This is a genomic window from Dongia sp. (assembly GCF_041905885.1).
Classification (GTDB): domain Bacteria; phylum Pseudomonadota; class Alphaproteobacteria; order Dongiales; family Dongiaceae; genus Dongia.
Window position 1 is genome coordinate 109,097 of record NZ_JAYRKD010000004.1, and the last position, 111,701, is coordinate 220,797.

A 111,701-nucleotide genomic window follows, 5' to 3' on the forward strand; every position below is an offset into this window, starting at 1 on the left:
GGCGACGCATTTGCCGTCCCGGACCGCCGCCATCGATGCGCCATTGCCGAGATGCGCGATGATCAGGCGCTTCGGAACGTCGCTGCCGAGCCGGTGCAGGATCGCCTCATAGGAGAGACCATGGAATCCATAGCGCCGGATTCCCTTCTCCCAATAGCGCTCGGGCAGCGCGAAGCGCGCGGCGGTCTCCGGCATGCTGGCGTGGAAGGCGGTGTCGAAACAGGCGATCTGCGGCACGTCTGGCAGCGCCGCAGCGACCGCCTCGATCGCCGCCACATTGTGCGGTTGGTGCAGCGGCGCCAGCGGAATGAGATCGCGCAAATGCCCGATCGTGGCCGCATCGATCCTGACCGGTGCGGTGAAGCGCGTGCCGCCATGCACCACCCGATGCCCGACGGCGGCGACCTCCAGCCGGTCGATCAGCAGCGCCACCGCATCGCGGTGGTTCTCGAGCTTGAGGTTGGCGGTCGGCCAATCGACGCCGCTGAGTTTCGCGACACCTTGCCCGATGCCGGAAAGCTGCCCGCGCAGTGCGCAGGAGAGAGCGTCGAGCCTGAACGTCGCAAACTTCAGGCTGGAGGAGCCGGCATTGATGGTCAGGAGGTGCATACGCGCAGAATAGTCAGCAGGCGCCACGCCGGATAGAACCAATACGCGCGGCGGAACGGGGCCAGCGCTATAGAGTAGCTGGTCCCTTGGGACAGTCGCTGTCCCCGAGAGCTTCGTCGATGCTGATCTCACTCTTAGCGTAGCGCATCAGTCGCTCCCGACGTTCGAGATAGCTCGGCATTTCGCGGTATTCCTTGCATGACTTAGGGCCGCCATGCGGGTTAATTTTCTCTTCTTCAATTGCAGGCGGGCCTTTGAGCTGGTCGAGCCGTCCTTCGGCGCGCGCTTGCAGTAGTGCAGTAGCGAAGCCTTCCGCCGTTTTGAAAATGTGTGCCTGGAACCTCTCTCTGGCGGCATTCGAGTAGGAGCAAGCGTTGATCTTTGCCATGACGAGCTGGCGGAACACTCTACCGGCTTCGGCGTCGCCACAAACATCAAAATCGAAGAAGCTCATGTCGTAGGCGATCTCGGCGCCGACCGGTTCGTCGGGAACCTCCTGTGCGCGCGCGGCGATGGGTAACAAGAGCGCGAGCGCAAATGCTAAGCTAGCGCAGCTGCTCCTTGACCGCTTCCGCCAGCCGCATAATGCCGGGCTCGATGCGTTCGGTCGGGATCGAGGAGACGCCGAGGCGGCAGAAGTTCCGCGGCCCCGGCTGGTTGAGGAAATGCACTGCACCGGATTCAATCACCACCCCCTTGGCCAAGGCGGCCTTCTCGACCGCACTCATGTCGATCTGGGCCGGGCCGCTGATCCAGAGCGCGGTCCCGCCGGCCGTGAGGTTCACCGAGAATTCCGGCAAATGTTTGACCATCGCCGTCACCGCGGCGGCGAGGCGCTCGCGGTAGACGTTGCACAGGCGCCGCAGCAGCGCATCGTGATGCCCGTCGGCGAGGAAGAGCGCGATGGTGCGCTGGTTGTTGGTGGCGGGATGCCGGATCATCAGCCGGCGCAAGGCGCGCGCCTCGGCGATCAGCTCCTTCGGGCCCACCATGTAGCCGAGGCGAAGTCCGGGGGCGAGAGTCTTGGAGAGCGAGGAGATGAAGACCACGCGGCCGCTGCGGTCCATCGACTTCAAGGCGGGTTGGGGACTGCCCTGGTGCGAGAGCTCGCTTTCGTAATCGTCCTCGATCATCACGAAGTCGTCGGCCTGCGCGCGCTCGAGCAAGGTGTGGCGGCGCTCCAGCGACATCGTGACCGTGGTCGGGAACTGGTGGCTCGGCGTCACGTAGACATAGTCGCATTCGGCGAGTTCGGGACCGGGGATCAGGCCCTGCTCATCGACCTGCAGCGGGAGGCGCTTGCCGGCGAACAGGCCGGCGATGTTGCGCGCGTCGGTGTAGCCCGGGTCCTCGATGCCGAAGGTGGTCTTCTGATCGAACAGCAGGCTGGCCAGGAGATAGAGCGCGTGCTGCGCGCCGACCGTGACCAGGATCTCGTCCGGCGCCACGCGCACGCCGCGGCGCGGCAGCAGTCTCGTGCGGATCTGCTCGATGAGCAGCGGGTCATCGTCGGTGAAGCGGTCCTTGGACCAGTCCTTGACCGCGTTGACGGAGAGCGCCTGCCGCGAGCATTCGCGCCAGGCGGCCAAGGGGAACAGGCTCTGGTCGACCTGGCCATAGATGAAGGGATAGGGGTAGTCCTGCCAGTCGGCGGGCTTCACGATGTTCCGCTGCGCGGCCGGCCGCGACTTGAAGCGCGCGGCCCAGTCCGGCGCCTGGTCCGGCGCAGGCTCGTAGCGCTTGGTTTCCGCCGCCGCACCGCCACGCTCCTGTCCCGGGGCGCGGCCGGTCAGGATCTCCGGATTGACGAAGAAGCCCGAGCGCTCGCGGGCGATCAGGAAGCCTTCCTCGACCAGGTCCTGGTAAGCGAGGACGACGGTATTTCTTGCCACCTTCAGCGATTGGGCCAGGGAGCGGCAGGAGGGCAGGGGTGCGCCGGGCAGGATCTGGCCGTCGAGGATGGCCGAGACCAGCATGCGGCGCAGCTGGGCCTGCAAGGTGACCGACTTGTCAGGCTCCAGGCGGAACAGGAAGGCGCGGCTGGCGTGGACCAATGAATACCCCTCGCTGGCCCCATCAATAAAACTTAAGGACCCGTCCGATTGCTGCCCGGATATATAGCAGTTTCGTGAAACTGCGGTGAAGCTCGTTGCAAGTCCCCCCAGACCGGTTATGCTGGTCTGCAACAAAAAGAGTTCGGGAGTGCCAGCGCTGGGAACCTGCCCGCCATCCTTCACAGGATGGGCGGCCGAATGTTCATAACAGCCCGGTTACACCCAGACCGTCAAAAGCAGCCGCTCGGGAAAAATGCGGCTGACTGACGCCGAGAAACCTCAGGAGGGTGACGTATGACCAAGCTTACTCCAGATCAAAAGACGACGCGGGATACGCTGCTCGCGGCGCGCGCCTTCAACCGGCGAACCATGCTGAAGACCTCGGTCCTGGCGGGCGCCGCGGCCGTTTCGGCGCCGTGGATCGTCAAGGACGCCTTCTCGTCCTCGGGCGAGCTCAATCTGCTGATGTGGTCGGATGAATATCCGGATCCGGTCATTCCCGATTTCGAGAAGAAAACCGGCATCAAGGTCAACCAGACCCCGTTCTCGCAGAACGAAGAGCAGATCAACAAGCTGCAGGCGACCGGCGGCGAAGGTTTCGACATCGTCTCGCCGACCGCCAACCGGGCGCCGCAGTACAAGGAGCTCCAGGTGCTGGCGCCGTTCGACACCAACAAGCTGACCCAGCTCGACAAGCTGCTGCCGTCGATGCTCGGCCAGGCCAAGAGCCTCTGGACCTGGGATGACGGCCTCTACTACCTGCCGCATTGCTGGGGCTCGGAAGCGCTCTCGTTCCGCACCGACCTCTACAAGGGCGACCTCGCGAAGCTCAGCTACGGCTCGCTCTGGCAGGATGACGTGAAGGGCCACACCCAGGGCCGCGGCCATTCCTTCCTGCTCGGCATCGGCCTGTGGATGGACCACAGCGGCCAGATGCCGTCCAACCGCATGCTCGACGGCTACAAGGACGAAGCCTCGTTCAAGAAGCTCTGGGACCCGATCCTGAAGTTCGCGATCGAGCACAAGTCCTGGGTGAAGCAGTTCTGGGATTCGGCCGACAACACCAAGTCCGGCCTGATGGAGAACGACGTCTGGCTCGGCCAGACCTGGGATGGCCCGCCGCTGACCTTGAAGAAGGAAGGCAAGCCGGTCAGCTACCAGGCTCCGGTCGAAGGCGCCATCGTCTGGCTCGACGGTGCTTCGCTGACCAAGGCGGCGAAGAACCTCGATCAGGTCTACGAGTTCCTGAACTACCTGCAGACGCCGGAAGTCTCCGCCAAGATCTCGGACGGGTCCAACTACAACCCGGTCGTGATCGGTGCCGACGCGCTGACCTCGGAAGCCTTCAAGAAGAACTTCCAGGAAGCCTATCCTGGCGATGCGCTGAAGAACGTCTGGCCCTGGCCGGCCGAGCCCGGCTGGTACGCGGAAATCCGCAGCCAGTACGTCGAGCAGTTCACGGCGGCCTGAACCGTTTCGCTCTGAGAAACATCAGCCCCGGCCTTGCGCCGGGGCTGATTCTTTTTTGGACCTTGATCGGGCACCCCCGTGACAGGTCCAGTGACTGGCCCCTGCGATCACCCTTGATCTGCCGGGACCTTACGTGGAAACTCGGTTCAAACCTTAAGAAACGGCAGGACGGGGCTTTGGCAGAGAGCAGGCAGATGAGTGCCGGCGTCGAACTCGATCACGTGACGGTCCGCTTCGGCGACTTCACCGCGGTCAAGGACGCGACACTCGACATCAAGGGCGGCGAGTTCTTTTCCTTCCTGGGGCCCTCGGGCTGCGGCAAGACCACGATCTTGCGCGCCATTTCCGGCTTCCTCGAGCCGAGCGAAGGCAAGATCCGGATCGGCGGCCAGGACATGTCCGGCTTCGGGCCGAACCAGCGGCCGACCGCCCTCATCTTCCAGAACCTGGCGCTGTTCCCGCTGATGTCGGTGGCGGAGAACATCACCTACGGCCTGCGCGTGCGCGGCGTCTCCAAGGCCGAGCGCCGCAAGAAGGCGGACGAGCTGCTGCAGCTGATCGCCTTGCCGGGCCAGGGCGACAAGCTGGTCAGCGAGCTCTCCGGCGGCCAGAAGCAGCGCGTGGCGATCGCCCGCGCGCTCTGCGTCCAGCCCAAGGTGCTGCTGCTCGACGAGCCGCTCTCGGCGCTCGACCTGAAGCTGCGCCAGCACATGCGCGCCGAGCTGCGGTCGATCCAGCAGCTGGTCGGCATCACCTTCATCTACATCACCCACGACCAGGGCGAAGCGCTGACCATGTCGGACCGCATCGCGGTCATGAGCGACGGCGTGATCCAGCAGATCGCCGACGGCCGTGCGGTCTACGACGAGCCCTCGACCGCCTTCGTCGCCTCCTTCGTCGGCGAGAACAACGCCTTTGCCGGCAGTGTCGCCAAGGCCGACGCATCCTTCGCGGTGGTCGAGACGCCGTTCGGGCAATTGCGCGGCCGCAACCCGAAGGGCCTGAAGGCCGGCGATCGCGCGATCCTGTTCGTGCGCCCGGAATCGGCCAGCCTGGTCACCGGCGGCGCCGACACCACCTTGTCCTCGAAGGTCAAGAACGTCGCCTTCGAAGGCAACATGACCCATGTCTTCCTCGAAGGCGCGGGCAAGAAGGACATCACCGTGACCGTTGGCCGGCAGAACGGCCTGGCGATCCCGGAGCAGGGCGCCGCCGCCGCGGTCTCCTACGATCCCAGCCTCGGCCTGGTCCTGCCCGACGGGAAGCTCGCGCGTGAGTAGCCGCGCCTTCGTCTTCATCGTCCCGATCGTCGTCATCGCCGTCTTCTGGCTGATGGCGCGCTGGGAATCGCGGGTTCACAAGGACGCCTCGCGCAAGGGCTATTTCGAGCGCAACGGCAAGACGCTGGGCATCGCCTTCATCCTGCTGGTCGCCTTCTGGATGCTGTTCCTGGTGGTCCTGCCCTACCTCTACATGGTGGTGGAGAGCTTCCACCCGCGGCTGCCGCCGACCGAGCGCGGCGGTCCCAACGACGTGCTGACCTTGGCGCAGTACGAAAGCTTCATCGTGCTGCCGACCGGCGGCACCAACTGGACCCACATCAATGCCTTCATCTTCTCGATCATCGCCTCGATGGCGGTGACGGCATTGAACTTCGCGATCTGCTATCCGCTCGCCTATTACATGGCGCAGGCCGGGACCCCGCAGAAGGTGCGGCTGATCCTCCTGGGCCTGATCGTGCCTTATTGGGTGAACGAGATCCTGCGCGCCTTCTCGCTGCGCCTGCTGCTGGCGTCCAAGGGCCTGATCAACAACATCCTGGTCGGCATCGGCATCCTCGACACGCCGATCGATTTCCTCGGCAACAATGTCGGTCTCTATGTCGGCCTTTCCTACGCCTACCTGCTGGTGATGATCTTTCCGCTCTACAACGCGATCGAGAGCCTGGACAAGAACCAGATCGAGGCGGCCCGCGATCTCGGCGCTCCCTGGTGGCGGATCCACAAGGACATCGTGATTCCCTATGCCAAGCCCGGCATCGCGTCGGGCTGCACCATGGTCTTCATGTTCTCGGCGGGCGCGCTGGCAGCGCCGCTCTTCCTCGGCGGCCCGCGCACGCTCTGGTTCACCTCGGTGATCTACAATTTCTTCTTCCAGGCCTTCAACTGGGCGCGCGGCTCGGCTTATGCCTTCATCCTGCTGTTCGCCTGTATCGCGCTGGTCATGCTGATGCTCCGGCTCTTCAAGGTCTCGCTCGGGGAGACCATAAAATGAAGTCGAAGCACATCATGAAGGCGATGCTGGGATTCTACATCCTGCTGTTCTTCGCCTATCTGTTCGGGCCGATCATCGTGATGTCGATCACCGCCTTCAACACGCCGGCCTATCCGCAGGCCTATCCGTTCGAGAGCTTCACCACCGACTGGTTCGTGAAGCTCTGGAACGACCGGGCGATGATGGACGGCCTCACCAACTCGATCATCATCGGCATCGCCGTGGTGGCGATCTCGGTGCCGGTCGGCCTCGCCGCCGCGATCATCATGAGCCAGATCTATTACCGCGCCCGCAGCCTCTATTACCTGGTGACGATCTCGCCGCTCTTGACCCCCGGGGTCATCATCGGCATCTCGACCGTGATCTTCTGGAAGGACGTGCTGGGCTTGACCGAAGTCACCAAGGCCGTCTTCTACAAGGGCATGGTGCTGGCGACGCTCGGCCAGGCCAGCTTCATCTCGGCCTATGTGCTGCTGATCTTCATGGCGCGGCTGACCCGCTTCGACCGCGCCCAGGAAGAGGCGGCGCTCGACCTCGGCGCCACCCATCCGCAGGTCTTCTGGCACATCCTGATCCCGTTCCTGAAGCCCGCGATCGTCTCCGCTGTGGTGATCGCCTTTCTCTCCTCCTTCGAGAACTACAACACCACCACCTTCGCGATCCTCGCCGACCGCACCCTGGTGACGGTGCTGGCCGGCCAGGTGCGCCAGGGCACCACGCCGGCCTTGTCGGCGCTGGCGGTGGTCATCATCGGCATCTCGCTGATCGGCGCGATCTCCTACGAGTTGCTGAAGCGCCGCGAGCAGGCCCGCGCCGAAGCCGCCCAGCTCAAGGCCAAGCTGGCCGAGCAGGCGGAAGAATCCGGCGACGCACCGGGACTGGCGCCGCAGTCGGCTTGACGATTTCGCATCGAGGTCGTGCAGGCGTCGCGCGCCGGTGTGAATCCGGGACTGGCCCCTGGAAATCGACTCGGCTGACCCCTGCCAGCCGGCGCCTGCATTCCTTAAACTCCTGGAATACCGTGTGATTTCGCGTCCCTCGACTCCGGGTCCTGGGCTAGATTGATCCGGACAGGGGCCGCCGAAACCAGCATGAATCTGCTTCCACCATGACCACGCGCCGCATCGTCACCGAGTTGCACCAGGCACCGGCGCAGGTTCCGGGCGAGCCCGTCATCGACACCTCGCCGCAGACCGGCGACAGCGTGAAGACCACCACCTGCTACATGTGCGCCTGCCGCTGCGGCATCAAAGTGCATATGAAGGATGGCCGCGTCCGCTACATCGAGGGCAACCGCGACCATCCGGTGAACAAGGGCGTGCTCTGCGCCAAGGGCAGCGCCGGCATCATGACCCAGTATTCGCCGGCGCGGCTGCAGAAGCCGCTGATGCGCGTCGGCGAGCGCGGCAAGGGCGAGTTCCGCGAGATCGAATGGGAAGAGGCGCTCCGCACCGCCACGATGTGGCTCAGCGAGGTCCGCGCCACCGATCCCCGCAAGCTCGCCTTCTTCACCGGCCGCGACCAGAGCCAGGCGCTGACCGGCTGGTGGGCGGCGCAGTTCGGGACACCCAATTACGCGGCGCATGGCGGCTTCTGCTCGGTCAACATGGCGGCGGCCGGGCTCTACACCATCGGCGGCTCGTTCTGGGAGTTCGGCGAGCCCGATTGGGCGCGCACACGCTACCTGATGATGTTCGGCGTCGCCGAGGACCACGACAGCAATCCGATCAAGCTGGGCTTGGGCCAGCTCAAAGGCCGGCCCGCCGACAACCGCGCAAAATTCGTCTCGATCAACCCGGTCCGCACCGGCTATTCCGCCATCGCCGATGAATGGATCGGCTTGCGGCCCGGCACCGACGGCCTCTTCGTGCTGTCGCTGATCCACGAGTTGCTGAAGGCCGACAAGATCGATCTCGATTTCCTGGTGCGCTACACCAACGCACCCTGGCTGGTCATCGACGCGCCGGGCACAGCAGACAATGGCCTGTTCGCCCGCGACGAAGCCGGCGAACCCTTGTGCTTCGGCACCATCCGCAATGCCTGCGTCTCGGCGCTGAAGCCCGACGTGGCGCCGCAGCTGATCGGCGAAGTCACCTTGCCCGACGGCCGCAAGGCGCGCAGCGTGTTCGAGCTGATGGTCAAGCGCTACCTCGATCCCAAGTATGCGCCCGAAGCCGTGGCACCCGAGATCGGCATCGAAGCCGAGACCATCAAGCGCATCGCCGCCGAGCTGGCCCATGCCGCCTTCGAGCAGACCATCGAGATCATGGCCGACTGGACCGACTGGGCCGGCCGGAAGCACGATCGCTTCATCGGCCGTCCGGTCTCGATGCACGCGATGCGCGGCATCTCGGCCCATTCCAACGGCTTCGACACCTGCCGCGCGATCCACGTCCTGCAGATGCTGCTGGGCTCGATCGATTGCCCGGGCGGCTTCCGCTACAAGCCGCCCTTCCCGCGCCTCATTCCGATGCCGCAGCTCCCGACCGATGCGACCGGCCCGCTGCAGCCCCTGAAAGGCCCGCCGCTCGGCTTCCCCTTGGGACCCGAACACCTGCTGGTCGATGACGCCGGCAAGCCGAAGCGGATCGACAAGGCCTTCTCCTGGGATGCGCCGCTCTCGGCCCATGGTCTGATGCATATGGTGATCCACAACGCCTGGGCGCAGGATCCCTATCCGATCGACACGCTGTTCATGTACATGGCGAACATGGCCTGGAACTCGACGATGAACACGTCGGGCACCATGCAGAAGCTCGCCGACAAGGACCCCGCGACCGGCGAATACAAGATCCCGCACATCATCTACGCCGATGCCTATTACTCGGAGATGGTGGCCTATGCGGACCTGATCTTCCCGGACACCACTTATCTGGAGCGCTGGGACTGCATCTCGCTGCTGGATCGCCCGATCTGCGATGCCGATGGTGCCGCCGACGCGATCCGCCAGCCGGTGATCCAACCCGACCGCGACGTGCGCGCCTTCCAGGACGTGCTGCTCGATCTCGGTGCGCGCCTCGGCCTGACCGCGCTCTGCAAGGAAGACGGCACGCCGAAATTCCCCGGCGGCCTCAAGGACTACCTGGTCAACCACCAGCGCCGGCCGGGCGTCGGGATGCTCGCGGGCTTTCGCGGCAACGGTGACCAGTCCGGCAAGGGCGATCCCAACCCCGATCAGCTCCAACGCTATATCGAGAACGGCTGCCATTGGCGCACCGAGATCCCGGACAACGCCAAGTTCTTCCGCCATGCCAATGCCGACTATTTCGACTGGGCGATCGCGCTCGGCCTCAAGGATCTCCGCGACCAGATCGTGCTGCAGATCTATTCCGAGCCGCTGCAGAAGTTCCGCCTGGCCGGCGAAGGCTTCGGCGCGAAGCCGGCGCCGGAAGCCGTGCGCGGGCGGTTGAAGGAGCGCTTCGACCCGCTGCCGGACTGGCACCCGCCCTTCGGCGAGGAGGTCGACCAGACGCAATACCCGATCCACGCCATCACCCAGCGGCCGATGCACATGTATCACTCCTGGGGCTCGCAGAATGCCTGGCTCCGCCAGATCCAATCGCGCAACGCGCTGTTCATCAATCGCGAAACGGGCGCGAGACTCGGCTTGAGCGACGGCGACTGGGTCTGGATCGAATCCCCGCACGGCCGGGTGAAGGCGCCGGTGCAGCTGATGGAAGGCGTCAACAAGGACACGGTCTGGACCTGGAACGCGATCGGCAAGCGCAAGGGCGCCTGGAATCTCGCCGACGATGCGCCGGAGTCGAAACAGGGCTTCCTGCTCAACCACGTGATCTCCGAGCTGCTGCCGCCGCGCGAGGACGGCTATCGCTACGCCAATGCCGATCCGGTGACGGGGCAGGCGGCCTGGTATGACCTTCGTGTGCGCCTGGTGAAATGCGCGGCGGAGGAATGCGGCGAGACCGCGCCGAGCTTCCCGGCGCTGAAGCCGCCGCTGAAGCGGCCGCTCGACCTCCTGCAATATGGCCGCAAGTTCCGCCGCGATCGAAGACGCTCATGACCTCGCTTCCTGCCACATCGCAAAAGAAGCTCGGCCTGGTCATCGACCTCGATGTCTGCGTCGGCTGCCATGCCTGCGCCGTCAACTGCAAGGAATGGAACAGCGGCGGCCATGCCGCACCGCTCTCCGATTTCGACGCCTATGGCGCCAAGCCGGACGGCGTCTGGTTCAACCGCATCCACACCTTCGAGGCGGGCGAGGGCAGTGCCGGCCGCACCGTGCATTTCCCCAAATCCTGCATGCATTGCGAGACGCCGGCCTGCGTCACCGTCTGCCCGACCGGCGCCTCGTTCAAGCGCGCCGCGGACGGCATCGTGCTGGTCGATGAAGACAAGTGCATCGGCTGCAAGCTCTGCTCCTGGGCCTGCCCCTATGGCGCGCGGGAATTCGACCAGGCCGAAGGCGTGATGAAGAAATGCACGCTCTGCATCGACCGCATCTACAACGAGACCCTGGACGAGCGCGACCGCGTCCCGGCCTGCGTCGCCTCCTGCCCGGTGGGCGCGCGGCATTTCGGCGATCTCGGGGACGAAGAGTCGCCGGTCTCCCAGCTGGTGGCGGAGCGCGGCGGCTACGGGCTGATGCCGGAGCTCGGCTACGCGCCGGTCAACCAATACCTGCCGCCGCGCCCCTCCCAGGCCCGCGCCGGCTGCACCGGCGCCAAGGCGCTGCCGGACGAAGATGCCGCGCCGGCCGGAGGATTCCTGCGCTGGGTCGACCGGCTGCTGTCGCGCTAGACTGATCCAGCATGCATCCAGCCTATTCCGTCATCTTCTTCACCAGCGCGTCCGGCGCCGGCTATGCGCTGCTGGCCTTGCTCGGCCTCGCCGGCGCGCTCGGCATCCTGCCGGCCGACCCGGTGCTGGGCGTGGTCGGCTTCGGCCTCGGCTTCGGGATGACCGCCGCCGGTCTTATCTCCTCGACCTTCCATCTCGGCCATCCCGAGCGCGCCTGGCGCGCCTTCAGCCAATGGCGCAGCTCCTGGCTCTCGCGCGAGGGCGTGCTGGCCGTCGCCACCTTCGTGCCGAGCGGATTGCTGGCAATCCTCTGGGTGTTCTTCGGCGAGGCGCCGCTCTGGCTCTCACTCCTCACCCTCGTCCTCGCGCTCGCGACCGTCTCGGCGACGGCGATGATCTACGCGAGCCTCAAGCCGGTGCAGCGCTGGGCCAATGGCTATGTGCTGCCGAACTACCTGCTGCTGGGCTTCGCCAGCGGCGCGCTCTGGCTGGCGCTGATCGCCGTGCTCCTCTACCCGGCCTTCTACGCCACGATCATGCTCGACTGGGCGGCGATCATCGGGCTCGCCCTCGCTGCGCTGGGCAAGGCCGCCTACTGGCGCTTCATCGACCGCAGCCGCAGCGTCGCGACGCCGGAAAGCGCTACCGGCCTCGGCGGCATCGGCAAGGTGCGGATGTTCGCCGCACCCCACACGGAAGAGAATTATCTCCTGAAGGAGATGGGCTACAAGGTCGCGCGCAAGCATGCGCTGAAACTGCGGCTGATCGCGCTCGGCCTCGGCTTCACCGCGCCGGCGCTGCTGGTGTTTCTCGCGACCTTCGTCACCGGCTGGCCGGCGGTGTTCCTGCTGGCGCTGGCTACCATCGGCAACGCGGTCGGCACCCTGACCGAGCGCTGGCTGTTCTTCGCCGAGGCGCGGCACACGGTGACGCTCTACTACGGATCAGAAACCGCGTAGCGGCAGGTCGGCGGCGCGCTGCAACCAATTCTCGGCACCATAGGACGCCGCGCCGTCGATCACATGCAAGGTATAGGCATGGCGCGAGCGGTCGCTACGGTTGGGCCCGCTCCAATGCGGCAGCAAGCCATGCAGCACCACCAGCGAGCCCTTCTTGGCATTGAGCGCGACCTTCGGCCCGGTCGGGTAGGGCGAAGCATCCAGCACCTCGGTCACCAGGCTGCCGTTCTTGCGCAGGAAGCGGCTCCGCAACGGGCCCTTGTGTCCGCCGCGGATCGCCATCATGCCGCCGTTGTCGACATTGGCGTCTTCCAGCGCGAACCAGAAGCCGATCACGCTCAGCGGCGCGGTCGTGAGGAAGGTGGAATCCTGGTGCCAGCTGACCTCGCCGCCGATCCGCGGCTGCTTGAAGATGAACATCGACTGCAGCAGCAGCGGGTCGCGAAACAGCCCCTTGGCCAGTGCCGAAAGATGCGGATGCCGTGAGAAGGCGCTGAACACCGGATCGAGGTCATGCATGGCATGGCCGATCTTGTTGATCGAGAGCGCCTTCGGCTGCTTGAGCCTGCCCGCCGCGTCGAAGGCCTCTTCCTCGAAGAAGAAGCGGATCTTGTCGCCGGATTCCTGGAAATAGGCATCGCGGGCGTGGCTCGCGGATGTCGTCGAGAAGACCGTCGCATGGGCTTCGGCGTCGAAATCCTCGACCAGTTGTTTCGCGCGCGCCTGCAGATCGTCGCAGAGCGCCGGCGGCATGAAGTCCTCGACCAGCAGATAGCCATCCTCGGCGAAGGCCTGCGCCATCGCCGGTGTCAGGCCGGCATCGCTGCGCTGGAAGCGCCGGGGCTCCTCGGGAAGGATCGCGTTCATAATTCGCAGGCAACCCCATGTTTCAGGGCGCCGAGGCCGAGATGGCCGGCGATGGTCTGGCCCATATCGGCGAAGCTGCCGCGGATGCCGACCGAATGCGGCTTCAGCCCGGGGCCGAAGAAGATCACCGGCACATGCTCGCGCGTATGGTCGGTGCCCTTGAAGGTCGGGTCGCAGCCATGGTCGGCGGTGATCAGCACCAGGTCGCCGGGCCGCAGCTCGGCCTCCAGCTCGGGCAGGCGCCGGTCGAACTCCTCCAGCGCCGCGGCATAGCCTTCGACATTGCGGCGATGGCCGTGCAGGGTGTCGAAATCGACGAAGTTCGCGAAGATGATCGAGCGATCGCCCGCTTCCTGCATCGCCTCCAGCGTGCGGTCGAACAGGCCCATATTGTTCTCGGCCTTCAAGGCCTTCGGGACGCTGCGCCCGGCGAAGATGTCGGAAATCTTGCCGATACCGATCACGTTGCCGCCGCTCTCGATCGTACGGTCGAGCAAAGTCTCCTCCGGCGGCGGCGTGGTGAGGTCGCGGCGGTGTGACGTGCGCTGGAAGCCGCCCGGCTTCTCGCCGATGAAGGGCCGTGCGATGACCCGGGCGATCTGCAGCGGCTCGGTGAGGCGCTTGGCGATGGCGCAGATTTCGTAGAGCCGCTCCAGCCCGAAATGCGTCTCATGCGCCGCGATCTGGAACACCGAATCCGCCGAGGTGTAGCAGATCGGCTTGCCGGTGCGGATATGCGCCTCGCCCAGCCGATCGATGATCTCGGTGCCCGAGGCATGGCAATCGCCGAGGATGCCGGGAAGCTTTGCCTCGGCGATGAAGCGGTCAAGGAAATCGCGCGGAAAGCAGGGCGTCTTCTCCTCGAAATAGCCCCAGTCGAAGGCGACCGGACAACCGGCCATCTCCCAATGCCCACTCGGCGTGTCCTTGCCGCGCGAGACCTCGCGTGCGGCGCCATAGATGCCGGTGATCGCGTCGGTCGCGATGCCGGGCAGCACGCGGCCATGCACCAGATGCGCGGCGAGCCCGAGCCCCAATCGCGCCAGGTTCGGCACCTGCAGCGGCTTGCCCTGGCCGGCCCGGCGCTCGGCGATATGGCCAAGCGTATCGGCGCCTTCGTCACCGAAACGCACCGCATCCGGCGTGGCGCCCAGGCCGAAGGAATCCATCACGAGAATGATCGCGCGCTTGCTCATGAGGTCGAGTTTAGAGGGTTCAGCGCAAGGTTTCCACGACCACCGGCCCTGCTTCCGCCGGGCCGGCGCCGAGGGTAAAGGCCGCGCGCAGCTCCGCCATGGCGGCATCCGCGGCGCCGTCGCTGGCGGCATGTACCAAGGCCAGCGGCCGGTCCGGCCCCACGGCTTCGCCGATCCCCAGCACTGCGGAAAAGCCGACGCGGTGATCGATCTTGTCCTCGGCCCGGCGCCGCCCGCCGCCCAGCGAGACGACCGCGACGCCGATGGCGCGGGCGTCGATCTTGGCGATCGTGCCGCTGCCGGTCGCGAAACAGGGTTTCACGACGGGTGCGGCTTTGAGATAGGTGGCGGGGTGATCCATCAGGTCGCGCGGGCCGCCGAGTGCGGCCACCATGCGGGCGAAGATCTCCGCCGGCTCGCCGTTGCCGAGCGCCTTCTCGGCTTTGGCGCGGCCCGCCTCGGCCGTGACCGAGAGTCCGGCGAGCGCCAGCAGCTCGCCGGCCAGCGCGATGGTCGCCGCATGCAGGCGCGGCTCGCGCGACTTGCCGGTGAGGTAGTCGATCGATTCCACGACCTCGAGCGCGTTGCCGACATTGCGGCCGAGCGCCTGGTTCATGTCGGTGATGAGCGCCGACGTCTTCAGCCCGGCGCCGTTGGCGACATCGACGATGCTGCGGGCGAGCGCGCGCGAATCCTCCAGCTTGGCCATGAAGGCGCCGCTGCCGGTCTTCACGTCCATGACCAGCGCATCCAATCCGGCGGCGAGCTTCTTCGACAGGATCGAGGCGGTGATCAGGCCGATCGACTCCACCGTCGCGGTCACGTCGCGGATCGCATAGAGCCGGCGATCGGCGGGCGCGAGATCGTCGGTCTGGCCGATCACCGCGCAGCCGACGTCCTTCACCACCTTGCGGAAGGTCGCGAGATCGGGCTGGCTCCGGTAGCCCGGAATGGAATCAAGCTTGTCGAGGGTACCGCCGGTATGGCCGAGGCCGCGCCCGGAGATCATCGGGTTGAAGCCGCCGCAGGCCGCGAGGATCGGGGCCAGCATCAGCGAGATCTTGTCGCCGATCCCGCCGGTCGAATGCTTGTCGATCACCGGGCCGGGCAGATCGAGCCCCTTCCAGTCCAGCACGGTGCCGGAATTGCGCATCGCCACGGTGAGCGCGACCCGCTCCGGCATTTCCAGGCCGCGAAAGAACACCGCCATGGCAAAAGCCGCAACCTGGCCTTCGGAGACGCTGCCCTTCGTCAGCCCGTCGATCATGAACCCGATCTCGGCCTCGCTGAGCGTGCCGCCGTCGCGCTTCTTGCGGATGATTTCCTGGGGGAGCATGGATTAGACCTAGAGGCTTCGGCGGTGGAGGTCAATCATGGCCCACGACCTGGTGATCGGTGGAAGCGGCATGTTGTCGGGGCTGGTGGAGGCGCTGGCCCGGGACGGTCGCCAGGTCACCGTGGTCGCACGTGGCCAGGAGCGGCTGCAGCGGCTGGCGGCGCGCCACCCCAATATTCATCCGCTGGTGCTCGATTACTATGACGACGCCGTCTTTGCGGCAGGTTTGGCGGCGGCGGCCGAGCAGCGCGGGCCGTTCAACCGCTGCATCTCCTGGATGCACGACGACAGCAAGGAACGCGCCGTTCGCATTGCACGCCAGGCGCGCGACGTCTATTGCGAGGTGCTGGGCAGCGCTTCAGCCGACCCCGCGAAGCCGGAGCGGCTGGCGGAATGGCAGGCGCTGATTGCACCGGCGAAGCTCCGCCTCGCCGTGCTCGGCTTCATGATCGAGGATGGGCTTTCGCGCTGGCTGACTGATGCGGAGATCAGCGCTGGTGTCGGGCGCGCGCTTGTGAGCGAAGATGCGGTGACAATCGTAGGAACCGTGACGCCCTGGTCGGCCCGCCCCTAGCCGGCGTGTTCCGCTATATACGCCTGCAGCAGGTCGAACAGCTTGTCGGCGGCGGCGCGCGCCTGGACCATGGTGTGCTCGTGGCTCAGCTTCTCGCTGCTCAAGCCCGCACCCATGTTGGTGATGATCGAGAAGCCGGCGACCTTGAGGCCGCAATAGCGGGCCAGGATCACGTCCGGCACGGTCGACATGCCGGCGATGTCGGCGCCGAGCACCTTGGCGGCGCGCACTTCGGCCGGGGTTTCGAATTGCGGGCCGCTGAACCAGCAATAAACGCCTTGCTTCAAATCGAGGCCGATGCGGCGCGCGACCGCGGCGAACTCGGTCCGCATCGCCGGGTCATAGGCATCGACCATGTCGATGAAGCGCTTGCTGCCGGTTTCGTTGAACAGCGGCGATACCTGGGTCAGGCTGATATGGTCGGTGATCATCGCGACCGAGCCGGCGGGAATATCCGCATTGAGGCTGCCGCCGGCATTGGTGACGATGACCGAGTGGCAGCCCAAGGCCGCGAGGGTCTCGATCGGCGCCTTCATGGCGGAAGGGTTGCCGTGCTCGTAGTAATGCGCCCGGCCCTGCAGGCAGGCGACCGGCGTCGCGCCGATCCAGCCGAGGATCAGGCGTCCCGCATGTCCCACCACGCCGCTGCGCGGAAAGCCCGGCAGGTCGGAATAGGAGACCACCATCGAGCGGTCGATCATCTCGGCGAACGGGCCGACGCCGGAGCCGAGGATGAGTCCGATCTTGGCGCGAAAGCCGCGCGCCTGTTTCGGAATGCCTGCGAGGAGCTGTTCGATCATCGCGCTGTTCTGGACCGGGCACGCTTCGGGTTCAAGCCCGCTTTCTTGGCCTTGAGGTTCCGCTTGCCGAAGCTTGCCGGGAGCAGCTCGGCGATGGTGAAGGTGGTCTTCAGCCCCTCGGGGCCGCAGATATGAACCGGCGTCTCCGGATCGGCAAACTCGGCGATCCGCTGGCGGCAGCCGCCGCAGGGGGTCACCAGCTTCGGGCCGCCGGCGACCACGGCGATGGCGCGGATCTTCCGGGCGCCGCCCAGCACCATGGCGGAGATCGCCGAGGTTTCGGCGCAGACGCCGTTGGGGTAGGCGGCGTTCTCGACATTGCCGCCGGAATAGATCTTGCCGTCATCGGCCAGGATCGCGGCGCCGACCTGGAATTTGGAATAGGGCGCATAGGCGCGGCCATGGGCGTGCTTCGCCGCGGTGAGGAGTTTCTTCTCCAATCAACGCTCCTTGACGTAGGGCCGGCCGATCGCCTTGGGCGGGATCGCCTTGCCGATGAAGCCGGCCAGCAGGATCACCGTCAGCGCATAGGGCAATGCCTGGATCAACTGCACCGGAAGCTCGGTGTTCCCGTAGATCTTCACCCCCTGCAGCAGCGGCGCGCCCGCATCGAGGAAGCCGAACAGCAGACAGGCGTAGAGGGCCGGGAGCGGCTTCCATTTGCCGAAGATCATCGCGGCCAGCGCGATATAGCCGCGGCCCGCGGTCATCTCGCGCTGGAAGAAGGCGTTCTGCGAGATCGCGAGATAGGCGCCGGCGAAGCCGCAGAGGATGCCGCCGAGCAGCACGGCGCGGTAGCGCAGGAAATCCACCGAGATGCCGGCGGTGTCGACCACGGCCGGATTCTCGCCGACCGCGCGCAGTCTCAAGCCGAACCGGCTGCGGTAGAGCAGCCAGGCGACCGCGGGCACCATCAGGAAGGCGATATAGGTGAGGATGCTCTGGCCGCTGATCACCTTCACGTAGAGCGTGCCCAGCAGCGGCATATGCGCGATGTTGTCGGTGCCGGGGAAGGTCAGCGGCATGAAGCGCTGCGCGGCATCGAGTTGGGGCGTTTCGCCGCCGCGCTGGAACCAGGCATTGCCGAGCACCACGGTCAGGCCCGCCGCGATGATGTTGAGCGCGACGCCGGAGACCACCTGGTCGCCGCGATGGGTGATGCAGGCAAAGCCGTGCAGCAGCGACATCAGCGCCCCGACCACGACCGCCGCGGCGAGCCCGTCCCAGGCCGAGCCGGTCAGCGCCGCGACCACGGCGGCGGCGAAGGCGGCGGCCAGCATCTTGCCCTCGAGGCCGATGTCGATCACGCCGGAGCGCTCGGAGATCAGGCCCGCCATGGCGCAGAAGATCAGCGGGGTCGAGACCCGGATGGTGGCGCCGAGGAGATAGGTGACGGTGGTGAACCACTCCATCCGTTAGGCCTCCCCCGGCTTCCGCTTCGACTTTTTCGGGCCGCGCTTCTTCTTCGGCGCGGGGTCGGTGCCCGCCGGCTCGGCAACCGCCGGTGCGGCGGCTTCCCCGGCGGACGCGGCATCCGCCGGCGCACGCTCGGACCGCTGCAGCCAGGGCAACTTGTCGGGCGCTTTCGCCGGCCCGGTATCCGGTCCCATGGTGACGATCTCGGCCTCGACGACTTCCAGCGGCTCCGCAGCCGGAGCGGGAGTCGAAACCGGTGCCGGTGCTGGTGCCGGCTGCGGCTTCGGAAGCGCCGCCGGCACTTCCGGCGCGGGCAAGGCAGCCTTGGTCACGGTCTCCTGCGCCAGGACCACCGGCGCATCCGGGGCCGCTGCCGGCGAGACCGGTGCCACCACGGGCGTCGGTCTCGACTGGCGTCGCGATTGATAGAGCCGCCAGGCCCGCTCCAGCAGCGGCCGGTTCACATAGGCGAGCGCGCCGGAGAACAGGATCACCAGACCCTGCATCACCACGATCATGTCGCGGGTGATGGTCGGGATTTCGAAGGCGACTTCGGAGCCGCCCTGGAACAAAGCGCCGAACAGCAGGCTCGCCAGGATGATGCCGACCGGATGGTTGCGGCCCATCAGCGCGACCGCGATGCCGGTGAAGCCGGCGCCGGCGACGAAGTCGAGCACCAGCTGGCGGTGGTTGCCGAGGATCTCGTTGAAGCCGACGCAACCGGCCAGCGCGCCGGAGATCAGCATCGCCTCGATGGTGACGCGGTTCGGGCTGATGCCGGCATATTGCGCGGCCTTGGGCGAGAGACCCGCGGTCCGGAGCTCGTAGCCGCCGCGGCTGCGCCAGAGATAGACCCAGACCAGGCCGCAGCAGATCAGGGCCCAGAGGAAGGCGAGGTTGAGCGGCGTGGTCGGCATCTCGATGCCGATCCGCCCGATGAGCTCATGCACATAGGGCACGCCGGCGCTGGCGTCGAAGTCGCGGCTCACCACTTCCATGCTGCCGGGGATCCGGAACACGTTCACCAGCAGATAGACCATCAAGGCCGCGGCCAGGAAGTTGAACATGATGGTGGTGATGACGATGTGGCTGCCGCGCTTGGCCTGAAGATAGGCGGGCACGAAGGCCCAGCCGGCGCCGAACAAGGCCGAGGCGGCGATGCCGAGCGCGATCATCGGCCACATGGTGAGCGAATGGTCGAAGGCCAGGGCGACCAGCCCGGCGCCGAGCCCGCCGATATAGGCCTGGCCCTCGCCGCCGATGTTGAACAGGCCGGCGTGGAAGGCGATGGCAACGGCGAGGCCGGTGAAGATGAAGTTGGTGGCGTAATAGAGCGTGTAGCCGATGCCGTAGAGATCGCCGAACGCGCCGACGCCCATGGCACGGATCGCGGCGAACGGGTTGGCGCCGATCGCCAGCACGATCAGCCCGGAGACGATCAGCGCCAGCAGCAGGTTGATGACCGGCAGGCCGAACAGATCGAGCCAGCGCGGCATGGGCGCCGGGGCACCCTGAGGGGTTGCGCTCATTTCCGCGGCCTGATCTTCATGCCGGGCGGCAGGTTTCCGCGTCCCGTCATCTCGGGCGGCAGCAGCGGCGGCAGCCCGGGCGCCGGCGCCGCCGGCGCATCGCCATGCGCATTCGCCATCCAGAGGCCGAGCTGGCGTTCGTCGGTGCGGTCGCCGATGGTCTCGCCGACGATCTTGCCCTGGAACATGACGATGATGCGGTCGGCCAGCGCCAGGATCTCGTCCAGCTCCACCGAGACCAGCAGCACGGCGGTGCCTTCGTCGCGCATGGCGATGATCTGCCGGTGGATGAACTCGATCGCGCCGATATCGACGCCGCGGGTCGGCTGCCCGACCAGCAGCACCTTCGGCATCCGCGCCATCTCGCGCGCCAGGATCAGCTTCTGCTGGTTGCCGCCGGAGAATTTCGACGAGCCGAGCTCGGGTTCCGGCGGCCGCACGTCGAATGCTTCCATCATCTTGCCGCAGTCGCGCGCCGCGGCCTTGGTGTTGATGATCGGCCCGAAGCCGTAGGCGCGGTCGCGCTGATAGCCGAGAATCGCGGATTCCCAGGCCGGGAAGCCGGTGACGAGGCCGAGGCGTTGCCGGTCCTCCGGCACATGCGCCACGCCCAGGCGGCGCATCTGCTTGGGCGAGCAGGGCCGGTCCGCGGTCACGTCGCGGCCGAGCACGTGCATGACGCCGCCGGTCGGCCGACGGATGCCGGAGAGGACTTCCAGGAGCTCGCTCTGCCCGTTGCCGGAGACGCCGGCGACGCCGAGGATCTCGCCGGCGCGGATCGAGAAGCTCACGTCGTCGAGCCGCTTCACGCCGAACTCGTCGGTGAGGCTGAGGTGATCGACGCCGAGCACCACCTCGCCGGGCTTGGCGCCGCCGCGGTCCGGCGCGATCCGCACCTTGCGGCCGACCATCAGCACCGCGAGCTCCTCGCGATCGGTCTCGGCGGTCTTGCGCTCGGCGACCACCTGGCCGTGGCGCATCACCGTCACGTTGTCGGTGATCGCCATGATCTCGCGCAGCTTGTGGGTGATCAGGATGACGGTGACGCCGCGCTCCTTCAGGGCTTTCAGGATCTCGAACAGCTGGTCGGTTTCCTGCGGCGTCAGCACGCCGGTCGGTTCGTCCAGGATCAGGATCTCGCACTGCCGGTAGAGGGCCTTGAGGATCTCGACCCGCTGCTGCTCGCCGACCGGGAGATCGCCGACCACCGCATCGGGATCGACCGAGAGGCCGAAATCGCGCTTCAGGCGCTCGATCTCGGCGCGGGCCTTGCGGATGCTGCCCTGGATCAGCATGCCGCTCTCGGCGCCGAGCATCACGTTCTCGATCACGGTGAAGGGATCGACCAGCATGAAATGCTGGTGCACCATGCCGATGCCGGCGGCGATCGCGTCCTTGGAGCTCCGGATCCGCGCCGGCTTGCCGTTGATCTGGATGGCGCCGCGATCGGCCTCGTAGAAGCCGTAGAGGATGCTCATCAGGGTCGACTTGCCGGCGCCGTTCTCGCCGACGATGCCGTGGATCGTGCCCTTGGCGATCTTGAGCGATACGTCGCGGTTGGCATGGACAGCGCCGAAGCGCTTGTCGATGCCGATAAGCTCGACCGCAGGAATCGACGACGCCGGCGCGGGTTCGCGGCCGGCGGCTTCGGGAGAGGCTGAGGTTGCTGTCGCGGTCACGAAGGGGTTCTGAAATGGATCACGGCCCGGAAGGTCATTCCGGGCCGTGAAGCTTTCTCCGCTTACGAGGCCGGGCAGGCGTTGTCGGCCACGTAGTCGTGGACCTTGATCTTGCCCGAGATGATGTCCGCCTTGGCCGCTTCGACCTTGGCCTTCATCTCTTCGGTCACCAGCGGCTTGTTGTTGTCGTCGAGCGCCCAGTTGACGCCCTCTTCCTTCAGGCCGAGCTCGGTGACGCCGCCCTTCCAGCCCACCACCGCGCCGTGCACGGCGACATCCACCCGCTTCATCATCGAGGTCAGCATGGTGCCGGGGTGCAGGTGGTTCTGGTTGGAATCGACGCCGATCGCCAGCTTGCCGCTGTCCTTGGCGGCCTGGTAAACGCCGAGGCTGGTGGCGCCGGCCGCGGCGAACACCACGTCGGCGCCCTGGTCGAACTGCGACTTCGCGAGCTCGCCGCCCTTGGTCGGGTCGTTCCAGGCCGCGCCGGTGGTGCCGGTCATGTTCTGGAACACGGTGGCGTCCTTGTTCTGGTACTTCACGCCCTGCTCGTAGCCGCATTCGAAGCGCCGGATCAGCGGGATGTCCATGCCGCCGACGAAGCCGACCTTGCCGGTCTTCGAGGCCATCGCCGCGGCGATGCCGACCAGGAACGAGCCTTCATGCTCCTTGAACACGATCGATTCCACGTTCGGCAGATCGACCACGGAATCGATGATGACGAAATGCGTCTTGGGGAATTCCTTGGCAACCTTCTCGAGCGCCGTCCCTTGCGCGAAGCCGACGGTCACGATCGGGTCGTTGCCCTTCTGGGCGAAACGGCGGATCGCCTGCTCGCGCTGCGCATCGGTCTGCACTTCGAACTCGGCGTAGCCCTTGCCGCTTTCCTTCTTGAACTGCTCCATGCCGACGTAGGCCAATTCGTTGAAGCCCTTGTCGAACTTGCCGCCGGAATCATAGACCACCGCCGGATCGGCGAGGGCGATACCGGTGGAAAGCGCGAGAACGACCGCCGCACCGGCAGCGCGTGTCATGAACGTCATGGTGGAGCCTCCTTGTTGGCCGGCGCGTTCACGGGTTGGTGGCGCGCCGACTCGTTTCGTTGGCCAAATCTGGCCAGAACCGCGCGCCCGAATCAATCACGTTTTGATTTATTTCAAGCCTTTGGGAGCGATTCCGAGCCTAGCCCTTGCCGTTCCCGCTGAGGTCTTCCCGCCCGCCGTGGTTGTCGAGATAGTTAATCAGGGCGGCGACCACCCGGCGGTCGAAACCCTTGCCGACGCCCTTCATCAGCGCCTCGATCGCCTGGTCGATCGATAATGCCTGGCGGAAGGCGCGGTCGCTGATCATGCCGATGAAGGCGTTGGCCACGGCGATCACCCGGGCGGTGATGACGATCTCGTCGCCTTTCAGCGGCGGATTGCCGGTGCCGTCGAAGTTCGCCTGGGCCTGCTGCAAGGTCTCCACCACCGGTCCGTCGAACTCGATGCCCTTGATCAGCTCGGCGCTGGTCATAATGCTGTTGCGGATCATGCCGCGCTCTTCGTCGGTCAATCCCTCGGTCTTGGCCAGCACCGATTCCGGAATCAGGATCTTGCCGAGGTTCAGGAGGTTGCCGGCGATCTCCGCGGTCTCGATCTCGACGTCGGAGAGGTTCATCTCCTTGGCGACCGCGCGGGCGACCTGGGCCACGCGGGCCGAGTGCTGGGCGGCGAAGGGATCGCGCTGGTCGACCACGTTGACCAGCGTCTTCACCAGCTGGTTGAGGTTGCGGGCGCGGCGCTCGCGCTCGGTGACGAAATCGGTGATGTCGTCCTCGACGGCAAGCACGCCGGCCATGCCGCCGGCGGTGGCCTTGATCGGAATATGCTCGGACTGGATCATCTTCTGCTTGCCGCCGATCTCGACCACGCCGTATTCGGTGACGGTGCGGTTCTCCTCCATCGCCTGGTGGTTCAGCCGCAGGATCCGCTTGGCGGCCGCCGGGCCGAGCACGTTGGCGATCGGCTTGCCGATCATCTCGGTCGCGGAAATCCCCGCATCCTTGGCGGCCTGGCGGTTGGCGAAGCGGTACTGATCGTCCTTGTCGAGAATGAAGATGCTGGTGGGCTGGCTGTCGGTCACCAGCTGGATGAGGTTGCGCTGCTCCTCGAAGCGCCGTGCCATCTGGTTGAACTGATAGGCGGCCTGCGAGGCGCGGCGCGACGATCCGTAATACCAGACCGCGGCGATGATCACGGCGATCAGGCCGACGGTGAGGAACAGCACCGCCGTCAGGGTCTTGAAGCGCGCTTCCGCGGCGCCCAGGGCTTCGTCGTAAGCCACGGTGTAGACCAGGACCCAGGGCACTGCCGACAATGCGCGCGAGGTCACCAGCACCGGCTCGCCCCTGTAGTTGGTCTTGTCGGTGGCGAAGCTGCCGGGATTCTGCGCGCCGAAGACCACGTCGCGATCGGTCGCGTCGATGCCGAAGGGCGAGGTCAGCGGCTGCAACGGATGCTGCGGATCGGCGACCGGGGATAGATAGATGAGCTTGTTGTCCTTCACCCGCACCAGCACCGAGCGGCCGCTCTGCGTGGTCTCGCCGGGCTGGGCGAGGCGCCCGTAGAGCTCCTGGGCGACCTGCTTCACGCCGACCACCCGGCCGACTTCGGCGCTGCCGGCGCCTTGGGACTGGGCCAGGATCGGCACCACGAAGCGCAGCGAGGGCACGTTCTTGTCATTGAGGTAGAGGTCGCTGACCGCCTTCTGCCCCGGCGCAACGCCCAAGGCGAAGCTCCTGAGATCGGCCTCGAAGGCGGGCGCGTTCGGCGAGGCCGCGAGCACGGTGCCCTTGGCGTCGACGATCAGGATGCCGCCCAGCGCCGGCTGCGTCTCGTTGACGTCGACATTGGTCGCGGTGTTCACCGTGAAGCCGGCGCGATCGGCGGTGACGGTGATGATGTTCCGCAGATACTCCTTCAGCCCCTCGATCTGGTCCTGCTGGGTCGGATCGGCCGAGAGCTCGGCGATCTGTTGCAGATAGACCTGCACCGCCTGGTTGCCGGCAATGCCCTGCAGGTCGGAGAACTGCTCGTCGAACCAGCGGTTGATGTCGGCCGCACGGCTGTCGGCGACGATCCCCATCCGGGTCTGCCATTCGGTCTTGGCCTGGTCGCGCTCGCTGTCCACGAACATCCTGACCAGAAACAGGCCGATGATGGCAATCAGGACCAGGATCGCGAACGGGAACCAGATCCGCCAGTCGATCCGCGGCTTCGCGGATTCTTCGACGATCGTGAACCGGGGCTCCGGCGCAGGCGTGGTGTCGGTGGGCAAGGCCCTCTCCCTTGGTGATTGGCGCGGTTCGATAGCGTGGCGGGGCGCGTTGCTCGGGATGGCCGAACCCCCGCCCCCGCAGCGGCCCGGTTAACCATGGCTGACAGCGGCCGGAACCCTAGCACAAAGTACGGCCCGCCAAAAGCGAGGCCCAAGGTCCAATCGGCCAACCCCAAGCCCCAACCCCCAACCCCCAACCCCCAACCCCAAGCTAGGGTCGAGGCCGCTCACACTTTTGTCTGCGCTAGGTCCTCGACGGCGGCGGGCCGCTGCGCTTAACATTCTTCCGGATTGAGGGCCGGTCCCAACAAGGAAGCCAGGGCGACGGCGGCCGTATGCATAGAGGAAGCGATCATCATGTCCGGCCCGACCGGAAGCTGTCGAGGGAGTCGGCCACGGCGGCTGACCGGCCTGCTGCTTGGCGCGCTGGCGCTGCTGCTGGCCGTGCCTGCCGAGGCACGCACCTATCCCAACATCTTCGGCTCCAAGGAGGTCGCGTCGAAGAACTGGACGGTGAAGACCAGCGCCATCGCCAACTGGGTGGCGATGCTGCAGCGCTGGTCCAACGGCGCTCCCTGCCAGAGTCCGACCTGCAGCTCCAAGGGTTGGGAGGCGCTGGTCGCCAAGGTGAAGGCGGCGGGCGATCCGATGGCGCAGATCAGGACCGCCAACAGCCTGATGAACGGCCCGGCGCAGCACCCCTACATCGAGGACATCAACAACTGGGGCAAGACCGAGTATTGGGCGACCGCCTTCCAGTTCCTGAAGAAGAGCGGCGACTGCGAGGATTTCTCGATCGCCAAATACATGCTGCTGAAGGCGGCCGGCATGCCGGTCGACGACATGCGCAATGTCGCGGTCCGGATCCGCAGCCTGGGCGGCATCGGCCACGCGGTGCTGGTGGTCTATCGGGGCGACTAGGCGCTGGTGCTGGACAACCGGGTGGCGCCGGTGATGGACGAGAAGCTGGTCAGGAAGGAGTTCCAGCCGGCGCCCTCGGTCAACGAGAATTCCTGGTGGGTGCATTTGCCCGGAAAGTGAGTTGCTGAATGCTGGCCCACCGCTTCCTTGCCTTCACCCTGGCCGCCGCGCTGCTCGTCTTCGGCGGCGTCGCCGAGGCCAAGACCTATCCGCCGCTGTTCGGCGCCAAGGAGATCGGCTCCAACAACTGGAACTTCAAGAAGGGCGTGGTCCCCGACTGGCGCGCGATGCTCGGCCGCTGGAAGAACGGTGCGCCCTGCGAGACCAATATCTGCACCTCCAAGAGCTGGGCCTCGCTGGTCGCCGAGGTGAAGGGCGCCGGCGACGCGAAGGCACAGGTCGACAAGGCCAATGCGCTGATGAACTTGAAGCCCTACATCGAGGACCAGCCGAACTGGGGCAAGTCCGAGTTCTGGGCGACCAGCTACGAGTTCCTGAGGAAGAGCGGCGACTGCGAGGATTACACGATCACCAAATACATGCTGCTCAAGGAAGCCGGCATTCCGGTCGAGAACATGCGGATCTTCTCGGTCCGCATCCGCAGCCTCGGCGGCATCGGCCATGCGATCCTGGTGGTCTATATTGGCAACAAGGCCTGGGTGCTCGACAACCGCACCAGGTCCGTTCTCGACGCCAGCCTGGTCAAGCTCGAGTTCCAGCCGGTGATGTCGCTGAACGAGAACCAGTGGTGGTACCACCTGCCGTCGAAGTGACGTCGCTCTCGTGGTCGCGTTCCAGACCCATACGTCTCACGCAGCTTCAAGTCCCTCACCCCAACCCTCTCCCTACGGGCGAGGGAGTGCAGCGGAGCATTCGCTCGCAGCGAACTAGAACGACTTATGCAGCAGCGTCCCCTCGCCCGTAGGGAGAGGGACAGGGTGAGGGCCTCGCCGCGGCATAAGGCCCTTCAAGAAGATGTCACGCCTTCGGCGCGTACTTCGCCAGAATCCGCTGCAAGGTCCGGCGGTGCATCCTGAGGCGCCGCGCGGTTTCCGAGACGTTGCGGTCGCATTGCTCATAGACCCGCTGGATATGCTCCCAGCGGACCCGGTCGGCGGTCATCGGCTGTTCCGGCGGCGGCGGCAGCGCGTCCTTGCGGTCGAGCAAAGCGGCTTCGACCTGGTCGGCGTCGGCGGGCTTGGGCAGGTAGTCGATGGCGCCGGCCTTGATGGCGACCACGGCGGTCGCGATGTTACCGTAGCCGGTCAGCATGACGATGCGGCAATCCTCGCGCGCGCGCCGGATCTGCGGCACCACGTCGAGTCCGCTGCCGTCGGTCAGCCTGAGATCGACCACCGCATAGCGCGGCGGCTCGGCCCGCGCAGCGGCGATCGCCGCCTCGCAGCTCTCGGCCTGGGTCACCTTGAAGCCCCGCTTCTCCATCGCTTGCGCCAGGCGCTGGCGATAGGGCGCGTCGTCATCGACGATCAGCAGCGTCTTCTCTCCTGCGTTGACGCCCCCAACATTCGCGCCGGTGTCAGTCATGTTCGGATGCTCCTTCGAATGCGCTGCGGGGCCAGGTCGCGATCACCTCGGCGCCGCCATAGGAATTGTTGTCGAAACTCACCGCGCCGCCGGACCGCTCGATCAATTGCTGGGCGATGAAGATGCCGAGCCCCATATGGTCGCCCTTCCGCTCCGCCGTCTTCTTCAAGTCGGTGCCGGAGGAGAGATAGGGATCGCCGAGCCGGTCCAGCAGCTCCTTGGGAAAGCCCTTGCCGTCGTCGCTGATGGTAATGCTGATCTCGGCCGCGTTCCAGGTGATCGCGACCTTGACCTCTTCGCGCGCGAACTCGATCGCGTTCTGCAGCAGGTTGCCGAGGCCGTGGATCAGCTCCGGCCGGCGCGGCAGCATCGGCGTCACCGGATCGGCGGGATCGGCCTGCTCCTCGATCCGGAGCGCCACTTCCGGGCGGCGATGGCCCTCCGCCGCAAGCTCGATCAGCAGCGGCGCCGGCATGGCGTTGAAATGATCCGGCTGCTCCTCCGGCCGTCGCGACAGCTCGGCTAGGATCTCGCGGCAGCGGGCGCTCTGGCTCACCAGCAGGTCGATGTCGGCGCGAATCGGATCGTCCGCCTCAATCTCGCGCTGCAACTCGCGCGAGACCAGCGAGATGGTGCCCAAGGGGCTGCCCAGCTCGTGCGCGGCGGCGGCGGCCAGCGCGCCCAACGAGGAGAGACTCTGCTCGCGGTCGAGCGCCGCCTGGGCGGCCGACAGCGCATCGGAAAGCCGCCGCGTCTCCTGCGCCACGCGATAGACATAGGAGGTGATGAAGATGACTGCGAGGCCGAGCGAGATGGTGAAGCCCCAGATGAAGTTGGGCGCCAGCTCGTAGCCGCCGTCGCCCCAGGGCAGCGGCAGGTGGCGGACAGCCAGCAGGTTGATGCAGGTGATGGCGAGCGCCGCGAGGCCGAGCGTGCTGCGATAGCTCAAGGTGGTGGCCGAGACCGTGACCGGCGCCAGGATCAGGATGGCGAAGGGGTTGTTCAAACCCCCGGTCAGGAACAGCAGCACCGAGAGCTGGACCATGTCGAAGGCGAAATAGAGCGCCGATTCGCGGTCGGTCAGGCGATGCGAGGCGCTGCGCCGGATCTGCGCGCCGACGGTGACCGCGGCCAGTGCCGCGACCGTCGCCAGCGACCAGAGCAATGGCAGCGGATAGCCCATGCCGAAATGCACGAACAGCAGGGTCGAAAGCTGCCCGGCGACGGCGATCCAGCGGATGAAGACGATGGTGCGAAGGCGGATCCGGCCGCGCTGCTTCGGCAGCCGTTTCGGCCGCACCGTGTTCCGTTCAGGGCTAAGCGCGGCATCCATGGGCTCGAATAGAGCCCCTGGACCCCGGTTTTGCAAGCCTTCGGCCGATCGGCTAATAGAGTGTGGCAAGGTGGTACATTGGTTGAACATCCCAGTCATCCTTCACAGGATATCCCGCCCGAATCGGCCTCCGCTCTGATCTCGGTCAAAGATCTCGCCAAGCATTTCCGCGAAGTTGCGGCCGTCGACGGCATCGACTTCGAGGTTCGGCCGGGCGAAACCGTCGCCCTGCTGGGCGGCAACGGCGCCGGCAAGACCACCACGATCTCGATGCTGCTGGGCCTGCTGAAGCCGACGCGGGGAGTGATCCAGCTGTTCGGCCTCGATCTCGCGCGGCACCGCCACCGGGTGCTGGGGCGGATGAACTTCTCCTCGCCCTACGTCGACCTGCCGCATCGCCTCACGCTCCGGCAGAACCTGATGGTCTTCGCCAAGCTCTACGGCCTCAAGGATGCGCGGGGGCGGATCGCGGAATTGGCCCAGGCGCTGGAGCTCGAAGCCTTGCTCGACCGCCGCGTCGGCTCGCTCTCGGCCGGGCAGAAGACCCGCGGCGCGCTGGCCAAGGCGCTGATCAACCGGCCCGAGTTGCTGCTGCTCGACGAACCGACCGCCTCGCTCGATCCCGACACCGCCGATTGGGTGCGGCATTATCTGGAGCGCTATCAGCAGGAGACGCGCTGCGCGATTCTCCTGGCCTCGCACAACATGGGCGAGGTCGAGCGCCTCGCCAACCGGGTACTGATGCTCCGCCAGGGCAAGATCGTCGATTCCGGATCGCCGGACGACCTGCTGTTCCGCTACAGCCGGCAGAATCTCGAGGAGGTGTTCCTCGACATCGCCCGCGACCGCCGTGCCGCCGGCGAGGTCGCGCCCAATGGCGCGGATCGGGGCGGATCCAATCGGGCCGAGGAGCGCGCGTGATGCATTTCTCCATCGGCCGGGTCGGGGCGATGTGCCTGCGGCATTTCTATGTGCTGAGGAGCTCCTGGCCGCGGCTCCTGGAGATGGCCTATTGGCCGACCATGCAGATGGTGATCTGGGGCTTCATCTCGACCTTTCTTTATCAGAACAGCTCGTGGGTGGCCGGGGCCTTCGGCGTGCTGCTGGCGGCGGCGATGCTGTGGGACGTGCTGTTCCGCGGACAGCTCGGCTTCTCGCTCTCCTTCCTCGAGGAGATGTGGTCCAGGAATCTCGCCAACCTCTATTGCAGTCCGTTGACGCCGAGCGAGCATGTGGCGTCGCTGTTCGTCATGGCGCTGATCCGCTGCGTGATCGGCGTCGTGCCGGCGATGCTGTTGGCGATCCCGTTCTACCACTATTCGATCTTCGGTCTCGGCCTGCCGCTCGCCGCATTCTTCTTCTGCCTGATGCTGATGGGTTGCAGCCTCGGCCTGCTGGTGACGGCGATGATCCTGCGCTTCGGCGTCGCCGCCGAGAATCTCGCCTGGTTCGTGGTCTTCCTGATCGCGCCGGTCTCCTGCGTCTATTACCCGGTCTCGGTGCTGCCCGGCTGGCTGCAGACGGTGGCGCATGCCTTGCCTTCCTCCTACGTCTTCGAGGGCATGCGGGCGCAGATGTTCGAGCAGGTCTTTCGTTGGGACCTGTTCGGCGCCGCGCTGGGGCTCGACCTGCTCTATCTGCTGATCGGCTACGGCATCTACCTCTGGAGCTTCTCCCGCGCCCGCGCGCTCGGCCTGCTGCTGCAGGTCGGGGAATAAATTGCACCGTCATCCGCGTCCCCGGACTTGATCCGGGGATCGACCCGCGGATCTGGTGCACGCTGTTCGCCCCACAAAGGCTCGTCATGCCAAGGCTTGGCCTTGGCATCCACGAGTTTCGATGAGCCAGTGTGGTGCAGCGGTGACAAACTCGTGGATCCCAAGCCCAAGGCTTGGGATGACGACCGAGTGAGTGGCTGAGAATGGAGTACCGGCGTTCCGAGCTTTGATGTTCGGCAATCGCTCCAAGAGCAGCATGGTGTTTGCGCTCCCCGTCATCTCAGGTCGAACTTAGTCGGACAGCAGCGGGTCAAGCCCGGGGCATGACGCTTTACTTTGCGGGCAGCGTCACCACCGCCGTGGTGCCTTCGCCCGGCCTGCTTTCCAGATGCAGGGTGCCGCCGTGCAACTCCACCAGTTTTCGACTGAGCGGCAGGCCGAGGCCGGTGCCGCTGCTGGCGCGGTCGAGATTGCCGTCGGCCTGCACGAAGGGCTCGAACACCCGCTCGATGTCCTCGGGCGAGATGCCGACGCCGGTATCCTTGACCGCGATGACCCGCGCGCCGGTGGGATCGGTATGGGTCGAGACCTCGACGCGCCCGCCATGCGGCGTGAACTTCACCGCGTTGGAGATCAGGTTCAGCATCACCTGGCGGAGCTTCCGCTCGTCGCCGTGCAGGACGACCGCGGGATCGATCGGCGCGGCGGTGAGCGCGACGTCCTTGGTCTGGCTCTGGCCGCGGGCGATCCGGATCGCCGAGGCGATCATCGGTTCCAGCGAGAAATCCGCCGCGTCCAGCGTGACCGCGCCGGTCTCCAGCTTCGAGAAGTCGAGGATGTCGTTGATGATCTGTAACAGATGCCGGCCGCTGGAGCCGATATCGCCGAGATACTCGCCGAGCTTCTCTGCCGGCTCGCTGCGCGTCACCTGCATCAGCAGGAGATCGGAGAAGCCGATGATCGCGTTCAACGGCGTACGCAATTCATGACTCATGGTCGCGAGGAAGCGCGAGCGCGCCGCGGCGGCCGCCTCCGCCGCATTGCGGGCAGTGTCGAGCTCGACCAGCCGGCGCTGCGCCTGGTGCACGGTCAGCTCCAGCAGTTGCGCCATGGCGCCGAAGCCGGCGAAGCGGCCTTCCTCGGCGATGAGAAACCCGGATTGGATCGCACCCGGGTATTCGCGGGCGATCAGCTGCTTGATCTGGTCCAGCGGCACGGCGCGATCGACCAGCAGCGGCCTTCGGTTTGCGAGCGGCCAGACCGGGCGGCGGTTGTAGACGTCGTACCAGAGCGGCTGGGCGAAGGCGGAGAGGATGCGGTCGCGCTCCAGCGCGCCCAGGACCGCACCGTCGTCATCGACCACCGCGACGATCGAGGTCAGCGGCGAGCGTTTGAGAATCGCCAGCACCTCGCCACCGGTCGCCTCCGGGCCGACGGTCGGGCCGGGCTCGACCAGATCGCCCGCGCACATGACGAAGGCCGAGCGCACCGGCCCGAACTCCGGCCGCGCGATCTCCACCGGCGGCAGGCCGTCCGGCAGGTCGAAGCTCGAATCGAGCAGGGTGAGCACTGAGTCATCCATTCCGCCAGTGAAGCAGAAGATCGATGACAGTGGCGTGAAACTTCACGCTAAATAATTGATTTAAAAAGGAATTTATTGATGATGGCAGCGCAGAATTGCGCCGGCAGGCGCCTATTTAGCGCGGCCTCGCTTAAGAAGCGGTAAAGCTCAGCCGAGGTCGGCGAAGGCGGCGGGATAGGTGGCTTTTCCGCGCGGCGCCGCGGTGTCGTTCAAGCTGAGCCCGGCGAAATAGGGGCCGGCCCAGGCGACCTCGATGCCATCGGCCAGCATCGTGTCGAAGCCGAAGCGGCCGTAAAAGTTCTGGTCGCCCAGCACCAGGACCAGACCCACGCCGGCAGCTTCAGCCTGGCTCAGCCCGGCCTCGGTAAGCGCACTGCCGATGCCCTGGCCTTGCCGATGCGGCAGCACGGAGATCGGCGCCAGGCCCCAGATGGAATAGCCGGGATCGGGATCGAGCGCGATCGGCACGAAGGCGACCTGGCCGATGATCGCGCCGTTCTCCTCGGCGACCAGCGACAAGGCGAGATCGCCGTCGGCGCGCAGCCGCTGCACCAGGTCCGCTTCCACCGCCTCGGGAAAGGCGGCGCGCAGCAGTGCATCGATGCCGGCGGCGTCGTCGATGGTTTGCTCGGGTCGGATCGTGAAGCTCATGGCGTTGCTCAAGGTACCACGTGCGTGTATTTCAGATGCGGAGATCATGAGAATGCCAGACGCCGCCCACGGACAGAACTCGGAATTTGTGCTTCGACCTGCCTTCATCGGCTGGGCGACCATTCTGGGTCAGATTCCCTATCATCTCGTCTTTGCCCTGCTCGCCCTCAACATGGGTCCATTCGTCGGTGCGGCGATGAGCGAACCACCGGATCGCACCATTCCCTATGCCTACTTCGTGGTGCCACCGGCGATCGTGATTGCTGTATCGCCGGTCCTGCTGTTTCGCGCCAAACGCCGACGATATCGAGAGAGGGAGTATCGTTTCTTTCGCGATCGCTTGCTGCTCAGCAATGGCTATACGTTCGACTATCGGAACGTCAAAAAGGTTGTCCTCACGCGCGGGCTTCTCGGCCGGCTCAGCGGGCTCGGGACCTTGCGCCTGGTGGCAGACATCGAGGGCTTCGACCCGTTGTCCGCCCACAACCTCGGCGTCGTCACGAAGAACGGCATCGTTCTGAAGGACATTCCGGATCCCGATCAAGCACTGGCACGGATCCAGGATTTGCTCGATGCCCAAAGACGCTGAGCCACCCCAGCCCTGGTTCCTCTATTTGATCGAATGCGCCGACGGCGCGCTCTATACCGGGATCGCGCTCGATCCCACCGCGCGTTACGAACGGCACCGGGCGGGCAAGGGGGCGAAATACACCCGGGCCAATCCCCCGGTGCGCCTGATCGGCGTGATGGCCTATCCGGACCGCAGCACCGCCACCCGCGCCGAGCTCGCCTTCAAGAAACTGACGGCGGTGGAGAAGCGGGCGCGGCTCTGGGCGTTTGACGAATTCGGCGGCTGACTGGCCTTTCTTCTGCATACTCCCGAATTCAGGCAAAACAACGCCACGCCAGACAAACCGAGCCAACTCTGCTATAGTCGCCGCGCTGTTTGACATCGTGAGTGATCCATTGAAAGCCGCGCAGGGCCGCGCGCCGCCGAACCATGCGCGGTGAACCTTTACAGGGCCTTTACCGGGACAGGATGGCCTTGGTGGGCACACGATGGCGTTTTGCCTGCGGGCTCAAGCGCTTGGCCCGGCTTTTCACCCGCAATATCGACCTCGCCGTAAAGGTATCGCCCTTGGCACGCGATGCAGTCCCCTCCCCCGAATCGGGGGAGGGCCCGCGGACGAATGTCCGCCTTCGCGGACGGTGTGGGGTACGAGACACCGGCGCCGCGTTACAGCGAGATCCCGTTCTCCTTGGCGACTTCGTCATAGATCGAGCAGGCCTTGTCGTAGTCGCCCTTGCCCAAGGCTTCGCCGCCTTGGTTCACCTTCTCGTTGGCGGCGACGATCTTCTGCGAGTCTTCGGCGGTCTTGGCCTCGCCGGCCTTCTGGCCGAGCGCGGTCGCGACCTTGGTCATCTTGTCGACCGCCTGGGCCTGGTCGCAGCCGGCGAAAGCCGGCGCGGAAAGAGCCGCGAGGACAACGAAACCGGCGGCGAAACGGGTGATCATCGATATCTCCTTGGGTTCTTCCGAAGCGTGATGCCTCGGCCGACCTTCGTCGTATCGAACTCAAGCCCGGTTCAGGATTCTATCTTGCCGGAGAGTGATCGGCGCCACTTCTCTTCGACCTTGCGGCCGGCCATGACCTTCTCCGCGCCGGCGATGCGGGCGAAGCGGTGCAGGCCTTGGCGCAGGGCATCGGCATCGACCGGCTTCGTGATGTCGAGGCCGGTCACCAGCCATTTGCCGTTCTCGCGCTTGCCGTCGATCAGGCCGACCACGTCGTCCTTCCAGAGGATCGGCAGCGCGAAATAGAAGCGGCGCTGCCGCACCGGCGTATAGGCCTCGAACTTGTAGGTGAAGCCGTAGAGCTGGGTGAAGCGGTCGCGGTTGAAGAGGAGATTGTCGAGCGGCGCGATCAACCGCACGCGGTCATCCGCCTGCTTCGCCGACGAAGCCCAAGCCGCATGATCCTTGGCCAGGGTGAACCAGGTTTCCTCGCCGTCGTCCGTCTTCACCGTGATCGGCTCGAGCAGGCCTTCCTTGGCATAGTGGTCGACCAGCTTGCGGCTCTCCGGCAGGCCGGGGCCGCGCCAGTTGCCGAAGTGATGGTTGACCCGCTGCGCGAGCTGGTTGCGGCTGGCGATCTTCAGCACGCCCAGGGCCGATTCCACCATGAAACGGTCGTGGTCGGATTTCTTGAAGCGCGGATGCTTCAGAAGCTCCGGCGCCACATGCTCGGTCACGTCGAACTGGCGGTGGAAGTTCTTCGTGCGGCCGCTGACCTGGACCTTGCCTTCGTAGAACAGATGCTCCAGCGCCTTGGTGGTCGCCTTCACCGTGTTGAAGCCGCCGACGATGCGCTCGGCCTCGAGCTCGCCGGGGCTGACCGGGCCGCCGGCCAAGATCTGCTTCACCAGCTTGCGCTTGATCGGTTTCAGCTCCTCGAAATGCATCGAGCCTTCCACCGCCTTGTGGAAGTCCTGCAGGAATTGCGGCAGCCAGTCGCGCCTTGTGGCGAAGATCGGGTAATGCGTCTCCAGCATCCGCCGCTCGCCATAGACCATCTTGTAGAAGTCGGCGACCGGCGCATCGCTGCGCGCGGCCCAGACGATCTCGTGGTTGCGCAGGCCAGTGCGGATGATGGAATCGATCTGGATCATGCCGAGATCGACCGCGCGGTCCATCGACTCCGCCGCGCGCCAGAAGGGACCGCGCAAGCCCAGCCGGTCCGCGAGAAAGGCGCGGACTTCAGCCGGGGATTTCGGCGCGGTCTTCTGCACGGGCGTCAGCTCTTATCGCTGACGCCGGCTTCGGCGAAGCTCGCCATGCCGCTGTGGCAGGCGGCGGCGGCGCGGAACAGCGGGATCGCCAAAGCGGCGCCCGAGGCTTCGCCGAGCCGCATGCCGAAATCGAGCAGGGGCACCCGGTTGATCGCGGAGAGCAGCCGGCGATGACCGGGCTCAGCCGAGCAATGCGCCACCCAGCAATGGTCGATCGCATGGGGATCGATGCGGTAGAGGATCGAGGCGGCGACCGTGGTCGCAAAACCGTCGAGCAGCACCGGCACCTTGGCCATGCGCGCCGCGATCACCGCACCGGTGATCGCCGCCAGCTCCTGGCCGCCCAGGCATTGCAGCACCTTCAAGGGATCGCCGAGTTGATCGCGGTGCTGCTTCAGGCCGAGATCGATCACCTCGGCCTTGCGGGCGAGCTGCGCGCCATGGACGCCGGTGCCGGGCCCAGCCCAGGACGCGCCGTTGCCGCCGAACAAGGCGGCCGCCATCGCCGCGGCGCTGGTGGTGTTGGCGATGCCCATTTCGCCCAGTGCCAGCAAGTCGATGCCGGGCTCGACACAGGTCATGCCATAGGCCATGGCGCGGGCGCATTCCGCATCGGTCATGGCCGGCGCCTTGGTGAAATCGGCGGTCGGCTGGTCGAGTGCCATCTCGTAGACGCGCAGATCCGCATCGGCGTTCTTGCAGAGCTGATTGACCGCGGCCCCGCCGCTGGTGAAGTTCAGCACCATCTGCTTGGTGACTTCCGCCGGGAAGGCGGAGACACCGAGCGCCGCGACGCCGTGATTGCCGGCGAAGACGGCGACGCGCGGATGCTCGACCGTCGGCGGCGTCTTGCCCTGCCAGGTCGCCATCCACTGGGTCATTTCCTCGAGCCGCGCCAGGGCGCCGGCGGGCTTGGTCAGCACCGCCTCGCGCGCCGCGGTCGCCTTCGCCGCCTCGAGATCGGGGCCGGGAAAGTCGGCGACGATGCGGCGCATGTCGGCGAGATCGTTGGTAGGACGTTTTTCGGCAGCGGAAGCGGGCATCTGGAATGGGTCTTTCTGGACGATTGGAGGTCGGCATTCGGCTTTTCCGGCGCGACCGCCTGTCCTATAAACGGGTTATCAGTTCGGGTGAAGCGCCACCAGGAAAAGGCCGTTGGATCGTCGCGGATGAGCACCAGCACGGAAGGGAAGTCTCCCGCGCGGCGCGGCATCGGCCTGGCTCGATTCATCACGTCATGGTGGTGGGACCTCTTCCTGGCTTTGTCATTCTTTACCCGTCTCCCGGTCGGATTCATGGCGCCGAAGACGCCGGAACCAGTTCCCGGCACTGAACCGGCCACGCCGCAGGCCCGGCTCGGGCAAGCGTCACGCGCCTTCCCGCTGGCCGGGCTGGTGGTCGGCCTGGCCGGCGGACTGGCCTATTGGATCGCGGTCAAGCTCGGCTTGTCCGGCCTGCTGGCGGCATTCCTTGCCGTGGCCGCGACCGCCGCCCTGACCGGCGCCCTGCATGAGGACGGCTGGGCCGACTTCGCCGACGGGCTCGGCTGCCGCGGCGACCGGATCCGCAAGCTCAGCGCCATGAAGGACAGCCATATCGGCAGTTTCGGCGTGCTGGCCCTGATCTTCGCGACCGGCGTGAAGACCGTCGCCCTGGCGCAGCTCTATACGCCGGACCGGGTGGTGACCGCGCTGGTCGCGGCGCATGTGCTGTCCCGCGCGGTGCTGCCGCTCGCCATGCGCTCGCTGCCGCTGGCGACGGCGCAAGGCCTCGCCGTGATGGCGGGGCGGCCCTCGGCGCAAGGCGTCTACGTTTCGCTCGGCCTCGGCCTGGTGATCACCTTCTTCGCCGTCTATCTCCCGGCGGCGATCGTGGCGCTGGTCGTCGCCATCGTCGCCGCCGCCCTGGTCGGCGCGATCGCGAAGCGGCAGTTCGGCGGCTATACCGGCGACGTCCTCGGCGCGATCGAGCAGGTCGCGGAGGTCGCCGTGCTGATCAACCTGGTCTCGCTGCTGACATGACCCGGACCGTCACGCGCTGGTGGTGGGTGCGGCATGCACCGGTGAAAGAAGCGGGCGGCCGGGTCACCGGCCAGCTCGACCTCGAAGCCGATTGCAGCGACCACGAACTGATCGCCCGGGTCGCGGTCCGCCTGCCGCAACACCCGGTCTGGATGTCGAGCCAGCTCCGCCGTGCGCGGCAGACCATTGATGTGCTGCACAAGGCTTGCGGCATCACGGGCGCGGGCGTCGAAGTGGAGCGCGACGTCGCCGAGCAGGATTTCGGCGACTGGCAGGGCCAGACCTATGCCGAGCTCGAGGCGAGCGACGCCGACCGCTACAAGAAATTCTGGATCGCGCCCGGCACCACCCGTCCACCGGGCGGCGAAAGCTTCGCCGACGTGATGATGCGGGTTGCAAGGGCCGTGGAGCGCCGCTCCGCCGCGCATCCCGATGCCGACGTCGTGGTGGTCGGCCATGGCGGCTCGATCCGCGCCGCGGTGGCGCAGGCGCTCGGCCTCGGCCCGGCGCGGGCTTTGGCGCTGCAGGTCGATCCCTTGTCGCTGACCCGGCTCGACCGCATCGCCGATGCGAGCGGCGTGGTCTGGAGCGTGGGCTGCGTCAACGCCTGAACGGCCTCAGGGTGCCGCAGCCGAAGCGCAATCGGCGCCGACCGGTTCTTCCTGCGCCCCCGCGTCGCTCAGCATCGGGATCGGCGCGGGCAGGTCAAAGTACCAATCCCAGATCACCGCGGAGTGACCGGCGTCGCTGACCAGGGCGGTCCGCCCGGTCTCATCCCAGCGCGCGGCGATCAGCTGGTTGGAGAATGCGGCGGGGTCGTTGCTGACCGGCGCGCAGAAGGCGACGGCGGCCTTGGGCTTCAGGTCGGCCGGCGCTGCCGGCCATTCCCGGGGCCAAGGCACCTGCCGTTCGGGTGGATCCTCGGTCGCGCCGAGCATCAGCTTCACCGCCTTCGGCTGCCAGGTCTGAGGCGCGGCGATCTTGTATTGCAACAGGCGGTCGCAGACCTTGCGGAACTGCGGGTCGGTGGCGTCGCGGTTGCGCTGCCAGCCGCCGGTGAAGACGCGCCCCTCCATCGCGCAGGGCCAGGCATTCGCGCTGAAGCGCTGATAGCGCGCGCCGTCCCAGACCTCGATGATGGTGCTGCCGACATTCGCGGCGGCGGCAAGGCCGGAATGCGGCGTGGCAACCGTGTTCAGATCGGCGGCGGCTTCGCTGCGGAGACTCTCCGCCGCGTCGCGGTCGAGCCGGCTATAGGCGACGCCGCGCCCGGCCGGATCCTGATCGGTCGGGCCGATGCGGGTGATGATCTGGCCGTCATCGTAGAGAACGAAGCGCAAGCCGTTCGGCAATGGACCCTGCGGCAGGCTGAGGCGCGCGGTTTCGAACAAGGCGATGAGCGCGCGCGGCGCCGTGTCTTCGGCGGAGGCGGGACCGCGCGCAATGAGCAGAGCCGTCGCCAGCCCCAATGCGGTGAAAGTCCGATGGAGCCGCGTCATCGGCTGGCGCGCATGGGAGAGCTAACCTTCGATCACCGTCAGCTGCCGCTGCAGCACGTCGCAGATCTGTTTGAGGTCGCGGCTGGATTTGATCTGGCGGTTGCGGGACAGGAGCACGTAGTTGGGCTCCTTGTCGCCGCGCAGCAGGACCTTGGTCACGCTGAAGATCGCCTGTTCCTGGCTGCGCTTGAAGACCGAGAAGATCGCCATGTTGGAGCGGTGGTCGATGGCGTAGTCCCGCCAGACGCCGCGGGCGACTTGCCGGCTGTAGACGCCGAGCAGATGGTTCAGGTCCTCGCGGTCGAAAAAGACCCTGCGGCCGTCTCGCCGGTATTCGGACAGAAGAAGGAGCTGCGCCAATCAGCCTCCCCGCCAGCGCGAGCGAATCGCCGTGCCACGCATGATGACCGAATCATTGCCGCATTCGCGCCCGGTCGTAAAGAGTCTCGCGCCGAAAATCCGGCGCGACAGTCGCGCCATCACGGCTGATAGACGTAGACCGTGGTTTCGGAGGTGTGCTCGGCGTCGGGCTGGTCGTAGCAGGCGACATTGCCCCGCACCTTGTAGCAGGTGCCTTCGTAGGGCCGGTGCAGGCGCGCCTGTTCGGCGGCGATTTCCGCATCGGAGAGGCAATATCTGCCGTCCTTGGTGTAGCGCAGGACCGAGCAATCGTCGCCGGTGATGGCCGAAACCAGGTGGTCGGAGACGGTCTTGCCGGAGGCGTTCAGCGATACCCCCTCGACCGTGGCGGCGATTCCGGCGGCCGGCAGCACGCCGATGGTCTCGCAGCCGGCCAGGGCGAAGCCGCCGGCGAGGAGCAGGGCGAGGGCGAACAGGCGTCGAAACGGGGTGCGGGCACGCATCTCCGGGCATCCTTCCAATGGGTCGGAGAGGTTAAAGCAAGTTCCGTTCCAATCCGCCGCCGGGGCGCGGCCCGGCCACCGGATCGGCCCGCAAGGGCTTGTTTGCACTCCCATGACCAAGTCGCTATGTTACCGCCGATTTCGGCCGACCCCCCTCCTGATTCAGGGCGATTCCGGTCCCGGCCGCTGCGCCCGAGGGAGTTTAAGTGGCTGATATCTTTCAGGAAGTTGACGAGGACCTGAGGCGGGATAAAGCCCTCGCTTTCTGGAAGAAGTACCAGAATCACCTGATCGGATTTGCCATCATCGCGGTCGCGGCGGCCGCGGGCTTCGAGGGCTGGAAATACTGGAAGCAGCAGCGCATCGAGGCCAATGGCGCCGCCTATCTCCAGGCGCTCCAGACCCTGGAGAAAGATCCCAAGGCAGGCCTTGCCGAGTTCGAGACCCTGGCCAAGGACGGCGGCGGGTTTGCCGTCCTGGCGCGGTTCCAGTCGGCCAGCCAGACCCTCAAGGACGGCGACAAGGCCAAGGCGGCGGAGCAGTTCACCGCGATCGCCAAGGACGGCTCGGTCGACAAGGCGCTCAAAGATCTCGCGGCCGTTCTCGGCGGCCTCGCCTGGCTCGATGCCGGCAAGCCCGAGGACGCGGCGAAGCTGGTCGAAGGACTGACCGGCGATAACGAGCCTTACCGCTTCTCCGCACTCGAGGTGCAGGCCCAGGCGGCGCTGACCGGCGGCGACAAGGCGAAAGCCAAGACCATTTATGAGCAACTGAAGCAGCTGGGCGCGCTGCCGAATGCGCCGCAAGGCGTAGCGGCGCGGGCCGAAATCATGCTCGAGCGGCTCAAGGATTGACGATTGTGACCTTCCGCCGTTCCCCTGCGAAGCAATGCGGCGCAGCCCTGGCGGCGGGTCTTCTGGCATTTCTATTGGCGGCTTGCGAGCCCACCAAGATTCCGCTGCCCGGCGAGCGCGTGTCGGTGCTGCAGCTCAACAAGGAGCTGAACAGCGACCCCAGCCTGACCGACACGCCGGTCCGCCTGCCGCGGCCCTATGAGAACCAGGACTGGCCGCAGTCCGGGGGCAACCAGGCCCATGCGATGTACCACCTGTCGGCCGGCACCGGCGCCTTCAAGCAGCTCTGGAGCGCCAATATCGGCAGCTCGGCCGACAGCGCCAACCGCCTGCTGGCCGAGCCCGTGATCACCGACGGCAAGGTCTTCACCTTGGATTCCGAGAGCCTGGTCCGCGTCTTCGACGCCGCGACCGGCAAGCTGGTCTGGGAAAACGACCTCACCCCGGAGAACGACGACGACGACCTGTTCGGCGGCGGCATCGCGGTCTACGAGGGCAAGGTCTTCGTCACCACGCCCTTCGCCAAATTGATCGCGCTCGACGAGAAGGACGGCAAGAAGGTCTGGGAAGTGGACGCGCCCTCGCCGATGCGCGCCCCGCCCGCCGCCAGCGACGGCCGCATCTTCACCGTCACCATCGACAACCAGCTGGTCGTCTATGCCAGCGACGACGGCCGCCGGCTCTGGTCGAACACCGGCGTCGAGGAGGCTGCGGGCTTCCTCGGCGGTGCGACCCCCGCCGTGCTCGGCGACGTCGTGGTCGCGGCCTATACCTCGGGCGATCTGCTGGCCTTCGACGTGGTCACCGGGCGATCGCTGTGGAGCGACAACCTCGCCGGACGCACCGGCGGCAACGCGGTCGCGGCACTGACCGACATCCGCGGCCGGCCGGTGATCGACCGCGACCGGGTGATCGCGATCGGCAACGGCGGCGTCATGGCGGCGATCGATCTCCGCCGCGGCGGCCGGATCTGGGACAACAGCCTCGGCGGCACGCAGATGCCCTGGGTGGCCGGTGACTTCCTCTACGTCATCACCAGCTCCAGCGAAGTCGTCTGCCTGACCCGCGAGGACGGCCGCATCAAGTGGGTGCAGGCCCTGCCGCCGTTCGAGGACATGGAAGACAAGGAAGACCCGATCTACTGGTCGGGTCCGGTTCTGGTCGAGGACCGGCTGCTGGTCACGGGCTCGAACGGCGTCGCGCTCGCCTTCTCGCCCTATACCGGCAAGCTCCTGGGCAAGCAGACTCTGCCGGACCGGTCGCATCTGCCGCCGGTCGTTGCCAACAAGACCGTCTATATGCTTTCCGACGACGCCGATCTGATCGCCCTGCGATGAGACGGCATGACTCATTCAACCGGCGGAGCATCTTGCGCCGCCGGTGTTTTCAACGCGCGACCGAGATACGCTAGAGCCAGAGACACGTCAGAGAATGCCGAAACGTACCGACATCCAATCGATCCTCATCATCGGCGCCGGCCCGATCGTCATCGGCCAGGCCTGCGAGTTCGACTATTCCGGCGCCCAGGCCTGCAAGGCGCTGAAGCAGGAGGGCTACCGGGTGATCCTGGTGAACTCCAACCCCGCGACGATCATGACCGATCCCAACCTCGCGGACGCGACCTATATCGAGCCGATCACGCCCGATGTGGTGGCGCGGATCCTGGAGAAGGAGCGGCCGGACGCGGTGCTGCCGACCATGGGCGGCCAGACCGCCCTCAACACCGCGATGGCGCTCTATAAGTCCGGCAAGCTGAAGGAGCTCGGCATCGAGTTGATCGGCGCCAATGCCCGCGCCATCGACATGGCCGAAGACCGCCAGCTGTTCCGCGACGCCATGGACCGGATCGGCCTCGAAAGCGCCAAGGGCGCGCTGGTCAACTCGCTCGACGAGGCGCTGAAGACGCTGGACATGGTCGGCCTGCCCGCGATCATCCGCCCGAGCTTCACGCTCGGCGGCACCGGCGGCGGCATCGCCACCACGCGCGAGGAGTTCGTCAAGATCGTCAGCGGCGGCCTGCAGGCTTCTCCGGTGGGCGAGGTGCTGGTCGAGGAATCGATCCTCGGCTGGAAGGAGTTCGAGATGGAGGTGGTCCGCGACAAGGCGGACAACTGCATCATCATCTGCTCGATCGAGAACGTCGATCCAATGGGTGTCCACACCGGCGATTCCATAACGGTCGCGCCGGCGCTCACCTTGACCGACAAGGAATACCAGCTGATGCGCAACGCCTCGATCGCGGTGCTGCGCGAGATCGGGGTCGATACCGGCGGCTCGAACGTGCAGTTCGCGGTCAATCCAGACAATGGCCGCCTGATCGTGATCGAGATGAATCCGCGCGTCTCACGTTCGTCCGCGCTGGCCTCGAAGGCGACAGGTTTTCCGATCGCCAAGGTCGCGGCCAAGCTGGCGGTCGGCTACACGCTGGACGAGCTGCTCAACGACATCACCAAGGTGACGCCGGCTTCCTTCGAGCCGACCATCGATTACGTGGTCACCAAGATGCCGCGGTTCACCTTCGAGAAATTCCCCGGCGCCGAGCCGCTGCTCTCGACCTCGATGAAATCGGTGGGCGAGGCGATGGCGATCGGCCGCTCGTTCCAGGAATCGGTGCAGAAAGCCTTGCGCTCGATGGAGACGGGCTTGACCGGCTTCAACGAAGTGGCGTTGGAGAAGGACGACAAGGCCTCGATCCTGGCTCAGCTCGGGAAGGCGACGCCGGACCGTCTGCTGGTGATCGCCGAGGCGCTGCGCCGCGGGCTCACCGTCGAGGAGATCTTCGAAGCCTCCAAGTTCGATCCCTGGTTCATCCGGCAGATCGAAGCGATCGTCGAGACCGAGAAGCTCATCAAGGCGCAAGGCCTGCCGAAGACCCACGAGGCACTGCTGCGGCTGAAGCGCAAGGGCTTCTCCGATGCGCGGCTGGCCGAGCTTGCCGGCACCACGGCGGACGCGGTGCAGAAGCTGCGGCACGACTTGAAGGTGCGCCCGGTCTACAAGCGGATCGACACCTGCGCCGCCGAGTTCGCCTCGGCAACCCCCTATATGTATTCGTGCTACGAGGGCGAGAATGTCGAGACGCCCGAGGACGAGGCGGAGCCCAGCGACCGGCGCAAGGTGATCATCCTCGGCGGCGGCCCGAACCGGATCGGCCAGGGCATCGAGTTCGACTATTGCTGCGTCCATGCCGCCTATGCCCTCAAGGACGCCGGCATCGAGACCATCATGGTCAACTGCAACCCGGAGACGGTGTCGACGGATTACGACACTTCGGATCGCCTCTACTTCGAGCCGCTGACCGCCGAGGACGTGATCGAGCTGGCGCGGGTCGAGCAGCGCAAGGGCACGCTCCTGGGGTGCATCGTGCAGTTCGGCGGGCAGACGCCGCTGAAGCTCGCGGCCGCATTGGAGAAGGCGAAGATTCCGATCCTCGGCACCTCGCCGGACGCGATCGACCTTGCCGAGGACCGCGAGCGCTTCCAGAAGCTGCTGCATGACTTGAAGCTGCGCCAGCCCAAGAACGGCATCGCGCGTTCCGGCGAAGAAGCCGAGCGCATCGCCGCCGAGGTCGGCTATCCGGTGGTGATCCGCCCGTCCTATGTGCTGGGCGGCCGCGCCATGGAGATCGTGCACGAGCCGGACCAGCTGCGGCGCTACATCCGCCGCGCGGTGCAGGTCTCCGGCGACAACCCGGTGCTGATCGACTCCTATCTCGAGGATGCGATCGAAGTTGATGTCGATGCGCTCTGCGATGGCAAGGACGTCTTCGTCGCCGGCATCATGGAGCATATCGAAGAGGCCGGCATCCATTCGGGCGACAGCGCCTGCGCGCTGCCGCCCCACACGCTCAGCCTTGCGGTGATCGCCGAGCTCCGGCGCCAGGCGGTGGCGCTGGCCCTGGGCCTGAATGTCGTCGGCTTGATGAACATCCAGTTCGCGATCAAGGGCGACGACATCTACGTCCTCGAAGTCAATCCGCGCGCCAGCCGCACGGTTCCCTTCGTCGCGAAGGCGACGGGCCTGGCGATCGCCAAGATTGCCGCGCGCGTCATGGCCGGCGAGGCTTTGGGCGACTTCCAGCTCGACGCCAGCAAGCGGCACCATTTTGCGGTCAAGGAAGCCGTCTTCCCCTTCGCCCGCTTCCCCGGCGTGGACATCATCCTCGGGCCGGAGATGAAATCGACCGGCGAAGTCATGGGGCTCGATTCCAGCTTCGCCCGCGCCTTCCTCAAAGCCCAGCTCGGCGCCGGGCAACGCCTGCCGCGTACCGGCACGGTGTTCATTTCACTCAAGGAGAAGGACAAGCCTGGCATGGTGCCGGCAGCGCGGAAGCTGCTGGAGCTCGGGCTCGACATCGTGGCGACACCCGGCACGGCTTCGTATCTGCGCAATCAGGGCCTGGACGTGCGGGCGATCAACAAGGTTCATCAGGGCAGCCCGCATATCGTCGAGGCGATGCAGCGCGGCGAGATCAAGCTCATGTTCAACACGGTCGCCGGCCAGAAGGCGATCGCCGACAGCTTCAGCCTGCGTCAGGCGGCGTTGATGGGACAGATCCCTTACTACACCACCATGGCCGGTGCCTTGGCGGCGGTCGAAGCGGTGGGGGCGCTTGCCAGCGGCGATCTCGACGTGGCGCCGCTGCAATCCTACTTCAATGTCGAAGCGCCGACCCTCCGCACGGTCTGACGGAAGAAAACGCTCAGTTCTTCAGAGACTTAGCCTGGTTCTTTTCGGCCGAGCGGAGGCACTGCCCGGCTCCGATTAAGCCGCGTTGGGCTTGAAGTCGCCTGCCTCCAATCGTACCTTTACCGCTCGACCGCCAGATAATCTGGGCCTGTCGGGTGCTGGTTGCTTGGCTAACCCATTGATCGGGAAGCCGGGATCGCCTCGCCCGAGGGGTCGTTTTTGCGTTTCGGAACTCGAAGACATGAACAAGATCCCGATGACCGCCGACGGCTACGGCCGCCTGGAAGAAGAGTTGAAGCAGCTGAAGACGATCGAGCGTCCCGCCATCATCCGGGCGATCGCGGAAGCGCGCGAGCACGGCGATCTCTCTGAAAACGCCGAGTATCACGCCGCGCGCGAGCGCCAGAGCTTCATCGAAGGCCGCGTGCTCGAGCTCGAGGACAAGATCAGCAGGGCCGAGGTGATCGACGTTTCCAAGCTGTCCGGCAAGGTGATCAAGTTCGGCGCCACCGTCACCCTCATCGACGAGGACACCGACGAGAAGAGCGCCTACCAGATCGTCGGCGAAGACGAGGCCGACATCAAGTCGAAGCGCCTCGCCATCACCGCGCCCCTGGCGCGCGCCCTGGTCGGAAAGAAGGTCGGCGATTCCGTCGAGGTAACCACCCCCGGCGGCTCCAAGTCCTACGAGGTCGCCAAGGTCCAGTTCAAATAGGGACCGCAATGCCGGACATCCTCGGGACAGTCCGGCGCGCGCTGTTCACCTGCCTGTTTCTGTCGGGATCGCTGCTTGCCTGCGGCTTCGCGCAGGCTGAAGACAGCTATGTTCTGGCGCTCTCCTGGCAACCCGGCTTTTGCGCGGCGCGTCCTGAGGCGGCCGAGTGCAACCCCGCCCCCAAGGACCAGCCGCGCCTCACGCTGCATGGGCTCTGGCCGCAATGGGACGTGAACGGCGACGGCAAGCGCGACGACGACGACGATTTCTGCGTCCTCGGCGATTTCAACCGCAAGGTCATCATGGGGCTGGACGCCGGGAACTGGCTTGAGCTTCCACCGGTCGTGCTCTCAGGCGCGGGCAGCAAGGATCTCGAACGGGCGATGCCGGGCAGCAGGGACGGTCTCGACCGGCATGAATGGTGGAAGCACGGCAGCTGCACCGGCCTCAAGCCGGAGGACTATTTCGGAAACGCCATCGCTCTGCTGCGCGCGGTGGAGCAGGGCAGCCTGGCCCGACTGCTGATCGATAGCGCCGGCGGCGCGATCGAGCGTAAGCAGCTGCTGGATGCCTTCGAAGCCGATTTCGGCCGCGGCAGCGCCCGCGCCCTGATGCTCGATTGCCGGAAGGAAGACGGCGTCACGGCGCTCCAGGAGATCCGGATCCGCCTGAAGCGCAGCCGCATCGCCCAGGCGCTGACCCCAAAGAGCCTCGCCATACCGGCCAAACCCGCCCGCGGCGACTGCGCCGCCGATGTCTTCGTGCCGGCCTGGCCGGGTTGATTCTGCGCCCTTTTCCGGGGCGCGATCGCTACGCGATGATCGATATTAACTCGCTGATTTTAGCCAAATAATCGATTTCACACCGAACGGTGTGACTGATCGCACAAGCCTGCCCATGGGGTCGAACGGCTTTCGCGGATGGCGGCACTACCCGTCACCAACATCAACCGAAACTCAACCGACCCCCAAGGAGGTCTTCTAGATCATGGCGCTCGTTACCAACCAGCCCACCACGACCATGCCGCTCGACCCGACCCAGTTCGATCCGTCGATCATGATTCAGCAGTACTACACGACCTATTACGGGTCGAATGCCAGCGAGACCGTGAACGGCGACTGGCAGCACAACACGATGTACCTCTACGGCGGCAACGACACCGCCACCGGCGGCGGCGGCAATGACGTGCTCGACGGCGGCACCGGCAACGACAACCTCTCGGGCGACGCCGGCAACGACAAGCTGCTGGGCGGCGACGGCAATGACATCCTGAGCGGCGGCGCCAACAACGATTATCTCGACGGCGGCATCGGCAACGACACGATGAACGGCGGCGACAACGACGACATGTTCATCCATGGCGCCGGCGCCGACAAGATGGACGGCGGCAACGGCATCGACACCGTGGACTATTCCGCCGCCGATACCGGCGTGTTCGTGAACATGAAGGGCAATGTCTACGGCGGCGCGGCAGCGGGCGACAGCATCTCCAACATGGAGAACGTGATCGGCACCAAGTTCGGCGACTATATCGAAGGCACCTCCGCCAACAACAAGATCATCGGCGGCGAAGGCAACGACAGCCTCTACGGCAACGGCGGCCTGGACTTCCTCGATGGCGGCGACGGCAACGACTACATCTACGCCTCGGGCAACACCGGCGGCTCCACGATCCTCGGCGGCAAGGGCGACGACACGCTGCTGGGCAGCCAGGGCGCCGATAAGATCGACGGCGGCGAAGGCAACGACTTCATCAACGCCGGGACCGGTTCGGACACGCTGACCGGCGGTGCGGGCGAGGACCACTATGTCTGGATGGTCGATGCGCCGCTGCACGGCAACGACGTGATCACTGACTTCGATCCGCTGGCCGACTCGCTGGAATTCTACGATCCGTACGGCGGCAGCAAGGTGGACCTGTTCGTCGGCAGCAGCGCCGATGGCGACGTCCTGTTCAGCTGGAAGGGCGGCACCGTGGAGCTCGACGGCGTGCAGAACCAGGGCTGGACCAATGTCCAGGACCTGCAGAATGCCGGCATCGACGTGAGCTGGAGCCAGATCGTCTAAGTCATCACCGCACACCAGCCTGCAGGAAACCCCGGCCGAGCGATCGGCTGGGGTTTTCGACTCTTTGTCTTGGTGATGGCCGTCACCGGGCCTCGGTGACCGTCATCACCAACCGCCGGAAGGTCTCGGGCGACCCATTGTCAAGCGCGACATGACGCGCATCTAGGAGACCCGGATGTCGATCCTCACCCCGATCCAGCTCGAGAGCAAAATGCTGAGCTTCGCCGATATCTTCACCGATGGCTGCGACGTGAAGTTTGTTCAGGGAGCGAGCTGCAACGTCCGCGCCGCTCTGCCGGACGGCAGCCTGGTCGATCTCACGGACACCTATCGCGGCCGGCTGCAGCCGAGCGATTTCCACTTCGAATACGGCAAGGACGACTGCCCGGAAGCCGCCCACAAGTTCTGCGCCCCGGCGCCGGTCTGGGCCTGAGATTCCTGGGCCTGAGTTTCGCAGTCACCCTGCTTGGCCTTTTCCTCCCCAACTGACCTCCCCCGCCAACGGGGGAGGTTTTTTCTTGGTTCAATTGAACCCGGCCGCCTCGCGCGCGACGGCGTTCGGCTCCTCGGCGTCGATCGGCACGCCGGGCAGCAGTTTGGAGGTGCGGATCGCCAGCGCCGATTTGACATGGCTGACATTGGGCGCCGGCGTCAGGTGCGTGGTCAGGAATTTCTGATAGGCGTCCCAGTCGTGGGCGACGATCTTCAAGAGGAAGTCGGTCTCGCCGGCCAGCATGTGGCATTCCCGGACCATGGGCCACCCGCCGACCAGAGCCTCGAAGGCCTTAAGGTCGGTCTCGGCCTGGCTGTTCAGACCGACATGGGCGAAGACCGTCACGCCGAAGCCCAGCGCCTCGGCATTGACTTCGGCATGGTAACCTTTCAGGTAACCGCCTTCTTCCAGCGCCCGCACCCTTCTCAGGCAGGGCGGCGCCGAGATCCCGGCCCGCGCCGCGAGATCCACATTGGTCATCCGACCATTCGCCTGCAGGTCGGCGAGGATGCGGAGATCGATCTTGTCCAGTTTGGCCCGGCGCATGAAATCTTCCACCAGCGAAGCGTGAATTTGGGAAATTATATTACGAGAAATTTCCTTTCGCAAATGATGTGAGCCGCGTCTCTATCGGCTTTCGGGGAAGCCAAGTAAGATAGGATTTCGTCGATTTTCCCGCTGTCACCGGTTGCTCAGGAAGGGCGACGGGCTTTCGCCATGATCAGTTCCGCCGCCACCACGACCCTGCCTTCGCTCGAAGAGCTGCGTGCCGCGTTTGCCCGGGAGCGGGAGGCGCGGCTCGAGGCCGAGCGGCTGCTGGCCCAGAGCGAGGAGGCGTTCAGCCTGGCCAAGATCGAGCGCGAGGAGCTCTCAAGGGGCAAGCACGACCTCTTGCGCAACATGGGCCACGAGCTGCGCACGCCCCTGAATGCGATCATCGGTTTCTCCTCGCTGCTGCTGTCGCGGTTGAACGGCCGCCTGGCGCCGGAGGATTTCGACTATCTCCAGATCACCCACGACAACGCCAACGACCTGATGCACATCGTCAATCAGGCCTTGGAGATGACACGGCTGCAGTCCGGCTCCTACATCATCGAGAAGGACAATGTGCAGCTGGAGCCGATCATCGAATCCTGCCTCGCCATGCGCCAGCAGCAGTTCGCCGATGCCGAGATCGTGCCGATCGTCGAGATCGCCCCCGACCTGCCGGATGTCGTCGCCGACCGCGCCGCCTTGGCGAAGTGCCTGCTGGCCATCATCGACAACGCGATCAAGTTCTCCGACGGCGCGCCGCAGATCCTGGTCTCGGCCGACCGGGTCGACCAGGAAGTGGTGATCATGGTCGCCGACCGCGGCATCGGCATTCCCGAACCGGACATCGACCGCGTGACCGAGCCCTTCTTCCAGGTCGATAACACGCTCAGCAAGGACAAGAGCGGCGCGGGCTTGGGCCTCGCCATCACCCGCTCGCTGCTGGAGCGCCAGGACGCGCGGCTCAAGATCATGAGCCATCTCGGCCACGGCACCACGGTGCATATCCGGCTGAAGCGGGCTTAGCTCGTAAGCCTTAGATCAGGCAGGAATTTCGCGGGATTTCGTCGCTTTTCGGGAAGTGTGACGGGCTTGCCTTGAGTAAGCTCCGCCGGACACTTATCTTAACGCAACGGGATTCGGCCCCGACTCGCGAAGGCTCCAGACATGGCGGAAATCAGGACTAAGGCGCTCATCATCGGCTCTGGCCCGGCGGGCTATACCGCGGCCATCTACACCGCGCGCGCCAACCTGAAACCGGTCCTGGTCCAGGGCATCCAGCCGGGTGGCCAGATGACCATCACCACCGACGTGGAAAACTACCCGGGCTTCGCCGACGTGATCCAGGGCCCCTGGCTCATGGAGCAGATGCAGAAGCAGGCCGAGCATGTCGGCACCCAGCTCAAGTTCGACACCATTACCGAGGTCGATCTCTCGCGCCGGCCGTTCCGGGCGGTCGGCGATTCCGGCGACATCTATTACGGCGACACGCTGATCATCGCGACCGGCGCCCAGGCCAAATGGCTGGGGATTCCGTCGGAGCAGAAGTTCCGCGGCTTCGGCGTCAGCGCCTGCGCCACCTGCGACGGCTTCTTCTTCCGCGAGAAGGAAGTCGTCATCGTCGGCGGCGGCAACACCGCGGTGGAAGAGGCGATCTATCTCACCAACCACGCGACCAAGGTGACGCTGGTGCATCGCCGCGACCATCTGCGCGCCGAGAAGATCATGCAGGAGCGCCTGTTCCGTAACCCGAAGATCAAGGTGGTTTGGGATTCGACGGTCGAGGAAGTACTGGGCAGCGGCGAGCCCGCGGGTGTCACGGCTGTGCGCATCAAGAACGTGAAGACCGGCGCCAGCACCGATATTCCGGCCGACGGCCTCTTCGTGGCGATCGGCCACACGCCTTCGACCGAGCTCTTCAAGGGGAAGCTTCCGCTCGACGCGGAGGGCTATCTGCTGACCAAGCCGGACAGCACCGCGACCGAGATTCCCGGTGTCTTCGCCGCCGGCGACGTGAAGGACAAGGTGTTCCGCCAAGCCGTGACTGCCGCCGGCATGGGTTGCATGGCCGCTCTGGAAGCTGAGCGCTTCCTGGCCGCGCATGAGCACGAGGAAGCACGCGCGGCCGAATAGCAGCGAAGGCCACAGCCGTGCGCTTCGCCGCGATTTTACGGGGGTCAGTCCATGATGGACTGGGACAAGCTCAGGATCTTTCACGCCGTCGCTGAAGCCGGCAGTTTCACCCATGCGGGTGAGACGCTGAACCTCTCGCAATCCGCGGTCTCGCGCCAGATTTCCTCCCTCGAAGAAAGCCTCAACGTCGCGCTGTTCCATCGTCATGCCCGCGGCCTGATCCTGACCGAGCAGGGCGAGCTGCTCTATCGCACGGCGCACGAGGTCTTCTCCAAGCTGGCCATGGCCGAGGCGCAGCTCGGCGAGTCCAAGGACCGGCCGAAGGGCCAGCTCAAGGTGACGGCGACCCAGGCCTTCGGCTCGGCCTGGCTGACGCCGGGGCTGGTGGAGTTCGTCGAGCTCTACCCCGACGTCGAGGTGGATCTGCTGCTCGAGGATCGCGAGCTCGATCTCTCGATGCGCGAGGCGGATGTTGCGATCCGCATGCAGCCGCCGCGGCAACCTGAATTGATCCAGCGGCACCTGCTGACCATGCACACCTACGTATATGCATCGCCAGGTTATCTTAAGCGGCATGGCATTCCCAAGACACCGGAGGATCTCGACGGCCATCGCATCATCGTCTTCGGCGAGGATCAGCGCCCGCCGGTGCCGGAGATCGACTGGCTGATGCGCTCCGGCGTGCGCAAGGATCGCCCGCGCCGTCCGGTGTTGAAGGTGAACTCGGTCTATGCGATCCGCCGCGCGGTGCAGAGCGGCATGGGTCTCGCCAGCCTGCCGGAGTTCATGGCGACGGATTCGCAGAACCTGGTCCGCGTCCTGCCCGAGCTGCAGGGCCCGCGCATTGATGCCTATTTCGTCTATCCGGAAGAGCTCCGGAACTCGAAACGCATCCAGGTCTTCCGCGATTTCCTGCTGCGCAAGGTCGCCGAAGGCAAGATGCAGGGCTGATCTCCGGGCCGATGGGACCCGGCGATTTGCCTTCGCATCTGCGAAAGTTTTGGGCGGATTTTTGCTGCACTGCCGTCGAATCCGGCAGCGATTCCAGCGCTCTACCCGAGTGATATTATCGAGTTTCGCATTTTTCGCGTCTGGAACGATGTGAAAATCACCTGCTAAAACATTGAGGCAGAATGATGAAATAGGCATGCGGAACTTGCATGGGCCCTTTGTGTTTTTGACTCTGGTTAGCTTGGCAGAAACACCTATGTTTACGCGTGTGGATTGGAGCACAGTGTTGTTGCGGCAACGCAACAGTTTCGATCCCCGGTTCTGACGAAGATTGCACCCCCGAACAAAGGGCTGGAGCACCGGAAGAAGCGGACCGCGAGTTTCGAGACGAACGGCCGGAATTAGGTTGGAAGTCTCAAATCGGATCTGGGCGCAAGGCCCAGATGGGGTCTTCGGATCCTACGTCTCCCAGACGTAAAGCCTCCCTGTTTAACTTGCCGGGCCCTCGGGCCCGGCATTTTTCTTTTTAGCGTTGTAAATGTGCAACAGATCGCCCCGGCCTCGGCCTTTGGGCGGATGCCGCACTGCGCCAGTGGATTGGTCGGGAAGCCCGGCGAAACGCCGGCCAAGCCTCAGCGGTAGAGCCGGTCGCCGAGATCCTGCATGCCGCTGTAGAGCGACGCGACGAACTCGCCATAGCCGTTGAAGAGCTGGGTCGGCACGGTGCCGTTCTGGCCCAGCACCCGCTCGTCGGCCTGGCTCCAGCGCGGATGGGCGACCTCGGGGTTCACATTGGCCCAGAAGCCGTATTCGCTGGATTGCAACTGCTCCCAGTAGCTCAAGGGCTGCTGGTCGGTGAAGGTGATCTTCACGATGCCCTTGGCCGACTTGAAGCCGTATTTCCACGGTGTCGCCAGGCGGAGCGGCGCGCCGTTCTGCTTCGGCGCCGGCTTGCCGTACATGCCGGTCACCATGAAGGCGAGGTCGTTGGTCGCCTCGGCGATGGTCAGGCCCTCGATATAGGGCCAGGGCGACCAGGGCTGGCCGCTGATGCCGGGCGCCACGTCGGGATTGTTGAAGCTCTCGAAGCGCAGGTATTTCGCACTCGACAGCGGCGCCGCGAGATCGACCAGACGCTTCAGCGGAAAGCCGCTCCAGGGTACCGCCATCGACCAGGCCTCGACGCAGCGGTGGCGATAGAGCCGCTCTTCCAGCGGCATCTGTTTCAGGAGCGCGTCGATGTCGAGGGTCTGCGGCTTCTCCACCATGCCGTCGATAGTGACGGTCCAGGGCCGGATCGGCAGCGCCTGCGCCAGATCCGCCACGTCTTTCGACGTGTCGAACTCATAGTAGTTGTTGTAATGGGTCGACAGCCCTTCGGAAGTCACCTCCCGGTCGAGCTTGTAGGTCTCGTTGCGCTTCACCGGATACAGGCCGGCGGAAGGGTCGGCGGTGTCGTCGGCGTGGGCGCTGGAAAGGGCCAAAGGCGAGGCCACGGCAATGCCGGCCGCGGCCAGAAAATGGCGCCGGCGCAGGTAAACGCCTTCCGGCGTCGCAGCACTTTCCGGCAGTTCCCAGCCGCGTTTGATCTTGATGAACATGAGGCGCGCTCCTGAAGGATTCCAGGATAGTACGCCGGAAAGCGGGAATTGGTTACTCCCGACCGGTCACGTGCCGGTGACCGGTCGGGTATCGACTGGGGTTAGGCTAGCAAGGCCCGCAGCATCCAGGCGTTCTTTTCATGGACCTGCATGCGCTGGGTCAGCAGGTCGGCGGTCGGTTCGTCGGAGGCCTTCTCGGCCGCCGGGAAGACCCTGCGCGCGGTGCGGGCAACCGCTTCCTGGCCTTCGACCAGCTGGCGGATCATCTCTTCTGCCTTAGGCTGGCCGGCCGCCTCTTTGATCGAGGACAGTTTGGCGTAAGCGGAATAGCTGCCCGGGGCCGGATGGCCCAAAGCGCGGATCCGCTCGGCGATCAGGTCGACCGCGAGGGCCAGCTCGGTGTACTGCGTCTCGAACATCAGATGCAGCGTGTTGAACATCGGCCCTTCCACGTTCCAGTGGAAGTTATGGGTCTTCAGATAGAGCGTGTAGGTGTCGGCCAGCAGGTGGCTCAGACCCTCGGCGATGGCCTTGCGGTCCTTCGGCTTGATGCCGATGTCGATCGACATGGAATCCCTCGTCTGGTGTTCTGGGGGCGTGATTTACAAGGCTAATGTGGCAATTTCCCCCGGATCCTCAAGGGAAAGGACGCCGCAGGACAATGGAATCTTTCGGTCAGGGCGATCGACGCGGTCGATTGACGGCTAGATCTCCCGCACCATCAGGTTGTCCTCGAACGGGAAGCTGGTCAGCAATTCGCAGCCGGTTTCCGTGACCAGCACCTGCTGCTCCAGCTTCACGCCCTCGTCGCCGCCGACCTCGCCCATGTAGCTCTCGACGCAGAGCGTCATACCGGGCTCGATCAGGCCGTCAAAGCCGCCGCTTTCCAGGTCCTCGAGATAGACGACCTGCGGGTATTCGTCGGCGAGACCCACGCCGTGATAGACCACGCAATAGCGGTTCTCGAGGCAGCTCGCCGGCAGCTGGAAGGAACGCTCGACCAGCTCCTTCGAGGTGAGGCCCGGCTTCAACACGTCGATGTTGAAATGGATCTGCTCCCAGGCGAGCCGGTAGAGCTCGCGCTGCTTCGGCGTCGGCTTGCCGGGGCCGCAGAAATAGGTGCGGGAGAGATCGGCGCAATAGCCGTAGGGACCGATCAGGTCGGTGTCGAAGCTGACCAGCTCGCCGGGCCGGATGATGCGGTCGCTGGATTCCGCGAACCAGGGATTGGTGCGGCCGCCCGAGGCCAGGAGGCGGGTCTCGATCCACTCGCCGCCCATCGCGATGTTGGTCTCGTGCAGCTTGGCCCAGAGCTGGTTCTCCGTGATGCCGGGCTCGAGCGCGTCACGCATTCTCGCCATGCCGGTCTCGCAGACCGCAATCGACACGCCCATCAGCGCGATCTCGTCCGCCGACTTGATCCGCCGCGCGAATTCCATCACACCTTCGCCCTCATGCGCGTCGATGCCGAGCTTCTGCAGCGCGCGGGCGCCGGCGAGATCGCAATGATCGAGGGCGAGGCGTTTGTTGCCGCCGCCATGCGCCTGCACCAGATCGGCGATCTCCGCCGCCCATTGCCCCGCGCGCTTCTCGACCAGCGGCCCGGCGGCGTAGAAGTACCAAGCCTTGGCGCCGCGGATCTCTGCAATGGTCTCGAGACCTTCGCTAAGGTGGGCGCAGCCATGGAACTCGAACAGCACCACCGGCCCTTCGGTCGGCACGAAGGCGTAGCGCCCCGCATTGTGCAGGGTCCAGACAGCCATATTCCGGCTGCCGGTCGCGTAGCGGATGTTGATCGGGTCGAACAGCACGATACCGGCGAAATCGTTCTTCTTGAGCTCGGCGCGCACTCGATCGAGCCGGTATTTGCGCAGCCGCCGCATATCGACCTGTCCCTCGGTGTCGATCAGCGCTGTCGGCGGCGTACGCTTGGCGCGGGCGAAGGGATAGGGGTTCGCGGGCTTATACGGACGCGATGAATCAGGCGACATGCAGCTCTCCCCGGCAAGGCGATCAGCTTGCCATGCGGTGGAGCGGTGTCCAGGGCGGAAATATCATAGGCGAGCTGCGGACTATAGCTCCGCAGTCATGCCAAGGCTTGGCCTTGGCATCCACGAGTTGCTTTGTTGCGGGCAAACTCGTGGACCCCAAGGCCAAGCCTCATGAGCGCTAGGTTAAGGGCTTCATTTGGAGTTTCCGCTTTCTAGGCGGTTCGTCGAGCTGCCGCATCTTGCGGAGAACGAACCGCAAGGTGGTTGCCAAGTTAGGCGGCGGCCAGATCGCGGCGAGCAGGGCGTTTGCGAGCAGAATTGTCGTGCGCCAGAGGGACGTCTGGCGAGAGGTTGCCGGTCGAGGGGGGAATGGCGCCCGGGTCGGCGAGCGTTTCATCAAGGATGAGGGCGAGGAGCAGATGGGCGTAGAGCCATGCTCGCGCGAGATCGGGGTCCTTGGCGGGTAGCCGGTCGATGCGCAGGATGGACTTCAGGCGCTTGATGGCGATTTCGATCTGCAAGCGCAGCCGGTAGAGGGCGCCGATCGCGTCCACCGGGAAGTCCTGCGCACCGAGCGAGGTGAGCAGAATGAGATGATCGGCAGCGGCAAGCGTTCTGGGATCGGTGCGTTGTCGTTGGAACTTGGAGCGCGTCCGCCGCGCCTTGGTGCGAGCCCTGGCTGCGGCATCCGGCGGCTTCTTGATGAGGACGAGGCGCATCTCACACGGCTTCTCTCGGCTGTGCGCCTTGTGCACTCGAACGGCCAAGTCGAGCGCACCTTGTGCATTCGCCTGCTCGAACAACCGCATCCAGTCGAGAGGCTGGCCGTCGGCGTGCCGCAATTGCAGGCTGTTCCAGGTCAGGCGCAGCAGAACATCGGCGCCGGCCTCTAGAGTATCCTTGATCGCGTCCGGATGCGGGTAGCCGCGGTCGCCAAGGCGAATCTCGCCCGGCGTCACCGCCAGTCGGTCCAGCCGCTCGCCTTCCTTGAGCGTCGTAATGGCGGCATCGGTGATCCGCGCAAGGTGGGGGGCATAGCAGAGATGCAGCCGCCAAGCCCGATTGCCGGGCCCTTCGATCCGGCTGCCATCGACGATCCGGATCGGCCGGTTGCCGTCCTTGACCCCGATGGTCCGGGCGACCCGGCTTAGGTTCTCAGCGCACAGAGCCTCCAGCCAGCCCGCCGCGTTCCTCAGGCGCTCCATCAGCGACACGTCCGACAGATCCGCCACGCCCTGCGCCGCCGCCATCGCCGCCAAGCTTCGCAACGACTGGCCGCCAGGCCCGTACATCAGCGCCATTCTCAGCAGGTCTACTGCGCTCTTGAGCCGGCGCGCCCGCAAAAATGCGCCATGCTCACGAGCAGATGCCGCCAAGGCGGCTTCGCCGCCCAGCCTGGCCACAAGCTGCAGCCAATCGTCCGAATCAAGCTCGTCCTGTTCCATCCCAAGCTTGAATCACATTCGCCATCCAGAGGGAATCCCCTTAACCTAGCGCATATGTGGCCAAGCCTTGGGGTGACTAACGAGTTTGGAGAAGCGGCGGAGTCTCTACTTCAGCGCCTGGCACGCCCGGATGATGCGGGTGCAGGCCTCCTTCAGCGCTTCGGTCGAGGTCGCGTAGGAGATGCGGAAATAGGGCGACAGCCCGAAGGCCGAACCCTGCACGGCCGCGACACCTTCCGCCTCCAGCAGATAGGTCACGAAATCGTCGTCGGTGGCGATCTTCTTGCCCTGCGGCGTGGTCTTGCCGATGCAGCCGGCGCAGGAGGGGTAGACATAGAACGCGCCCTCCGGCGTGTGGCAATGCAGGCCCGGCGCCTGGTTCAGCATCTTCACGACCATGTCGCGGCGTTCCTTGAACACCGCGTTGTGCTTCGCGATGAAGTCCTGCGGGCCATTCAAGGCCTCGACCGCCGCCGCCTGGGAGACCGAGGAGGGGTTCGAGGTCGATTGCGACTGCATCTTGGCGATGGCCTTGATCAGCGGGGCGGGGCCGCCGGCATAGCCGATCCGCCAGCCGGTCATGCAATAGGCCTTGGAGACGCCGTTCATCGTCAAGGTGCGGTCGTAGAGCTTCGGCTCGACCTGGGCAATGGTCGCGAACTTGAAGCCGTCATAGAGCAGATGCTCGTACATATCGTCGGTCAGGATATGCACCTGCGGGTGCTTCAGCAGCACGTCGGCCAGCGCCCTCAGGTCGGCGGCGCTGTAGGCGGCACCGGTCGGGTTCGACGGCGAGTTCAGGATCAGCCACTTGGTCTTCGGCGTGATCGCCGCTTCGAGGGCTTCGGCGGTCAGCTTGAACTTGTGGTTCTCGCCGCATTCGACGATCACCGGCTTGCCGTCGGCCAACTGCACGATGTCCGGATAGGAGACCCAGTAGGGCGCCGGGATGATGACCTCGTCTCCGGCGTTCAGGGTGGCGACCAGGGCGTTGAACAGCACCTGCTTGCCGCCGGTGCCGACGGTGATCTGGTCCATCTTGTAGTCGAGGCCGTTCTCGCGTTTGAACTTGGCGATGATCGCCTTCTTCAGCGCGTCGGTGCCGTCCACGTTGGTGTATTTGGTGTCGCCGGAGCGGATCGCCTGGATCGCCGCTTCCTTGATGTTGTCGGGCGTGTCGAAATCCGGCTCGCCGGCGCCGAGGCCGATCACGTCGCGGCCTTCCGCTTTCAGCTGCCGCGCCTTGCTCGTGACGGCGATGGTGGGCGAGGGCTGGATCCGGTCGAGGCGTTCGGCGATGAAGGCCATGATTCTCACTTCTGGCGGGACGGGGAAAACGGCGCGGAAAATACCGCCCAGCGGCCCTTGGCGCAATGCGGCATCCGTGCCGGATAGGGTGAATCTGCGGGGTTTGTGACCCCGATTGCCGCCCGATTGTCCGCCCGATTGTCCACGGGCCAATTGTATGGAAACAATGGCCGGAACCAGGGGAGAACGCCAATGCCGCTGCAGATCGTGGGGGCCGGTTTCGGCCGGACCGGGACCATGTCGACCTATACCGCGCTGAAGCAGCTCGGCTTCCCCTGCTATCACATGTTCGAAGTCCTGGGGAAACCCGAGAACAAGAAGACCCATCTCGATTTCTGGCGGCGGGTCGCCGACGCGCCGGACCGGCCACGGAACGACTGGGAGCAGGTCTTCGGCCAATATACCGCGAGCGTGGACAACCCCGCGGTCTGCGTCTGGCGCGAGCTGATCCGCTTCTACCCGGAGGCCAAGGTGCTGCTGACCCTGCACCCGAAGGGTGCCGATGCCTGGTACGAGAGCGTGATGGAGACGATCTATTTCACCGAGAACACCTGGCAGTTCAGGCTGCTGCATGCGGTGACGCCGTTCGGCCGGAAGTTCGGCGACATGTCGCGGAAGCTGATCTGGCAGCACCTCCACCGCGACACCATGCCCGACCGGGCGAAAGCGACGGCCTTCTACAACCGGCATATCGATGAAGTGAAGGCCGCGGTGCCGCCCGAGCGGCTGCTGATCTTCACCGCTGACCAGGGCTGGGGACCGTTGTGCCGGTTCCTCGACGTCGCGGTGCCCAACGCACCTTTCCCCAACGTCAACGACCGCGCTGAGTTTCAGAAAATCAAGCGCAACGTCAGTCGCGGAGCTTACGTGATTCTCGGCGTTGGTGCGGCGGTTGCGGCGGCGATCGTCGGCGGCCTTACCTGGATACTCGGCTAGCGAGCGCCTGCCGATAGACAGCCAGGTCACTCTCCGAGAAGCAGCAGAAGATCACGTCTTCGACGCTCGGCGCGGCATCGAGCGATGCGCGCACGGTCTCGACCGCGATCCTGGTCGCATCCTCGATTGGATAGCCGTAGATGCCGGTGCTGATCGCCGGAAAGGCGATCGACTTCAAGCCATGCTGCTCCGCGATCTCCAGGGAACGGCGGTAGCAGGAGGCGAGCACCGCGGGCTCGCCGGCCTCGCCGCCGCGGTAGACCGGGCCAACGGTGTGGATGACGTGCTTGGCCGGCAGCCTGTAGCCCTTGGTAATCTTGGCGTCGCCGCTCTTGCAGCCATGCAAGGTCCGGCATTCTTCCAGGAGTTCCGGCCCTGCCGCGCGGTGGATGGCGCCATCCACTCCGCCGCCGCCGAGCAGGCTCTCGTTGGCAGCGTTGACAATGGCGTCAACGTGCAGGGTGACGATGTTGGCGCGGATCGCCCTGATCTCCGCCATGTCAGGCCTTCAGGCCGGCGCCCATTCGAATACGATCATCAGGCAGCCGATCTCGGTGCGGGTGTTGTGATAGGAGCCGGGCTTGAAGGAGACGAAGTCGCCGGTCTTCAGCACCCGGCCGTCGCTCTCGATCGCCTCGCCCTCGATCACGTAGAATTCTTCGTAGTTGGGGTGGGTGTGCGGCTTGGTGACCGATCCCGGGAGCATGTGGAAGTAGTAGCTGCCGCGGCTGGTCTTCAGGTCGAAGGTGATCGGCTTCCAGCGCAAACCCGGATAGCCCGGTCCGTCGAGCGTGTAGTCCTCGAAAGAGCTGGGATCGGTCTTGATGACGGTCGGGATATCGATCGGGCGCTGCATCACTTCGTCTCCGAATCACCTGCGGCAAGCGCCAACAGCGCTTGCGAGAGCGCCTTGGCTTCTGCGCGGCTGAGCGCGACGGGTTCGTCGTAGGTGTCGCTGGCCTTCAGCATGATGGTCCCGTCCTCGGTCCACAAGATCACGTCGCCGCCTGAAAGAACGTAGCTCTTCGGTCCGCCCAACGACCTGCCTCTCGATGTTGATCCTAGCTCGCCTCCAGCCTTGCCGGGAAGCCCGGGGCGCGCAAATCTTCGCCAACCGAATCCTCCAGCAGTTTCACGATCATGGACGACCAGGCGCCGCCGCCGTATTTGGCGCGGCCTTCCACGAAGATCTGCTCCATGAGGCCCGCCAGCTTCAGCGGCACGCCAAAGCGACGGCCCATCTCCAGGGCGAAGCCGGCGTCCTTGCAGGCGAGGTCCATGGTGAAGCCGATGTCATAGGAGCCGTTCAGGATTACCTGGCTCTCGGTCTCGTGCACGAAGCTGTTGCCGGAGCTGGCCTTGATCGCCTTGAAGGCGGAGGCGAGATCGACGCCGCCTTTCTTGCAGAGCATCAGTGCCTCGCCGGCGGCGATCAGGTGGATGAAGGCCAGCATGTTGGTGACCACCTTGGTCACCGAAGCCTGCTGGTGGCCGCCGAGATGGATGACTTCGCCGCCCATGGCCTGGAGGGCGCCGCGATGCCTGTCGAACAAGGCCTTGTCGCCGCCGACCAGCACGGTGATCTCGCCGGCCTCGGCCCGATGCACGCCGCCGGTGACCGGGCAAGCCAGCACATCGACCTGGCGCGCCGAGAGCGGCGCCGCGAGGCGGGCGAGCGTGTCCTCATCGACCGTGCTCATTTCGATCCATGTGGCACCGGGCTTGAAGCCCGGCAATGCGGCGGTGATCACACTTTCGCTCGCCTTGGGCGAGGGCAGGCAGGTGATGAGGCCGTCGGCATCCTTGGCCGCTTCCGCCGGGGAGGCGGCCCAGGTCGCGCCGAGCTTCAAGGCCGGCTCGGCGGCGGCGCGGTCGCGGTCGTGAACCGCGACCTGGAACCCGCCGCGGGCCAGGCTGGAGGCGAGATGGCGGCCGAGGTGGCCAAGGCCGATGAAACCGTAACGCATGGCTCAGGAGCCTCCACCGAACTTGTTGGCCGTCGAATAGCTGATCGGCGTGGTCTGCACTTCGAGATGCAGCTCGTCGCCGGTATAGGGATGCGCCAGCGCTATTTCCTCGTTGAGCTCGACGCCGAGGCCAGGTTCGTCGGGGACGATCACGTAGCCGTCTTCCCAGCGGATCGGCTTCTTCAGGATCTCGGCGTGAAAGCCGCCCCAGGTCTGGATGCTCTCCAGGATCAGGAAGTTCGGCAGGGTGGCGGCGAACTGAATGTTCGCCGCTCCCTCGATCGGGCCGGCATAGAGATGCGGCGCCATCACGGCGTAATGCGTCTCCGCCATCGCAGCGATCTTCTTGGCCTCGAAGATGCCGCCGACCCGGCCGAGCGCTGGTTGCAGGATCGAGGCGGCGCCGAGCTCCAGCACGCGGGCAAACTCGTATTTGGTGGTGAGGCGCTCGCCGGTCGCGATCGGCACCTTGCAGGCGCGGGCGACCTTGGCCATCTCCTCCGGCATTTCCGGCGGCGTCGGCTCTTCGTACCACAGCGGGTCATAGGCCTCGATGCGGCGGCCGAGGCGAATGGCACCCGACGTCGTGAACTGGCCGTGGGTTCCGAACAAAAGATCGGCCTTGCTGCCGACCGCCTCGCGCAGGCGTTTGCAGAACAGCTCCGACTGATCCATGTCGAACAAGCTCGGCTGGTGCGGGTCATAGATCGTGTAGGGGCCGGCCGGATCGAACTTGATCCCGGTGAAGCCCATCTTCACGTATTCCGCCGCGCGCTTCGCCGAGGCATCGGCGTTGTTGTAGAAGTCGGTCGCGTCCTGCTTCTCGTCCGGATAGAGATAGGTGTAGCTGCGGAGCCGCTCATGCACCTTGCCGCCCATCAGCGCATGCACCGGCTTCATGGTTGCCTTGCCGATGATGTCCCAGAGCGCCATTTCGATCGCCGAGAGCACGCCCATCAGCGAGATGTCCGGGCGCTGGGAATAGCCGCGGGAATAGACCTCGCGCCAGATCGCCTCGATCCGGAACGGCTCGCGGCCGAGCAGATGTCGCTCGAACACGTCCTTGATCATCGCCTCGACCACCTTCGGGCCGAAGGTCGCAGCATATACCTCGCCGATCCCCTCGATGCCGTTGTCGGTGATCAGCTTCACGAAGACGAAATAGCGCCCGCCGAATCCCGGCGGCGGGTTGCCGACGATGAAGGTTTTCAGGTCCTTGATTTTCATGCTGGGCCTCCCCTGCGCTTTGCGCCGGTTATATCAGGACTTCGAGTCTTGGACGATGGCGTCGCTCATCTTGCGCGCGACCATGATGGTGGCTGCGTTGGTATTGCCCGAGGTGACGGTCGGGAAGATCGAGGCGTCGCAGACCCGCAGGCCCTCGATCCCGAAGACGCGGCTGCGGTTGTCGACCACGGAATCCGCGGCGCCGGCACCCATCCTGCAGGTGGAGGTCGGGTGGAAAACGGTGCTGCAGCGCTGGCGGAAATCGGCCAGCAGGTCGGCGTCCGACATCGGCCCGAGCACCGGCGGGATGGTCTCCTTGATGATCTCCCGGATCGCCGGTGTCGATTCCAGGCGTTGCAGCAGCCTGCCGCCGGCGATCGCCTCGGCGATGTCCAGGTCGGTCGACATGTAGTTGGGCGCGATCTTCGGCGGCGTGTCGATGCCGTTGTCCCGGATCGAAATTGTGCCACGGCTGGTCGGCCGGCAAGGCTGGAAGGACAGGATGAAACCCGAGAAGGGATCGGGATCGATGCGCCGCACCTCGCCGGGCTTCGGCGAAGGATAGGTGATCGGGTTGAAATAGAGCTGCATGTCCACGCGTTTCGCCGCCGCCGACGAGCGCACGAAGCCGCCGCACTGGTTGACGCTGAGGCTCAAGGTGCCGCGCCGGGTCAGCACGTAATGCAACGCCGCTTTGAACTGCCCCCACATCGAATTGAGCTCGTCGTTGAGCGTCGGGACCTTGGACTTGTAATAGTAGGTAACGGCGAGATGGTCCTGCAGATGCGCGCCGACATTCGCATTGTCCACGACCGGCGCGATACCCTGGCTCTGCAGCAGCGCGCCCGGGCCGATGCCGGAGAGCTGCAAGAGCTGCGGCGAGTTCACCGCGCCGCCGGAGAGGATCACCGAGAAGTTCGCGCGCGCCTGGAACAGATGGCCGTAGCGGCGGTATTCGATCCCGACCGCGCGCTTGCCCTCGAACAGGATACGCGTCGCCATCGCATCGGTCTCGAGCTTCACCAGCCCGCGCTTCAGCGCCGGCCGCAGGAAGGCATCGGCGGCGGAGCAGCGGAAGCCGTTCCTGGTGGTGATCTGGTAGAGGCCGGCGCCTTCCGGTTGGCTCACCATGTCGGCGGTCAGCGGCAGCTGCAGCTCGCGCGCGGCCTGGAAGTAGCGTTCTTTGAGCGGATGCGCGTCGTCGTCGATGCGCGAGACGCTCAAGGGACCGCTGCCGATACGCATGCCGGATTCGCTCATCCGGCGCTCGTTCGCCTCGAAGACCGGGCGGACGTCGTTCCAGCCCCAGCCTTGGGCGCCCATTCCGACCCAGTCGTCATAGTCGTGCGGCAGGCCGCGATAATAGACCAGGGCGTTGATCGAACTCGAGCCGCCGACCACTTTCCCACGCGGCCAGTAGAGGCTGCGGCCGTTGAGCTCGGGACAGGGCTCGGTCTGATAGGCCCAGTTCACGGTCTCGTCATAGAACAGGCGCCCATAGCCGATCGGCAGCTTGATCCAGAAGCGGCGGTCGCTGCCGCCGGCTTCCAGCAGCAGCACGGAAAGGCCCGCGGCCGAGAGCCTGTCCGCAAGCACGCAGCCGGCGGAACCGGCGCCGACGATGATGGTGTCGAAAGTTTCCATTGAAATCCGCGATCCCGAACTGGTCGGGAGCAAAATCCATCGCCGGACCGGGGCTTTGGAAATGCGTTTTTGGGCGGGCCGGGAATGAGTTTCGGGTGGCTCTTGTAAAGCTAAGCGTGCTTCCTGGCCTGCCAGACGCAGACGCCGATCACCAGGGCCACGACGGCGATGTCCGGCGAGACGGTTTCGCCCAGGACCACGGCGGCCAAAGCGAGGCCCAGGAAAGGCTGGAACAGCTGGATCTGGCTGACCCGGGCGATGCCGCCGAGGAGCAGGCCGCGGTACCAGAAGAAGAAGCCGATGAACATGCTGAACAGCGTCACATAACCGAAGCCGAGCCAGACCGGCTGCGCGACCGTCTTCAAGTCGCCCGGAAGCGTCGCGAGTGTCGCCGGCAGGCTGATTGGCAGCGAAAGGACCAAGGCCCAGCAGATGGTCTGCCAACTGCCGATCCGCTTCGAAAGCCGGCTGCCCTCGGCATAGCCGAGACCGCAGACCACGATCGCTGCCAGCATCAGGAGATCAGGCGCGGCGAAGCCACCGGTGCTGTGCCAGAGCGCATAGATACAAACCGAGGCGCTGCCGGCCATCGCCCAGAGCCAGAAAGGTGCGCGCGGCTTCTCGGCCGCACGCAATACGGCGAACAGTGCGGTCACCAGCGGCAGCAGGCCGACGAAGACGATCGCGTGAGCAGACGGCACAGATTTGAGCGCCAGCGCCGTCAGCAGCGGAAAGCCCAGCACGACTCCGCCCGCGACGACGAGCAGCGGAAGGAGATCGCTGCGCGCGGGGAGCTTCTGGCGCGTTGCGGCGAGCAGGAGCGCGGCCAGGATGCCGGCGCCCGCCGCGCGGCCGGCGGTGAGGAAGATCGCGTCGAGCCCCATCACCGCCACGCGCGTCGCTGGCAGCGAGCCGGCGAAGATCGCCATGCCGATCGCGCCATGAATCATACCGGCGAGGCGATGGTGGTCGGCGCGTGGGGCGGTGGTGAGTTGGATGGTCATCTTCTTGGTCGCCTGGAAGACAGTGTTGCGTACCCCCACCCCGGCCCTCCCCCGATTCGGGGGAGGGAGAAGAAGGCATGCTCGCTGCGGTCCCTCCCCGAATCGGGGGAGGGTTAGGGTGGGGGTGCGAGTCACCGTCGAAGATCATCTCTCCACGCTCGCCTCTCCAGCCACAGATGCGGTATAGTTGGACATTCTGTACCGTTACAGAGACCTATACAGATGGATCTTCAGCTCAAATCCGCCGCGGCCGCGCCGCTGCAGGAGCAGGTGGTGGCGGCGCTGCGGGCGGCGATTGCGGCCAAGACCCTGCTGCCGGGCGAGAGGCTGCCCTCGATCCGCAAGCTGGCGGCGGCCAACCGCATCTCGCCCTTCACCGCGGTCGAGGCCTACGACCGGCTCATCGCGCAGGGCCTGATCACTGCCAAGCCGAAATCCGGATTCTTCGTCGCCGGGCGTGAAGCACCGCTCACCTTGATCGATCGCGCGGCCAGCCCGGGGCATGCCGCGCCGGAGACGGTCGATCCGGTCTGGATGATGCGCCAGTCGCTCTCGCTGGACGATCGCGTCGTGCATTCAGCCTGCGGCTGGCTGCCGGATTCCTGGCTGCCGGAGGCAGGCATCCGCCGCGCCCTGCGCGGCATCGCCGCGATGCCCGGTGCGCAGCTGCTGCAATACGGCCATCCGCTCGGCTATCTGCCCTTGCGACAGCAGATCCGGATGCGGCTGGCCGAGCTCGACATCGCCGCGGCGCCGGAGACGATCCTGCTGACCGACGGCGCCTCGCAGGCGGTCGACCTGGTCTGCCGGCATCTGCTGCAGCCGGGCGATGCGGTGCTGGTCGATGACCCCGGTTATTTCAACTACCACGCGGTGCTGCGTGCGCACCGGGCGCGGGCCCTGCCGGTGCCGATGACCCGGGACGGCGTCGATCTCGCGGCGATGGAAAGGCTGGCGGCGGCCGAGCACCCGAAGCTCTATCTCGCCAACCAGGCGATCCAGAACCCGACCGGCCTCAGCCTCGCGCCCGGACAGGCGCATCGGCTGCTCAACCTGGCGCAACGCCATGACTTCCGGATCGTCGAGGACGACGTGTTCCGAGATTTCCAGGCGGTGCCGACGCCGCGGCTCGCGGCTTTGGACGGCTTCACCCGCGTGCTGCATCTCGGTGGTTTCTCGAAGACCATCTCGGCGGCGCTCCGGGTCGGCTTCATCGCCGGGCCGGCGGAGACGATCCGGCATCTCGCCGACCTGAAGCTCGCCACCACCTTCGGTAACAACCAGGGTGCCGCGCAGGTCGTCCACCGGCTGCTGGAGGACGGCAGCTATCGCAAGCACGTGGCGGCCTTGCGCGAGAAACTGCGCAAGGCGACGCCGCCCTTGTGCCGGCGGCTGGAGGCGCTTGGGCTGAAGCTTTGGACCGAGGCGGAGCAGGGCATGTTCCTCTGGATGGAGTTGCCGAAGCACGCCCCGGATGCGGAGGTGCTGGCAGCGCGCGCCATCGGGCGCGGCGTGGTGCTGGCGCCGGGCAGCGTGTTCAGCCCCTCGCGGCAATGGAAGCGCTTCCTCAGGATCAACATCGCGCAGAGCATTCCGGCACGCCTGACCGACGTGCTGGCAGCGGAGATGAAGGCGAAAGCATGAGCGAATCGAGAAGTTTCATCATCCCGCCGCAATCCGGCCGCGCCTTCCGCGTGCGGCAGGGCGAGTTCATCCGCATCACTGATGTGAAGGGGAAACAGGTCGCCGATCTCTTCGCCTTTTCGACGGAGGGCGCGCTGGACTGGCTCAGCACCTCTCAGACCCGTGACCTCAACGAGCGCATGTTTCCGGAGATCGGCGGCTTGTTCTACAGCGACAAGGCACAGGCGATGCTGACCTTCTGGAAGGATGGTTCAGCCGGCAGGCATGACATGTTGTTCCCGGCCTGCGACGCGCTCCTTTACGCACGCGCTGGCTTGCCCGGCCATCCCAATTGCCGGGATAACCTGATGATCGCGCTAAAGAGTGAGGGAATCACGATTCCCTTTGCTCCGGATCCGGTCGATTTCTTCCAGAACTCGCCGCCGCAGCCGGATGGCCGGTTGGATGTGCTGGAATCGAGCAATCCCCCGGGAGGATACGTCGTTCTGTGGGCGCACATGGATCTGCTGCTGGTGGTCACCGCCTGCTCGGTCGATTTCCACCCGACCAACGGCGGGGTCTGCACCGAGATCGCGGTGGAGATAGTCCGATCAATCTGAGTCGAGGATGCGTTTGGGACTTCGCCCTCGGAAACCTTTGCTGCACCATTTGTCGACAAGGACGAACACCACAAGTGTGCCGACGACGAGAATAGCCAGGCTGGCGAAGACTGATGTCAGCGGATAAGCAGGGCCGAAAATCGATTCGGCTGAGCCCTTCGTCGAGACCAGCGCGATGATTCCCTTAAGCAAGAGAATCGCCCAGACCACTGCGTTGAGAAACACCAAGGTGTAATAGAGAGCCTTGGCCGCGCCGCTCCGCCACCAGGTCCTCCTTCCATTTCCAGAGACGTCCCTCATCGGCGAAATGTGGCGCGTCCGCGAGCGAGCGACAACCCCACGGGTTGCAATTCCCGCGCGATTTCGGTACATTCCGCGCCTCTTCACTCAACGCGTGGCCGGAGGATCAGCATGTCTATCGCTATCATGTCCGTGAACTTCGGCCGGACCCCGTATGCCTTGGCGATCCATACCGCTGAAATGGGTCGGCTGAAGGTCAAGCCGGGGTCGCTCGATGCCGCGGAATCTCGAATGCCTTCTCGACACTAGGTCCGAGAGAGAAGGCCCCGACCGGAGCGGTCGGGTGTCGCGGGGCCAAGATCACCGCCCCGCACCAAATTCCTGAGATTCAGGCCGACCCTGCGCCGATGCGTGGTTGATCCCGCATTCGCGTCTGTCGAACCCATTTGAGTGGAGCGGCTGCCGGCCTCCCGGTGAATCCAGGGAGGCGGCGCCGGATCAAGACCATGAAGACCAATCTTCTTTCCGTCCTCACCGAACTGCGCCACCGCGCAGCGCCGTTCAGGAACGTGCTCGGCTTCACCTTCGGCCATTGGCGGCGCCGGCCGCTGCTGGCGTTCTGGATCGGCAGCTGCGTGCTGCTGCAGACGCTGGCCGACGTGGTGGTGCCGCTCTACGCCGGCCGATTGATCGATGCCTTGGCGCTGGGCGATCGCGACGCGGCGCTGATCGCGGCATTGGAGGCGCTGGGCGCGATGATCGCGTTGGGCGCGATGCTGGTGCTGTTCCGGCATCTGGGCTTCCTCGGTGTCGTTCGAATGACCCTCGCCATCATGTCGGATGCGATGCGCGAGGCCTTCCACCGGGTGCAGCGCTTCGCCACCGACTGGCACGCCAATACCTTCTCCGGCTCGACGGTCCGGAAGATCACCCGCGGCATCTGGGCGCTCGATCTCCTGAACGACACCCTGCTGGTGGCCTTGCTGCCGTCGGCGGTCGTGCTGCTCGGCACCACCGTGCTGCTGGGCGCGCGCTGGCCGCTGATGGGCGCCATCGTCTTCGGCGGCGCGGTCTGTTTCGTGGTGCTCGCCTGCCTGGGGTCGGTGGCCTATGTCGGGCCCTCGGCGCGGCTCTCCAACCAGTGGGACACCAAGGTCGGCGGCGCGCTGGCCGATGCGATCTCCTGCAACCCGGTGGTCAAGGCCTTCGGCGCCGAGCAGCGCGAGGAGCTGCGGCTGGCGGGGCTCACCGCGAAATGGGCCAGGCGCACGCGCCGCACCTGGACCCGCGGCACCAACAACGGCTCGGCCCAGCTGATCGCGCTGCTGGCGCTGCGCGCGTCGATCATCGGCTTCGCGCTCTGGCTCTGGTGGAACGGCCAGGCGACGCCGGGCGATCTCGCCTATGTGCTGACTGCCTATCTGGTGATCCACGGCTATCTCCGGGACGTGGGCTGGTACATCCGCGACCTGCAGCACGCGGTGAACGAGATGGAGGAGCTGGTGGCGATCGGCGTCGAGCCCTATGGCATCGCCGATCACCGCGAGGCGCGGCCGATCGCCATCACCGACGGGCGGATCGAGTTCCAGAACGTGCGCTTCCATTATACCGGCCACGACAAGCCGCTCTATGACGGCCTGGACGTGACCATCGCGGCCGGCGAGAAGGTCGGCCTGGTGGGGCTCTCGGGCTCCGGCAAGACCACCTTCGTGAAGCTGATCCAGCGACTGCACGACGTGAACGGCGGAAGGATCCTGATCGACGGGCAGGACATCGCCCTGGCGCCGCAGTCCGCACTGCGGTCCCAGATTGCCATCGTGCAGCAGGAGCCGATCCTGTTCCACCGCTCGCTGGCGGAGAACATCGCCTATGGCCGGCCGCAGGCGACGATGGCGGAGATCGAGGAAGCGGCGCGTCTCGCCAACGCACACGTCTTCATCGAGCGCCTGCCGAAGGGCTACGGCACCCTGGTGGGCGAGCGCGGCGTGAAGCTCTCGGGCGGCGAGCGTCAGCGCGTCGCCCTGGCCCGCGCCTTCCTGGCGGATGCGCCGATCCTGATTCTGGACGAGGCGACCTCGAGCCTGGATTCGGAATCCGAGGCGCTGATCCACGAGGCGACCGAACGGCTGATCGAGGGCCGCACGGCGATCGTGATCGCGCACCGGCTGTCGACCGTGCGGGCGCTGAAGCGGATCCTGGTCTTCGACCGCGGCCGGATCATCGAGGAAGGCGACCACCGGGCGCTCACCAAGCGCGCGGGCGGCGTCTATCGCAAGCTGTTCGACCGCCAGGTGCTGGGGCTGGTGGAAGCTTAAAGTCGGTGAGGGATGTCGGTGAGAGTCATCGACCCCTCACCCCTGCCCTCTCCCGCAGGGGGAGAGGGGGACGTTGTCCGCGCTCCGCGCGTAAGCAATTAAGTCCTCTTTCGAAGCAGCGAATAGGAACCCCCTCTCCCCTTGCGGGAGAGGGCGGGGTGAGGGGTCGACGGGTTTGACCCTTACCAGTGGAAGGCGTCGGTCGGCACGCGCTTGCCGACGAAGAAAGCGTCGGCGACCAGCTGCAGCGGGGTGTAGTGCATGTCGCTCTGGCCCCGGTCCAGCAGATCGGCGAAATGTTCGTAGATCCGCTCGTATTCTTCCATCGGCGCGGCGACGGTCTGCTTGCCGTCCACGCTCAGCTTGGTGCCGCCTTCGCGGAGCTCGAGCTTGGTGCCGCTCTCGGTCTCGATGTCGATGTTCCAGCTCTGCGGGCCGGTCTGGCGCCAATCGACTTCGGCGGTCAAAGATGCATTCGCGGCCGCCGCCGGGCTGCGGAAGGTGACCTTGCCGGCGATCGGCGTCTCGCGATTGCTCGGCGTGATCAGCTCGGCGGAGGTCACGAACAGCGGGCCGGGGAGGATCTTGGTCAGGATCGACAGCGCGTTGATGGTCGGGTCGAACACGCCGAAGCCGCCCGGCGCCCAGATCCATTCCTGCCCCGGATGCCAGCGCCGCACGTCCTCTTTCCATTCGACATGCAGGCGCTTCAGCCGTTGTCCCGCCAGCAGGCGCTTCGCCTCATCGACGGCGGCGTTGTGCTGCGAATGCCAGGTGGCATAGGCGACGCGCTGGGTCTTGGCCGCATGCGCGACCAGGTCGGCGGTTTCCAAGGTGGTCGCGGTGGTCGGCTTCTCCAGCAGGACATGCTTGCCGGCATCCATCGCCTCGACCGCGATCGCGTGGCGCGCGTTGGGCGGGGTGCAGACCGCGACCGCATCGACGGCCACGCCGGACTTCAGCAATTCGCCCAGGGTCTTGAAGGTCGGCACGCCGTCGCGCGCCACGCCGCGCTGGCTGACCAGGCCGGTCAGCTTGAAGCGCGGATTCTTGGCGATGCAGGGGAGGTGCTGGTCCTCGGTGATCTTGCCGATGCCGACGATGGCGATCGCGTAGGTCTTGGCCATGTTTGAATCCTAGGGGAGAAAGGTCCCGGGAGAGTGAAAAGCGCGGGCAGTCTACGCAAACGCGACGCCCGCGCAAGCTCAGAGCTTGGTCATCCGCAGCCGCAGCGCATTGCCGATGACACTCACCGAGGAGAGCGCCATGGCGGCGGCGGCGATGATCGGCGAGAGGACGAGGCCGAAGGCGGGGTAGAGCACACCGGCCGCCACCGGCACGCCGATCACGTTGTAGGCGAAGGCGAAGAACAGGTTCTGCCGGATGTTCGCCATCACCGCGCGCGACAGCTTGCGCGCACGGACGATGCCCCCCAGGTCGCCGCCGAGCAGGGTCATGCCGGCGCTTTCGATCGCGACATCGGTGCCGGTGCCCATGGCGATGCCGATCTCGGCGGCGGCCAAAGCCGGCGCGTCGTTGACGCCGTCGCCGGCCATGGCGACCACGCGGCCTTCCCGCTTGAGCTTTTCGACCGTGTCGCGCTTGTGCTCGGGCAGGACCTCGGCCTCGACCGCGTCGATGCCGAGCTTGCGTGCGACGGCCTCGGCGGTGGCCCGGTTGTCGCCGGTCAGCATGACGATGCGGATTCCTTCGGCGCGCAGCGCCCGCAGCGCCTCCGGCGTCGTCGCCTTCACCGCATCGGCGATGGCGATCGCGCCGCCGAGCTGGTTGCCGACCGCAGCGAAGATCACGCTGGCGCCGTCCTGCCGCAGCCGGTCGGCGGCCGCGGCCAGCGGCGCGGTGTCGATCTTGCGCTCGGCCATAAAGGCGGCGCTGCCCAACGCGACGACCTTGCCCTCGACCAGGCCATAGGCGCCGCGTCCGGCCGGTGAATCGAAGCCGCGCACCTTGGGGATCTCGAGCTTGCGGTCTTGCGCCGCGGCGACGATGGCATGGGCAAGCGGATGCTCGCTGGCGCGCTCGACGCCGGCGGCGAGGCGCAGCAGCTGTGCTTCGTCCATGCCCTCGGCCGGGACGATCTCGATCACCCGCGGCTTGCCTTCGGTCAAGGTGCCGGTCTTGTCCACCACCAGGCTGTCGATCCGCTCCATGCGCTCCAGCGATTCCGCGTTCTTGATCAGCACGCCGGCCTGGGCGCCGCGGCCGACGCCGACCATGATCGACATCGGCGTCGCGAGCCCGAGCGCACAGGGGCAGGCGATGATCAGCACCGCCACGGCGGCAACCAGGCCGTAGGTATAGGCCGGCTCGGGTCCCCAGAGACTCCAGGCGGCGAAAGCCAGCACCGCGACCGCCAGCACCGCCGGCACGAACCAGCCGGCCACCTGGTCGGCCAGACGCTGGATCGGCGCGCGGCTGCGCTGCGCCTCCGCCACCATCTGCACGATGCGGGCGAGCATGGTCTCGGCGCCGACCTTGTCGGCGCGCAGGATCAGGCTGCCGGTGGTGTTGAGCGTGCCGCCGATCAGCTTGTCGCCCTGGCCTTTGGTGACCGGCATCGACTCGCCGGTCACCATGGATTCGTCGATCGTGCTCTTGCCTTCGAGCACTTCGCCATCGACCGGCACCTTCTCGCCGGGGCGGACGCGGAGCCTGTCGCCGGCGGCGATCTGGTCCAGCGGCACCTCCTGCTCGCTGTCGCCTTCGAGGCGACGCGCGGTCTTGGGGGCAAGGTCGAGCAGCGCGCGGATCGCACCACCGGTGCGCTCGCGGGCGCGCAGCTCCAGCACCTGGCCCAGCAGGACCAGCACGGTGATGACGGCCGCCGCCTCGAAATAGACCGCGACCGTTCCCGCATGGCCGCGATAGGCGGCGGGGAAGAGCTGCGGCGCGAGGGTCGCGACCAGGCTGTAGATCCAGGCGATGCCGGTGCCGATCGCGATCAGGGTGAACATGTTGAGATGGCGCGAGACGACCGAAGCCCAGCCGCGCTGAAAGAATGGCCAGCCGGCCCAAAGCACGACCGGCGTGGCCAGCGCCAGCTGAATCCAGTTGGAGATCTGCGCCGGCACGAGATGGCCGAAATCGAAGACATGCCCGCCCATCTCCAGCGCCACCACCGGCAGGCTCAGCGCGAGCCCGATCCAGAAGCGGCGCGTGAAGTCGATCAGCTCATGGTTCGGACCGGCGTCGGCCGTAGCGTCGAGCGGCTCCAGCGCCATGCCGCAGATCGGGCAGGAGCCGGGACCGACCTGGCGGATCTCCGGGTGCATCGGGCAGGTGAAGATCGCGTCCTTGTTCGCCGGCGCGGCGGCGGCTGCCGGCCCCAGTAAACCAGAGGGGGGCGCCAGGTATTTCTGCGGATCGGCTTCGAACTTGCTGCGGCAGCCGTTGCAGCAGAAGTAATAGGTCTGGCCCGCATATGCCGTCTTGTGCTGCGCACTCGCCTTGTCGACCGACATCCCGCAGACCGGATCCTTAGCCGCAAGATATTTCTGCGGATCGGATTCGAACTTCAGCCGGCAGCCCGCCGAGCAGAAATGATATGCCTGACCCGCGTGCTCGTGCCGGTGCTTCGCGGTGGCGATCTCGACGTCCATGCCGCAGACGGGATCCTTGGCCGTCGCGGACGGCGCCTGGAGTGGGGCCGCTTTCGGGGTTGTTTTGGCGCCGCCGCCGCCGCAGCAGCCTTGCTTCGCTGCTGCCGGCTTTTCGCCGTGGGCATGGTCGTGGCCGGCGCGCGGGTCGCTCATGGGAAGCTCCTGATCCATCGTATAACCCCTGGGGGGTATTTTTCCACTTGTCAAATATACCCGGCGGGGGTATATGTCAAGGCATGCAGAAAGAAACCAAGACCGATTGCCTGAAACGCCTCAACCGCGTCGAGGGCCAGGTGCGCGGCCTCGCCCGAATGGTGGAGGAGGACCGCTATTGCATCGACGTGGTGACGCAGATCGCCGCGGTGCGCGCCGCCCTGCGCCGCATCGAGGGACTGGTGTTGAAGGATCATGTCGGGCATTGCGTCGAACATGCGATCGCCAGCGGCGATCCCAAGGGACAGCGGGCCAAGATCGCGGAATTGATCGAGGTATTGGGCCGCGCCGACCGCTGATGCGTCTTTGACTTGGATCAGAGCCCGGCCCGGTCCCGGCGGCTAACACTCGAGACCCGCAGCCGAAGGATCGCCGCATGTCCGAGAACGGAACCGAGCACCCCACCGACGAATCACCGGAAAGCGTGGCCTATCGCCTCCTGCTGCTGGTCGCCGACCTGGAAAACCGCACGCTGCACGGCAATCCGGCCAAGGACCGGGTCAATGCCGACCGCCAGTGGATCCTCGACACCTACGCCGAATGCCTAAGGGCGGTCCGAACCCCGGAGCAACGCAAGGGCTAGTTGCCACCCTACTGTCAGCAGCGTGACAGTCCGAGCCGCGGGACCGCCGCGGCTGCCTTTTCGCTGCAATCCGCCCGTATTATATAGGGCGCATGCAGAAGCCGCTTCAGTCCGAACCCGTCATCGTCGAGCAGCGCGTGCCAGTGGGCCCGACCACCGGCCGGCCGTTCCAGCTCATGTCCGAGTTCCAGCCGGCGGGCGACCAGCCGCAGGCGATCGCCGATATCGTCGCCGGGATTCGGGCAGGCGAGCGCGACCAGGTGCTCTTGGGCGTCACCGGCTCGGGCAAGACCTTCACCATGGCGCATGCGATCCAGCAGGTGCAGCGCCCGGCGCTGATCCTTGCGCCGAACAAGACCCTGGCGGCCCAGCTCTACGGCGAGATGAAGAGCTTCTTCCCCGAGAACTCGGTCGAGTATTTCGTCTCCTATTACGACTACTACCAGCCGGAAGCCTACGTCCCGCGCACCGACACCTATATCGAGAAAGAGAGCTCGCTGAACGAGCAGATCGACCGGATGCGCCACTCCGCCACCCGGGCGCTGTTCGAGCGGCGCGACGTGGTGATCGTCGCCTCGGTCTCCTGCATCTACGGCATCGGCTCGCCGGAGACCTATTCGGCGATGACCATCACCCTGAAGCGCGGCGACAGCATTGACCAGAAGGAGCTGCTCCGCGCTTTGGTCGAGATCCAGTACAAGCGCAACGAGGCGGCCTTCTTCCGCGGCACCTTCCGGGTGAAGGGCGACAGCCTGGAGATCTTCCCGGCCCATTTGGAGGACCGCGCTTGGCGCCTCTCGATGTTCGGCGACGAGATCGAGGCGATCTACGAGTTCGACCCGCTGACCGGCGAGCGCAGCGCCGATCTCGACGAGATCAAGATCTACGCCAACAGCCACTACGTGACGCCGAAGCCGACCCTGCACCAGGCGGTGAAGCATATCAAAGAGGACCTGAAGCTTCGGCTCGCCGAATTGAACGTCGAGAACAAGCTCTTGGAGGCGCAACGCCTGGAGCAGCGCGTCACCTTCGACATGGAGATGATGGAGGCGACCGGAAGCTGCGCCGGCATCGAGAACTATTCCCGCTATCTGACCGGCCGCAAGGCCGGCGAGCCGCCGCCCACCCTGTTCGAATATCTCCCGGAAGACGCGCTGATCTTCGTCGATGAGAGCCATGTCACCGTGCCGCAGATCGGCGGCATGTATAAAGGCGACTTCGCGCGGAAATCGACCCTGGCGGAATACGGCTTCCGCCTGCCGTCCTGCATCGACAACCGGCCCCTGAAGTTCGAGGAATGGGAGCGGATGCGGCCGCAGACGATTTGTGTGTCCGCGACCCCGGGCGCCTGGGAGATGAAGCAGACCGCCGGCGTCTTCGCCGAGCAGGTGATCCGCCCGACCGGCCTCATCGATCCGGTCTGCATCATCCGCCCGACCGAGACCCAGGTCGATGACGTCGTCGCCGAATGCCAGGAAGTGGCGAAGAAGGGCCAGCGGGTCCTGATCACCACGCTCACCAAGCGCATGGCGGAGGACCTCACCGAATACCTGCACGATGCCGGTGTGCGGGTCCGCTACATCCATTCCGATGTCGAGACCCTGGAGCGGATCGAGATCATCCGCGATCTCCGCCTGGGCGCCTTCGATGTGCTGGTCGGCATCAACCTGCTGCGCGAAGGCCTGGACATTCCGGAATGCGCGCTGGTCTGCATCCTGGATGCGGACAAGGAAGGCTTCCTGCGTTCGCGCACGTCGCTGGTCCAGACCATCGGCCGCGCGGCGCGCAACGTCGAGGGCCGGGTCATCCTCTATGCCGACAACATGACCGACAGCCTGGAATACGCGCTGGCCGAAACCACCCGGCGGCGCGAGAAGCAGCAGGCCTACAACGCCGCCCACGGCATCACGCCGGAATCGGTCAAGAAGGGCATCGCCGACATCATGAGCTCGGTCTACGAGAGCGACCATGTGACGGTGGATACCGGCGTCATCGGCGACATGCACCGGGTCGGGCATAATCTCAAGGCCACGGTGGCCGATCTCGAGAAGAAGATGCGCGACGCGGCGGCCAACCTCGAGTTCGAGACGGCGGCCCGGTATCGCGACGAGATCAAGCGCCTGGAATCGATCGACCTCGAGATCCCGAACACCGCGGCCGGCCGCGCCGGCATGGGGCTCGACGGCAAGCCGCTGCCGCCCTCGGCGCGCTCCACCGCCGGCAAGGCGGGGATGAAGCCGAAATTCCGCCAGCGCAAGGGGAAGTATTAGCGTGCCCTTCGATCACATCGGCTTCACCGTCGCCGACTTCCCGAAAAGCAAAGCCTTCTATCTCGCGGTCCTGGCGCCGCTCGGCATGAGCGTGGTCGAGGAGGGCGAGGGCTGGGCCTTGCTCGGCACCGACGGCAAGCCGGAATTCTGGCTGGGGGCGGGCGATGCGCCGGGCACGATCCATTTCGCCTTCGTCGCCAAGACCCGGGAAGCGGTGCGCGCCTTCCATGCCGCGGCGCTCGCCGCCGGCGGCCGCGACAACGGCGGTCCGGGCATCCGCGGCCACTATCACCCGAACTATTACGGCGCCTTCGTCTTCGACCCGGACGGCCACAACATCGAGGCGGTCTGCCATCAGCCCGAAGGCTGATCCGTCTCCAGCTCGAGCGGCATAGGAATCAACCAGGCGATTCCGGCGGCGCTGCACATCAGCGCCAGCGCGCCGATCCCCCAGACCGCGATCTTGCCCCCGGCTGAAAACAGCAGCACCGACTTGAACACCGCATTGGCGAGCACCGCGATCAGCAAGGCGGTCAACGCCGAGCCGATCTCCGCGCCGCCCGCGGCGCTGCGGGCCACGGTCAGGCTGATGGCGTCGGCATCGACCAGTCCGGCGATGGCCGCCAGGCCCTGCAGCCCAGCCTGGCCGTAACGGTCCTCCAGGAACGCCGCCAGCACCTGCACCGTGGCGAGGACCGCGGCGAGCTTGAGCGCCGGGCCGATGCCGAACGGATTGGCGATCTCCATCGCCTTGCCTTTGCCGCGTGCGGTCTGGAAGCGCCACAGCAGAAGGGCGCAAGCGACGGCGACCAGCGCGAAGCAACCGAGCGGCCAGGCCGCGGCAAGGGCGAGGGGCGGATAGATCGCCGCGACGATCATCAGCATGCGCATGACGCTGACGCCGTTGGCGAGCGCGATACCGGCCGCGAGCGGCGCGACCGATTTCTGGTCCTGCTTGGCCAGGCGCGCCAGGGCCGCGGTGGTTGCGGTCGAGGAGACCATGCCGCCGAAGAGGCCGGTCGCCAGATAGCCCCGCTTCGGCCCGAGGATGCGGATCGCCAGGTAGCCGGCAAAGGAGAGCAGCGAGATCAGCACCACATACCACCAGATGCTGCGCGGGTTGAGCGCCTCATAGGGACCGTATCCCTGGTCCGGCAGCACCGGCAGGATCACCAGCGAGATCACCAGCAGGCGCAGCACGGCGCGCAGCTCGTCCTTGCTCAACGCCCCGATCCAGCGGTGCAGCGTCGGCTTCAGGTGCAGCAGCACCACGATCACCACGGCGGCGGTGGCGGCGAGCTGCGGCATGCCGATGGTGGCGAGCGCGCCGAGCATCGTGGTCACCAGGGCGGCGGCCAGGGTGGTCACGTCTTCCAGCGGCAGGTTGCGGTCGCCCTTGCGCCGCTGCGCGATCAGCACCGCGGCAACCGCGAGCAGGGTGGCCGCCGCGATCCAGGCGGCATTCTGCTCGAACAGGCCGGCGATGCCGCCCAGCAGCCCGAACAGGCCAAAGGTGCGTAAGCCGGCATGTTCGTCGGGCTGGTCCGCGTCCCGCTGCTGGCGCCACTCGCGCTCCATGCCGATCAGCAGGCCCACCGCCAGGGACACCAGCAGCTCGAGCGGATGGGAGAGAGTCTCCCAGTCCAGATCCAGTTCGTTCATCGCTAACCCTTGGCCCAACCCTTGACTTAGCCCGGGTTTGACCCCTGGGGCGCTTCAGGCCTGTCGCGCGAGCATCGCCCGGAAACGCAGCAAGGCCACCAGGAGAAAGGCCAAGCCCAGCCCAAAGATCCCTGCCATTTGCGGCCAGACGGTCTCGAATCCGGCGCCGCGGTAGAGGATCGCCTGGGAAAGCGCCACGAAATGGGTCGAGGGCGAGACCTGCATCGCCACGCCCAGCCATTCCGGCATCGCCTCCATAGGCGTGGTGGTGCCGGAGAGCAGGTTCATCACCACGAAGATCGGAATCGCCAGCAGGCCCAGCTGCGGCATGGAATTCGCGACCGTCGCCAGCAGGATGCCGAGCGACGTGGCCGCGAAGAGATAGAGCGCCGCGCCGCAGAGGAAGAGCGGCATCGACCCTTCGACCGGCACGCCGAGTGCCCAGCCCACCACGAAGATCAGGGAGAGCGCCACCGCCACCAGGATCACCAGGCCGTTGGCCCAGATCTTGGCGAGCGCGATCTCGGCCGCGGTCACCGGCATGACCATCAGATGCTCGATGGTGCCGCGCTCGCGCTCGCGCATCACGGCGGCACCGACCAGGATCACCGCCAGGATGGTGATGTTCTCCAGCACCTGCATCACCGCGTTGAAGCGGATCGATTCCAGGTTGGGGTTGAACAGTGCCCGCGTCACCACCGTCGCCGGCAGGCCGGAATCGGCGTCGTGCTCGTGCAGGAAGTCGCGCGCGGTGCGGGTGACGATGTTCTGCAGATAGGCAGTGCCGACGCCGGCCTGGGTCATGGCGGTGGCATCGACCTCGATCGCGATCTCCGGCCGGCGCCCGGAGAGGAGATCGGCCTCCAGCTTGGGCGGCAGCGCGAGGACGAAGGTGACCGCGCCGCGGTTGAGCAGGTCCTCGACCTGGTCGCGGCCGACGCGGATCGGCTGCTGGAAGTAGGGCGGCTGGACCGCATCGATGAGCCGCCTTGAGAAACCCGAGCCGTCGTCATCGACGATGGCGACCGCGGCGTTCTGCACCTCGGTGCGGACGCCCTTGGCCACGTCATAGACCGCCATGGTGAAGGTGTAGAGGATCAGCACCATCATCACCACGTCCCGCGACAGGCTGGCGAGCTCCTTGAGGCCGAGACGGAAGACGTTGGAGGCGTGCCGGAAGAGACTCATCGGGTCAGCGCTCCTGCTTCCGGACGAGCAGCCGCGCGAGCAGCAGGAAGCCGAAGGCGAAGCCGGCCAGTGCCGCGAGCTGCGGCAGGAAATGCGTGAAGCCGAGGCCTTTGTCGAACACGCCGAGGCTGACCGTCTGGAACCACGAGGCCGGGAACAGCATGCCGAAGATCCGGCCGGTCCCCTCCAGCGTCGAGGTCGGGTAGAACAGGCCGGAGAAGTTGACCGTGGGAATCATGCCGAGAATCGCCGCGGCGAAGATCGCCGCGACCTGGGTGCGGACGAAGGCCGAGACCAGCAGGCCGAACGAGGTCGATGCACCGACATAGAGCAGTCCGCCCAGCGCCAGCGCCGCCAGGCTGCCCTTCGGCAGCAGGCCGAACACAGGCGCGGCGAGGCCGGCCAGCAACAGGAAGGCGATGAAGCCGAGCAGGACGTAGGGCAACTGCTTGCCGATCAGGAACTCGCCGGTCCCGGCGGGGGAGACGTAGAGATTGGCGATCGAGCCCAGCTCTTTCTCCCGCACCACGCCGACCGCGGTCAGCATGGCGGGAATGAGCATCAGCAGCAGCATGATGGTACCGGGCACGATCGCCACCACGCTCTTGAAATCCTGGTTGTAGCGGAAGCGCGGCTGGATCGAGACCGGCATCACCGCGGTCGTGCTGCCGCTAAGACGCGTCTCGACATAATCGACGGCGATGCCCTCGACATAGCCGCGGATGGTCTCGGCGCGAAACGGCATGCTGCCGTCGAGATAGACGCCGATCTCCGGCCGGCGCCCGGCCAGGAGGTCGCGGCCGAAATCCGGTGGGATCTCCAGCGCCATCTTCAGCTCGCCGGACTTGAGCCGGCGGTCGATCTCCGCCTCGGTATAGAGCGGCGCCTGCTCGAGGAAGTAACGCGAGCCCTGGAAATTCTCCAGCAGGGTGCGGCTTTCCAGCGACTGGTCGCGGTCGAGCACGGCATAGGTGAGGCGGTCCACGTCGAAGGAGACGCCGAAGCCGAAGGTGATCATCAGGAAGATCGGGCCCAGGAAGGCGAAGGCCAGGCGCACCGGGTCGCGGATCAGCTCGATCAGCTCCCGCCGCGCAAAGGCGAGCGGCCGCTGCAGGAAAGCCGGCAGCGGGAGACGTGCCGGCTTGTGCTTGACCGCCGGTGGTGTCGTCGCGACGGCGGCCTCCGGATCGGCGCGGGCGATCTGCTGGATGAAGGCCTGTTCCAGGCTGGCGGCGCTCTCCGCGGCGATGATCTCCGCCGGCGTTCCTACCGAAAGCGTGCGGCCGCGATGCATCAGCGAGATGCGGTCGCAGCGTTCGGCCTCGTTCATGAAATGGGTGGAGATGAAGATGGTGACCGCCTCGTTGCGCGAGAGTTCCAGGATCAGGCGCCAGAAGTCGTCGCGCGCCTCGGGGTCGACGCCCGAGGTCGGCTCGTCGAGGATCAGGATCTCCGGCCGGTGCAGGCAGGCCGCCGCAAGCTGCAGCCGCTGCCGGAGGCCGAGCGGCAGCTTGCCGGGCAGCGAATCCGCTACGTCTTCGAGCTTGAAGCGCTGCAGCGCGGCCTCGATGCGCGGCTTTATCTCGCCGGCGGCGATGCGATAGAGCCGGGCATGCAGCGCGAGGTTGGCGCGCACGGTGAGCTCCTCATAGAGCGAGAAGCCTTGCGACATGTAGCCGATCTTGAGCCGGGTCGCGATATCCTGCGCCTGGACCGGATGGCCGAGCAGCTCGGCCTTGCCTTCGTTGGCGGCGAGCAGGCCGGTCAGCATCTTCATCGTGGTGGTCTTGCCGGACCCGTTGGAGCCGAGGAAGCCGAAGATCTCGCCGCGCTCGATCCTGAAACTCGCATGATCCACCGCGACGAAGTCGCCGAAGCGGCGGGTCAGTCCCTCCGCGACGATGGCCGGGGCGCCGTCATGCGCCACGCGGGGCGGGATCTCCAGCGGCGGCGGCGGCGCGGCGGCGCCGCGATGGCGCAGCGCGACATAGGCGGCATCGAGATGCACGGCGCCGGCCGCCGCGATCACCGCCTGCGTCGGGCCGGCGGCCAGCAGCCGGCCCTGGTCGATCGCCAGCAGCTGGTCGAAGCCCTCGGCTTCCTCCATGTAGGCGGTGGCGACCAGCATGGTCATGGAGGGGCGATCGGCCCGGATGGTGGCGATCAGTTCCCAGAACTGGCGCCGCGACAGCGGATCGATGCCGGTGGTCGGCTCGTCCAGGATCAGCAGATCGGGATCGTGCACCAGGGCGCAGCAGAGGCCGAGCTTCTGCTTCATCCCGCCCGAGAGCTTGCCGGCCGGGCGGTCGGGAAACGGCGCCAGGCCGGTCGCCGCCAGCAGTCGGGCGCGGCGCTCGGCCAATGCCGCGGGATCCATCCCGAACAGATGCGCGAAGAAGTCGATGTTCTCGACCACCGACAGCGTCGGGTAGAGATTGCGGCCGAGGCCCTGGGGCATGTAGGCGATGCGCGGACCGACTTTGCGACGATGCCGGCGGTCGCGCATGTCACCGCCGAGCACCTCGACCCGGCCGGCCTGGATTCGCTTAGCCCCGGCGATCACGCCGAGCAGGGTCGACTTGCCGACGCCGTCGGGTCCGACCAGCGCGACCGACGCGCCTTGCGGAATCTCGAGCGCGATCGCATCGAGGGCGACGGTCTTGCCGTAGCGATGCGAGAGACCGTCGATCCGCAGCGCCGCCGGGCCGGGCTCGGCGTTATTGAGCGGCATTGCCGGGTGCCGGCGGCAGCTTCGGCGCGAGGGTGTCCGGCCAGGCCGCATCGGCCTGCACCTTCACATAGGCGTCGCCGGTGAGACCCGCCTTCACATAGTCGCGGTAGGTCTCCAGCAGCTTGGGGTCGATCCGAAGCTTGATCCGATACATCAGCTTGTCGCGCTCGTTCTCGGTCTCGACGAATTTCGGCGTGAACTGCGCCTCGGCGGCGACGAAGGAGACGCCGGCCGGCACGACGTAGTCCGGCGCCGCATCGAGCACGATCCGCCCTTCGCTGCCGAGCCCGACACGCCCGGCATCGAGTGTCGGCAGAAAGATCGTCATGTAGACGTCGGTGAGGTCGAGCAGCGACACCACCGAGGCGCCGGCCGAGAGCACTTCGCCCGCCTGCACCAGCTTGTATTCGATGCGGCCCGAGACCGGCGCCAGCAAGGTCATGTCGTTGAGCACCGCTTGCAGCTGCGCGACCGAGGCTTCGGCGGCATCCCGGGCCGCCTCGGCATCGCCGATCGCGGCCTGGGCCGCGGTCACGGTCGCGGCGGCGACGTCGCGCTGTGCCTGGCGCTGATCGACCGTCGAAGCCGAGACGTAGTCGCGCTTGCTCAGGGTCTGGGCGCGCTGCAGCTCGACATTGGCGAGCTTCAATTCCGCCTGGCGCATCAGCAGCTGGGCCTTGGCCTGGCCGATGCCTTGCACCGCCTGCTGGACCTTGGCCTTGGCGGCGGCGATCTCCGCCACCAGTTCGGCGGTGTCCATGCGCGCGATCACCGCGCCGCGCTCGACGAAGTCGCCTTCCTTGACCAGGATCTCGGCGACGCGGCCGGCGAATTTTGTGGCGACGGCGACGCGCTCCGCCTCGATCCGGCCGTTGGCGCGGGCCAGGCCCGCGGGAATCGCGTCGGCCTGGTCGGCCTGCCAGCGGATGAAGAAGGCGGCGGCCACGGCGGCAATCACCGCCAGGATGACGAAGGGGACCAGACGCATGCTGAACTCGCTCGGTTGTGCGGTCGATGTGATCCGAATCCGCTGTCGGAGGCTTTGACTTGCGTCAAGCAGGTTCGCCGGGCTTCCTCCGAAAGGCCAGCGATTTCAACACGCCTTGCCGCTTGCCTCTGCCGGCTTCGCCCGCCATGCTCCGGCCATGCCGGAATCAGCCCCCATCAAGACAGCCCTGGTCACCGGGGCGGCGAAGCGTCTCGGTCGCGCCATTGCCCTCGGCCTCGCCGCCGACGGCTGGGATGTCGCCGTGCATTGCCACCACTCGCTCGCCGAGGCCGAGGCGACCGCGAAAGATATTCGTGCGCTCGGTTGCCGCACGGTGGTCCTGCAGGCCGATCTCGGCAAGGAATCCGAGGTCGAGACGCTGATTCCGCGCGCACGCGAGAAGCTCGGGCCGCTGACCTGCCTGGTGAACAACGCGTCCGTCTTCGAGATGGACAAGATCGATACGGTGACGCGGGACAGCTGGGACCGTCATATCGAGACCGGCCTGCGCGCGCCGCTGGTGCTCAGCCAGGCCTTCGCGAAGCAGCTTCCCGAAGGCGCCGAAGGCAACATCGTCAACATGCTGGACCAGCGGGTCTTCAAACTGACGCCTTATTTCCTGTCCTACACGGTCGCCAAGATGGGACTCTGGACATTGACCCGGACTCTGGCGCTGGCCCTGGCGCCGCGCATCCGCGTCAACGGGATCGGACCAGGCCCGACTATGGCCAGCGAGCGGCAGACCGCTGATCAGTTCAATGCGCAGACCGCGGCCGTTCCGCTCGGCCATGGTGCGACTCCGGAAGAAATCGCAGCCGGTGTGCGGTTCATCCTCTCCGCGCCGGCCATGACCGGGCAGATGATCGCGCTGGACGGCGGCGAGCACCTGGCCTGGCAGCAATCCACGAAAGGCTTCATGCCGCGCGAGTAATGATCGCTGCGCCGGTGTGAGAAAGAAGCCGGTCGCTTTGAGGATAACCGCGGCCGACAGTGGGCGGGACTCGGGCGCGGCAAAACACTATAATGATGGTGTGCAGGGGGCGGGCAGCCCCTGCATAGAAGCCCCAGAGCGCGGCTTCTTCATATGCTCGATTGTCGAGCCGGCCCCAGAGTGCGGCAACATCTTCAGCTGTGGAGGGTTCTAACCGCATGAGTCAGGCTGAAAAAATCGCCGCGCATCCCTCAACTGCGGCATCCCGCATGATGAAGGTCCTGGTCCGCGACCTGGTGTTGCCGGCACGGATCGGCGTTTATCAGCACGAGAAGCTGGGCACCCAGCGCGTGCGCATCAATCTCGAGCTGGTTGCCACCGAACACCCGGCGATCAAGGACGAGCTCAACAACGTCGTGAACTACGCCGATCTCGTCGAGCAGGTGCGCGCCATCGTCGACGAGGGCCATATCAACCTGGTTGAAACCTTGGCCGACAGGATCGCGCAAGCCTGCCTCGTCGACCGGCGTGTGCAATCTGCAAAAGTGCGGATCGAGAAGCTCGACGTCTTCCCCGAGGCCGACAGCGTCGGCGTGGAGATCGAAAGGGTCCGCAACTCCCGGTGACACGGCCTTGATGCGCTGCGGTCCCCGTTTTTGCGACGCGCAAGAGCCCAAACCGCGACAGTGCCGTGACAGCGAAAAATTAATCGTATCAGGCCCCTAATCGGAGAATCCTGAGCCAAGTTGTTCACATGGCGGCGGGAGTCTCAAACGCCCCCGGGAGTCAAGAGTGGAGTCCGCTTTATGACCACGATATTTCAGGGCGGGCTGAATAAGATCATATAGATCAATATCTTGGCATTTCTGCCCGTTTTCTATGCATTTCCGGGAGGCTGCCGGAAGCTCTGATCGCCGTCAAACCGGCCGGAGATTACCGACAGACTTATCCACAGAAACAGGGGATATCCGTCCTGGTTAAGACCAGAGTCGCGGCGTAAAAGTCCGGAAAACGACGCGCGGCTTTGCTGCCGCCAGAATAATGCTCTGGAACAGCTTATATCCCGAACAGCATGAGCGACGATTGGACCGACACGGAAACGCCTGAAGATTCAACGGAAGCGCCGCGCGCCGAGCGCGGCCGGCTGGCGCAGGGCGCCGGCGTGATCCGCGAGAAGGTCAAAACCCTGCCGAACAGCCCCGGCGTCTATCGCATGATGAATGCGAAAGGCGACGTTCTCTATGTCGGCAAGGCGCGCGACCTGAAGAAACGCGTCACCGCCTACACGCAGCCCTACCGTCAGGGCAATCGCATCCAGCGGATGATCTCCGAAACGGCGTCGATGGAATTCGTCACCACCCACACCGAGGTGGAAGCGCTGCTGCTGGAAGCGAATCTGATCAAGCGCTACATGCCGCGCTACAACGTGCTGCTGCGCGACGACAAGAGCTTCCCCTATATCTTGATCACCGGCGATCATCCGGCGCCACAACTTGCGAAGCATCGTGGCGCACGCAACCGGCCGGGCGAATATTTCGGGCCCTTCGCTTCCGCCGGCGCGGTCAATCGCACCATCGTCGCGTTGCAGCGCGCCTTCCTGCTGCGGCCCTGCTCGGATTCGATCTTCGCCGCGCGCACCCGGCCCTGCCTGCAGTTCCAAATCAAGCGCTGCTCGGCCCCTTGCGTCGGACGCATCACCGAGGCCGATTACCATGGGCTGGTGCAGGAGGCGCATTCATTCCTCACCGGCAAGAGCGATGCGGTGAAGCTGCGGATGTCCGCCGAGATGCAGCAGGCCTCCGATGCGCTGGAGTTCGAGAAGGCGGCGCGGCTCCGCGACCGCATCCAGGCCCTGGCCGCGATCCAGAGCCGCCAGGACATCAACCTGGAGAATGTGGAAGAAGCCGACATCATCGCCGCGCACCAGGAAGAGTCCGGCCATAGCTGCGTGCAGGTGTTCTTCTTCCGCAACAACAGCAACTACGGCAGCCGCGCCTATTTCCCGGCCCATGACCGTCAGGCCGAGGTGAAGGACATCCTGGCGGCCTTCATGGGCCAGTTCTATGAGAACAAGACGCCGCCGAAGCTGATCCTGGTCAACGAGATGCCGGCGGAAGCCGCGCTGCTGACCGAGGCGCTGTCTCTGCGCGCCAATCGCAAGGTCGAGATCCTGGCGCCGCAGCGCGGCGACAAGCGCAAGGCCTTGGATCACGCGCTGCTGAACGCGAAGGACGCGCTGACCCGGCGGATGGCGGAGTCGGCCTCGCAGACCCGGCTGCTGGCGGCGCTGGCCGAGTTGTTCAAGATGGAGCAGCCGCCGAAGCGGATCGAGGTCTACGACAACAGCCATATCTCCGGCACCAATCCCTATGGCGCGATGATCGTGGCCGGGCCGGAAGGCTTCATGAAGAACCAGTACCGCAAATACTCGATCCGCGACGTGACGCGGAAGGAGGAGGAAGCGGAGGAGGAGACGCCGGAGATGCCCGATGGCCCCCAGAGTCCCGAAGGGCTTGCGGAAGCGCCGATGCCGCGCTTCGAGGTCGAGCCCAATGCCTCGCTGGAGCAGGCGATTGCGACCATCGATCCGGCTCGGCCCCCGGTTACCGCCGGCGATGACTACGCGATGATGCGGCAGGTGCTGACCCGCCGCTTCAACCGCGCGCTGAAGGAGGATCCGGATCGCGACAAGGGCCTCTGGCCGGACCTGGTGCTGATCGACGGCGGCCAGGGCCAGCTCAACACCGTGATGCAGGTCATGGCCGATCTCGGCATCGCCGATGTCTGCGTGGCCTCGATCGCCAAGGGGCCGGACCGCAATGCCGGACGCGAGCGCTTCTTCATGCCGGGCCGCGAGCCGTTCAGCCTCGACCCCAAGAGCCCGGTGCTCTACTTCCTGCAGCGGCTGCGCGACGAGGCGCACCGTTTCGTGATCGGCGCGCACCGGGCCAAGCGCTCCAAGGAGATCCGGCATTCAATCCTGGACGACGTGCCGGGGATCGGCGCCAAGCGGAAGAAGGCGCTGCTGCTGCATTTCGGCTCGGCCCGGGCGGTGTCCCAGGCCGGGCTGTCGGATCTCTCGGCGGTGCCGGGGGTTTCCGAGGCGGTGGCGAAGAAGATCTACGATCACTTCCACGGTGGCTGAGTGAGGGAGGCTGATTCGCCGCATTTCAGCCCCGATTCGTGACTATGACAGGCCGGATTCGACCTGCTATTTTTTCCCCGGAACAGCGAAGAAGACGTGCGCCAAACGTCATGACCAACATCGCCAATATCCTCACCCTGTCGCGGATTGCCGCGATCCCGCTGATCGCGGCCCTGCTGTTCTTCGACCAGCCGTGGCTGCGCTGGATCGCCTTCATCCTCTATGCGGTCGCCTGCATCACCGATTTCTTCGACGGCTATATCGCCCGGCGGATGGACCAGGTCTCGGCCTTGGGCCGCTTCCTCGACCCGATCGCCGACAAGCTGGTGGTGGCGGCGATCCTGATGTCGATGACCGCCCATGGCCAGATCTCCGGCTGGGTGGTCCTGCCGGCGCTGATCATCCTCTGCCGCGAGATCCTGGTCTCCGGCCTGCGCGAATACCTGGCCGAGCTGAAGGTCCGCCTGCCGGTCTCGATGCTGGCCAAGTGGAAGACCACGATGCAGATGGTGGCGGTCGGCTTCCTGATCGTCGGCGACGTCATGCCGGGCTGGCCGGTCCAGCTGGTCGGCGAAGGCTTGATGTGGCTGGCCGCGGCGCTGACCCTGGTCACCGGCTACGACTATTTCCGGGTCGGCATCAAGCATATGGCCGAAGACGACCGCGCGGACGCGAAGAAGTGAAGGTCTTGGGCCTGGCCGGCTGGAGCGGGGCCGGCAAGACCACCCTGCTCGCCAAGCTGATCCCCGAGCTCATTCGCCGCGGCATCACGGTCTCCACCATGAAGCACGCGCACCACGCCTTCGACGTCGATACGCCCGGCAAGGACTCCTATGTCCACCGCGAGGCCGGCGCCACCGAGGTGCTGGTCGCTTCCGGCAACCGCTGGGCGTTGATGCATGAGCATCGCGGCAGCCCGGAGCCGACGTCTCAGGAGCTGATGCGGCATATGAGCGACGTCGATCTGCTGCTGGTCGAAGGCTTCAAGCGCGAAGGTCACGACAAGCTGGAGATCTACCGTGAGGCCAACGGCAAGCCGCTGCTGGCCGTCGAGGACCCGAACATCGTCGCCGTGCTGGTCGACGGGCCGAAGCCGGAGACGAAGCTGCCGGTCATCGACCTCAACGATATCGGCGCGATCGCCGATTTCGTGATGCGGCATTGCGGTTTCGGGAAGGCGTAAGCCCCGACACGACGTGCCGGGGCCTACAATCGATCAAACGGCCGGCGCGACGAACCGCTTGTAGCAATATCCGCTGAGCAGCCCGAGCGCGGCCCAGAACAGCAGTTGCGCGATCATCGTGGCCGCGACGAAGCGGTGCTGCAGGGCTTCCGGCGCCGCGGCGGCGTATTCCGCCGGCTGCGGTGCGCCGATCGCATGGGGCACCACGATCATGGCCAACGCGACCACGACCCAGAGCGGCTTAGGTTCCCGGACATAGAACAGCAGGCCGAGCCCGCCGGCGGTCAGCGCCACGGTCGCGACCCACCAGATCTGCCGGGCGGTGAGATCCGCGACGGCGCTGCCGGGCAACTCCGGGGGCAGGCCGATGCTGGGGGCCAGGATGAAGACCACGAAGCCGCCGAGACCCCAATAGACGCCCTGGCGCCAATCGATCGCCCGTCCGGAGACCGCATAGACGGCGAGCAACAGCAGGGCGAAGCCGATGCCGGTCAGCAGATCGGCCAGGGCGGTGAAGGCAGTGCGCTCGAACCCGTCCTGCGGCTCCCAGGCTTCGCCGTCATGCGCATGACCCTCGGCCGATTGACCCGCGGCGTCATGGTCGTGCCCTTCCTCCGTCGCTGCGGCATCGGCAGCGGCGGATTGTTCCTCGGCGGCCCTCTCGAACACCTCGGCCTGAAGAATGATGGGGACTGTCGTCACGTTGTGCACCAGCGTGACGAAGAGCCCGGATAATAGCCCGGCGCTCGCGGCTGCGATGAACAGCCGCCGAAACATCTGCATGTGACTAGCCCCTTAGTGGCAGGGGAAGCCGTTGGAGTGGCGGGTGTCGTGGGCCGCGTTATGGGCCGCCGCGATATGCGAGATGCCGACGCCCCAGATCATGAAGGCGCCGAGGAAGGCGGCCATGCTGGCGGCGATCAGGGTCTTCGACCGGGTGGTGCTGATCGTGGCGGTGTTGATGCGGGTCTGGGTGGTGGCGGAAGTCATCGAAAGTCTCCTATCTGGCGCGACATCCCCGTCGCGCGGTTGCAGGTCTCACTCCCGATGGCAGGTTTCCTGACTCGCGGGTCTCCGCCTTGCGCCGACCTTCCCGAAGTTTCCTCCAGTGGTCATAAGTGACGCTCGGCTCGCCGCTGACAGTTGCGGGGGCAGCCACGGCATTGGCCCCTTTTGGGTCGTCCGCACCGTGTTCCCTTTTAAGCCCCTGGACTTCATCCGTCGGGGCACCATCGCCGGGAATTATAAGGATTCGGCCGGCAAAGCGTCAATCCGGCGCGAGGGCCGGAACTTGGCGCGACAGCGACTCATTCGGTCACGTTAGCGCCGCATGGCGGCGCCGGGCCTGCGGGATCGCGGCGAGCCGGGCGCGGTCCGAACGCCCCAGCTCCGCGAGGATCGCTTGGGCGAAATCGCAGAGCGGCGCGCTTTGGCCGCGCGCTTGCCGGCCGATCAGGGCCTGCGCGGCCAGCGCCGGGTCGATCTCCGGCGGCAGGTCGAGCACCCAGCGCAAGACCTCGAGGCGCAGCTCGCCGTTGCTCTTGGTGGACAGGGTGAAGAGCGCCGCCAGGCGGTCGACGGAACGCTCGAGGGAAGATGGCCGGAACATGTTTTCTTTCTCCGGACGCCCCGCCGGCAAGAAGAGTTGCATGGGTGATGGCAGGTCTCCTGGCTCGCGGTTGTTGTCGGCATCCACCTTCCCGAGAGGCTTTCTCAGTGGCCGCGGCCCAGGTCTTGAACGCTGGGCCGCATGGATGTTCGACGAACCGCTTACAGTTGCGGGGGCAGCCACGGCATCGCACCGTGTTCCCTATTATCCCCGCCCCATTGCTGCGGCGAGGAACCATCGGCGTTCTTGGTAGAGAGACGCAGCTTGCCGGTCAAGATGCGACTCGATCGCAGGCGGATCAGGCGCTAGTCTGCCGCACCATGAACATCGAGGTTCGCCCGATCGGCTCGCCCTGCACCGGCATCTGCAAAGTTGACGACGTCAGCGGCTATTGCCTCGGCTGTGCGCGTTCGTCGGCCGAGATCTCCGAATGGTCGAAGGCGGGCGATGACCGCAAGCGCGCGATCTGGGCGGCGCTGCCGCCGCGCATCGATCAACTCGGCATCGCCGTCACGCGCTTGCCCTGGTTGCCGGACGAAGTCGCCGGCCTCATCGCCGACACGCTGCTCCGGCGCAGCGGCACCTGGGTGGCCGGCTGCCATGGCGCCTCCGCAGAGTTCACGTTCGGCGCCGGCGAGCCGGCCGAGGTTTCGGTCGAGCCCGAGCTGCGCGCCGTCACCGCGCGCGGGGCGCTGCGCTTCACGCCGCGCCCCGATCTCCGCGCGTTGCAATGGCGCGATCCCGATGCCGCGGGCGGGGTGCGGGCGATCTTCATCGTCATCCCGCGCCCGCGCATCCTGTCGGCGCCGAGCTTGCTGCTGACCGCCTGCGGCCCGGATACGGCGGCAATCCAGCCCGCGCATCGCGGCGAGAATCTCTTCGATCTCGGCCTCGGCCGCGACCATATGCGCTTCCTGCTGCGCAGCGCGTCGCCGGCGCTCGATGCCGCGCTGAACGCCGCCGTCGGTCTGCCGCTCGATGCAGTGCTGCAACGCTGCGGCAAGCTGCTGCTGGAGTCGAACCCGACCCGCGTGGTCGAAAGCCCGCTCGGCCGCATCGAGGTCGCGACGCCGATCCCGCCACCCGGCGGCAAGTCGCCGGACGGGCCGCACACCCACCTCCTGCCGGGACACCTCGCCCTGCAGCGCGCGACCCCGACGGATGTCGACCTGCCGGAGGCCTATGCGCTCTGCGCCACCTTCTATCCGCGCAACCCGCCGGAATACGAGGCTTGCCGCCCATGATCGGACGGGTGCGGCGGCATCGTTTCGGCATCGGCCTGCTCGCGGCCTATGCACTGCTGCTGGGCGCGCTCATCCCCGCCTTCGCGGTCGCGGCCGATCCGCTGCAGGCCGAGCTCGACGCCCATCTCTGTGGGCCGGGCAGGTCGCAAGGCGACCAGGCGCCGGCGGCGCCGTCCGACCATCCGCAGAAGTGCCAGCTCTGCGGCCCGAGCTGCGCGATGGCTTTCCAGGTGCCGCTCGCCATGCCGGCCGACGGCGCGATCGCGTTCCTGCCGCGCGCCAAGGATCAGGCTGTGCCGGTCCGGCGCGCCGCGGCGATTCCGGCGCCCCTCTCGCTCTATCCTTCCAACCTCTTCTCCCAAGGTCCACCGCAAGCGGCCTGATCCGATCGCCGCTTTCGCTTCGTACCTTTTAGAGAAATTGAATCATGAATCCCGAATCGTTCGGGACGCCGCCCGCCGTGGCGCCGTCCCTCGGGCCGGCGCGCTCGGTGCGCCGCGCTATCCCGGCGACTACCGGATCCCGCGGGGCATTCTGCCCATCGGGCTCGCGGTGGCGATCGTGCTTCCGCTGACGGGCCTGGCGATCGTCGCCTTCGCGGCGATCGACTTCCTGCTGCCCAAGCGGCTGAAGCAGGCGGCCATGGCCTGAGCGGAGGCGGCGCGGCCCGGCGCGGCCGCCCCATCCTGCCGGGCGGGCGGAAAATCGACCCGCCCTCATTCAAGGGTGTGTCGGGTTCCGGCGCGGAGCTTGACGCCGAATCTCGTCCCTGGGTGTAGAATGCGCTCCTGGCTGAAACGGAGTGCGATGCGTGCTGCAGCGGCGGTGGATGGCAATCGGTGTTCTGGCGCTCGCCACGACGGCCTGCACGCCGTCGACCCAGTACGGCGCCATGCAGAGCCACAAATACCAGGGTTCCCCGGTATTCCAGACCCGTGAGGAATGGGGCTTGCCGGTCAGCAAGACGCGCTTGCTCAACGGCACCCTCTTCTACCAGTTCAGGAAGCCGAACACCGACTGCATGATGTCGGCCTGGGCCAACGATCTCGACATCATCTATCGGGTGGCGGTGTCCGGCCCGGAGAGCTGCGCCGCCGGATCATAAGGCAGGCGCCTGACTTCGAATGTTCATCTCCGAAGCGCTGGCCCTCGGCTCCGCCACCTGCATCGCGCTGAGCTCGATGTTCATCAACGAGCTGAACGGCCGTGTGCCGCTGATGCGGCTGGCGCGCTGGCAGCTCACCGCCGGGTTGCTGATCACGGCGCTCGCCGCCACCATCGTCGGCGGTTGGGCCACATTGGGAAGCTGGCAGATCTGGGCGCTGGCCGCTTCGGGCGCCGTCGGCATCGCTTTGGCCAGCACCACCTATTTCGCCGCGATCTATGCCGCGGGGCCGCGCGTCACCGCCTTGCTGTTCACGCTCACCTCGCCCTTCGCGCTGGCGCTGGGCTATCTCGCGCTCGGCGAGACGATCAATCTGCGCCAGGGGCTCGGTGTCGCGCTGATCCTCTTGGGCGTGCTGGTGGCGATCGGCGTGCGCCGGCGCCGGCCGGCGCCGATGATCCCTCTCTCGGACGAGCAGCCGATCGAGACTCCCGCGCCCGACGAAAAGCGCGCGACGCTCGCCGGCATTGCGCTGGGCGCGGTGACGGCGCTCGGCCAGGCGATCGGCACCTTGCTGGCCCGGCCGGCCATGGCTTCCGGCGTCGAGCCCTTCACCGCGATGGCGGTTCGCAGCGGACTGGCAGTGCTCTGCATCTGGGCGCTGCTGATCCTGCCGGCGGTGCGCCGCCGGACGGCGCCGGCCCGAAAGGTGGACCTGCTGGTGGCGATCGCAGCCGCCTTCTTCGGCCCGGCGCTTGGCATGTCACTGCTGATGGCGGCCCTGGAGACCGGCGATGTCGGGATCGTCTCGACGCTCTCGTCGATGACGCCGGTCGTCATCCTGCCGATGGTCTGGCTCAGAAGCGGCCGGATGCCGCGTCCCCTGGCCTGGGCCGGCGCGGCGCTCGCCATCGTCGGCACCGCGCTGACGATAGCTTAGACGCGGCTACTTCCGCACGATGAACCCGGCCTTGCTGAAGGCCGCCGCCAGCGCGTTGTCCGAGGCCTTGGCGGGTGCGGCTTTCGGCTTCTCCGTCATGTGCTGGCGGTCGCGCTGGGTCAGCGGGCGATCGCCCTGCGACGCCGGGCGCTTCACCGCCTCGTCGCTGAGGCGCATGGTGAGGGAGATGCGCTTGCGCTTCTGATCGACCTCCAGCACCTTGACCTTCACGATGTCGCCGGGCTTCACCACCTCGCGCGGATCTTTCACGAAGCGGTCGGCCAGGGCGGAGACGTGGACCAGACCGTCCTGATGGACGCCGATATCGACGAAGGCGCCGAAATTGGCGACGTTGGTGACGACGCCCTCCAGCAGCATGCCGGGCGTGAGGTCCTTCATCTCCTCGACGCCGTCCTTGAAGCTGGCGGTCTTGAACTCGGGCCGCGGGTCGCGGCCGGGTTTTTCCAGCTCCTTCAGGATGTCGGTCACGGTCGGCACGCCGAAGCTCTCGTCGGCGAACTGCTCCGGCTGTATGCTCTTGAGTGCGCTCCCATCGCCGATCACAGCCCGGATATCGGCCTTCAGGTGTTTCAGGATGCGCCGCACCAGCGGATAGGCCTCGGGATGCACGCCCGATGAATCCAGCGGATCGGCGCCGTCGCGCACGCGGAGGAAGCCGGCACATTGCTCGAAGGCCTTCGGCCCCAGCCGCGTCACATTCAGCAGGTCCTGGCGCGAGGCGAAGGGGCCGTTCTGGTCGCGATGGGCGACGATGTTCTGCGCCAAGCCCTCGTTGAGGCCAGAGACCCGCTCCAGCAGCTTGGCCGAGGCGAGGTTCACATCGACGCCGACCGCGTTCACGCAATCCTCGACCACGGCATCCAGCGACCTGGAAAGCTGGGTCTGGTTGAGGTCATGCTGGTACTGGCCGACGCCGATCGATTTCGGGTCGATCTTCACCAGCTCGGCCAGCGGATCCTGCAGCCGCCGCGCGATCGAGACCGCGCCGCGCAGGGTCACGTCCAGCGCCGGCAGCTCCTTCGAGGCATATTCCGAAGCCGAATAGACCGAGGCGCCGGCTTCGGAGACCACGATCTTGGTCAGCTTCAACTGGGGATGCAGCTTGATCAGCTCGGTCGCCAGCTTGTCGGTCTCGCGCGAGGCGGTGCCGTTGCCGATGGCGATCAACTCGGTCTGGTGCCGCGCGGCGAGGGCGGCCAGGATCGCGATCGACTCGTCCCATTTCCGCGCCGGCTCATGCGGATAGATGGTCGCGGTCTCCAGCACCTTGCCGGTCGCCGCCAGCACCGCCACCTTGACGCCGGTGCGCAGGCCCGGATCGAGCCCGATCGTGGCGCGCCCGCCGGCCGGCGCCGCCATGAGAATGTCCTTGAGGTTCGAGGCGAAGACCCGCACCGCCTCGGTCTCCGCCGCCTGGCGCAGCCGGGTCATCAGCTCGATGTCGATCTGCAGCTTCAGCTTCACCCGCCAGGTCCAGCGCACCACTTCCTGCAGCCAGGCATCCGCCGGCCGGTTCTTGTCGATGATACCGAAGCGCGCGGCGATCGAGCGCTCGCAGGGCCCGAGCTCCTTCCCCTTCGGCTCTTCATCGAGCACCAGCGACAGGGTCAGGAACTCCTCGTTGCGGCCGCGCAGCAAGGCGAGGGCGCGGTGCGAGGGGATCTTCGCGATGGCCTCGGATGCGTCGAAATAATCGGAGAACTTGGCGCCGGCTTCCGCCTTGCCTTCGACCAGCTTGGAGCTGAGCTTGGCATTGCTCCAGACGAAGTCGCGCAAGCTTCCGACCAGGTCGGCATTCTCGGCGAAGCGCTCCATCAGGATCTGCATCGCGCCGTCCAGCGCCGCCTTCACATCGGCGACGCCCTTTTCGGCATCGACATAGGCCGCGGCCTCGTCTTCCGGCCTCTTGGTCGGATCATTGAGCAGCAGGTCGGCCAGCGGCTCCAACCCGGCCTCGCGGGCGATCTGCGCCTTGGTGCGGCGCTTCTGCTTGTAGGGCAGGTAGAGGTCTTCGAGCCGCGCCTTGGAATCCGCGGCGTCGATCTGTTCCTTCAGCGCGGGCGTGAGCTTGCCCTGCTCTTCGATGCTCTTCAGGATCGCGCCGCGACGCTCGTCCATCTCGCGGAGATACTTCAGCCGCTCGTCCAGGGTGCGGAGCTGCGTGTCGTCCAACCCGCCGGTCGCTTCCTTGCGATAGCGCGCCACGAAGGGCACGGTCGCGCCGCCGTCCAGCAATTCGACCGTGGCGGTGACCTGCGCCTCGCGCACGTTCAGTTCCTGCGCGATGCGGGCGGAGATGGAAGGAAGCGTCAAGGCAACACCCGTAATCTGTGTCGGCGAAATGAGGGCCGCCCTTCTAACGCGGCCTCCGGTGCCACTCAAGACGAAAGGCCGGTTGACAGCAAAGCGGCTTGATGACCCGCGGAGTCCCAGGCAATCTTACCGAAATTCACAGGGGGAGCTGTGACGAATATCATCAAGGAGTCCTACGACGTCGTGATCGTCGGCGCCGGGGTCGGCGGCGGCGCGATGGCGAATCGGCTGGCCGAGGTGGGCGCCTCGGTGCTGGTGATCGAGCGCGGCAACTACCTGCCGCGCGAAGCCGACAACTGGTCGGTGAAGGCGGTGTTCCACGAGAAGAAATACACCGCCAAGGAAACCTGGCGCGACCGCGACGGCAAGCCGTTCAACCCCTCGACCTATTACTATGTCGGCGGCAATTCGAAATTCTTCGGCGCCGCGACGGTGCGGTTCCGCGTCGAGGATTTCGAGGCGCTGGAACATGAGGGCGGCATCGCCCCGGCCTGGCCGATCCGCTACGCGGACCTGGCACCCTATTACGACGTGGCCGAGCGGTTGATGGGGACACATGGCCAAGCCGGCGCCGATCCGATCGAGCCGCCGCGTTCCGGGCCAATGCCGCATCCGCCGATCGGCCACGAGCCGGTCGTCGAAGCAATCGCCGGGAAGCTGCGGGCGAAAGGGCTGCGGCCGTTTCCGCTGCCGATCGCGGTCGACCGGCATGAGGGCGGAAAGTGCATCCGCTGCGCCACCTGCGACGGCTTCGCCTGCAAGCTCGGCGCCAAGAATGATGCCGAGGTGCGGCTGATTGGCCCGGCGCTCAGCAGCGGCAAGGTCGACCTCATCCTCGACACCAAGGTCGAGCGGCTGCTGACCGATGAAGCGGGGCGCAAGGTCACCGGCGTCGCGGTCCGGAGCGGCGGCACGCCGATTACCGTCCGCGGCGATCTCTTCATCTCCGCCGCCGGCGCCATCAACTCGACGGCCTTGCTGCTGCGCTCCGCCAACGACAAGCATCCGCGCGGCCTCGGCAACAACCAGTCGGATCAGCTCGGCCGCAACTACATGGCGCATAACAACACCGCGATGATGGCGATCAACCCGCTGCGCCGCAATCCGGTGGTGTTCCAGAAGTCGCTCTGCGTCAACGACTTCTATCTCGCCAATGCGGCCCGGCCCTATCCGATGGGCAATGTGCAGGGCCTCGGCAAGCTGCAGGGCGGCATGCTGACGGCGAATAAGCGTTTCCTGCCGGAATGGTTGATGAACCGCTTTGCCGAGCGCTCGGTCGATTGGTGGATCATGTCGGAGGACCTGCCCGATCCGGAGAATCGGGTCTCGGTCGATTCAGACGGCACGATCCGCGTCGCTTATACGCCGAACAACCTCAAATCCCACAACGAGCTGGTCCGGCATTGGACCCGGCTGATGCGCGCGATCGGCTATCCGATCGTCATCACCCAGAAGATGGACATCAGCGTCGCCATGCATCAATGCGGCACCGCGCGCTTCGGCACCGATCCCGCGACTTCGGTGCTCGATCCTTATTGCCGGGTCTGGGACATCGACAACCTCTTCGTCGTCGACGCGTCCTTCCTGCCGAGTTCGACCGCCTTCAACCCGTCGCTGACCGTGGTCGCCCAGGCGGTCCGCGTCGCCGAGCATATCGCCGCCACGGCGCTGAACGGCAAAGCCGCGGCGTGAATCACGCCGCTGGCGCCGGATCCAGGACGCGCTGCGGCGGCAGGCTGATGGTGACGCAGGTGCCCTTGCCGACCTCGCTCTCCAGCGTCAGGCAGCCGCAATGCATCTCGGTCAGCGCCTTGCAAAGCGGCAGGCCCAGGCCCGATCCATGGTGGCTGCGGGTCAGCGCATCGCCGCATTGCACGAAGGCTTCCATCACGCTCTCGAGCGCGTCCTCCGGGATGCCGACTCCGGTATCGGCGACGGTGAGCAGGAATTTGCCCACCGAGGAGACCCGGGCGGAGACGGTTATCGTGCCGTCCTTGCCGGTGAACTTGATCGAGTTGCCGAGCAGGTTCAACAGGACCTGCCGGATCTTGCCCCGGTCCGCCATGAGGCGCGGCAAGCCGGACGGCAGGGTGGTCTTGATCTTGATGCCGGCACGGCTGGCCCTGTCGCTTAGCAGGCGCACGGAGTCTGCGACGACTTCGGCGACGTCGACAACCTCTTCATGCAGCTCCATGCGTCCGGCCTCGATCTTGGCGACATCCAGGATGTCGTTGATGATGCCGAGCAGATGCTGGCCGCTTTCATGAATGATGACGGCGTAGTCGCGATAGGCAGCATTGCCGATCGGTCCCTGCAGCTCGAGCTGCATCACCTCGGAAAAGCCGATGATCGCATTGAGCGGGGTGCGGAGCTCATGGCTCATGCCCGCGAGGAACTGCGACTTGGCTCGACTGGCGGCCAGGGCTTCGTCATGCGCCGCCCGCAGCTCCCGGGTTCGCTCGGCGACGATCCGCTCCAGGTCGCCGTTGATCGCGCGCAGCGACTGGTTGGCATTGTGGAGGTCGAAGCTCCGGGCTTCGAGCAGGTCTTCGGCCTTGCGCCGGGCAGCGGCTTCGCGCGCGATCCGGCGCTCGAGCTGGGCGATTTGCGCCAGCAGCTGCTCGCGCGACATCTTCGGTGGCGTTGCGAGGTCGTTCATGACCGGGTGAGCTCGAAGCGGATGAAGGTCCCGTCGGCCGCGGCATCGAGCTGGCGGACCTCGATCGCTTCGCCGAAATGCGCGATGGCGCCGCGCATCAATCCCTCGGCGAAGGCCGCGAACGGGCGGGTCGAGCTGTAGAAGAGCTCGATCCGGTCCTCGGTCCGCCAGTCGATGTCTATCGACGGCAGCTCGGCATCCGGATAGAGCTTGCGCACCTCGACATGGATGTGGCCCTCGATGCGATCGAGGAACTCGAAGCAGGAGGTGATGCCGTCGAAGAAGCGCGGATAGCGCACCGAGAAGCGCGCGAACAGGTGCTGCCCATAGGCCCGCAGCAGCTCGGGCACGGGCACGCGGGTTGCAGTGGAGAGATTCTGGACCAGCGTGATCATCTCGCCATGGTCGTAGCTGCCGACCGCCGTATAGGCGCCGCCCGACGGCAGATCGGAGGCCTCGATGATGAAATCCATCATCTCGACGCCGTAGTTCCGGCCGACGAGCTCCAGGAACTCGGTGAACACGATACCCTTCATGATCCAAATCCTTGAAACGGCCGTGGCGCACGAACGGAGACCGCGCGCCGGGGGGCGGCACGCGGTCTCCGGGATGTCAGATTTCCGTAGCTACGGCTCTGATCGGCAGGACACGGGATTCGGGTCAGACAGGGGAGTATCCGCCCGGACGCGTCCAACGCATGCGCGTCCAACAGGGGGCGCACCGAGCGTGATTTAGGGCTATTGGCCCGAAGCCGCATTGATCGGGGCGGCCATCGGATTAACATCTGCGGCCAGGGCCGGAACCACCCGAAGAGTGGATTATGCAGCTCAATGCCGATTGGGCCGGAGAGACGGCAGCCTGGCTGCGGGAACGCAAGGTCGATCTGCGCCCGCTGCTGAAGGATCTTGGCATCCAACGTCGCGACCTGAAGTTCGGCCGCGAGATCGACGCCCGGCATTTCGCGGCCATCCTGAACTTCGGCGCTGATGCGACCGGGGACGCGCATTTCGGCCTGCACCGCGGCGCCGCGTTCCACATCAAGCATGGCGGCGTGCTGGCCTATCTGGCGGCCTGCGCGCAGACGGTGGGCGAGGCCCTGGATGGCTTCGAGCGCTATTCCGCCGTGGTGTGCGACGGCCTAACCGCCCAGGTGAAGCGCGACCGCGGCGGCGCCCAGCTGGTCTTCCGGGCCGCCGATTCCACCTGGCGGCAGAGCCGGCATCTCGGCGAGTTCGGCGCCGCCCGCCTGATCGCCGCCCTGCGCGTGGTAACCGGCGTCGCGCTGTCGCCGCTGGAGGTGCACTTCATGCACCCGCAGGAGGTCGATCCTGCGGAATGCCGCCGCTTCTTCCGCTGCCCGCTGGCCTATGGCACGGCCACCCATGTGGTCCGCTTCGCCAAGGACGACCTCGCCATCCGCATCCCGACGGCGGACAGCCGGCTCGGCCACATCCTGCACGCCTATGCCGACGGCCTGTTGCACCAGGTGCGGTCGCGGCAGGTCGCATCGCTGGAGCAGCGGGTGGAGGCGATCGTCGCCGATCGCCTGGGGTCAGGCCGGCTCTCGCTCGCCGCGGTCGCCCGCGAGCTCGGCCTCGGCGAGCGCACCTTGCGGCGCCGCCTCGGCGATGCGGGCACCAGCTTCAGCGCGCTGGTCGAGCGCAAGCGCATCGACCTCGCGCAGGAATGGCTGACCGGCACCGATTTCGACCTGAAGCATATCAGCTTCCTGCTCGGCTATTCGGAGCCAGCCGCTTTCTCGCGGGCCTTCAAGCGGCGCACCGGCAGCAGCCCCGGACGGCTGCGCGAGGCCGGCGCCGTCACTTCGCGAGGTGGCCGAACGCCAGGACGACTTTCTGGTAGAGCGGGCGCTTGAACGGCACGATCAGCTCCGTCACCGTGCGGAAGTCGGCCCATTTCCAGGCGGAAAATTCCGGGTGCTCGCCTTCGATGTCGATCTCGCTGTCCTCGCCGGTGAAGCGGAAGGCGTACCACTTCTGCTCCTGGCCGCGATACTTGCCCTTCCACAAGGTCTTGGCGAGCTCCGCGGGCAGGTCGTAGCTCAGCCAGCCCTCGCTCTCCATGATGAGCTCGGCGCTGGTGACGCCCGTCTCCTCATGCAGCTCGCGCCAGGCGGCGTCGAGCGGCGTCTCGCCCTTGTCGATGCCGCCTTGCGGCATCTGCCAGGCGGGGCCGGGTGAATCCAGGCGTTGCGCGACGAAGACGCGGCCGGCGGGGTTGAACAGCGCGATGCCGATGCCCCGGCGATAGGGCAAAGTGTCGTAGTTCCACTTCTTGTCCTTGGCTTTCTGCTTTTTTTTGTCCTTGCCCATCATCTCATCTCTGCAACAGGGCGCTGGCCGGCGCCGGGACCGGGCTCTGCTCGTCGGTCCGGCGCAGCCAGTCGGCCAGCAAGGTGATCGTCAGCGGCGAGACCTTCGCCACGGCGAGCGCGCGCCCCTCTTCTTGCGCGACCTCGGTCGCCGCCGCAAGCCGTTCCGTGATTGCCGTGCGCGAGGGCCGCGCGTCGAGCGTCACCGTGCTGCGTGCGGCGGCGAGGCCGGATTCCCGGGCCGCGGGCAGGATCTGGCTCATCGGCTCGCCGCTGGCGTCGATGAAGGCGAGGCCGAGCCGCGCGATCTCGGCGGCGAGGATCGCGGTGGTGCCGTCGTCCAGCAGCAGCGCGTCGCCGCCGTCGCTGGCGAAGCCGAACACCGCCGGCGCGGCATCCGCGATCGCCTGCAGACGCCGCGCCGCCTCGCCGGCATTGAGCCCGATCAGGATACCCGCCGCACCGAGTGCCCGCCGGTCCTTGGATTGCAGCGGCAGGTCGACCAGGGCCTCGTGCCCGAAGGCGCGTGCCGCGGCGATCCACTGGCCGAGGTCCTTCGCCTCGGGGCTGAAGCTCAGCGAGACCTCCGGCGGGAGCCCGGCGATCGCCGCCGCGGTCGCGGCGCGGTCGATCCCCAACCCGGTCATGAGGAAGCCCAGCAGCGGCTTTCCTTCCGCTGCCGCGAACGGCCGGGCGAAGCGCCGCCAGGGCGGCTGGTCGAAGGCGGTGTCCTTGAGTGCGCGGTCGCCGAGCCCCGTGCTCTGCGCCAGCAGGTCGGCCGGCGAAAGCTCCGGCCAGCTCTCCGGCGTGGTTCCATCCGTGGTCACCAGCGCCGGCATCTCCGCCAGGTCCGCTGGCGCGCTATTCGGGCCGGCGCTGCTGCGCGGCTGCGGCACCGGCGCAAGATCGCCGCCGCTGCTGCTGGCGAGCAGATAGTGGATCTGGTCGGAGAGCCGCTCGCCGCCGAAATAGAGTACGGCCACGGCCCCGCCCACAACAAGAATGGCCGCCGGCAGAAGCCAGCGGCCGATTCCTACGGATTCCCGATCTGGATCGCGCCGCATGATGAAGGCAGCCGGGCGGAATGAGTCCGCCCGGCCGACACCTCAATCGGCGGAACTCGCCCCGCTGTTCTTCACCAGGGCCAGGCCCTGCAGCAGGTCGAGCGCCCGCGCCAGCTGATAGTCCTTCTCCGGATCGGTGATCGCGATCTTCTCCGATCCGACATGCGGCTTCTGCTGGTTCTGATCGACATTGGTGCCGGGCTGCACATTGGCCGGTGGCTGGTCCTCTTTCTTCGGCTCGCCGTTCTGGCTCTCCGGACCAGGCTGGGGGTTGCCCTCCTGGTTGTTGATCTCCGGCGCCTTCTTCTGCGCGTCGTCCGGGTTGGCGAGTGCTCCGCGGAGATCCGCCTCGTGCTTGCCGTTGTCGTCCTGGGTCTCGATCTTCGCGGGCTCGACGATGATGTCCGGATCGATGCCCTTGGCCTGGATCGAGCGGCCCGACGGCGTGTAGTAGCGCGCGGTGGTCAGGCGGATCGCGCCGTGGTTCGGGATCGGGATGATCGACTGCACCGAGCCTTTGCCGAACGACTTGGTGCCCATCAGGATCGCGCGGTGATGGTCCTGCAGCGCGCCGGAGACGATCTCCGATGCCGAGGCCGAGCCGCCGTTGATCAGCACGATCACCGGCTTGCCGTCCAGCAGATCGCCGCCTTCGGCGTTCCAGCGCTGGCCGTCGTCCGGATTGCGGCCGCGGGTCGAGACGATCTCACCCTTGTCCAGGAAGTCGTCGGAGACCGCGATCGCCTGGTCGAGCAGCCCGCCCGGGTTGTTGCGCAGGTCCAGCACCAGGCCGGTCAGGTTGCCCTTGCTCGCGGTCTTGATCGCGGCAATGGCGCTCTTCAGCCCGCTGTCGGTCTGCTCGCTGAAGCTGGTGATGCGGACATAGCCGATGTTGTTGTCCTGCATCTCCCAGCGTACCGACTTCAGGGTGATGACCGCGCGCTTCATGGTGACGTCGAACGGCTCCTGGTTGCCGCGGATCACCGTCACGGTGATCGAGGAGCCGACCTCGCCGCGCATCTTGTCGACCGCCTGGTTGAGGCTCAAGCCCAGCACCGGGTCGCCGTCGATATGCGAAATGAGGTCGTTGGGCTGCATGCCGGCCTTGGCGGCGGGCGTGTCGTCCATCGGCGAGACCACCTTGATCAGGCCGTCCTGCATGGTGACCTCGATGCCGAGGCCGCCGAACTCGCCCTTCGTCTGGATCTGCATGTCGCCATAGTCCTTGGCGTTCATGTAGGAGGAGTGCGGGTCGAGGCCGGAGAGCATGCCGTTGATCGCGCTCTCGACCAGCGCGTCGTCCTTCACCGGCTCGACGTAAGACGAGCGGATGCGCTCGAACACTTCGCCGAACAGGTTGAGCTGCTCGTAGGTGTTGGTCTCGCCGGTTTTCTCGGCGGTCACGGACTGCGCCGAGACCAGGTCCGGGCGGAAGGCGAAGGCACCGATCGCCACCCCGCCGATCATGGCGGCGGTGGCTAGGAGCGAAGTGCGGAGCATCGGATCATTGACCTTTATTTGTTGACGGCTTGACTGTCGTTTTTGATTTCGGCGGTGCTGAACCAGGGAACGGGATCGACCGGCTGTCCGTTCCGGCGCAGCTCCAGATAGAGTTTCGGGCGACCGGCCGGCGATACGTCGCCGCTTCCTTGCGGCGCTCCGACGGGGGCCATGGAACCCACCGGTTCGCCGGCGAGCAGCCACTGACCGACCACGGCATCGACCCGGTCCAATCCGGCGAGCACAGTATGATACCCGCCGCCATGTTCAATGATCAATATTTGGCCATAGGAGCGGAACGGGCCCTCGAAGGCGATCCGGCCGTCGAACGGCGCCACAATCTGCGCCCCGGCGCGGGTTTCCAGCACCAAACCCTTGGAGGCGCCCCCGGTATCCGTGGCGTCTCCGAAATGTGTCAGGATTCGCCCGCGGGCCGGGGCGAAAATCGGGTTCTTGGCGTCGATCCGCCCGGCATCGGGGAAATTGCGGAAATTCGCCGGTTGCTGCATGCGCTGCGCGGCAGGCGGTGCCGCGTTCCCGGGCGATAGCGAGGCGACCTGCTGGTTGGTCGGTGCGGGCGCCGCGGCCGGGCCGGTCTCGGCCTTGGCCTTGTTCAGCCGGTCGATCAGGTCCTGCAGGTTCTTGGCCTGGCCGGCGAGCTTCTGCAGCTTGGCCTCGGCCGAGGCGCTTTCCGCCAAGGTCGTCTTCTGCGCCTGGCCCTTCTTGCGGAGCAGGCCGGCCAGCCGGTCATTCTCCTTTGCAAGCTTGGTGACAGCCTTGGCGAGCTGGTCGCGCTCCTGCGCCATCTGCTCGCGCATCTCGTGGAGCTCGTTCAGGTCGCTCTGCAGGGAGCGCGCCCGGGCGTCGAGCTCCGGGGTGATGATGCCGAGCAGTCGCGCGGTGCGCGCCGCGTCGATCGGCGTCTCGGAGGAGAACAGCAGGGCCTCGCGCGGCTGGGTCGACAGCCGCTGCAAGGCCAGCACCGCCTGGGTCAGCCTTGCGCGCTCCAGCTCCAGGGCCGCCGACTTCTCCTTCTCCTCGTCGGAGAGTGCCGCCAGGGTGTCCTCGAGCTCGGTCACCTGGCTCTCGGTGTCCTGCACCTCATGCGCCGCCTTCACCGCCTCGGCCTGAAGATCGGTGATCTCCTTGTCGAGCGCCGCCGCCTTGGCCTTCAGTTCTTCCTGCTGCACCTTGCTCTGCTCGATCTGCTTCTGGATCGCGTCGAGCTCCTTCGGCGTCGGCGCCGATTGCGCATAGGCACTGGCGCCGAGCAGGCTCAGCGCGGTCGCGAGCAGCAGGGAGCGGTGCTTACTGTGCACTGGCGCGGAGCGCCTCATCTGAGGTTTCGTGCAGCAGCGAATGGCCGGTCATTTCCTTCGGCTGGTCCAGGCCCATCAGCTCCAGGATGGTCGGCGCCACGTCGGAGAGCCGCCCGTCGGCCAGCTTCTTGTTGGAAGCCGGGCCGTTCACCAGGATGAAGGGCACCTGGTTCAAGGTATGGGCGGTGTGCGGCTCGCCGGTCTCCGGATCGATCATCTGCTCGCAATTGCCGTGGTCGGCGGTGATCAGCAGCACGCCGCCCTGTTTCACCACCGCCTCGCGCAGCCGGCCGAGACTCTTGTCCACCGCCAGCACCGCCTTCTCGGCGGCTTCGAGATTGCCGCTATGGCCGACCATGTCGCCGTTGGCGAAGTTCACCACCACCAGGTCGAATTTGTCGGATTCGATCGCCGCCACCAGCTTGTCGGTCACTTCCGGCGCCGACATCTCGGGCTGCAGGTCATAGGTCGCGACCTTGGGCGAGGGCACCAGGATCCGCTCCTCGCCGGGGAAGAGCGTTTCCTCGCCGCCGTTGAAGAAGAAGGTGACATGCGCGTATTTCTCGGTCTCGGCGATGCGGAGCTGCTTCAGCCCCGCCTCGGAGACGATCTGCCCCAATGTGTGGCGCATCTCCTGCGGCTCGAACAGGCAGGGCATCAGCTTCGCCAGCGCGCTCGAATACTCGACCATGCCGAGGACCGCGCCGAACTTGACCACGCGCTTGCGCGCGAAATCCTTGAAAGCGGGATCGAGGAAGGCGGTCAGGATCTGCCGCGCCCGGTCGGCGCGGAAATTCGCCATGAAGATCCCGTCGCCGTCCTGGATGCCGCTGAAGCCGCCGATCAGGGTCGGCTTGATGAACTCGTCGGTTTCCTTGCGCGCATAGCCCGCGCCGACCGCGGCATCCGCGGTCGGCGCCTTGAACTCGGATTCGCCGAGGAAGGCGTTGTAGGCCAGTTCGACCCGTTCCCAGCGCTTGTCGCGGTCCATGCCGTAATAGCGCCCGCCGATGGTGCCGAAAGAGATGTTCTTGTGGCCGGCGATCTTCTTCTCGAAGTCCGCGACGAAGCCGCGCGCGCTGGAGGGCGGCGTGTCGCGGCCATCGGTGAAGCCATGCACCACCACCTTCACGCCGGCATCGGCGATGATGCGCGCGACCGCCGCCATCTGGTCCTGATGCGAATGCACGCCGCCCGGCGAGAGCAGGCCCAGCATGTGGCAGGCGCCCTTGCTAACTTTCAGCTTGGCGATGAACTCTGCCAGCTCCGGCTTCCGGGCGAGCGAGCCGTCCTCGATCGCGAGATCGATCCGCGGCAGGTCCTGCATGACGACGCGGCCGGCGCCGAGATTCATATGCCCGACCTCGGAATTGCCCATCTGCCCGTGGGGCAGGCCGACATGCAGCTCGGAGGCATCGACCAGGCTCCAGGGGCATTCGTTGATCAGCCTCGCCCAGTTCACGCCCTTGGCCAGTGCGATGGCGTTGTTGTCGGTCGCCTCGCGATGGCCCCATCCGTCCAGGATGCAGAGCACGACGGGTTTGGGGCGGTGCGGTGCGGCCATGCCGGAGCCTCGGGTAAAGTCTGGGAGGACATATATGGTGTCAGTGATAACCGGGTTCGAGCACCGTCGCCAGCGCTTTTGAGCGGGTGCAAGCCGTTGAATCGCCCCGGAAATATTGCCGAAATGCGGCGGTATTGGGGCGCGGTTCAATCCGTAGTGTAGGGGCTGCCGAGTTCCTGATCGGGAAGTTCGTCCGGCAGATCCGCAAGTGGCACCAGGGCCAGTTCCACGGCCCTTGACGGGCGACCCTTTGGAAGCTCGCGGAGCTGGGGCACGATATCCGTTTGAAAATCGATGCCGTGGTGAAGCCAGACCACCAGTCTTTCGCCGGGAAGCCGCTCGATTTCCGCGACTTCAAAATCGCCCTGGCAGAATATCAGGAACAGCCGGCCGCCAACCTTTGCCAGGCCGCCGTATCCCTGCTTCTCCGGATAGCGCAGCTCTCCCCAATGCGGAACGCTCTCCGCCGGACCATGCATCCAGAGTATTGCGCTGGCGTCGTCGTAGATCGTGAGCATAGTCGACCGAGTGCCTTCCTCGAGGCGCCACTCCTCGAGTTCAGACGGCGCTCGAGCCCCGTCGGAGCACCACCACCGGTCCGGAGACGGCAACGAGGCGAGGCGCCCGGGCGCAGGCTCGTTCGGGACCGGCTCGGTCGCGGAATTGCCGCAGGCAGCAAGAACCAGCGACAAGCCAACCGCCGACAAGCAGTGCAACAACGTCGTCATCGCGAAATTCTACCAGCGGTTCAGTCGCGATGGTAGGGATGCCCGCTCAAGATCGCCTGCGCCCTGAACAGCTGCTCCGCCAGCATTGCGCGGACCATCATATGCGGCCAGGTCATCGTGCCCAGCGAGAGCTTGAGGTCGGCGCGCTTCAGCACGGCCTCGCCATGCCCGTCGGCGCCGCCGATCAGGAACGCGATCTCGCCGGCGCCGTCATCCTCGAAGCGTTGCAGCCGCGCCGCAAAGTCGCGACTGCCGAGTTGCTTGCCGCGTTCGTCGAGCACCACCACCGCACGCTTCGCCTTGCTCTCGTCGAGAGCGGCCAGCAGCAGCTCCGCCTCGCGCGCCTTCAGCTCGGCGGCGGAGAGCGGCCGCTTCTCCTCGACTTCTTTCAGGAGGATCGCCGGCTTCACCCGCGCCGCATAATGCTCGTAGAGCGCCTGCTCCGGCCCGCTCTTGATGCGGCCCACGGCGATGATGCGGAATTTCATCTCTAGAGCCCGTCAGCCCGCAGAAGAACGTCGTCATGCCCGGGCTTGACCCGGGCATCTCTCTCCGGCGCGAACTCCCGATGAGATCCCCGGGTCAAGCCCGGGGATGACGGTTCTGCGATCAAAACTCCACTTCCAATTCCTGCACTTCCTCGGGCTCGGTCCAGGCCGCGGTGGTCCATTCCACCATCTGCGGCAGCGCCAGGATATGCTTCACATAATCCGAACAGTCCGCGTCGAGCTTCACGTCGTAGGTATGAAACCGCGCGCAGACCGGCGCATACATGGCGTCCGCCACGCTGATCGCATCGCCGAACAGATACGGCCCGCCATAGCCCCGCAGGCAGTCGCGCCAGATCGCGGTGACGCGGTCGATGTCGCCCTGCGCCCCGGCCCAGAGCCTGAAGCCCTGGTGCCGCGCCTTCAGGTTCATCGGCAGCGAGCCGCGGAGATTGGCGAAGCCGGAATGCATCTCGCCGGAGATGGCGCGGCAATGCGCGCGCGCCTTGCGGTCTTCGGGCAGCAGGCCGGCATCGGGGAAAGTCTCATTCAGATACTCCGCAATGGCCAAGGTGTCCCAGACCTTGATCCCGTCATGCTCCAGCGCCGGGACCAGGAAGGAGGGCGAGAGCAGCAGCAGCTCGGCGCGGGTCGCGGGGTCATCCGGCGAGACACGCTTCTCCTCGAAATCGAGGCCCGCCAGCCGGCAGAGCAGCCAGCCGCGCAGCGACCAGGAAGAGTAGTTCTTGCTGCTAATGGTGAGTGTCGCCGTCATGCTATCCCCGAATCATTCTTAATGACGATCCAGGATTAAGCTTCTCGCAGTGCAGCAACAAATGCACTAGGCTTCGTGTTAACGGATCGGGATTTCGAGTCTGCCGGGGGTTGCCGCTCGCTCTCGAACCGGGACATAAGCTTATGATTTATATGAGTTACCAGACGTCCGCCGACCTGCTGGACCCGTTCCGGGCCCTGGCGCGGAGCATGGCGGACGCATTGCCGCATTTGGCCCCCGGCCATATCGAGGACGGCGGCGAGGGGCCGACCTGGCTCAGGAGCTTCTGGGCCGGCTGCCAGCTCTTCGCCCGCAGCGGCATGAGCCACAAGCGCCCGAGCTTCGACATCCACACCGTCCCGGTCGGCAACCGCGAAGTGCCGGTGACCGAAGAGGCGCTGCTGCGCACGCCTTTCGCGACCCTGCTGCATTTCCGCAAACCCATCGAGGCCGTGCAGCCCAAGGTGCTGCTGGTGGCGCCGATGTCGGGCCATTTCGCGACCCTGCTACGCGCGACGGTGAAGACGCTGCTGCCGGAGCACGACGTCTACCTGACCGACTGGCACAACGCCCGCGACGTGCCCGTCGATCACGGACGGTTCGGCCTGGATGAATATGTCGAGCATCTGATCGCCTTCCTGGAGGAGATCGGCCCCGCGCATGTGATCGCGGTCTGTCAGCCTTGCGTGCAGACGCTCGCCGCCGTCTCGGTAATGGCGGCGGAGAAGAATCGCGCGCAGCCGCGCAGCATGACCCTGATGGCCGGCCCGATCGACACCCGCATCAATCCCGGCAAGGTCAACGAACTCGCCTGCAGCCAGACCATCGACTGGTTCGAGCGGCACCTGATCAGTGACGTGCCCTATCGCTATGCCGGCGCGCGGCGCAAGGTCTATCCCGGCTTCGTGCAGCTCGCGGCCTTCATGTCGATGAACATGGAGCGCCATGTCAGCGCGCACCGCGATCTCTTCCACAGCCTCGCCATGGGCGACTGGAAGAAGGCCGACACGATCAAGGCTTTCTACGACGAATACCTCTCGGTTTCGGATCTGCCTGCCGAATTCTATCTTGAGACCGTGCGCAGCGTGTTCCAGGAACATGCGCTGCCGCGCGGGACCATGACCTACAAGGGCAAGCCGGTGAACCCGGCCGCGATCCGCCGCACGGCGATGCTGACCGTCGAAGGCGAGCGCGACGACATCTGCCCGGTTGGTCAAACGGTGGCGGCGCACGACCTGCTGCCGGGCCTGAAGCCCTATATGAAGCGCCACCACCTGCAGCCCGGCGCCGGCCACTATGGCGTCTTCAGCGGCAAGCGCTGGGAAGGTCAGGTCTTCCCCCTGGTCCGCGAGTTCATCCGCGCAAACGACTGAGCCTCAGCCCATCCGCCGCTGCGCGGCCTTTTCCTCCGGCGCGTCGACCGGCACGCGCACCATGGCCACGGTGCCGACCCCGGGCTTGCTGTCGATTGTGAAGCTGCCGCCCTGCAGCGTTGCGAGATGCGCGACGATCGGCAGGCCGAGGCCGGTGCCGGGCTCGTCGCCCTCGCGCTTCTTGCGCGCCTGCCCGAAGGGCCGCATCGCCTGCTGCAAATCCTCCGGCGACATGCCGATCCCGGTATCCTTGACCGCCAGCTCGACCATGCCGGCGAGATCGCGCCGCCAGGTCATCGAGACCTTGCCGCCGCGCGGCGTGAACTTCACGGCGTTGGACAGCAGGTTGATCATGATCTGCTTCAGCATCCGCTGATCGGCTTTGACCGCGAGTTCGAGTCCGCCGGCGATGGTCATCTCGATATCCTTGGCCTGCGCCTTGTCGCTCAGCAGAATCCGCGCGTCCTCGGCGAGCGCGGCGAGATTGGTGGATTCCAGCCGCGGCTCCATGCGCTTGGCCTCGATCTTGGAGAGGTCGAGGACGTCGTTGATCAGGCTCAGCAGGTGCTTGCCCGCCTGTCTGATATTCTCCGCATAGTCACGGTAGGTGTCCGGCTGCACCTTGCCGAACAGGCCGACGGCGATCACCTCGGAAAAGCCGAGGATCGCGTTCAACGGCGTGCGGAGCTCGTGGCTCATCTGCGCCAGGAACTTGGACTTGTCCGCATTTGCGACCTCGGCGGCGCGGCGGGCCTCGATCAGCTCCTGCTGCCGTTCGCGCTCCGCAGTCACGTCACGCACCAGGATCAGCGTGCCGCCGACGAAGGGTGCGCGGCGCAGCCACAGGATCCGGCCCTCGCGGTCGATGAGCAGCCATTCGCCCCCGCCGAGGCCGTCCCACAATGCCGCGGCATCGCCGTCCAGCACCACCGTGCTCTCGCCGATCAGCAGGCGCATCGCGTTCGGCTGATCCTGCGGCATGGCGGCCGGCGGTTCCCCGATGAGCCGCGCGAAGTCCTTGTTCCAGTATCTGACCGTGCCGTCGGAGACCACGCAAAGCCCCTGGTCGCCGGCGTCGACAGCCGCTTCCAGCATGGCGCTGGTGGCCTGCAGCCGTTGGGCGGTGGACTGCAGCGTCCTGCGGCCCAACAGGATGCGCCGCGCCGCGGCGATGCTCAGCCCCAGCAGCAGCAGCGTTGCGAGGATCGCAGGCGCGATCAGGGTCCTCACCAGGTCGCTGCCCGGCTGCGGCAGCGTCCAGAGCAACCACCCCGCCGGGCGGCCGTCCAGGCCCGGCATCATGATCGCCCCGAGGCCGTCTTCCGGTCCCGCGGCGAGATGAAGCCCGGTAGTCCCGGTTTGCGCCTCGATCAGGCGCAGGTCGGGCGCCTCGAGGAGATTGAGCACGACCACCGCGGGTCGCGCCGCCGGCGCGGCTCCCGACGGCCAGTCGGCATTCGGCGTCACCGGGACGATCGCGGCCAGGGCCGGTCCGGCCGGGGTCGTCAGCATCCCGGTCAGGACGACGGGCGGCTGCACGCGTTCCGCGCCGGCCTTTTCGATCCAGCCGGCGAGCCCGGGGATCTCGTCGAGGAATCTCTGGCCGAGACCGCCCGGAACGTCGCCGTAGCCGGCGATCCAGCGGCCGTCGGGAGCGGCGACCATCACGACGTCGATGCCGCTGTGGATGTCGGTGATGGAATCGACGCCGAAATTGGCGTCCGCCCATTCCTGGTCGAAATGGAGATAGAGATGTTCAAAGGCTTCATCCCACCAGGCATTGTCGCGCGCGACCGTGGTCAGGGTGTTGCGCGCGCCTTCGAGGCTGCCGGCGACCTTGGCCACCGCCGACTCACGGGCATTGCGGTCGAGCTCCGCGCCTGACAGGAACAGGACGACGAGGCCCGCGACCCCCAGCAGGCTCAGCAGGAAAGCGGGCGCCATCACCAGCCAGGCGCCGCCATCTTGTCGCGAAATTGAAGCTCGGGAATCCATCACGATCCGTTGGCTCCCCCGATCAGGCTCTGCCTGGTGCGC

Annotated in this window: 104 protein-coding genes and 2 riboswitches (1 of these 106 cut by a window edge); of the genes, 46 read left to right on the forward strand and 58 right to left on the reverse strand. The window is 66.1% G+C overall.

Features of this window, described 5'->3' with window-relative positions; all coding sequences use genetic code 11:
- The 3 genes from ACH2CY_RS05435 to ACH2CY_RS05445 form a co-directional block, all read right to left on the reverse strand.
- A protein-coding gene (locus ACH2CY_RS05435; protein ID WP_395016826.1) for an acetate/propionate family kinase crosses the window boundary here: on the reverse strand, positions 1-609 show its 5' portion. It extends 441 nt beyond the left edge of the window; 609 of the gene's 1,050 nt are visible here — the first part of the coding sequence; it begins with the start codon at positions 607-609; the stop codon falls past the left edge of the window.
- A 67-nt stretch (positions 610-676) separates the two neighbouring features.
- Positions 677-1,132 carry a hypothetical protein gene (locus tag ACH2CY_RS05440; RefSeq protein WP_395016829.1) on the reverse strand — a complete coding sequence of 152 codons (456 nt, stop codon included), beginning with the start codon at positions 1,130-1,132 and terminating at the stop codon, positions 677-679.
- 22 nt (positions 1,133-1,154) lie between these two features.
- Positions 1,155-2,663 (reverse strand): PLP-dependent aminotransferase family protein, encoded by a 1,509-nt coding sequence (locus ACH2CY_RS05445; RefSeq protein ID WP_395016830.1) that lies wholly within the window; start codon positions 2,661-2,663, stop codon positions 1,155-1,157.
- Positions 2,664-2,957: 294 nt separating this feature from the next.
- On the opposite strand from ACH2CY_RS05445, the gene ACH2CY_RS05450 reads away from it, so the two are divergent.
- The 7 genes from ACH2CY_RS05450 to ACH2CY_RS05480 all read left to right on the forward strand — a co-directional run bounded on the left by ACH2CY_RS05450 (position 2,958) and on the right by ACH2CY_RS05480 (position 12,124).
- Positions 2,958-4,133 (forward strand): extracellular solute-binding protein, encoded by a 1,176-nt coding sequence (locus ACH2CY_RS05450; protein WP_395016832.1) that lies wholly within the window; start codon positions 2,958-2,960, stop codon positions 4,131-4,133.
- A 194-nt stretch (positions 4,134-4,327) separates the two neighbouring features.
- Positions 4,328-5,413, forward strand: a complete 1,086-nt coding sequence (locus ACH2CY_RS05455; RefSeq protein WP_395016833.1) for an ABC transporter ATP-binding protein — start codon at positions 4,328-4,330, stop codon at positions 5,411-5,413.
- Positions 5,406-6,407, forward strand: coding sequence for an ABC transporter permease (locus ACH2CY_RS05460; RefSeq protein ID WP_395016836.1), 1,002 nt, complete (start codon positions 5,406-5,408; stop codon positions 6,405-6,407). Before ACH2CY_RS05455 ends, ACH2CY_RS05460 begins: the two co-directional genes overlap by 8 nt.
- Positions 6,404-7,306, forward strand: a complete 903-nt coding sequence (locus ACH2CY_RS05465; protein WP_395016838.1) for an ABC transporter permease — start codon at positions 6,404-6,406, stop codon at positions 7,304-7,306. The genes ACH2CY_RS05460 and ACH2CY_RS05465 overlap by 4 nt, the downstream gene beginning before the upstream one ends.
- Positions 7,307-7,515: 209 nt before the next feature.
- Complete coding sequence (locus tag ACH2CY_RS05470) at positions 7,516-10,428, forward strand: molybdopterin oxidoreductase family protein (RefSeq protein WP_395016840.1); 2,913 nt, start codon at positions 7,516-7,518, stop codon at positions 10,426-10,428.
- The gene (locus ACH2CY_RS05475) at positions 10,425-11,165 is read left to right on the forward strand and encodes a 4Fe-4S dicluster domain-containing protein (protein WP_395016842.1); all 741 of its coding nucleotides are present in this window, start codon (positions 10,425-10,427) and stop codon (positions 11,163-11,165) included. Before ACH2CY_RS05470 ends, ACH2CY_RS05475 begins: the two co-directional genes overlap by 4 nt.
- An 11-nt stretch (positions 11,166-11,176) precedes the next feature.
- On the forward strand, positions 11,177-12,124 hold the full coding sequence (locus tag ACH2CY_RS05480; RefSeq protein WP_395016843.1) for a dimethyl sulfoxide reductase anchor subunit family protein: 948 nt from the start codon (positions 11,177-11,179) through the stop codon (positions 12,122-12,124).
- Here ACH2CY_RS05480 and ACH2CY_RS05485 read toward each other — a convergent pair.
- From ACH2CY_RS05485 to deoA, 3 genes are read right to left on the reverse strand one after another with little or no spacing between them, the layout of a single operon-like run.
- Positions 12,110-12,991 carry a phytanoyl-CoA dioxygenase family protein gene (locus tag ACH2CY_RS05485; RefSeq protein WP_395016846.1) on the reverse strand — a complete coding sequence of 294 codons (882 nt, stop codon included), beginning with the start codon at positions 12,989-12,991 and terminating at the stop codon, positions 12,110-12,112. The genes ACH2CY_RS05480 and ACH2CY_RS05485 overlap by 15 nt on opposite strands.
- Positions 12,988-14,187, reverse strand: coding sequence for a phosphopentomutase (locus tag ACH2CY_RS05490; RefSeq protein ID WP_395016847.1), 1,200 nt, complete (start codon positions 14,185-14,187; stop codon positions 12,988-12,990). The genes ACH2CY_RS05485 and ACH2CY_RS05490 overlap by 4 nt, the downstream gene beginning before the upstream one ends.
- Before the next feature lie 19 nt (positions 14,188-14,206).
- Positions 14,207-15,523, reverse strand: a complete 1,317-nt coding sequence (deoA, locus tag ACH2CY_RS05495) for a thymidine phosphorylase (RefSeq protein WP_395016849.1) — start codon at positions 15,521-15,523, stop codon at positions 14,207-14,209.
- A gap of 37 nt (positions 15,524-15,560) precedes the next feature.
- Between deoA and ACH2CY_RS05500 the strand changes: the two genes are divergently transcribed.
- Positions 15,561-16,097 (forward strand): hypothetical protein, encoded by a 537-nt coding sequence (locus tag ACH2CY_RS05500; RefSeq protein WP_395016851.1) that lies wholly within the window; start codon positions 15,561-15,563, stop codon positions 16,095-16,097.
- Here the strand turns inward: ACH2CY_RS05500 and ACH2CY_RS05505 are convergent.
- The 7 genes from ACH2CY_RS05505 to ACH2CY_RS05535 form a co-directional block, all read right to left on the reverse strand.
- Positions 16,094-16,897: a purine-nucleoside phosphorylase gene (locus ACH2CY_RS05505; protein ID WP_395016853.1), complete on the reverse strand. Its 804-nt coding sequence runs from the start codon at positions 16,895-16,897 to the stop codon at positions 16,094-16,096. The two genes, ACH2CY_RS05500 and ACH2CY_RS05505, sit on opposite strands and share 4 nt — an antisense overlap.
- Positions 16,894-17,337, reverse strand: coding sequence for a cytidine deaminase (locus ACH2CY_RS05510; RefSeq protein WP_395016854.1), 444 nt, complete (start codon positions 17,335-17,337; stop codon positions 16,894-16,896). Before ACH2CY_RS05510 ends, ACH2CY_RS05505 begins: the two co-directional genes overlap by 4 nt.
- Positions 17,338-18,309, reverse strand: coding sequence for an ABC transporter permease (locus ACH2CY_RS05515; protein ID WP_395016856.1), 972 nt, complete (start codon positions 18,307-18,309; stop codon positions 17,338-17,340). It abuts the gene before it with no gap.
- A gap of 3 nt (positions 18,310-18,312) precedes the next feature.
- The gene (locus ACH2CY_RS05520) at positions 18,313-19,809 is read right to left on the reverse strand and encodes an ABC transporter permease (RefSeq protein ID WP_395016857.1); all 1,497 of its coding nucleotides are present in this window, start codon (positions 19,807-19,809) and stop codon (positions 18,313-18,315) included.
- Positions 19,810-19,838: 29 nt separating this feature from the next.
- Positions 19,839-21,521 carry an ABC transporter ATP-binding protein gene (locus ACH2CY_RS05525; protein ID WP_395016858.1) on the reverse strand — a complete coding sequence of 561 codons (1,683 nt, stop codon included), beginning with the start codon at positions 21,519-21,521 and terminating at the stop codon, positions 19,839-19,841.
- Between the two features lie 62 nt (positions 21,522-21,583).
- A complete protein-coding gene (locus tag ACH2CY_RS05530; RefSeq protein WP_395016859.1) occupies positions 21,584-22,564 on the reverse strand; it encodes a BMP family protein in 981 nt (326 codons plus the stop codon).
- Between the two features lie 139 nt (positions 22,565-22,703).
- Positions 22,704-24,839, reverse strand: coding sequence for an HD domain-containing phosphohydrolase (locus ACH2CY_RS05535; RefSeq protein ID WP_395016861.1), 2,136 nt, complete (start codon positions 24,837-24,839; stop codon positions 22,704-22,706).
- A 357-nt stretch (positions 24,840-25,196) separates the two neighbouring features.
- Here ACH2CY_RS05535 and ACH2CY_RS05540 point away from each other — a divergent pair, with 357 nt between their 5' ends.
- Together ACH2CY_RS05540 and ACH2CY_RS05545 are read left to right on the forward strand one after the other, a co-directional pair.
- On the forward strand, positions 25,197-25,760 hold the full coding sequence (locus tag ACH2CY_RS05540) for a transglutaminase-like cysteine peptidase (protein WP_395016862.1): 564 nt from the start codon (positions 25,197-25,199) through the stop codon (positions 25,758-25,760).
- Between the two features lie 128 nt (positions 25,761-25,888).
- Positions 25,889-26,533, forward strand: coding sequence for a transglutaminase-like cysteine peptidase (locus ACH2CY_RS05545; RefSeq protein ID WP_395016864.1), 645 nt, complete (start codon positions 25,889-25,891; stop codon positions 26,531-26,533).
- Between the two features lie 205 nt (positions 26,534-26,738).
- On the opposite strand, the gene ACH2CY_RS05550 is transcribed toward ACH2CY_RS05545, so the two are convergent.
- Together ACH2CY_RS05550 and ACH2CY_RS05555 are read right to left on the reverse strand one after the other, a co-directional pair.
- Complete coding sequence (locus tag ACH2CY_RS05550; protein ID WP_395016866.1) at positions 26,739-27,305, reverse strand: ActR/PrrA/RegA family redox response regulator transcription factor; 567 nt, start codon at positions 27,303-27,305, stop codon at positions 26,739-26,741.
- On the reverse strand, positions 27,298-28,638 hold the full coding sequence (locus ACH2CY_RS05555) for an ActS/PrrB/RegB family redox-sensitive histidine kinase (RefSeq protein WP_395016867.1): 1,341 nt from the start codon (positions 28,636-28,638) through the stop codon (positions 27,298-27,300). The genes ACH2CY_RS05550 and ACH2CY_RS05555 overlap by 8 nt, the downstream gene beginning before the upstream one ends.
- A 78-nt stretch (positions 28,639-28,716) precedes the next feature.
- On the opposite strand from ACH2CY_RS05555, the gene ACH2CY_RS05560 reads away from it, so the two are divergent.
- Complete coding sequence (locus ACH2CY_RS05560; RefSeq protein ID WP_395016870.1) at positions 28,717-29,559, forward strand: ABC transporter ATP-binding protein; 843 nt, start codon at positions 28,717-28,719, stop codon at positions 29,557-29,559.
- Positions 29,559-30,356: an ABC transporter permease gene (locus tag ACH2CY_RS05565; protein WP_395016871.1), complete on the forward strand. Its 798-nt coding sequence runs from the start codon at positions 29,559-29,561 to the stop codon at positions 30,354-30,356. The genes ACH2CY_RS05560 and ACH2CY_RS05565 overlap by 1 nt, the downstream gene beginning before the upstream one ends.
- A gap of 331 nt (positions 30,357-30,687) precedes the next feature.
- Here the strand turns inward: ACH2CY_RS05565 and ACH2CY_RS05570 are convergent, their stop codons facing one another.
- Both ACH2CY_RS05570 and ACH2CY_RS05575 read right to left on the reverse strand, forming a co-directional pair.
- Positions 30,688-31,926 (reverse strand): ATP-binding protein, encoded by a 1,239-nt coding sequence (locus ACH2CY_RS05570; RefSeq protein ID WP_395016872.1) that lies wholly within the window; start codon positions 31,924-31,926, stop codon positions 30,688-30,690.
- 159 nt (positions 31,927-32,085) lie between these two features.
- Positions 32,086-32,589 (reverse strand): GNAT family N-acetyltransferase, encoded by a 504-nt coding sequence (locus ACH2CY_RS05575; protein WP_395016874.1) that lies wholly within the window; start codon positions 32,587-32,589, stop codon positions 32,086-32,088.
- On the opposite strand from ACH2CY_RS05575, the gene ACH2CY_RS05580 reads away from it, so the two are divergent.
- Entirely contained in the window at positions 32,588-33,178 is a 591-nt protein-coding gene (locus ACH2CY_RS05580) for a hypothetical protein (RefSeq protein WP_395016876.1), read from the forward strand. The genes ACH2CY_RS05575 and ACH2CY_RS05580 overlap by 2 nt on opposite strands.
- Complete coding sequence (locus tag ACH2CY_RS05585) at positions 33,162-33,446, forward strand: GIY-YIG nuclease family protein (RefSeq protein ID WP_395016878.1); 285 nt, start codon at positions 33,162-33,164, stop codon at positions 33,444-33,446. Before ACH2CY_RS05580 ends, ACH2CY_RS05585 begins: the two co-directional genes overlap by 17 nt.
- A 380-nt stretch (positions 33,447-33,826) precedes the next feature.
- Here the strand turns inward: ACH2CY_RS05585 and ACH2CY_RS05590 are convergent, their stop codons facing one another.
- The 3 genes from ACH2CY_RS05590 to cobT all read right to left on the reverse strand — a co-directional run bounded on the left by ACH2CY_RS05590 (position 33,827) and on the right by cobT (position 36,422).
- Positions 33,827-34,105 (reverse strand): hypothetical protein, encoded by a 279-nt coding sequence (locus ACH2CY_RS05590; RefSeq protein ID WP_395016880.1) that lies wholly within the window; start codon positions 34,103-34,105, stop codon positions 33,827-33,829.
- Between the two features lie 71 nt (positions 34,106-34,176).
- A complete protein-coding gene (locus tag ACH2CY_RS05595) occupies positions 34,177-35,379 on the reverse strand; it encodes a DNA glycosylase AlkZ-like family protein (protein ID WP_395016882.1) in 1,203 nt (400 codons plus the stop codon).
- A gap of 5 nt (positions 35,380-35,384) precedes the next feature.
- A complete protein-coding gene (cobT, locus tag ACH2CY_RS05600; RefSeq protein WP_395016883.1) occupies positions 35,385-36,422 on the reverse strand; it encodes a nicotinate-nucleotide--dimethylbenzimidazole phosphoribosyltransferase in 1,038 nt (345 codons plus the stop codon).
- 126 nt (positions 36,423-36,548) lie between these two features.
- Here cobT and cobS point away from each other — a divergent pair, with 126 nt between their 5' ends.
- Together cobS and ACH2CY_RS05610 are read left to right on the forward strand one after the other, a co-directional pair.
- Complete coding sequence (gene cobS, locus ACH2CY_RS05605) at positions 36,549-37,400, forward strand: adenosylcobinamide-GDP ribazoletransferase (protein ID WP_395016885.1); 852 nt, start codon at positions 36,549-36,551, stop codon at positions 37,398-37,400.
- The gene (locus ACH2CY_RS05610) at positions 37,397-38,011 is read left to right on the forward strand and encodes a histidine phosphatase family protein (protein ID WP_395016887.1); all 615 of its coding nucleotides are present in this window, start codon (positions 37,397-37,399) and stop codon (positions 38,009-38,011) included. Before cobS ends, ACH2CY_RS05610 begins: the two co-directional genes overlap by 4 nt.
- Positions 38,012-38,017: 6 nt before the next feature.
- Here ACH2CY_RS05610 and ACH2CY_RS05615 read toward each other — a convergent pair whose 3' ends face one another.
- From ACH2CY_RS05615 to ACH2CY_RS05625, 3 genes are all read right to left on the reverse strand, one after another.
- A complete protein-coding gene (locus ACH2CY_RS05615; RefSeq protein WP_395016890.1) occupies positions 38,018-38,899 on the reverse strand; it encodes a hypothetical protein in 882 nt (293 codons plus the stop codon).
- Between the two features lie 21 nt (positions 38,900-38,920).
- Positions 38,921-39,259, reverse strand: coding sequence for a DUF2794 domain-containing protein (locus ACH2CY_RS05620; RefSeq protein WP_395016892.1), 339 nt, complete (start codon positions 39,257-39,259; stop codon positions 38,921-38,923).
- 119 nt (positions 39,260-39,378) lie between these two features.
- Positions 39,379-39,762 carry a hypothetical protein gene (locus tag ACH2CY_RS05625; protein ID WP_395016895.1) on the reverse strand — a complete coding sequence of 128 codons (384 nt, stop codon included), beginning with the start codon at positions 39,760-39,762 and terminating at the stop codon, positions 39,379-39,381.
- A 206-nt stretch (positions 39,763-39,968) separates the two neighbouring features.
- On the opposite strand from ACH2CY_RS05625, the gene ACH2CY_RS05630 reads away from it, so the two are divergent.
- The 7 genes from ACH2CY_RS05630 (at position 39,969) to ACH2CY_RS05660 (ending at position 48,520) form a co-directional block, all read left to right on the forward strand.
- Positions 39,969-40,616 carry a tetratricopeptide repeat protein gene (locus ACH2CY_RS05630; RefSeq protein WP_395016897.1) on the forward strand — a complete coding sequence of 216 codons (648 nt, stop codon included), beginning with the start codon at positions 39,969-39,971 and terminating at the stop codon, positions 40,614-40,616.
- A gap of 5 nt (positions 40,617-40,621) precedes the next feature.
- A complete protein-coding gene (locus tag ACH2CY_RS05635) occupies positions 40,622-41,953 on the forward strand; it encodes a PQQ-binding-like beta-propeller repeat protein (protein ID WP_395016899.1) in 1,332 nt (443 codons plus the stop codon).
- Positions 41,954-42,047: 94 nt separating this feature from the next.
- Positions 42,048-45,305: a carbamoyl-phosphate synthase large subunit gene (carB, locus tag ACH2CY_RS05640; RefSeq protein WP_395016901.1), complete on the forward strand. Its 3,258-nt coding sequence runs from the start codon at positions 42,048-42,050 to the stop codon at positions 45,303-45,305.
- 241 nt (positions 45,306-45,546) lie between these two features.
- Entirely contained in the window at positions 45,547-46,020 is a 474-nt protein-coding gene (gene greA / locus ACH2CY_RS05645) for a transcription elongation factor GreA (RefSeq protein WP_395016904.1), read from the forward strand.
- Positions 46,021-46,028: 8 nt separating this feature from the next.
- Positions 46,029-46,802, forward strand: coding sequence for a hypothetical protein (locus tag ACH2CY_RS05650; protein ID WP_395016907.1), 774 nt, complete (start codon positions 46,029-46,031; stop codon positions 46,800-46,802).
- Positions 46,803-47,007: 205 nt separating this feature from the next.
- The gene (locus ACH2CY_RS05655; RefSeq protein WP_395016909.1) at positions 47,008-48,087 is read left to right on the forward strand and encodes a calcium-binding protein; all 1,080 of its coding nucleotides are present in this window, start codon (positions 47,008-47,010) and stop codon (positions 48,085-48,087) included.
- A 175-nt stretch (positions 48,088-48,262) separates the two neighbouring features.
- A complete protein-coding gene (locus tag ACH2CY_RS05660) occupies positions 48,263-48,520 on the forward strand; it encodes a hypothetical protein (protein WP_395016910.1) in 258 nt (85 codons plus the stop codon).
- Between the two features lie 90 nt (positions 48,521-48,610).
- Here ACH2CY_RS05660 and ACH2CY_RS05665 read toward each other — a convergent pair whose 3' ends face one another.
- Complete coding sequence (locus ACH2CY_RS05665) at positions 48,611-49,126, reverse strand: Lrp/AsnC family transcriptional regulator (RefSeq protein WP_395016912.1); 516 nt, start codon at positions 49,124-49,126, stop codon at positions 48,611-48,613.
- A gap of 171 nt (positions 49,127-49,297) precedes the next feature.
- Here ACH2CY_RS05665 and ACH2CY_RS05670 point away from each other — a divergent pair, with 171 nt between their 5' ends.
- The 3 genes from ACH2CY_RS05670 (at position 49,298) to ACH2CY_RS05680 (ending at position 52,195) form a co-directional block, all read left to right on the forward strand.
- A complete protein-coding gene (locus ACH2CY_RS05670) occupies positions 49,298-50,137 on the forward strand; it encodes a sensor histidine kinase (protein ID WP_395016914.1) in 840 nt (279 codons plus the stop codon).
- Positions 50,138-50,278: 141 nt separating this feature from the next.
- Positions 50,279-51,244: a thioredoxin-disulfide reductase gene (gene trxB / locus ACH2CY_RS05675; protein ID WP_395016916.1), complete on the forward strand. Its 966-nt coding sequence runs from the start codon at positions 50,279-50,281 to the stop codon at positions 51,242-51,244.
- Positions 51,245-51,298: 54 nt separating this feature from the next.
- Complete coding sequence (locus ACH2CY_RS05680) at positions 51,299-52,195, forward strand: LysR family transcriptional regulator (RefSeq protein WP_395017151.1); 897 nt, start codon at positions 51,299-51,301, stop codon at positions 52,193-52,195.
- A 632-nt stretch (positions 52,196-52,827) separates the two neighbouring features.
- Here ACH2CY_RS05680 and msrP read toward each other — a convergent pair.
- The 5 genes from msrP to ACH2CY_RS05705 form a co-directional block, all read right to left on the reverse strand.
- Complete coding sequence (gene msrP, locus ACH2CY_RS05685) at positions 52,828-53,796, reverse strand: protein-methionine-sulfoxide reductase catalytic subunit MsrP (RefSeq protein ID WP_395016919.1); 969 nt, start codon at positions 53,794-53,796, stop codon at positions 52,828-52,830.
- 101 nt (positions 53,797-53,897) lie between these two features.
- Positions 53,898-54,365: a Dps family protein gene (locus tag ACH2CY_RS05690; RefSeq protein WP_395016921.1), complete on the reverse strand. Its 468-nt coding sequence runs from the start codon at positions 54,363-54,365 to the stop codon at positions 53,898-53,900.
- A gap of 135 nt (positions 54,366-54,500) precedes the next feature.
- Positions 54,501-55,787 (reverse strand): M24 family metallopeptidase, encoded by a 1,287-nt coding sequence (locus ACH2CY_RS05695; RefSeq protein ID WP_395016923.1) that lies wholly within the window; start codon positions 55,785-55,787, stop codon positions 54,501-54,503.
- A 272-nt stretch (positions 55,788-56,059) separates the two neighbouring features.
- Positions 56,060-57,232: a transposase gene (locus ACH2CY_RS05700; RefSeq protein ID WP_395016925.1), complete on the reverse strand. Its 1,173-nt coding sequence runs from the start codon at positions 57,230-57,232 to the stop codon at positions 56,060-56,062.
- A 105-nt stretch (positions 57,233-57,337) separates the two neighbouring features.
- Positions 57,338-58,540: an aspartate transaminase gene (locus ACH2CY_RS05705; RefSeq protein WP_395016928.1), complete on the reverse strand. Its 1,203-nt coding sequence runs from the start codon at positions 58,538-58,540 to the stop codon at positions 57,338-57,340.
- 192 nt (positions 58,541-58,732) lie between these two features.
- Between ACH2CY_RS05705 and ACH2CY_RS05710 the strand changes: the two genes are divergently transcribed.
- On the forward strand, positions 58,733-59,476 hold the full coding sequence (locus ACH2CY_RS05710) for a sulfotransferase family protein (protein ID WP_395016931.1): 744 nt from the start codon (positions 58,733-58,735) through the stop codon (positions 59,474-59,476).
- Here ACH2CY_RS05710 and ACH2CY_RS05715 read toward each other — a convergent pair.
- From ACH2CY_RS05715 to ACH2CY_RS05745, 7 genes are all read right to left on the reverse strand, one after another.
- Entirely contained in the window at positions 59,457-59,975 is a 519-nt protein-coding gene (locus tag ACH2CY_RS05715) for an O-acetyl-ADP-ribose deacetylase (RefSeq protein WP_395016933.1), read from the reverse strand. The genes ACH2CY_RS05710 and ACH2CY_RS05715 overlap by 20 nt on opposite strands.
- Positions 59,976-59,984: 9 nt before the next feature.
- The gene (locus ACH2CY_RS05720) at positions 59,985-60,332 is read right to left on the reverse strand and encodes a cupin domain-containing protein (RefSeq protein WP_395016935.1); all 348 of its coding nucleotides are present in this window, start codon (positions 60,330-60,332) and stop codon (positions 59,985-59,987) included.
- A complete protein-coding gene (locus ACH2CY_RS05725; RefSeq protein ID WP_395016937.1) occupies positions 60,332-60,514 on the reverse strand; it encodes a hypothetical protein in 183 nt (60 codons plus the stop codon). The genes ACH2CY_RS05720 and ACH2CY_RS05725 overlap by 1 nt, the downstream gene beginning before the upstream one ends.
- Before the next feature lie 23 nt (positions 60,515-60,537).
- Entirely contained in the window at positions 60,538-61,443 is a 906-nt protein-coding gene (locus tag ACH2CY_RS05730; RefSeq protein WP_395016938.1) for an NAD(P)-dependent oxidoreductase, read from the reverse strand.
- Between the two features lie 3 nt (positions 61,444-61,446).
- On the reverse strand, positions 61,447-62,670 hold the full coding sequence (locus ACH2CY_RS05735; protein WP_395016940.1) for a mandelate racemase/muconate lactonizing enzyme family protein: 1,224 nt from the start codon (positions 62,668-62,670) through the stop codon (positions 61,447-61,449).
- Between the two features lie 33 nt (positions 62,671-62,703).
- The gene (locus tag ACH2CY_RS05740) at positions 62,704-64,314 is read right to left on the reverse strand and encodes a GMC family oxidoreductase (RefSeq protein WP_395016942.1); all 1,611 of its coding nucleotides are present in this window, start codon (positions 64,312-64,314) and stop codon (positions 62,704-62,706) included.
- A 110-nt stretch (positions 64,315-64,424) separates the two neighbouring features.
- Positions 64,425-65,357, reverse strand: coding sequence for a DMT family transporter (locus ACH2CY_RS05745; RefSeq protein ID WP_395016945.1), 933 nt, complete (start codon positions 65,355-65,357; stop codon positions 64,425-64,427).
- Between the two features lie 183 nt (positions 65,358-65,540).
- Between ACH2CY_RS05745 and ACH2CY_RS05750 the strand changes: the two genes are divergently transcribed.
- Positions 65,541-66,962 (forward strand): PLP-dependent aminotransferase family protein, encoded by a 1,422-nt coding sequence (locus ACH2CY_RS05750; RefSeq protein ID WP_395016948.1) that lies wholly within the window; start codon positions 65,541-65,543, stop codon positions 66,960-66,962.
- Positions 66,872-67,561, forward strand: coding sequence for a DUF1989 domain-containing protein (locus ACH2CY_RS05755; protein ID WP_395016950.1), 690 nt, complete (start codon positions 66,872-66,874; stop codon positions 67,559-67,561). Before ACH2CY_RS05750 ends, ACH2CY_RS05755 begins: the two co-directional genes overlap by 91 nt.
- Here ACH2CY_RS05755 and ACH2CY_RS05760 read toward each other — a convergent pair.
- On the reverse strand, positions 67,553-67,933 hold the full coding sequence (locus ACH2CY_RS05760) for a hypothetical protein (protein WP_395016952.1): 381 nt from the start codon (positions 67,931-67,933) through the stop codon (positions 67,553-67,555). The two genes, ACH2CY_RS05755 and ACH2CY_RS05760, sit on opposite strands and share 9 nt — an antisense overlap.
- A 374-nt stretch (positions 67,934-68,307) precedes the next feature.
- On the opposite strand from ACH2CY_RS05760, the gene ACH2CY_RS05765 reads away from it, so the two are divergent.
- The gene (locus ACH2CY_RS05765; protein ID WP_395016953.1) at positions 68,308-70,116 is read left to right on the forward strand and encodes an ABC transporter ATP-binding protein; all 1,809 of its coding nucleotides are present in this window, start codon (positions 68,308-68,310) and stop codon (positions 70,114-70,116) included.
- A gap of 182 nt (positions 70,117-70,298) precedes the next feature.
- On the opposite strand, the gene ACH2CY_RS05770 is transcribed toward ACH2CY_RS05765, so the two are convergent.
- Both ACH2CY_RS05770 and ACH2CY_RS05775 read right to left on the reverse strand, forming a co-directional pair.
- A complete protein-coding gene (locus tag ACH2CY_RS05770) occupies positions 70,299-71,243 on the reverse strand; it encodes a Gfo/Idh/MocA family protein (RefSeq protein WP_395016955.1) in 945 nt (314 codons plus the stop codon).
- 78 nt (positions 71,244-71,321) lie between these two features.
- The gene (locus ACH2CY_RS05775) at positions 71,322-73,889 is read right to left on the reverse strand and encodes a heavy metal translocating P-type ATPase (protein WP_395016957.1); all 2,568 of its coding nucleotides are present in this window, start codon (positions 73,887-73,889) and stop codon (positions 71,322-71,324) included.
- Between the two features lie 83 nt (positions 73,890-73,972).
- On the opposite strand from ACH2CY_RS05775, the gene ACH2CY_RS05780 reads away from it, so the two are divergent.
- The 4 genes from ACH2CY_RS05780 (at position 73,973) to ACH2CY_RS05795 (ending at position 77,172) form a co-directional block, all read left to right on the forward strand.
- Positions 73,973-74,248, forward strand: coding sequence for a metal-sensitive transcriptional regulator (locus ACH2CY_RS05780; protein WP_395016960.1), 276 nt, complete (start codon positions 73,973-73,975; stop codon positions 74,246-74,248).
- Positions 74,249-74,325: 77 nt separating this feature from the next.
- Positions 74,326-74,532 (forward strand): hypothetical protein, encoded by a 207-nt coding sequence (locus ACH2CY_RS05785; RefSeq protein WP_395016963.1) that lies wholly within the window; start codon positions 74,326-74,328, stop codon positions 74,530-74,532.
- Between the two features lie 92 nt (positions 74,533-74,624).
- Positions 74,625-76,802, forward strand: a complete 2,178-nt coding sequence (uvrB, locus tag ACH2CY_RS05790) for an excinuclease ABC subunit UvrB (RefSeq protein ID WP_395016965.1) — start codon at positions 74,625-74,627, stop codon at positions 76,800-76,802.
- Between the two features lies 1 nt (position 76,803).
- Positions 76,804-77,172 (forward strand): VOC family protein, encoded by a 369-nt coding sequence (locus tag ACH2CY_RS05795; RefSeq protein ID WP_395016968.1) that lies wholly within the window; start codon positions 76,804-76,806, stop codon positions 77,170-77,172.
- Here the strand turns inward: ACH2CY_RS05795 and ACH2CY_RS05800 are convergent.
- Genes ACH2CY_RS05800 through ACH2CY_RS05815 form a run of 4 tightly spaced genes read right to left on the reverse strand, consistent with a single transcriptional unit; the run spans position 77,157 to position 83,371 of the window.
- Positions 77,157-78,464: an MgtC/SapB family protein gene (locus ACH2CY_RS05800; RefSeq protein ID WP_395016970.1), complete on the reverse strand. Its 1,308-nt coding sequence runs from the start codon at positions 78,462-78,464 to the stop codon at positions 77,157-77,159. The two genes, ACH2CY_RS05795 and ACH2CY_RS05800, sit on opposite strands and share 16 nt — an antisense overlap.
- Positions 78,465-78,518: 54 nt before the next feature.
- Positions 78,519-79,652 (reverse strand): ABC transporter permease, encoded by a 1,134-nt coding sequence (locus tag ACH2CY_RS05805; protein WP_395016973.1) that lies wholly within the window; start codon positions 79,650-79,652, stop codon positions 78,519-78,521.
- A 4-nt stretch (positions 79,653-79,656) separates the two neighbouring features.
- Positions 79,657-82,383, reverse strand: coding sequence for a ribosome-associated ATPase/putative transporter RbbA (gene rbbA / locus ACH2CY_RS05810; protein WP_395016974.1), 2,727 nt, complete (start codon positions 82,381-82,383; stop codon positions 79,657-79,659).
- The gene (locus tag ACH2CY_RS05815; RefSeq protein WP_395016976.1) at positions 82,370-83,371 is read right to left on the reverse strand and encodes an HlyD family secretion protein; all 1,002 of its coding nucleotides are present in this window, start codon (positions 83,369-83,371) and stop codon (positions 82,370-82,372) included. The genes rbbA and ACH2CY_RS05815 overlap by 14 nt, the downstream gene beginning before the upstream one ends.
- Positions 83,372-83,528: 157 nt before the next feature.
- On the opposite strand from ACH2CY_RS05815, the gene ACH2CY_RS05820 reads away from it, so the two are divergent.
- From ACH2CY_RS05820 to mobB, 5 genes are all read left to right on the forward strand, one after another.
- Positions 83,529-84,302 carry an SDR family oxidoreductase gene (locus tag ACH2CY_RS05820; RefSeq protein ID WP_395016977.1) on the forward strand — a complete coding sequence of 258 codons (774 nt, stop codon included), beginning with the start codon at positions 83,529-83,531 and terminating at the stop codon, positions 84,300-84,302.
- 269 nt (positions 84,303-84,571) lie between these two features.
- Entirely contained in the window at positions 84,572-84,928 is a 357-nt protein-coding gene (gene folB, locus ACH2CY_RS05825) for a dihydroneopterin aldolase (RefSeq protein WP_395016980.1), read from the forward strand.
- Between the two features lie 446 nt (positions 84,929-85,374).
- On the forward strand, positions 85,375-87,447 hold the full coding sequence (uvrC, locus tag ACH2CY_RS05830; RefSeq protein ID WP_395016983.1) for an excinuclease ABC subunit UvrC: 2,073 nt from the start codon (positions 85,375-85,377) through the stop codon (positions 87,445-87,447).
- A gap of 110 nt (positions 87,448-87,557) precedes the next feature.
- Positions 87,558-88,130 (forward strand): CDP-diacylglycerol--glycerol-3-phosphate 3-phosphatidyltransferase, encoded by a 573-nt coding sequence (pgsA, locus tag ACH2CY_RS05835; protein ID WP_395016985.1) that lies wholly within the window; start codon positions 87,558-87,560, stop codon positions 88,128-88,130.
- The gene (gene mobB / locus ACH2CY_RS05840; RefSeq protein ID WP_395016987.1) at positions 88,127-88,630 is read left to right on the forward strand and encodes a molybdopterin-guanine dinucleotide biosynthesis protein B; all 504 of its coding nucleotides are present in this window, start codon (positions 88,127-88,129) and stop codon (positions 88,628-88,630) included. The genes pgsA and mobB overlap by 4 nt, the downstream gene beginning before the upstream one ends.
- A 33-nt stretch (positions 88,631-88,663) precedes the next feature.
- Here the strand turns inward: mobB and ACH2CY_RS05845 are convergent, their stop codons facing one another.
- The 3 genes from ACH2CY_RS05845 to ACH2CY_RS05855 all read right to left on the reverse strand — a co-directional run bounded on the left by ACH2CY_RS05845 (position 88,664) and on the right by ACH2CY_RS05855 (position 90,239).
- A complete protein-coding gene (locus ACH2CY_RS05845; protein ID WP_395016989.1) occupies positions 88,664-89,413 on the reverse strand; it encodes a CbtA family protein in 750 nt (249 codons plus the stop codon).
- A 12-nt stretch (positions 89,414-89,425) separates the two neighbouring features.
- The gene (locus tag ACH2CY_RS05850) at positions 89,426-89,620 is read right to left on the reverse strand and encodes a CbtB-domain containing protein (protein WP_395016991.1); all 195 of its coding nucleotides are present in this window, start codon (positions 89,618-89,620) and stop codon (positions 89,426-89,428) included.
- Positions 89,621-89,661: 41 nt separating this feature from the next.
- Positions 89,662-89,879, reverse strand: a riboswitch (cobalamin riboswitch).
- A gap of 66 nt (positions 89,880-89,945) precedes the next feature.
- The gene (locus ACH2CY_RS05855; protein ID WP_395016993.1) at positions 89,946-90,239 is read right to left on the reverse strand and encodes a hypothetical protein; all 294 of its coding nucleotides are present in this window, start codon (positions 90,237-90,239) and stop codon (positions 89,946-89,948) included.
- A 31-nt stretch (positions 90,240-90,270) separates the two neighbouring features.
- Positions 90,271-90,493, reverse strand: a riboswitch (cobalamin riboswitch).
- A gap of 66 nt (positions 90,494-90,559) precedes the next feature.
- Between ACH2CY_RS05855 and ACH2CY_RS05860 the strand changes: the two genes are divergently transcribed.
- The 4 genes from ACH2CY_RS05860 to ACH2CY_RS05875 all read left to right on the forward strand — a co-directional run bounded on the left by ACH2CY_RS05860 (position 90,560) and on the right by ACH2CY_RS05875 (position 93,528).
- Positions 90,560-91,483, forward strand: a complete 924-nt coding sequence (locus ACH2CY_RS05860; RefSeq protein ID WP_395016995.1) for a DUF1289 domain-containing protein — start codon at positions 90,560-90,562, stop codon at positions 91,481-91,483.
- A complete protein-coding gene (locus tag ACH2CY_RS05865; protein WP_395016998.1) occupies positions 91,480-91,866 on the forward strand; it encodes a hypothetical protein in 387 nt (128 codons plus the stop codon). Before ACH2CY_RS05860 ends, ACH2CY_RS05865 begins: the two co-directional genes overlap by 4 nt.
- A 446-nt stretch (positions 91,867-92,312) precedes the next feature.
- The gene (locus ACH2CY_RS05870; protein WP_395016999.1) at positions 92,313-92,588 is read left to right on the forward strand and encodes a hypothetical protein; all 276 of its coding nucleotides are present in this window, start codon (positions 92,313-92,315) and stop codon (positions 92,586-92,588) included.
- A 19-nt stretch (positions 92,589-92,607) separates the two neighbouring features.
- Positions 92,608-93,528, forward strand: a complete 921-nt coding sequence (locus ACH2CY_RS05875; RefSeq protein ID WP_395017000.1) for a DMT family transporter — start codon at positions 92,608-92,610, stop codon at positions 93,526-93,528.
- Between the two features lie 6 nt (positions 93,529-93,534).
- On the opposite strand, the gene ACH2CY_RS05880 is transcribed toward ACH2CY_RS05875, so the two are convergent.
- Entirely contained in the window at positions 93,535-95,862 is a 2,328-nt protein-coding gene (locus tag ACH2CY_RS05880; protein ID WP_395017003.1) for a Tex family protein, read from the reverse strand.
- Positions 95,863-96,012: 150 nt separating this feature from the next.
- Between ACH2CY_RS05880 and ACH2CY_RS05885 the strand changes: the two genes are divergently transcribed.
- Positions 96,013-97,554, forward strand: a complete 1,542-nt coding sequence (locus ACH2CY_RS05885) for a GMC family oxidoreductase (RefSeq protein ID WP_395017006.1) — start codon at positions 96,013-96,015, stop codon at positions 97,552-97,554.
- A 1-nt stretch (position 97,555) separates the two neighbouring features.
- Here ACH2CY_RS05885 and ACH2CY_RS05890 read toward each other — a convergent pair whose 3' ends face one another.
- Positions 97,556-98,521 carry a sensor histidine kinase gene (locus tag ACH2CY_RS05890; protein ID WP_395017009.1) on the reverse strand — a complete coding sequence of 322 codons (966 nt, stop codon included), beginning with the start codon at positions 98,519-98,521 and terminating at the stop codon, positions 97,556-97,558.
- Positions 98,518-99,057 (reverse strand): heme NO-binding domain-containing protein, encoded by a 540-nt coding sequence (locus ACH2CY_RS05895; protein WP_395017011.1) that lies wholly within the window; start codon positions 99,055-99,057, stop codon positions 98,518-98,520. The genes ACH2CY_RS05890 and ACH2CY_RS05895 overlap by 4 nt, the downstream gene beginning before the upstream one ends.
- A 284-nt stretch (positions 99,058-99,341) precedes the next feature.
- Between ACH2CY_RS05895 and ACH2CY_RS05900 the strand changes: the two genes are divergently transcribed.
- On the forward strand, positions 99,342-100,397 hold the full coding sequence (locus tag ACH2CY_RS05900) for an AraC family transcriptional regulator ligand-binding domain-containing protein (RefSeq protein ID WP_395017014.1): 1,056 nt from the start codon (positions 99,342-99,344) through the stop codon (positions 100,395-100,397).
- Here ACH2CY_RS05900 and ACH2CY_RS05905 read toward each other — a convergent pair.
- From ACH2CY_RS05905 to ACH2CY_RS05940, 8 genes are all read right to left on the reverse strand, one after another.
- The gene (locus ACH2CY_RS05905) at positions 100,342-100,854 is read right to left on the reverse strand and encodes an RNA pyrophosphohydrolase (protein WP_395017016.1); all 513 of its coding nucleotides are present in this window, start codon (positions 100,852-100,854) and stop codon (positions 100,342-100,344) included. The genes ACH2CY_RS05900 and ACH2CY_RS05905 overlap by 56 nt on opposite strands.
- A 4-nt stretch (positions 100,855-100,858) precedes the next feature.
- Positions 100,859-101,836 carry a divergent polysaccharide deacetylase family protein gene (locus tag ACH2CY_RS05910; protein WP_395017018.1) on the reverse strand — a complete coding sequence of 326 codons (978 nt, stop codon included), beginning with the start codon at positions 101,834-101,836 and terminating at the stop codon, positions 100,859-100,861.
- A gap of 123 nt (positions 101,837-101,959) precedes the next feature.
- The gene (locus ACH2CY_RS05915; protein ID WP_395017020.1) at positions 101,960-103,417 is read right to left on the reverse strand and encodes a S41 family peptidase; all 1,458 of its coding nucleotides are present in this window, start codon (positions 103,415-103,417) and stop codon (positions 101,960-101,962) included.
- 14 nt (positions 103,418-103,431) lie between these two features.
- Positions 103,432-104,736 carry a murein hydrolase activator EnvC family protein gene (locus ACH2CY_RS05920; protein ID WP_395017022.1) on the reverse strand — a complete coding sequence of 435 codons (1,305 nt, stop codon included), beginning with the start codon at positions 104,734-104,736 and terminating at the stop codon, positions 103,432-103,434.
- Positions 104,726-106,300, reverse strand: coding sequence for a 2,3-bisphosphoglycerate-independent phosphoglycerate mutase (gpmI, locus tag ACH2CY_RS05925; RefSeq protein WP_395017024.1), 1,575 nt, complete (start codon positions 106,298-106,300; stop codon positions 104,726-104,728). Before gpmI ends, ACH2CY_RS05920 begins: the two co-directional genes overlap by 11 nt.
- 146 nt (positions 106,301-106,446) lie before the next feature.
- Complete coding sequence (locus tag ACH2CY_RS05930) at positions 106,447-106,818, reverse strand: hypothetical protein (RefSeq protein WP_395017026.1); 372 nt, start codon at positions 106,816-106,818, stop codon at positions 106,447-106,449.
- 230 nt (positions 106,819-107,048) lie between these two features.
- Entirely contained in the window at positions 107,049-107,516 is a 468-nt protein-coding gene (gene rlmH / locus ACH2CY_RS05935; RefSeq protein WP_395017027.1) for a 23S rRNA (pseudouridine(1915)-N(3))-methyltransferase RlmH, read from the reverse strand.
- Between the two features lie 121 nt (positions 107,517-107,637).
- Entirely contained in the window at positions 107,638-108,291 is a 654-nt protein-coding gene (locus ACH2CY_RS05940) for a glutathione S-transferase family protein (RefSeq protein WP_395017028.1), read from the reverse strand.
- Between the two features lie 152 nt (positions 108,292-108,443).
- Here ACH2CY_RS05940 and ACH2CY_RS05945 point away from each other — a divergent pair, with 152 nt between their 5' ends.
- Entirely contained in the window at positions 108,444-109,664 is a 1,221-nt protein-coding gene (locus tag ACH2CY_RS05945) for a polyhydroxyalkanoate depolymerase (RefSeq protein WP_395017030.1), read from the forward strand.
- A 3-nt stretch (positions 109,665-109,667) separates the two neighbouring features.
- On the opposite strand, the gene ACH2CY_RS05950 is transcribed toward ACH2CY_RS05945, so the two are convergent.
- Entirely contained in the window at positions 109,668-111,659 is a 1,992-nt protein-coding gene (locus ACH2CY_RS05950; protein WP_395017152.1) for an ATP-binding protein, read from the reverse strand.
- Positions 111,660-111,701: the final 42 nt, after the last annotated feature.

What these genes read in the sequence shown, in the direction of transcription:
- ACH2CY_RS05450 (WP_395016832.1), top strand. Translation starts at nt 2,958, where the DNA reads ATGACCAAGCTTACTCCAGATCAAAAGACGACGCGGGATACGCTGCTC.
- ACH2CY_RS05455 (WP_395016833.1), top strand. Translation starts at nt 4,328, where the DNA reads ATGAGTGCCGGCGTCGAACTCGATCACGTGACGGTCCGCTTCGGCGAC.
- ACH2CY_RS05465 (WP_395016838.1), top strand. Translation starts at nt 6,404, where the DNA reads ATGAAGTCGAAGCACATCATGAAGGCGATGCTGGGATTCTACATCCTG.
- ACH2CY_RS05470 (WP_395016840.1), top strand. Translation starts at nt 7,516, where the DNA reads ATGACCACGCGCCGCATCGTCACCGAGTTGCACCAGGCACCGGCGCAG.
- ACH2CY_RS05475 (WP_395016842.1), top strand. Translation starts at nt 10,425, where the DNA reads ATGACCTCGCTTCCTGCCACATCGCAAAAGAAGCTCGGCCTGGTCATC.
- ACH2CY_RS05480 (WP_395016843.1), top strand. Translation starts at nt 11,177, where the DNA reads ATGCATCCAGCCTATTCCGTCATCTTCTTCACCAGCGCGTCCGGCGCC.
- ACH2CY_RS05485 (WP_395016846.1), bottom strand. Translation starts at nt 12,991, where the DNA reads ATGAACGCGATCCTTCCCGAGGAGCCCCGGCGCTTCCAGCGCAGCGAT.
- ACH2CY_RS05490 (WP_395016847.1), bottom strand. Translation starts at nt 14,187, where the DNA reads ATGAGCAAGCGCGCGATCATTCTCGTGATGGATTCCTTCGGCCTGGGC.
- deoA (WP_395016849.1), bottom strand. Translation starts at nt 15,523, where the DNA reads ATGCTCCCCCAGGAAATCATCCGCAAGAAGCGCGACGGCGGCACGCTC.
- ACH2CY_RS05500 (WP_395016851.1), top strand. Translation starts at nt 15,561, where the DNA reads ATGGCCCACGACCTGGTGATCGGTGGAAGCGGCATGTTGTCGGGGCTG.
- ACH2CY_RS05505 (WP_395016853.1), bottom strand. Translation starts at nt 16,897, where the DNA reads ATGATCGAACAGCTCCTCGCAGGCATTCCGAAACAGGCGCGCGGCTTT.
- ACH2CY_RS05515 (WP_395016856.1), bottom strand. Translation starts at nt 18,309, where the DNA reads ATGGAGTGGTTCACCACCGTCACCTATCTCCTCGGCGCCACCATCCGG.
- ACH2CY_RS05520 (WP_395016857.1), bottom strand. Translation starts at nt 19,809, where the DNA reads ATGCCGCGCTGGCTCGATCTGTTCGGCCTGCCGGTCATCAACCTGCTG.
- ACH2CY_RS05530 (WP_395016859.1), bottom strand. Translation starts at nt 22,564, where the DNA reads ATGACGTTCATGACACGCGCTGCCGGTGCGGCGGTCGTTCTCGCGCTT.
- ACH2CY_RS05540 (WP_395016862.1), top strand. Translation starts at nt 25,197, where the DNA reads ATGTCCGGCCCGACCGGAAGCTGTCGAGGGAGTCGGCCACGGCGGCTG.
- ACH2CY_RS05545 (WP_395016864.1), top strand. Translation starts at nt 25,889, where the DNA reads ATGCTGGCCCACCGCTTCCTTGCCTTCACCCTGGCCGCCGCGCTGCTC.
- ACH2CY_RS05550 (WP_395016866.1), bottom strand. Translation starts at nt 27,305, where the DNA reads ATGACTGACACCGGCGCGAATGTTGGGGGCGTCAACGCAGGAGAGAAG.
- ACH2CY_RS05555 (WP_395016867.1), bottom strand. Translation starts at nt 28,638, where the DNA reads ATGGATGCCGCGCTTAGCCCTGAACGGAACACGGTGCGGCCGAAACGG.
- ACH2CY_RS05565 (WP_395016871.1), top strand. Translation starts at nt 29,559, where the DNA reads ATGCATTTCTCCATCGGCCGGGTCGGGGCGATGTGCCTGCGGCATTTC.
- ACH2CY_RS05580 (WP_395016876.1), top strand. Translation starts at nt 32,588, where the DNA reads ATGGCGTTGCTCAAGGTACCACGTGCGTGTATTTCAGATGCGGAGATC.
- ACH2CY_RS05575 (WP_395016874.1), bottom strand. Translation starts at nt 32,589, where the DNA reads ATGAGCTTCACGATCCGACCCGAGCAAACCATCGACGACGCCGCCGGC.
- ACH2CY_RS05585 (WP_395016878.1), top strand. Translation starts at nt 33,162, where the DNA reads ATGCCCAAAGACGCTGAGCCACCCCAGCCCTGGTTCCTCTATTTGATC.
- ACH2CY_RS05590 (WP_395016880.1), bottom strand. Translation starts at nt 34,105, where the DNA reads ATGATCACCCGTTTCGCCGCCGGTTTCGTTGTCCTCGCGGCTCTTTCC.
- cobT (WP_395016883.1), bottom strand. Translation starts at nt 36,422, where the DNA reads ATGCCCGCTTCCGCTGCCGAAAAACGTCCTACCAACGATCTCGCCGAC.
- cobS (WP_395016885.1), top strand. Translation starts at nt 36,549, where the DNA reads ATGAGCACCAGCACGGAAGGGAAGTCTCCCGCGCGGCGCGGCATCGGC.
- ACH2CY_RS05610 (WP_395016887.1), top strand. Translation starts at nt 37,397, where the DNA reads ATGACCCGGACCGTCACGCGCTGGTGGTGGGTGCGGCATGCACCGGTG.
- ACH2CY_RS05615 (WP_395016890.1), bottom strand. Translation starts at nt 38,899, where the DNA reads ATGACGCGGCTCCATCGGACTTTCACCGCATTGGGGCTGGCGACGGCT.
- ACH2CY_RS05625 (WP_395016895.1), bottom strand. Translation starts at nt 39,762, where the DNA reads ATGCGTGCCCGCACCCCGTTTCGACGCCTGTTCGCCCTCGCCCTGCTC.
- carB (WP_395016901.1), top strand. Translation starts at nt 42,048, where the DNA reads ATGCCGAAACGTACCGACATCCAATCGATCCTCATCATCGGCGCCGGC.
- greA (WP_395016904.1), top strand. Translation starts at nt 45,547, where the DNA reads ATGAACAAGATCCCGATGACCGCCGACGGCTACGGCCGCCTGGAAGAA.
- ACH2CY_RS05650 (WP_395016907.1), top strand. Translation starts at nt 46,029, where the DNA reads ATGCCGGACATCCTCGGGACAGTCCGGCGCGCGCTGTTCACCTGCCTG.
- ACH2CY_RS05655 (WP_395016909.1), top strand. Translation starts at nt 47,008, where the DNA reads ATGGCGCTCGTTACCAACCAGCCCACCACGACCATGCCGCTCGACCCG.
- ACH2CY_RS05660 (WP_395016910.1), top strand. Translation starts at nt 48,263, where the DNA reads ATGTCGATCCTCACCCCGATCCAGCTCGAGAGCAAAATGCTGAGCTTC.
- ACH2CY_RS05665 (WP_395016912.1), bottom strand. Translation starts at nt 49,126, where the DNA reads ATGCGCCGGGCCAAACTGGACAAGATCGATCTCCGCATCCTCGCCGAC.
- ACH2CY_RS05670 (WP_395016914.1), top strand. Translation starts at nt 49,298, where the DNA reads ATGATCAGTTCCGCCGCCACCACGACCCTGCCTTCGCTCGAAGAGCTG.
- trxB (WP_395016916.1), top strand. Translation starts at nt 50,279, where the DNA reads ATGGCGGAAATCAGGACTAAGGCGCTCATCATCGGCTCTGGCCCGGCG.
- ACH2CY_RS05680 (WP_395017151.1), top strand. Translation starts at nt 51,299, where the DNA reads ATGGACTGGGACAAGCTCAGGATCTTTCACGCCGTCGCTGAAGCCGGC.
- msrP (WP_395016919.1), bottom strand. Translation starts at nt 53,796, where the DNA reads ATGTTCATCAAGATCAAACGCGGCTGGGAACTGCCGGAAAGTGCTGCG.
- ACH2CY_RS05690 (WP_395016921.1), bottom strand. Translation starts at nt 54,365, where the DNA reads ATGTCGATCGACATCGGCATCAAGCCGAAGGACCGCAAGGCCATCGCC.
- ACH2CY_RS05695 (WP_395016923.1), bottom strand. Translation starts at nt 55,787, where the DNA reads ATGTCGCCTGATTCATCGCGTCCGTATAAGCCCGCGAACCCCTATCCC.
- ACH2CY_RS05700 (WP_395016925.1), bottom strand. Translation starts at nt 57,232, where the DNA reads ATGGAACAGGACGAGCTTGATTCGGACGATTGGCTGCAGCTTGTGGCC.
- ACH2CY_RS05705 (WP_395016928.1), bottom strand. Translation starts at nt 58,540, where the DNA reads ATGGCCTTCATCGCCGAACGCCTCGACCGGATCCAGCCCTCGCCCACC.
- ACH2CY_RS05710 (WP_395016931.1), top strand. Translation starts at nt 58,733, where the DNA reads ATGCCGCTGCAGATCGTGGGGGCCGGTTTCGGCCGGACCGGGACCATG.
- ACH2CY_RS05715 (WP_395016933.1), bottom strand. Translation starts at nt 59,975, where the DNA reads ATGGCGGAGATCAGGGCGATCCGCGCCAACATCGTCACCCTGCACGTT.
- ACH2CY_RS05720 (WP_395016935.1), bottom strand. Translation starts at nt 60,332, where the DNA reads ATGCAGCGCCCGATCGATATCCCGACCGTCATCAAGACCGATCCCAGC.
- ACH2CY_RS05730 (WP_395016938.1), bottom strand. Translation starts at nt 61,443, where the DNA reads ATGCGTTACGGTTTCATCGGCCTTGGCCACCTCGGCCGCCATCTCGCC.
- ACH2CY_RS05735 (WP_395016940.1), bottom strand. Translation starts at nt 62,670, where the DNA reads ATGAAAATCAAGGACCTGAAAACCTTCATCGTCGGCAACCCGCCGCCG.
- ACH2CY_RS05740 (WP_395016942.1), bottom strand. Translation starts at nt 64,314, where the DNA reads ATGGAAACTTTCGACACCATCATCGTCGGCGCCGGTTCCGCCGGCTGC.
- ACH2CY_RS05750 (WP_395016948.1), top strand. Translation starts at nt 65,541, where the DNA reads ATGGATCTTCAGCTCAAATCCGCCGCGGCCGCGCCGCTGCAGGAGCAG.
- ACH2CY_RS05755 (WP_395016950.1), top strand. Translation starts at nt 66,872, where the DNA reads ATGGAAGCGCTTCCTCAGGATCAACATCGCGCAGAGCATTCCGGCACG.
- ACH2CY_RS05760 (WP_395016952.1), bottom strand. Translation starts at nt 67,933, where the DNA reads ATGTACCGAAATCGCGCGGGAATTGCAACCCGTGGGGTTGTCGCTCGC.
- ACH2CY_RS05765 (WP_395016953.1), top strand. Translation starts at nt 68,308, where the DNA reads ATGAAGACCAATCTTCTTTCCGTCCTCACCGAACTGCGCCACCGCGCA.
- ACH2CY_RS05770 (WP_395016955.1), bottom strand. Translation starts at nt 71,243, where the DNA reads ATGGCCAAGACCTACGCGATCGCCATCGTCGGCATCGGCAAGATCACC.
- ACH2CY_RS05775 (WP_395016957.1), bottom strand. Translation starts at nt 73,889, where the DNA reads ATGAGCGACCCGCGCGCCGGCCACGACCATGCCCACGGCGAAAAGCCG.
- ACH2CY_RS05780 (WP_395016960.1), top strand. Translation starts at nt 73,973, where the DNA reads ATGCAGAAAGAAACCAAGACCGATTGCCTGAAACGCCTCAACCGCGTC.
- ACH2CY_RS05785 (WP_395016963.1), top strand. Translation starts at nt 74,326, where the DNA reads ATGTCCGAGAACGGAACCGAGCACCCCACCGACGAATCACCGGAAAGC.
- uvrB (WP_395016965.1), top strand. Translation starts at nt 74,625, where the DNA reads ATGCAGAAGCCGCTTCAGTCCGAACCCGTCATCGTCGAGCAGCGCGTG.
- ACH2CY_RS05800 (WP_395016970.1), bottom strand. Translation starts at nt 78,464, where the DNA reads ATGAACGAACTGGATCTGGACTGGGAGACTCTCTCCCATCCGCTCGAG.
- ACH2CY_RS05805 (WP_395016973.1), bottom strand. Translation starts at nt 79,652, where the DNA reads ATGAGTCTCTTCCGGCACGCCTCCAACGTCTTCCGTCTCGGCCTCAAG.
- rbbA (WP_395016974.1), bottom strand. Translation starts at nt 82,383, where the DNA reads ATGCCGCTCAATAACGCCGAGCCCGGCCCGGCGGCGCTGCGGATCGAC.
- ACH2CY_RS05815 (WP_395016976.1), bottom strand. Translation starts at nt 83,371, where the DNA reads ATGCGTCTGGTCCCCTTCGTCATCCTGGCGGTGATTGCCGCCGTGGCC.
- ACH2CY_RS05820 (WP_395016977.1), top strand. Translation starts at nt 83,529, where the DNA reads ATGCCGGAATCAGCCCCCATCAAGACAGCCCTGGTCACCGGGGCGGCG.
- folB (WP_395016980.1), top strand. Translation starts at nt 84,572, where the DNA reads ATGATGAAGGTCCTGGTCCGCGACCTGGTGTTGCCGGCACGGATCGGC.
- uvrC (WP_395016983.1), top strand. Translation starts at nt 85,375, where the DNA reads ATGAGCGACGATTGGACCGACACGGAAACGCCTGAAGATTCAACGGAA.
- pgsA (WP_395016985.1), top strand. Translation starts at nt 87,558, where the DNA reads ATGACCAACATCGCCAATATCCTCACCCTGTCGCGGATTGCCGCGATC.
- ACH2CY_RS05845 (WP_395016989.1), bottom strand. Translation starts at nt 89,413, where the DNA reads ATGCAGATGTTTCGGCGGCTGTTCATCGCAGCCGCGAGCGCCGGGCTA.
- ACH2CY_RS05850 (WP_395016991.1), bottom strand. Translation starts at nt 89,620, where the DNA reads ATGACTTCCGCCACCACCCAGACCCGCATCAACACCGCCACGATCAGC.
- ACH2CY_RS05855 (WP_395016993.1), bottom strand. Translation starts at nt 90,239, where the DNA reads ATGTTCCGGCCATCTTCCCTCGAGCGTTCCGTCGACCGCCTGGCGGCG.
- ACH2CY_RS05860 (WP_395016995.1), top strand. Translation starts at nt 90,560, where the DNA reads ATGAACATCGAGGTTCGCCCGATCGGCTCGCCCTGCACCGGCATCTGC.
- ACH2CY_RS05865 (WP_395016998.1), top strand. Translation starts at nt 91,480, where the DNA reads ATGATCGGACGGGTGCGGCGGCATCGTTTCGGCATCGGCCTGCTCGCG.
- ACH2CY_RS05870 (WP_395016999.1), top strand. Translation starts at nt 92,313, where the DNA reads ATGGCAATCGGTGTTCTGGCGCTCGCCACGACGGCCTGCACGCCGTCG.
- ACH2CY_RS05875 (WP_395017000.1), top strand. Translation starts at nt 92,608, where the DNA reads ATGTTCATCTCCGAAGCGCTGGCCCTCGGCTCCGCCACCTGCATCGCG.
- ACH2CY_RS05890 (WP_395017009.1), bottom strand. Translation starts at nt 98,521, where the DNA reads ATGAACGACCTCGCAACGCCACCGAAGATGTCGCGCGAGCAGCTGCTG.
- ACH2CY_RS05895 (WP_395017011.1), bottom strand. Translation starts at nt 99,057, where the DNA reads ATGAAGGGTATCGTGTTCACCGAGTTCCTGGAGCTCGTCGGCCGGAAC.
- ACH2CY_RS05900 (WP_395017014.1), top strand. Translation starts at nt 99,342, where the DNA reads ATGCAGCTCAATGCCGATTGGGCCGGAGAGACGGCAGCCTGGCTGCGG.
- ACH2CY_RS05905 (WP_395017016.1), bottom strand. Translation starts at nt 100,854, where the DNA reads ATGGGCAAGGACAAAAAAAAGCAGAAAGCCAAGGACAAGAAGTGGAAC.
- ACH2CY_RS05915 (WP_395017020.1), bottom strand. Translation starts at nt 103,417, where the DNA reads ATGCTCCGCACTTCGCTCCTAGCCACCGCCGCCATGATCGGCGGGGTG.
- gpmI (WP_395017024.1), bottom strand. Translation starts at nt 106,300, where the DNA reads ATGGCCGCACCGCACCGCCCCAAACCCGTCGTGCTCTGCATCCTGGAC.
- ACH2CY_RS05930 (WP_395017026.1), bottom strand. Translation starts at nt 106,818, where the DNA reads ATGCTCACGATCTACGACGACGCCAGCGCAATACTCTGGATGCATGGT.
- rlmH (WP_395017027.1), bottom strand. Translation starts at nt 107,516, where the DNA reads ATGAAATTCCGCATCATCGCCGTGGGCCGCATCAAGAGCGGGCCGGAG.
- ACH2CY_RS05940 (WP_395017028.1), bottom strand. Translation starts at nt 108,291, where the DNA reads ATGACGGCGACACTCACCATTAGCAGCAAGAACTACTCTTCCTGGTCG.
- ACH2CY_RS05945 (WP_395017030.1), top strand. Translation starts at nt 108,444, where the DNA reads ATGAGTTACCAGACGTCCGCCGACCTGCTGGACCCGTTCCGGGCCCTG.
- ACH2CY_RS05950 (WP_395017152.1), bottom strand. Translation starts at nt 111,659, where the DNA reads ATGGATTCCCGAGCTTCAATTTCGCGACAAGATGGCGGCGCCTGGCTG.